The organism is Myxosarcina sp. GI1(2024) (assembly GCF_053543375.1).
On the sequence record NZ_JBKGTY010000001.1, the window covers coordinates 868,858 to 984,200 of the forward strand.

Genomic DNA, 115,343 nt, shown 5'->3' on the forward strand with positions numbered 1-115,343 from the left:
AACGATACACTTAGAAATAATGTATCGTTGTTAGACTTCACTTTTCTTTCACAATCTTAGAGGATGTCTGAAAAGTCAATCAAAATAAATGCCATTGGCTCTGTCAGTGCGCAGAGCCAATGGCGCTCTAGCTTTGAAAAAGTAATTTTGACTAGATATAAATGTACTTTCAAGATTATCTGTAAAATGCTAGATAAAGAATATGAACGCTCTAAGTAGTTGTCATATTAGGCTGTATCTAGTATAATCAAGATATTTTCGGCAAATTAAGAGATTAATCTAGATTTAGTCGTTATTTCGCCTTACATTCGCTTCATACCACAATTATAGTCGATAATATAGCGTTAAAAAATTCAAACAATATATTATATTAGGTAACTATACAGGAGCTGAATCTAACTTAGAAAAGCTTCCATTGCAACTATGCAGTTAACAAAAATAGCGATCGGAACTGCGTCGGCGAAAGACCCAAAGGAACGCCGACTAAGAGAACGGCGATGAAGCATCCCCAGATTGGTGAGTTAATTCGCTCGCTGCGACATGAGTTGGGGCTGACACAGCAACAGCTAAGTGTCGAGTTAGGTGTAATAACGGCTATTGTCGGTTCTGAAGCTCAGGGACGGGGAGGTAGTATATCGATTGATGCCGAAACTTTAGAAATTAGGGATGGCGGTCAAATACTAGCTGCTAGTTTGGGAGATGGAGAGGGTGGCAATATTAACCTCAACGTTAGCGATCGCATTGAGATTTCTGGCAGCGATCCTCGCTTGTCTCAACGCCTTCAAGCTGAAGTTATCACCAGAAGAATTTCTAATGGAGAAGTAAGGTTTGACCGATTTCTAACTGAGGAGGAAGGAAGAGAGCAATTTAGCGATCGCTTCGTCGGTATTGGAGACGAAAGCCAAATTTCTGGAATCTTTGCCAATACAGCAGAGAATTCTACGAGCAATGGCGGCAGTATTACTGTGGGTAAGAAAGTTGAACCTGTTAGCAATGTATTTTTAGCAGATGAGGGCAAAATTGAAGTCAGCAGCGAGGGAGCAGGAACGGGTCGTAGCGTTGAATTTTTTATAGGGGACCTCTTACAGTTGAGTAATGACAGTCTCATTTCAGCCCGTTCTTCAACTGGTTCGGGCGAAAATATTACCATTAATGCTGAAGATGGTTTTTTGGTAGCTTTGTTTGGTCAAAATAACAAGAGCGGCAACGATATTATTGCCAATGCTCCAGCAGGACGAGGTGGCAATATTACGATTAAAACTTACTTGATGCCAGTGGTCAAACTGATGGAGTCGTAGAAATTATTACCCCAGATGTAGATGCGATTCAAGAAAGGGCAGAATTACCAACTAATCCCGTCGAACCAGAACAAACTGTTGCCCAAACTTGTCGGAGCGAGCGCCTCGCTGGAAATTCTAGTGGTTTAACGATTGAAGGTAGAGGCGGTATTTCACCCAAACCTATAGATTCACTGACTTCTGATGCCATTTTAGTAGATGAAAAAATTACCAACCCGGACCCAGAAGTTCGCTCTCAAGTAGTCGAGCCGATTAAAACTAGCGTTGGCGATATTTATTCAGCTAGAGGCATCGTCAAAACTCAAGATGGACAAATCATTCTAACTGCCTATCCTACAGATACTATGACTCCAAGGTCTTCTACTCATTGGGATAACTGCACTCATTCTCAAGCTTCTACAACTGATGAGTCTCAAACAATTCCATTGTATCTACGGGAGACACAGAAAAATTAGGTAATGTGAGCGTCCAACGAACTGGTCATGTAACAAGTGTGTCAATACTTCTCGAATAAGGAATATTAGCTGTAAAAAGTGAGGCTATACATATCGATACTTCCTGAAAAAAATCTCTATCAAATCCTTAAACGATAGGTATTGGGTCAGCGGGGCATCCCTTCCGCGGTCAAAAGATGCTATAAATCATTCACAACTTCTTCTAGACTAATACTGGATTTATGAATCAGCGATTTCTCATATTGTCGATCGGAGTAATAGTAATCGCTCTGGTTATATTTGCACCTTTAAATTCCGTCCGAGCCCAGAGCACAGACCTTTGGCAGATTTATCATTCAGCCTTCAAATCAGCTAAATACGTAGACTTAACCCATGCTTTTAGCCCGACAATTCCAGTTTGGATGGGCTTCGATCGCGCCACTTTTCATGCTACTTTGGCTGGAGCAGATCTTCCCGACTATATCAACAGGGGGCAAAAATACACCTACGGTAAGCATGGCTTTATTGCTACCGGCTACGAACTGCCTACCGACCAGTATGGAACCCAGCTAGATCCACCCGCCCATTGGGACGAGTATGGAGCAACCATTAGCGATTTACCGGCGACTTATACCATTCGTCCACTAGTGGCGATTGATATTCACCAACAGGTTGCCCGAGATCCAGGCTATCATGCTACCGTTGCCGATATTCGAGCCTGGGAAGCCAAACACGGCAGAATTCCAGAAGGTTCGGTGGTAATGTTTCGTTCGGACTGGTACAAAAAGTGGACGGAGGTAGAACGATTCACTCAGAAACCGTTTCCCGGAGTCTCACTGGCAGCATTGCAATTTCTTCACCAAAAGCGAAATATTTTGTTTCACGGTCACGAACCCCTAGATACCGATACTACCCCAAACTTAGAAGGAGAGTATTGGTTGTTACACAATCACTATACCCAGGCTGAGGGAGTAGCTAATTTGGATAAGGTTCCCGAAGCTGGAGCTTTGGTAGCAATTGGTTTTGCCAAACCCGAAGGAGGGACGGGAGGATATGCTCGATATATTGCCATTTGTCCTCCAAATTGGTCTTATGGAGTATCAATTTTAGACGTGCCAGGAGTTCCTTTGCCGCTTCAATCTCATCCACTGCGCCGCGATCGCCATGGTGTATTAAGACCTACACCCCCTAAAAGCGATAGCAATTCTGTTTGAGTTAGAAACATTGATTTGAAGGCAAGAACGGTAGAGAGATGGTGGTAAATTTTATTCATTGGGACTGCCTATTTTAAAATGGTTTTGTGGTTGTGGTTTTGTCGTTCAAAACCATAGCATTTTCGTACTAGATAAAGAGGTCTTTTTTTAATCTCGTCCTTAAATTCAGGTTTCTTGAGCCAATGCTTGAGAGTTTTTTTGTTGACTTTACTTCGGTAGCGGCTCCTCGATGGTGCTTGCTCAGCTTAAACAAAACAACCTACAAACTTAGATTACTTACTTAATCCTAGATCGTCAGGAAATGTTGGTTTTCGTATACGAAAGGTATAATTAAGTTGTTATTTGTTTTTTTTATGTAATTAGATACAATGATATTCTTCATCCGTTTATCATTATGGTGGCGATCACCCTATTAGCCTAACTAAATATTGGCGGAGTCAATGAATGGAACCCTATTGAAACTTATGGAGTAATTCATGAGTGTTCAAAGTTCTCAAAGCTTGGATTTCCTTACACTCTAATCTATCTGATGCTCAATTTTTCTTACGCTTATCTATCAAAGGGATAAATTTTAGCTTCAATCCCTGTTTGTTGTAGTTTACTAACGAACTCACTAGCTGGTTTTTTTTCGGCAAAAGCCCCCAAGTAAATAAACATTCCTTGGGGAAGATGAACTATGGAAATATTAGCAACTTTTTCTCGTGCTAGTTCCAATGAGCGATCGCCAGTATACTGAGCCAGAACATAATGATATTGGTTGGTTGGAGATAAAAAAGTATCGCTATTAAAAGGAATAAATGCCGGAGGTATTAGAGAGTCGGGAACTATATCTGGTTCTTCTCGTGCTTGAGGTTGTTCATTATGGGATAGATTACTTAAAGTACTTAAGTTTAAAGGCATAAACTCCCTAGCCGTCAAATCGGAATTACCAATATTAGGGGTCGTTTGCGCTTTGAGATTAGAAATTGGTTTAGCATCTCGCATTTTCATTATGCCTAAAGCGGTAAGATTAGTTAAAAGTAAGATGGCGATCGCGCTACAACTCCAGGCATTAAACAACCAACTAGTCTGCCTTTCTAACTGAGGCGATGGCAAACTATTTAGATCCAATTCGTCGTTTAGAGTCAATTGGGAATCTCCAGTTTCCTGGCGATGGGTTTTATTTTTAAACGGACTAAAAAAGTTAACTTTACCAGTAGCAAACGGTTTGTGAACTATGCTAGAGTCGATTTTTCGAGCGACGGAGTTGTTAGTTGAATCTTGAGCGTTTTGTGGTGACATAGTTAACGTATCTCTGCTGGGTTATATCCTGCTATACTTATCCATCGATCGCCCAGTCTAACAGTCTTTGCCCACAAATGGTTGCAGTTTTCTGAAGCAGATTTTTAGTTAAATTATTGAAAATTATCGATATTTTTTGTGGCTCAATAAATAACCGCTAATCGAGCTTCAATGGAGCGATCGCCAGTAACTTGACAAAAAAAGAGGAAGGATTTATTTCCTTCCCTCCGTCGCTATGTTGTGGATTTACTTCCCTGTTGTTTTTTAGTTTTTGCCTCAACATCTGTTGCTGTTTTTTAAGTTGTCTGGCTCTTGCCGAACCGCCTTTGCCTTTGTCGTTACGACCTTGACGGCGGGGCGATTCCCATCTTTTGAGTCTCATAATTATTCTTTCTTTTTTTGTTATATACTAGTATAGTTCCTGTAATACGCGGTTGAGTTTGCCGCTACGATAGCCTTCTAGATCGAGAGTGACGAACATAAAGCCTAATGCTTGAAATTTGGCGGTCAACTCCTCTAGATTGATCGCGCCAACAAAATTTTTAATTTGTTCTGGAGGTAGTTCGATCCTGGCGGTATCTCCTTGAGAGCGTACTCGCAGATTTTTATAACCCAAGTTACGTAGATAAATTTCGGCTCTGCCCACTCTTTGTAACTTTTCGGTAGTAATGGTTTCTCCATAAGGAAAACGGGAACTGAGACAGGGTTGAGCTGGTTTATCCCACCAGGGAAGCCCCAAAAATCGAGAAATTTCTCTAACTTCCAGTTTACTTACACCGACTTCGGCTAGAGGCGATCTGGCTCCTCGTTCTTTGGCTGCCTGAATGCCGGGGCGATAGTCTTGTAAATCGTCGGCATTGACCCCATCGACAACATAAGGATAGCCCCGTTCTTTGGCTATCGGTTTGAGAGTGTCGTGCAGTTCGCTCTTACAGAAATAACAGCGATTGACTGGATTGGCAGTATAGTTAGGGTTGTCCATCTCACGAGTTTCTACTAATTCGTGTTTAATCCCAATTTCTGCTGCCTGTAGCTGTGCTGCATCTAATTCTTCGGGCATTAAAGAAGGAGATGCCGCAGTAATGGCTATAGCGCGATCGCCCAATACATCATAAGCAATTTTGGCAACTAAGGTGCTATCAACACCACCAGAATAGGCAATTAAAGCCTGCTCCATTTCTTGAAATAAATTTCTCAGTTGCTGTAATTTTGCTTGGCTCATGTTGGGGATTCGCTGTATAAATTATCCATATCATCTATATCAATTATTACTCGATCTGTAAGTTTTAGTTTCCCTAGATAACCGAACCAAAAGATCGTAGCAGAGGTGAATTAGGAAAATAGGCAACTAGAAACTAGCCAGTCAAGTAACTTACTTCTTACCTACCTTCTAAGCAAACTATTTTAAAGGAAGATAAAGAGTAAAACAGCTACCTTTACCCAATTGTGAGGTAATGACTATATCACCACCATGAAGTTGAGCCAGTTTGCGAGATAATACTAAACCCAAACCAGTACCTTCGTGACGATTATTGAGTTGCTGAAAAGCCTTAAATAATTTATCGCGATCGCCTGGAGCAATACCAATTCCCGTATCGATTACCGCAAATGCCAACTTCTTCTCTCTTGGCTCTACTTTTAGAGTAACCGAACCTACTGCAGTAAATTTGACCGCATTCGATAACAGATTTAGCAATATTTGTTTTAAGCGCATCGGATCGGCGTAGCAAAAGTCAACACCTTCAGCAGACTCGAAAATTAATTTCAAGCCTTTGGCTTTGACTTTTTCCTGCACCAGGGACAGAGTAGCTAAACAAATATCTTCTACTACCAGCTTTTCTAAGTGGATTTCCTCTTTATTGGCTTCAATTTTGGCAAGGTCGAGATAGTTAGTAACTAACTCTAAAAGATATTCTCCTGTTGTGGCGATCGAACAAGCATATTGCATTTGTTTGGGATTGAGAGAGCCATAAATACAATCTCTCAGCATTCTGGCAAATCCGATGATTCCCGCAATGGGACTACGTAGTTCGTGTGCGAGATGAGAGAGATGTTCTTCAGTAGCTGCTTCTGCTGTTTTTAGCTGTTGATTTGCAGCTTCTAGCTGTTGGATATATCTTTGCTGCTGTTGAATTCGAACTGTTTTAATCCGCGATTCTTGCCAACTGCAATTAGTCAAAATATTTTCTAAACTAGCTGGCAGTTTATCTAACTTATGCTTCAGAATATAGCCGCTAATTCCCGCCTGAATACATTCTACGGCTATTTCATCTCCTAAACTTTCTGTAATTAAAATCAGGGGAATTTGAGGTGAGAGTTGGTACCACCAACTCAATTGTTTCAACGGAGACTCAATTGGGCAACCTCTACTAGAGGAATAACTATATACGATCGCGCTATAGGCGAGATTTCTGGAAGCATTAAAGGCTCGAGCGACTGTAGAAGTATCGTATTTACAGTTGATGCTGCTCGAACGTAATGTTTTGGCGATCGCCTCAATCTCAGCAGGACGATCGGCGACAACGAGAAGTAACAGCTCGCTGAGTGTTATTGACTTCGATTTTTGCTGTAGAATCAGTCCCGAACCATCTGACATAAAAATAAACCGAACATTTCTGGAGAAACTAGGTTAGTTACAAAATAATTCGCGCTAGAATCACTGCAACTCCTATAAAAAAGATGTTTAGGTGCGTAAGTCCGCGCTCGAATCGCCTGTTTAGAGTTTGCTACGCTGGAATAAAGCATCGACAAGCCTCTGTCAAGGTGAGAACGACAGATATTTTATTCATATCTATTTATACTATTGTTTGTAACTCTTTAGATCGAGACATTTGGTATAAAATCGCTCAATTTAAAAATTTTTTGGCAAACTTAGCAGTAAAACTCGAAAAAATTAGTTAAATTTTAGCTTTTTTCGAACTAGTAGCTGTAATTATTGGGGTTCAGCATTCCGAGTTCTACTCAAAACTATGACGGTTTAAAATTCTTTGCGAGCAAAAATAGTCATTGAAATCACTAATACCAAAGCCGTATACAGCAAACCGTATAATCCATTGGCAATCAAATCTCCAGAGTCTGGTAGCAAGCCGTAAACCGCCTCGTTTTTCAAATCTAGTCGAGAAAGATCGGGCAGGATTAAGTATAGATTGGTAGTTAAACTTTTGATACTTTCATTTTCACTCAATTTGCCCAACTCGACTAAATCTTGGCTAAAGTGTCCCATTAGGTAGACTCCAAAACTCAGCAAAGTTGCCAAAATCGAACTAGTAAATACGCCGAACAATAAGGCTACGCCAATCAATAAAGCCAACTCTAGCAAAAGATAGACAGCGGTAATTATCAAGGCATTCAGAGGATAGGCGATCTCAGAAAAACTCAGCATTGCCAAATAAATTGTCATCATAATTGTTAGCACCACTGCTAAAACTGCTAATAATCCCAAATGCTTGCCTAAAATGAATTCAGCACGACTAATAGGTTTGGGAACGAGCATTAGTAGAGTGCGCTGTTCGACTTCTTTATTAACCGTGGCAGTACCTACGAAGATAGCTATGGTAACGCTCATTAGGGCAATTGCACCAATACCAAAGTCTAACAGTATTTTTTCGTGAGTACCGGCGGCAATCTCTGGGATTATTCTCTGAGCGAGAATTAACAATAAGGTGAAAAAGCCGATAAAATAAAGGATGCGATCGCGAATCACTTCTTGAAAGCTATTTTTGGCGATGGTAAATACTCTAGTGGGATTCATCGAACTAATTTGTGGCAACCCAATCAAAATCGAGGTTTATACGGTAGTATAATTCCCAAAGTTAATGATAAAAATAACATTGCCAGAGCAAATATTAAGTTTATTTACTGAGGACGCATTTAACTAAAGGTTTAAACACTGGAATCAATTCGGCTCGGCAAATTGCCAGACTGGGAAACGAAGTCCTGCCATAATTTTTACCTATCTCGAGAGGAAATACCGCATCTGAGTTGAGAAATACAAATTCTCCTCCGGCAGCTTTAACCATTACCCATGCCGCAGCAATATCCCAAATTTTGGGCGTAGATTCAACTCCACCAATTACGGCTCCCGTAGCCACTAACAATAGGTTATAGCTAGCAACCCCGATCATTCTAACTTTGCAGGGAAAGGGATTTTGCAATACTGCTAAACTACGAGCGCAAAAATTGAACAGATGACTCTTACTGGGATTATCCTGAGTGGTAGAGATACTCTGGTCATTTAAATATGCTCCACTCGGACCGCTCAACCCAGAGTTGCCATACCAATAGCCGTGGAAAGACTGTTCGAGCATTGGTAAATAAACAAAGCCGAATACGGGAGTACCTTGATAGAATAAACCGATAGAAATTGCCCAGATGGGGACCCCGCGAGTAAAGTTAGTCGTACCATCAATGGGATCGATAATCCAGCACCAGTCTGTCGCGGGAAAAATATGGGTAGTTTCCTCTGTCAGGATGCCATGATCGGGAAAAGCCGCAGCAATTGCCTCTCGAAACGCCAAATCGGACCATTTATCGGCTTGAGTAACTAAACTGCCATCTGCTTTTGATGTGGCTTGTATTTTACCAAAATCATCAATCAGGCGGTCACCAACAATTTGAGTTGTTTCTCGACAAAAATCTAAAACTCGTTGCCAAAACTGATTCATCGTAAGTCAATCTCGCTCTCTAAAATTTGATTGGGTTCTGTTAAGCAAAAAAAAGTTGGGCTGTAACTGCTTTCAACCCAACTTACAATCTATAGCTAAATACTTTAGTTATTCAATGTCTCGATTTTTGGTGCAGAATGAGAGAGAGTTGAATAAAAAGAACTAGATGGCGATTGTAGTGCTGTCGATTCTACCAGACTCGGTACGGAGTTACGCGCTTTGAGCGTTAATTGACCGATACTAGAATCATAAATTTGAGTAAACAGCTTGGGATATAAGCCGATCCCAATCACGGGAATTAATAAACAGGCAATGACGAATACCTCTCGCGGTTCGGCATCGATTAGATTGGTATGTTCTACTAACTCTTTGTTTTCGGGACCGTAAAGCATCTCGCGCAACATCGATAAGAGATAAATTGGCGTGAGAATTACCCCAACTGCGGCCAAGAAAACAATAATTACTTTAAAAGTAGAGTTATAGGCATCGCTGGTGGCAAAACCGACAAATACCATCAGTTCGGCGACAAAACCACTCATTCCAGGTAATGCCAGGGAGGCTAACGAACAAGTAGTCCACATGGCGAAGATTTTTTTCATCTTTTGCCCCACTCCACCCATTTCATCTAGCATCAGAGTATGGGTGCGGTCGTATGTAGCCCCTACCATAAAGAAGAGACTGGCTCCGATTAAACCGTGTGAAATCATTTGCAGCATTGCTCCGCTCGTACCTAAGTCGGTAAACGAAGCAATTCCTATTAACACGAAGCCCATATGTGAGATCGATGAATAGGCAATTTTCCGTTTGAGGTTGCGCTGGGCAAAAGAAGTCAACGCCGCATAAATAATGTTGACTACACCCAAAATTACCAATATAGGAGCAAAGACAGCGTGAGCATCGGGTAGCATTCCCACATTCATTCTTAATAAAGCATAACCGCCCATCTTTAAGAGAATACCCGCTAGCAACATATGAGCTGGTGCGGTGGCTTCACCGTGTGCATCTGGTAGCCAAGTGTGCAGAGGAAAGATTGGCAGCTTGACACCGTAGGCAATGAGAAAACCACCATAGAGCAATAGTTGCAGATTTAAAGCATAATCTTTAGCAGCGATCGCACTCATATCGAAGGTAACCGTATCGCCATAGAATGCCATAGTTAGGGCGGCGACCAAAATAAATAGCGATCCTCCTGCAGTGTAGAGAATAAACTTAGTCGCCGCATACAAGCGTTTTTTACCGCCCCAAATTGACAAAATTAAATATACGGGAACGAGTTCTAATTCCCAGACGAGGAAAAATAGTAGCATATCTTGTACGGCAAAGACGGCAATTTGTCCGCCATACATCGCCAACATTAAAAAGTAAAACAGCTTTGGTTTAAAACTTACGGGCCAAGCTGCCATAATTGCCAAGGTTGTAATAAAACCCGTTAGCAGAATTAGCGGCATCGACAAGCCGTCAGCTCCTACCGACCAGTTAAGGTCTAGTTCGGGTATCCAAGAATAACTTTCTACTAATTGTAGGTCGGGATTGCTAAAGTCATAACCGCTATAAAAAGCGTAGACTAGAATGGCAAAATCAATTAAGCCGATGATTAAGGCATACCACCGCACCGTTTTCCCCTCTTTGTCTGGAATTAACGGCAGCAATAAGGAGGCAACGATGGGAAATAAAATGCTGATAGTCAACCAAGGAAAGTTTGTCATAAATTGCAAGTCGAAATTTATCTTGGGTAGTTTTGTTAAATTGAGCTTGCTCGAAGCAACGCTGTTTTTAACAGTAACAGCGATCTTAGAGTAGGGGTAAGTTCGCGAGTGGGAATTGACGGAAAAACCGTCAATGTCGACTCTCTTTCAATTACATATTCCAAGGTAATTCTAGTAACCTAGAGCATTCTTAACAAATTGTTCATGACTGTATTTAAAAAAATTTAGCAGAAATCCCCAAGTTACTTGGTTCTGATTCCTGCTAAAATATGAATTAATTATGAAAAATGAAAAAATTATGAAAAGCCGTGGCTCAAAAATTCCCATATTACCTAGATGAGTCAGATTGGCTGTGGCGATGAAATTATGTCCTTGCCTACCAGACGGCGATCGCTATTGGCGAGAAATACAGTAAATCTTAATGTCCACTCTAACTAGGAAGATTAAATGAGGAATCCAGCTTTAGGAATAACAGTAGTTAATATTAGCGTTACTTATAATAATGCTCGCCTCGCACTGTACAATGCCAGTTGTCAGGTTATACCTGGGACGATTACTGGCTTAATTGGACCTAATGGTAGTGGTAAATCTACTTTGTTTAAATCGATTATGGGGTTTTTAAAACCGAACCAAGGAAAAATTTTTATCGATGGTTTATCAATTGCCCAAGCCCAAAAGCGACAGCTGATGGCTTATGTACCTCAAGCAGATGAAGTAGATTGGAACTTTCCCGTTAGTGTAGCGGACGTAGTGATGATGGGACGTTATGGCTATATGAATCTGTTGCGGATACCTCGCACTCGAGATCGTCGTCTGGTTAGGGAGAGTTTGGCGCGGGTAGGAATGAGTGATTTTCGTCACAGTCAAATTGGCGAACTCTCTGGAGGACAAAAAAAACGAGCTTTTTTAGCTAGAGCTTTAGCCCAGGAAAGTAAGATTATGCTGCTCGACGAACCTTTTACCGGGGTAGATATTAAAACCGAGAAGAGCATTATCGATCTGTTGCTAGAGTTGAGGAATGCAGGACATACTATTTTAGTTTCAACCCACGATTTAGCCTCAATTTCTACCTTTTGCGATCGCGTAATTTTGCTCAATCAGACTATTCTGGCAGCAGGTACGACTGAAGAAGTATTTACTGAAGAAAATCTAGCTATGACCTTTGGTGGTTTATCTACAGCAGAGATTAGTCAGTCTGAGAGTGTTAAATCGATAGATCGTCATTTTTAAAATTAGGTCTAACACAAAGCGTAAATATATTCCGTATAAATTGTGATCGCGACTGAAAACACATACTATCCCTTCTCCAACCGTTAGACCAGAACACCGAGAGGAAAAATCGAGAGACTTTTGAGACTGCCACTTTAACCTCGGTAATTGTCGAATTTCACCATCAGTATAGAATCCAGTTCTCTGAAAGTTGGAGCAAAACATATCTAATTTTTATCCACCAATACCCAAACGCAGCGCGAGACCAGAACTGAGGGGAATTAATGTGGCTAACATCAAAAACAATGCCAGTAAGCCCCAAGCCGCCCTCGCATCATTGGGTTCGGTTAGTTCGTTCATTACGGGGCGTTCTAAATCTCGCTGGAGAAACAGAATTAAAACTGCCCAGTAGAGAGGAATGGGATTGGCGGGATTGAAGAGAGAGATAATACCCAAAACGATTAAGGTCGCTACAGTGGTGCGTCGAGCAATTTTACGTCCGTAAATTGCATGAACGATTCTACCGCCATCTAATTTACCTGCAGGTAAGAGATTTAATGCAGTAATTACCAAACCTAGCCAGCCAATAATAACCAAAGGATGAATATCGACGATTGCTTTTTCTAGTTCGGAACCTAAAATAGTTTTTGCCAAAGTACCGACTAAAATCGAACTGCGAAAAAATTCTGTGGGCAACTGAAACAAACTACCTGAATGAGATAAAACCAACCCTACTATTAACAACAACAAAGATAAAATACCCCCTGCTGCTGGTCCTGCCAGAGCAATATCAAATAGTATAGTGCGGTTGGGCAGCAAAGACTCGAAGCGAGTAATAGCACCAAAAGAACCAATTTGCCAAGTGGGAATAAAAAAGGGAACGCTCAGTCGAATATTGTTGCGCTGAGCTAAAACGCGGTGTCCGATTTCGTGGGCAACAAGCACCGCCCACAGTCCCAAAGCTAAAGGTATGGTTTCAGCATAACGTTCTAAGTTGCTAAACAGATCGAATCCCAACAATAAGCTAGCTGCTTCTAAACTAGTGACGACGGTGGCAATAAATAAAACTAAAGCGAGATTTTTTTGAGCCAGAGTAGTAGGTTGGGGATCGTTAGAGCTGGGTAGAATCACTACTACTGGCTTTTGTTCGGGATTATTGACTAAAAATAGTCGATATTTATCACCTAATGCTTTTTCTAACTTTTCGCTCAGTATTGAGTGAGCCTGTTCGGGATCGCTACGTAAATTGCCGCGAAAAATTGCTCCGTTACCTTCAAGAATTGTTTCGGTGGCAAAGAAGGTGTCGATACTAAAAATTTCTCTAAGCTTAGCTAGGTCTGCTTCGGGAATTGGCGCGACTGCCGAAGAGAGAGAATTGCCTGAAGAAGTTGCGGCTTCAGAAGCTGCGGCTTCTAATTCGGTTTCGGCTTTAATTCGTTCTGCGGCTTTTTCTTTGAGAAATGTTTCTTGTCCTGCGGCTCTTAATTTTCTTCCCAACCAAATATAAGCTGCGATCGAGGCAATTATTAAAAATAGTATTCCTACTAAGTTTAGATAAATTCCCAAAGCAAATAAGCTAAAAAATAGTAGCCAGGGAGCGGTTAAAGCTACTGATTGCAACCATCCCAAGATACCGAGCTTGCCATACTCTTTCGCCCGATTGTAACCCCAGAGCAAGATTAGAAACACGGTAAAGACCAGAAAAAAACTAATTAAAGATTGGGATTCATTAAACATTAGCTATTTGACACGAGGGAATAAACAGTTGTTGGTAGCTATAGAACTTATATTACAAGAAAGATTATTGCTAATTACTCAACGGGTGGGATAGATATTCGCTATCGACCGGTCGCCATTTGCTTTTCTAGGGCGGCTCTAAGATTGCCTTGATTTTGCTCTAGCAAATGTTCTGCCATTGCTACATCTAAATTGCTCCAGTGCATTAGTAAAGCCAATTTGACTCGTTTGTTGCTGCGCTCTAGTAACTCCTCTGCTTGTTGGCGATTTAGATCGGTAAGATCGCTAATTATTCTCAGGGCGCGATCCTGCAGTTTACTGTTAGTGACGGCAACGTCAATCATGCGATTGCCATATACTTTACCCAAGCGTACCATAACTCCCGTAGACAGAATATTTAACGCCATTTTGGTCGCCGTTCCTGCTTTAAGTCTAGTAGAACCTGCCAGAATTTCTGCCCCTACCAACAAACGAATATTAAGATCGGCAGCTATAGGTACTTGGTCGGCACTAACACAGCTAATGGCAATGGTAGCTGCGCCTCGAGTTTTTGCTGCTTGTAATGCACCATGTACGAAAGGAGTAGTTCCGCCTGCGGTAATGCCTACCACTACATCACGAGCGTCAATTTGATAGTTGGCGATCGCGCTTTGACCGTCTGCCAAGCTGTCTTCTAGAGCTTCAGAACTTTTGACTAAAGCATCGGTACCACCTGCAATAATTCCTTGGACTAATTCTGGAGGAGTACAGAAAGTTGGAGGGCATTCTGCCGCATCTAAAACCCCTATTCGTCCGCTAGTCCCCGCACCAATATAAAACAATCTACCACCTTTTTTTAGAGCGTTGGCAGTAAGCTCGATTGCTTCTGCTAGTGCAGTTCGGGCTTGAGCGATCGCTTCAATGGTATGAAGATCTTCTCGGTTGAACAAATCGACTATTTTGAGGGTGGATAGACGATCTAAATTCATGCTATGAGAATTGATTTGTTCGGTTAAAAGATGCCCTCTCGACTGTAAATCGTCCATTATATCTAATTCTCTTTAGATTGTAGTTTTAAATTCATAACTCTTTTAATAACTAACAATCTATAAAAGTCCTTCTAGTTGGCGGCGAATCCGTTCTAATTCATCTTCAGCTAGTGAAGAAGCATCTGAATTTGTCTCTTTTCTTCCTGCAGAACCTCGTTCATCCCAATCTGTTCGCTCGACGTTTTTTTCGGGAGGAACTGCTAATTTTTCGCTATCGACTATTTCCCAGTTATAGTTGCTCTGCCGACAAAATTCCTCTACTTCTTCAGAATTTATTGCTTCTACTGTAGGTGGAGGGAAATCTTGTGCTTCTAATAACCCTGCATAACGAAGCGCATCATCTTCTTGTTTAAACATCAAGATGGTGTTGCGATCGCCGATCTGAATAGTGTGAATACCTTCGTTATCTGTCCTCGCATTAAACAGTAAAATATATACGCGCATTTCTATCTACAACATTATGTACTCTTCAAGCCAATTACATCATAAGATACATAAAATAAATAGCCTTCATCAGTAGATATAAATAAATGTAAAGTTTTTCAACCTGGCATCGCCATTAAAAAATCGAGACTATCTTGTTAGTCAGAATTTAATCTCTACTTTAGGTATTTTAGGCTTCGCCACCTAGCTTACTATCAGTTTCTAGTCAACCACTTTTGAGCATTAAGACGCTGCAGCGTATACAAAACCAATAGATCTAGCGTCACTTTGCGTTCGTCAATCATAAAAGACTCAATAGTGCTAGGTTTAGAGCCACTAGTGGAGTATGAAAACGCTTTTTGTCCTTTAATATCTTCTTCAGGAAAATAAAGCTTGAACTGGCGTTGTCCATCATTCCAGCTACCAATAACCTGCCAGCATTCATCTTTAAGCTCTGCGCCCTCTAGAGAGATACTTTGCTTGGCAAAAGTCAAATCTATATCTTCTATGCCTTCATCTGCAAATGCCTTTTGAAGTGCAGGAGTAAAATATTCTTCAATAAATTCAGCAAAAGGTTTATCTTCAATGTTTTCTTTTTTAGCTTTAGCGGGTTTGGCTTTAGCTGCTGTTTTGGCTTTTGTTTCTTTTCCTGCTTCTGGTTTGTTGGTTTCTTCTGCCATGTCTCACTATCGTTTAGAGCGTGGGCTAAATACTAATCTTGTCTACTTTGGCTATTCTAACTGCCGGGATTATCTTACCATACAGGTCTGTAAAATACGATCTAGTCTAGGCTTATGGCAGCAATTCTCATTTTGAAACCTGAACGGAAGAAAATAGAGGGTAAAAGATAAAAATTGGGAACTTGTTCGCGAAACTTTTTCGCGAACAAAGTCGAAGAGTTAATTGATTGTGAGTCAAAGTAAGCTCCGGAGCAGCTATCATCCCTGAGCAAGTTCGTTTTGAGCCATGAAAAAGCCAAGTAATACTTGGAACAACCAGCTATTACTTTGTAGAGCTATAAGGGGCGCGAATTGGTTCAGGTTCAACAGTCGCGAAATTTAGCTAGAGTTAACCCCGTCAGGTGCTTTTCCCTCCCTCAGCATAAACTCGAACAAAGTCTGCCAACTCTCAAACCATAAATATCTGGTCAGTGCCCGAAGCTCGTTGAAGAAGGTTTGGCGAGTAACCAACATGGAGCGAACGGCACGATAAGTGATGTGGATTAAATCCAGAGTGGTGTGGAAGAGATAGGCTAATAAATTAAGGCAAAATAGAAGTTCTGCCTGGTGGTTTTGACCGTGACCAAAATTATGTTCGAGATGATAAACCTTAGTTTTGAGAATATTATTCCCTTCATTTTCTACCTTCCAGCGTGCACGAGCAGCAGTGACAATCTCGGACACATTCTGGGCATGAATTTCATGGCAAGTAGCAAAGGCATTGTAGTATAGAGTTTTCTGGTTGCTGGTATCTGTTACCGTCACCTCACACCAGTTTACGTCCAGGGCTGGTTGGGTGGCTCTGAGGGGAATTTTATTCACAAAACGATAGTGATCAGACAAACGCTTTCGTCCATGGAACTCAATCTCGGTCAGAGTTTGCACTTCACCGACTCGTTCGAGGTAATCCACCCAGTCATAAACTTCTGGATGGGAGCTTCGCTTACAGACGAAGATAAAATGATAGCCATGGTTCAAAGCCTTTTCACAGATGGGTTGGTTACAGTAGAGGTCATCCCCAAGTAAAGTTACAGGCGGGTCTTGTGGCTCACAGGCATGGGCAGCAATCCAACGCTTGGCAGCAGCGTTTTCACAATCTTGTTTGTCGTGACCATCTTGGGGAGTGATGAATTCAGGTTCTAAACTGATGACCTGTGGTCGTCCTGGAGCCACTAATACTGGTGTTACAGCAGCGTGAAAATAGGTGGTGCTGCCGTTTTTATGTGTCTGATGGCAACAGTGACAGCAGTGAATCTTCTTGGACGAGAAATATTCAGTGCCATCGAGAGTCAGTAAAAATTCTCCACCAAAGCACTGATAGGGCTTGAGATTTCCCGTTTTTGACAAACCGTCATAGACGGAGCGAAAGACCCCAAACACCGTTGAAGCTGGCACCGGGTCGAGCAGGGTACGAATCTGATTATCACAGGGGATGCGCTCGATCCCAAACAGACTAGCCGCATTATCTCTCCCTTTCTGGGTTTTCATCAAGCGTTGATGGTCTAAAAATGACCTCGATTGCATGAAAAAGACCGAAAAAGCACTTTTTATCGCTTCTTCAACCCTATATTTGGTGTTATTGCCCTGTTTTCTTTCATCGGGCAGCTCATCTAACTCGTCGGTTAGCATCGATAATAATTCAGGCATCCCTATTGCTAAACCCATGTTGCCACTCCAGCGAAGGTTAATGCCTTTTACTTTAAGCTAATTGCCCCTTCTTGTTTTAGTTCTCTATGTTGAATAGAGAACTAATTCCCAATTCTTCTGCTTGTAACGATTCTGGACTGGGTTTCAATGTCATGAAATCTTAAAATGAGAATTGCTGAGGCTTATGGTCGAGGGATCGCGAATTAGAACTCGCTTTACTCATCAATTCAATAATTAATTATGGCATTTGTTAGACCATTTTACACTGAATTAAGTTACGGCGAACGATTTCTATTATTTAGTTAAGAAATCCAAATCTATTTACCCAAACTAGTTTAAATTAAATTCTATTTCTATTTAAATAATTATTGTCTAATCCACTTTGGATATAGTTATCGCTATTTTTTTAGTAAGTTACACTCGATTTTGATAAAAGCCACCCCATTAATTCTTTATAAAAAAAATAAGAATCCCAAAAGACGTAACTATAAATCGATAAGAGTACAATCGTTATTGCCAAACTGACTTTAGTTAGTTTGATGGCACTGGCATAGGCTAACCAATAGATCGTAAAAGGAGTCGTCCAGTAAAAGAAAACTCCGAAGCCCAACGATTTTACTATTCCTTTAGTAAAGTAACTGGGAATATAGCCAGCAAGTTTTAATAAAACACAACAGGCTAACATTCCAATAATGAATTGAACCAAGTTATTTTTTAGAAGTAAAAATAAATTTTCTCTATAAGTTCTAGATTTTTTCATCTTTTAAACGCAACTTTCTTTATGTCTCAACGACAAAAAAGCCTTAGAATAATTACTCAATTTATCAGTAATTATATCTAGATGTTTAGCTCTATTACTTAAAGAGTTCGCAAAGTTTCTGCGTAAATTTCGCTAAAAAACAGACTGAATTTAGTTATTCAGTCTGCCTATTGAAAAAACATACAACCCGAAAATGTCTATAGTTTAGATTGGGATTCTACTACCTGAGTACAATCAGGACAAGAACAGCCAAGATGAGGAAACTGTGTAGTTTGTCGTGCCGAAGCTAACTGTAGTTCGGGACTGACTGAATTCAAGCTGATTGGTAATCGCAAAGTAGTGACATTCTCTGTAGAAAGATCGCTGGTTGGGGGAGCGGCTATCGATAAATTAGTGACTAGCAACGCGACGATTAAGCTTGTAGCAGTAGTTAGTAAATTAATTAAATATTTAAACATTTATGTTCTCAATTTAGCTATTGAATAGTTAACAATATGGTCAAGTGCCGTTTTCCTCTTCATCCCCTTGGGGCGCAAAGTAATTTGTGGCTCCAAAAAACAATTGCGACAATTATAGCGCAACGACAAGATACGAATAACTTCAAAAGACTTTGAGAAGCGATCGCATCACGAGCAAAACATGAAAAATCCCCTACCTTGCGGTAAGGGATTGACATTATTTAACTATGTAAATAACGCTTTAACTCCAATGGTTAGCCAAATTTACCGGCTACCGAGGCAATTAGGAAGGCAGCATAGGTAAGCACGTAACCAACTGTAAAGTGAGCTAGACCGACTACGCGACCTTGGACGATGGACATAGCAACGGGCTTATCTTTCCAGCGAACTAAGTTTGCTAGAGGAGTACGCTCGTGCGCCCAAACTAGAGTTTCGATCAACTCTTGCCAGTATCCACGCCAAGAGATGAGGAACATGAAACCAGTTGCCCAAACTAGGTGTCCGAAGAGGAACATCCAAGCCCAGACTGACAGATTGTTTACACCATAAGGATTGTATCCGTTGATTAGCTGCGCTGAATTAGCCCAGAGATAATCGCGGAACCAACCCATGAGGTAAGTAGAATTTTCATTGAACGTAGCCACGTTACCCTGCCAGATACCAAGATGTTTCCAATGCCAGTAGAAAGTCAACCAACCCAGGAGGTTGAGCATCCAGAATGTAGCGAGGTAAAAAGAGTCCCAAGCAGAGATGTCGCAAGTACCGCCACGTCCGGGACCATCACAAGGGAAAGCAAAACCAAAGTCTTTCTTGTCAGGCATTAACTTAGAACCGCGAGCGTCTAAAGCACCTTTAACCAAGATCAAAACAGTGGTATGCAAGCCCAAAGCGATCGCATGGTGAACCAAGAAATCCCCGGGTCCAATGGTTAGAAACAGCGAGTTGGTACCGCTATTAATGGCATCTAGCCAGCCAGGCAGCCAAGTATTGCCATAGTTCGGCCAAGCCGTATAAGCTATACTGTCAGGATTAGAAAGTAAGGTATCAAAACCATATAAGACCTTACCATGAGCAGACTGAATCCACTGAGCGAATACAGGCTCGATCAAGATTTGCTTTTCTGGAGTACCGAAGGCGACTACCACGTCGTTGTGTACGTACAAACCCAAGGTGTGAAAACCGAGGAAGAGAGAAACCCAACTGAGGTGGGAAATAATCGCTTCTTTGTGGTCTAACGCTCTTGCCAAGACGTTATTTTTATTAGCTTCAGGATCGTAATCCCTAACTAGGAAGATTGCGCCATGGGCAAACGCACCAACCATAATAAACCCAGCAATATATTGGTGGTGGGTATATAAGGCTGCTTGAGTCGTGTAGTCTCTAGCAATAAAGGCGTAGGGCGGCAACGAGTACATATGCTGCGCGACCAACGAAGTAATGGTACCCAAACTAGCCAGTGCCAGAGCTAACTGGAAATGTAAGGAGTTATTGATCGTGTCATAAAGACCTTTGTGTCCCGCACCCAAGTCTCCAGGCGTACCTTCGGGAGGACGATGGGTATTGAGAATCTCTTTAATGCTGTGACCGATACCAAAGTTAGTGCGGTACATATGACCGGCAATAATAAAGATTACCGCGATCGCCAAATGGTGATGGGCCATATCAGTCAGCCACAGAGACTCGGTTTGAGGATGGAAACCACCTAAAAAGGTCAAAATTGCCGTTCCTGCGCCTTGAGAAGTACCAAATACGTGACTGGCAGTATCGGGATTCTGAGCATAAACGCCCCACTTAAGGCTGAAAAATGGTCCTAAGCCTGCTGGATGGGGAGGAGTCGACAAAAAGTTATCCCAACCAACATGCTGTCCGCGAGATTCGGGGATAGCTACGTGAACCAGGTGACCTGCCCAAGCTAGAGAACTAACCCCAAATAAACCAGCTAGGTGGTGATTGAGGCGAGATTCGGCGTTTTTGAACCAGGCTAAGCTGGGACGAAACTTGGGTTGTAAATGAAGCCAACCAGCGAACAAGAATATCGAAGAAAGGATTAGTAAGAAAATCGCTCCTTGATATAAATCTTGGTTGGTAGTCATCCCAATGGTGTAAAACCAATGGTAAACACCAGAGTAAGCAATATTTACTGGATACGAAGCACCTGCTTGAGTGAAAGCATCAACTGCCGCTTCACCAAATTGAGGATCCCAAATCGCATGGGCGATGGGACGAATGTTTAAAGGATCTGTAATCCACTGTTCGAAGTTGCCTTGCCAAGCAACGTGAAACAGAGTTCCGGACGTCCACAAGAAAATAATTGCAATATGACCGAAGTGAGAAGCAAAAATCTTTTGATATAGATTTTCTTCGGTCATACCGTCGTGAAGCTCAAAGTCATGAGCTGTGGCAATTCCGTACCAGAGACGACGGGTAGTCGGGTCTTGTGCGAGATCCTGGCTAAATTTCGGGAATTTAGTTGCCATAGGTATGAGTGGAATTCTCCTGAATTATGAAAAATGAGACTGATGCTGCTAACTGCTCATTTTCGGTTATTGACGACCTTAAAAATATAGGTCGTAAGTTTTGTTGTCAAACGCTAGGCATTCAAGCTATTAAAATCTTTTACTATTACCTTTACCGCATTATAGCTATTGAATCAGACTATTCGCGATCGAGTACTAGTAAACATGTTTGGCGAGATAGCCTTGGCTATAGCCAACTACAGCCATCCCGCACCGATCAATTGACCGAAGGTAAGAGGAGGGCGCGTCATCTGAGATTTCCTCAGATGTTTATGCCGCCCGTCAGGCTCCGGGTTGCGTTTGCGGAGCAAGTCCAAAGACTCGCTTGTTTCCGCAGTAATCTCTGACTCGAAAGAGTCTTTAGAATGAAAGAGTTCTAGCTAGGAAGAATGCCCAGGTGGTTACAATGCCACCTAACAGGTAGTGAGCGACGCCGACCGCACGACCTTGAACGATACTCAAAGCGCGTGGTTGAATAGCTGGAGCTACTCTTAGTTTATTATGCGCCCACACGATTGATTCGATTAATTCTTGCCAATAGCCGCGACCGCTAAAGAGGAACATTAAGCTAAAGGCAAACACAAAGTGTCCTGCCAAGAACATAATGCCATAGGCAGACAGAGCTGTACCGTAAGAATTAATTACCTGAGAAGCTTGCGCCCACAAGAAATCGCGTAACCAACCGTTGATCGTGATAGCACTTTGGGCAAAGTTACCGTAAGTAATATGGGATACGCTACCGTCTGGTGCGACCGTTCCCCATACATCGGACTGCATCTTCCAGCTGAAGTGGAAAATTACTATGGATATAGAATTATACATCCAGAACAGACCGAGGAAAACGTGATCCCAGCCAGATACCTGACAAGTACCACCGCGACCCGGACCATCGCAAGGGAAGCGGAAGCCGAGATTCATTTTATCGGGAATTAGACGGGAGCTACGGGCGAAGAGTACGCCTTTGAGCAGAATCAACACGGTTACGTGAATGGTAAAGGCATGAATATGATGTACCATGAAGTCTGCCGTTCCCAGAGCAATAGGCATCATGGCAACTTTACCACCAACTGCAATCACATCGCCGCCAAAAGCATAACTAGCTGGTTCTAACGCACTAGGAGCGGTGTTACCAGGAGCTAGAGTATGTAGGTTTTGTACCCACTGAGCGAAGATAGGCTGTAGTTGAATTGCAGTATCCGAGAACATATCTTGAGGACGACCCAAGGCTCTCATGGTGTCATTGTGAATGTACAAACCAAAGCTATGGAAGCCTAGGAAAATACATACCCAATTGAGGTGAGAAATAATCGCATCGCGAACGCGGATCACGCGATCGAGTACGTTGTTAACGTTTTTCGCGGGGTCGTAGTCGCGCACCATAAAGATGGCGCCGTGGGCTCCCGCACCGACAATCAAAAATCCGCCGATCCACATATGATGGGTGAATAGGGATATTTGAGTGGCATAATCAGTCGCCATATAGGGATAAGGAGGCATGGCGTACATATGTTGCGCCACGATTATAGTTAGAGAACCGAGCAAAGCTAGGTTAATCGCTAGCTGAGCATGCCAAGAAGTAGTTAGAACTTCATATAGTCCCTGGTGACCGTTACCACCAAATAGTAAGGGATCGCCTTTATGATTGTTTAAAATTTCCTTGATGCTATGACCGATACCCCAATTGGTGCGGTACATATGACCGGCAATGATAAAGAGTACGGCAATTGCTAAGTGGTGGTGTGCCGTATCAGACAGCCACAAGCCTCCCGTAACTGGATTCAAGCCACCTTTAAAGGTTAAGAAATCAGAATATACTCCCCAATTCAAAGTGAAAAAGGGTCTGATTCCTTCGGCAAAACTAGGATATAGTTCCGCCATTTTGCTGCTATCTAGAATAAATTCATGAGGCAGAGGAATGTCGCTGGGTGCAACTCCCGCATCTAAGAGCTTATTGATTGGCAAAGATACGTGAATTTGGTGTCCAGCCCATCCTAAAGAGCCCAAACCCAACAAACCAGCTAGGTGGTGATTGAGCATTGACTCGACATTCTGAAACCATTCGAGTTTTGGGGCTCTTTTGTGGTAGTGAAACCAACCGGCAAAAATCATCAAGCCTGCCATAACTAAACCGCCAATTGCAGTGCAGTATAGTTGGAAGCTGTCAGTAAAACCGGAAGCTCTCCAGAGATAGAAGAAGCCAGAGGTAATTTGAATGCCGTGAAAGCCACCGCCGACATCGGCATTGAGAATATCTTGACCGACAATCGGCCAGACTACCTGCGCACTAGGTCTGATTTTGGTCGGATCGCTCAGCCAAGCTTCGTAGTTAGAAAAGCGAGCTCCATGAAAATACATGCCGCTCAACCAGACGAAAACTACAGCTAAATGACCGAAATGCGCGCTAAAGATTTTGCGAGATATATCTTCGAGGTCACTGGTATGACTGTCAAAATCGTGTGCATCTGCATGAAGGTTCCAAATCCAGGTGGTAGTTTTGGGACCTCTTGCAAGAGTGCGGTCAAAATGACCTGGTTTTCCCCACCTTTCAAATGAAGTGGGAACTGGATCGACATCAACCGTTACCTTGACTTTTTCCTCTCCTTGTTGTTGAGGACTAATTGTCATGAGGATTCTCCTCTTAGGGCAATAGACTTTAGGTTTTTCCTATTTTGATAATAGGTTTTCTTTTTATGAGAAACAAGCGATAGACGATCGCTGTTTTTAAATAACTTAGCTAAATGCAACCTGCATACTTGATGTTAGTTAAGCTACAGGCATTAACTATAGATGATAAGACTGATATCTTGACAAAACTGATGATGCTTAATAAAAGTTTATAACCAGCTGGTTATTGATTTACTTGGCTTTGCGCCCAAACCATCTTTATTTTAAAATCAATATAAAATAAATTTTCTTAACAAAAATAAACAAACAAAACTCGTACGTATAATTTGGCATCTTAATGTAGTTTATTTATTAGAAACTAAACCATAAATTAGGCTTTAAATATAGAGTAATTTCAATGAAAACCATTAAATTATATTTGTTATTAATTTGTTTGGGCTGGAGTCTAATTGGTTGTGGAAAATTAAAAATTGAAAATTTGACTGGGAAAGACCAGATCGAGTCTTCTCCAACTACGCCAATTGTCAATCCAGTAGCTTTTAGTAATCCTGCAGGGAAGCTCTCGGAAGTCGCTCCTCCTGAAACTATTCAAAAATTAGCCCAGATTAGCGATCACTTGCCTAAAGTTGAATTTCTCGCTCCTCAAAGTGATCGCATTTTGCCAGATGCTAATGTTGAGGTCAAATTAAGAGTAAGAGATTTAGCCTTATTTCGCGATGAAAACTTGGGTTTGGGACCTCATCTAAACTTGATTTTAGATAATCGGCCAGCACGGCAAATCTACAATTTAGAAGAACCGATAATTTTAGAAAATTTAGCTCCAGGAACCCATACTTTAAGAGCATTTGCCGTCCAGCCTTGGAACGAGAGTTATAAAAATCAAGAGGCTTTTGCTCGGACTACCTTCCATATTTTGACTAAAACCGATAACAATAATCCCGATCCCAACCGACCTTTACTAACTTACAATAGTCCTGAAGGTAAGTATGGTGCCGAACCAATTCTACTTGATTTTTATCTAACTAACGCTCCCCTGCACGTTATCGCCAGAGAAAATTCCGACGACGAGATCGAAGATTGGCGAATCCGAGTAACTATCAACGGAGAAAGTTTTATTTTAGAAGAGTGGCAACCGATATATCTCAAAGGATTCGAAGCAGGAAACAATTGGGTACAAATCGAACTACTCGACGAATTGGGAAATAATTTAGAAAATGCTTTTAACAACACCGTTAAATTGGTAACTTACGAGCCTCAATTCCAAGACAACCTAGCCAAGTTGGTAACGGGGAAAATATCGGTAGCAGCAGCTCGTCCTATCGTCGCTCCCAATACCAAGTTTGAAACTCAGCCAGTAGCAATACCAAAGACAGTCGAACCCGAAGTTAGAGAGAATGAAACCGCAATCGAGGAAGCAGAACCGGCGATCGCGCCTGAAGCATCGCAACCAGTTGAAGCTGAAGAACTAAAAGCATCTCAAGCAACCGAAGTTACCCCAACTAGTCAAACTTCAGAGGAAATAGAATCAATTGAAATTGAACCAGAAGCTAGCAATGTTGAAATAATTGAAATCAAAGAAAATTTAGAGGCTGAAAAACCCCAAGCTGAAATCGAACGAGTCGATCGGGCAAAGGAAACTTCAAAGGCAGAAACAGATTCTAACCTCACTTCGATCGAAATAATTGAAATTGAAGAGGATTTAGAGACTGAGAAACCACAAGCCAAAATTAAATTACCAGCTACTAACTCGATAGAAATTGTTGAAACTGACCGGACGATCGAGTTATCAGAATCAGAAACAGCTTCAGAACCTAAATTAAAAATGCCACATTGGTTCAAAAACCTGTGGCGTAATTTGCGTCAGAAAATCGCAGGAATCACTCAAAGATTAGCTAATCGAGACTGAACTTTAGAAAGTAGGTAACTAATTTTGGTTGCTTCTCAAGCATTGGTTACTTCTTGCCAACGTCCGAAGAGTAGAAACTCAAAAGTTTTACTTATAGAAGCTTCTTGACACTCTCGCTTTGCCATGAGGTAAATAAATCCCAAACATCCGAAAACTAAAGCTAAGCAGGTAAAGAATGTCACAGGAGCGAGGAGATGGTAATACATAACGCAAAAGAAGACTCCCATTCGCATTGCTATATCCCAGAGACTACTAAAACACCAAATTCGATCTTTTCCTTGTACGAGTAGGGTTCCCGAACGAGAAAGCATCAATAAGTTGCCTCCTACACAGAGAAACTGAGTAGTCAGAGAAAGGGCACTCAAGCTGTCGGGATGAATAATGCTATTAATCAGTTGAGCTAAAGGTCCAAACATGAATAAAAGGTTTGCAGTCCAACCCGCTAATCCCTGCCAACCACGTCTCAACCAAGCATCTAGCCATTCACTACTATTGAGTACTTGCCGTCGCCAACTATTTTTCTCGGCAAAAAATTCGGGAAAGGTTTCTGCCTGCTGACGAATGAAAGTTAGAACCAAAAAACTGGCAAGTAGAGCGATACCAATCCCACCAGGCCATTGGGGTAGTTTGGGAAACAGAGCATCGTGTAATTGTAAAACGGCAAAGGCAGGTAGCAAAGCGATTCCCATTATCCGCATACAGAGACGACCAATTAACCAGATGTGCTCAGACCAAAGTGGCTGTTTGTTAAGGAAGAAGTTGGAGTAATTGAAAACCGACCCTACTATCAGTATCGCTACGAAAGGTATAAAGAAAAATACCGGAACCAAACCTGCACTAAAAAGCTGAATCAAGACAATTCCTGAAGTTATCATGCCAACAGCCTGTACTGCCGTTCCCCAAAACTCTAGCCTTTCTGCTAAAAAGTTCATCAATAATAGATTTCCTAGCATTCCCGAAGCATAACCCATCGCAGGAATTACCGTCAAAGCAGCGATCGCTTCAGGATCGCCGCTAACAATCAGTTCGTGATTGCGGAGAACCTGAGGAAATTGCAAGGGCAAAAAAACTAAAATTGATAAACTTACCAGAAGTTGATTCCAACGATTCCAACTATTAAGTTGAGAAAGCATTTATGGCGGTTAAAACGATCTGCAGTTTAAGATAGCCTCGAGCGGTCGTTTGTCTCTAGAAAAAAGTAGCGGCTTGAATTAAAATAGCATTCCCCAACCTTAGAACAAATGCGTTTTAATTGGCATTAGTGTTCGGACAATTTAAAGTCTGTCATTTTATTTAGTTTGAAAGATATTTTGTACCATTGGACTATTAGCTTTAGCCGCAGCGCGGTCTAGTTCTGCTACTTCCCCTGCATCCAATAACCAATCTTTAGCAGCGATATTTTCTCGGGCTTGTCGGACATTTTTGGCTCCGGGAATGGGAATCGTGCCTTTGGCAATACACCAGTTAATTGCCACTTGAGACATGGTTTTCTGACGGGATTTGGCGATCGCCTGTAAACAGGATAACAGCGATCGCGCCTGGGGAACTAATCTTCTAAATAATAAACCTCTCAGTCCTTTAGGATAAGAATTTTTATCTGTATATTTACCCGTTAAAATTCCCAGACACAGGGGACTATAGGCAATCAGTTTAATCCCCAACTCGTCGCAGACTTCTTTAACTCCCAACTCGGTAACGGGATAAGTAGAAAGCAACGAATATTGTACTTGTAAAGAAGTAATGGGCACGCCGCGCTCGCTAAACTTTTGATAAACTTGTCTCAATCTTTTGGGACCGTAGTTGGATAAACCCACGCCTTTAACTAATCCTTGCTCGTAGAGCTTGGCAAGTCCATCTAAAAACCACCATTCTTGCCAGGGAAAATAGTTGGCGGTAGACCAGTGCATTTGTACCAGATCGATATTTCTTCCCATACGTTGAGCCGAAGCCTCAGCCGCTACCACTGCCGATCCGGGAGTCAATCTCCAGGGATAGAGAGCGAGTTTGGTTGCCAAACAAATCTTATCTCGATTGGTACCTTGATATTGACGGGCAAACTGACCCAAAAGCATTTCACTTCTGCCACTGAGCCTACCCGTACCATAAGAATCACCAGTATCGAATAAATTTACCCCATTGCTCACGCAACAATCGAAAACCTCTTGTAACTGCTCGTCCATACTTTCATCGTAATTCCACAGCAGCCGATTGCCCCAAGCCCAAGTACCACAACCCATTACTGGTAGAGAGATCTGTTTTAAGTTATCGTTCATAGTCACGAGTAGAGAATCGGCAAAAAGGGACGAAAGTCGAGCGAGCAATTATTAGCTTTAAACTTTAAATCCATGTTTAGTTGAAGAGTGTAGCTCGATCGCGAGAGTCTTTCATTCTTAACTAAAAAGCTTATAGCTTACAGCTTTTTTCGAGCGAGCTTATGGCTTAAAAGTATTGAAACTTATCCCAAGTTTGTAGCTACTTGTAAAATGGTTTTGCTCAAACTGGGGAACAAACGGTGGAAGAAGGCAGGAAATTTAGCGGAACCGACAACTATCGAACCATGAGAATGCTTGACTGCTTTCCAAATTACTTCGGCAACATCTTCTGACTGACTGGCAAGGGGACTGTCAATAAATTTTTCCATATCCTGACGGCGTTGTTTTTCACGTTGGGGATCTTTGTCTTTAAACACGGCTCTTGATAAGAAATCAGTTTTAGTGACGCTGGGATGTACCCCGCTGACATGAATGCCTAATGGTTCTAGTTCTATTCGCATCGTTTCGGTTAAACCAACGATCGCGTGTTTGGTAGTGCAGTAAGCCGTCATGTTCGGCATAGGTACTTTACCACCAAATGAACCGACATTAATAATGCTTCCCTGTTTTCTGGCTAGCATCTGAGGCAAGATGGCTTTAATTGTATAGATATAACCCCAAAGATTGGTATTAATAATTTTTTCCCAATCCTCAATAGTAGTTTGCGCCATACTCGCGCTCATACATATTCCAGCATTGTTAACCAAAACGTCGATCTTGCCAAAGCGATCGCTTCCTCGAGCCACCAGAGTTTCTACCGCAGCGCGATCGCTGGTATCGGTGGGAATGGCGAGTACTTCACTGCCTATATTTTCGATTTCTCTAGCAACTGCATCGAGTTCGCTAGCAGTACGGGCGGCAATAATTGTATTGTATCCACGACGGGCAAATAATAGTGCGGTGGCTTTACCAATACCTTGGGACGCACCTGTAATCAAAACTGTAGAAGACATAGTTTGAAAATTAAAAATAGATTAATATCATTGCATTAGATAGATAATTTAATTTTGACGTATAAATGTACCAATAGTTTATCTTCTATCACCTATCCATTATCATTTTTTACCTGCTTTCCAGGTTTCACCGTAGCAATAATGGGGATTGTCTTGACTTACTTGTTCCTAGCACTGAGAACAAACACTAGTAGCCAGTTGCCTTCTTCTCGATACTGAATGGGATAGCGAATCTCGCTTAAAGTTCGACCAACGGTCACAAGGTTTAGATTTTACACGAGACATAGAATAAACCGCGTCTACTTTGAAACCAGTAGTTTTTTTGTTTTTCTATTTTTAGGTCATCGGTACACCTCAGTTGAACGGCGGTGCCTGCGATGACCGCATTCCGCGGTTCAAGGGCAAGAGGCAAAGGGAAAAGGCATTTGACTAAAACCCAGTTCTCTATATGGACGCGGTTTAAGATGTCGTTCTTGAAAGAGTATACGGCGATCGCTTTTTTGGAAAATTCCTGGTTTTAGCTACAATCTAGATAATTAATTTAATTTACACTTCTTAATAAAATTCAATAGCTCAGAGATAAAATGCCACAAACTGCTCTAAATTTAGTCGCGATCGGGATTTTTACGATGACTATGTCTAGCTTATTGAGTCCTTTATTCAATATATCTCCCTTCGTCCCCGCTGGTGCTACGTTGGGAATTTTGGGTTTGGCGACAGTAGACACTTTAACTTGGAATAGTCGGGGAATTAACTTATTGCTAGATTTATTTGCTACTAAACAACAACGGCAACGAATTATCGAACATGAAGCAGGACATTTTTTAGCCGCCTATTTTTTGGGAATTCCCATTACTGGCTATACCTTAACGGCTTGGGAGGTAATCAAACAAGGACGAGTCGGCAGTGGAGGTGTTGACTTCGACACAGAAGCTCTGACAGTAGAACCATTCGATCTCCAACAGATGCGCTTGACTCTAGACCGCTGTTGTACGGTATGGATGGCGGGAATTGCTGCAGAAAAAATGATTTACGGTAACGCCACGGGCGGTGCTGAGGATCGTCGACAGTTAAAGAAGGCATTAATACTAGCAGGTTTACCAGAAAAAGTTTATCCCCAAAAAGAACGTTGGGCAAAGTTACAAGCAACGAGTTTGTTAAAAAGACACCAACAATCATACCAAGCTCTGGTAAAGGCAATGACAGCTAGAGCTTCTGTAGAAGAATGTTGTTTGGCAATTCAAAAGTATTGTCCTGCTGATAGCGAACAACTAAGCACTCATGCAAAAGAAATATAAGTGCCACTTTTAACCACAATCGATTAGTATTGACTCAAGTAAGAGCAAAATAATCGCTCGCCGCAGAATAAACATTGCAAGATAGCTAATAATTTCTACTAGGTTCTGTTGACACAATTAACGCAACCAAATTAAAGCCGAAGCAAATTCGGCAAATCCCAAATAACATTCGTCAGTTTTGTCAAAACGGCTGAAAACGCGACGATAGTATTTAAGTTTGTTAAAAAAGCACTCAACTAGATGTCGCTCCTTGTACAGATGTGAATCGTAATCTCTAGGGTTGAGGCGACCAGAACGAGGCGGAATCACGCCTTGAGCACCAGTTTCCTCAATCAAGACCACAAAAGCATCACAATCATAGCCTTTATCGGCAATTACCTGTTGAGCTCGATAACCAGCCACCAATGCCTCTCCTTGACTGATATCGGCGGTTTGCCCTGGAGTCAGAAGCAACCGCAGCGGATTGCCCAACGCATCTACCACAGCATGTAACTTGGTACTAAATCCGCCACAAGAACCTCCTAAAGAGTGTTTTTCTGACCCCCTTTTGCTCCTGCTGCACAGGGATGAGCACGAATCATGGTGCTATCGGGAATTAAACTTTCTAAGTCAGCAGAGTGGGACATTTCTTGCAAGAGACGATGCCAAACTCCCTTCTGACACCAACGCCGATATCGTTTGTAGAGGCTGTTCCAGTTGCCAAAACGTTTGGGTAATTCACGCCATTGAGCACCTGTGCGAGTAATCCAGAGAACCGCATTCAGAAAACGACGACAAGCTTTGGGGTCTTTGATACGGATGTCTTGTTGGTGGCTCAGAACAACGAAAATTTGCTGCCAAGCAGAATCGTCCAACTTAACACGAGATTTCATGAAGAATTTTTTGACTAAAATCAGCAACTTCAGGTACTTTCTCATCTTTGCCTCTTTACGTCAACAGAACCTAGCTAAATTCTCTCTCAAAAACAGCAGTTGCGCTCCCAGTTCACTAACAGTATCGGGACGTTGCCAAAAACGTCCCCTGGTATCTCAAGCAAAAACAGCAGCAGCAGCTTTTACACCAGCTTTAGGCTCGAAGTTATCTACACCCAATTCGATTAAGGTTGCTTCCAAGCAAGAAATAACCGTTAGTAAATCGCGCTCGCTGACAAACCCTAGATGTCCGATACGGAAAATCTTGCCCTTGAGGTGTTCTTGTCCTCCAGCTAGAGCGATATCATATTTTTGCTTCATCGTCGCTCTAATTTTTTCAGCCTCGGCGGGCGCCGGATCGATCGCGGTAACGGCGGTACTAGCGGCATTATCGGGAGCGAGTAACTTCAATCCCATGGCTTTAACCGCAGCCCGACTAGCTTCAGTCAAACGTCGATGACGAGCGAAGATATTTTCTAAACCCTCACGCTGCATCATTTGCAAAGATGTCTGCAAACCGTACATCAAATTAACCGGAGGAGTAAACGGCGAACTGTCTTTAGCGTTGGCTTTCTTGTATTTGCCCAAATCCAAATAGAAACGAGGAAATTTGCAGTTTTCGTACGCCTTCCAAGCCTTATCGCTAACCGAAACAAAACCCAATCCTGGGGGAATCATGTAGCCTTTTTGGGAACCAGAAGCGACCACATCTAAACCCCAGTCATCAATTGGTAAGTTATAAGCCCCCAAACTGGTAACGGCATCGACAACGATTAAAGCTTCACCGTGTGCCTTGACGTATTTGTTAATGGTTTCAAGGTCGTTGAGAACTCCCGTAGAAGTTTCAGAGTGAGTGATAATGACCGCCTTAATTTCTTTGTCAGTGTCGGCTTCTAACTTAGTGCGAAACTCTTCGGTATCTAATGGTTGTCCCCATTCAGCACTGATGCGTTCGGTTTTCAGACCAAAAACTTCGGCAATTTGTGCCCAGCGATCGCCAAATTTACCATTGACTCCTACTAAAACGCGATCGCCAGGAGACAAGAAATTAATCATTCCTGCTTCCATCGCCCCCGTGCCCGATACCGTGAGGGTAAGAATTTCATTCTGGGTTTGATGCAGCCATTTTAGTCCTTGATTGATTTCGGCAATAATCTTGCTAAAGTCGCCGCTACGATGTCCGATGGGATGTTTGGCTACAGAGAGTAAGACTTTCTCTGGTACTGGAGTAGGACCAGGAATCATCAGCATATGTTTGTCTTCCATGAGTCGTAATAATCTAAATTCTGGTTGGCAGGTAGTTATCTTATCTTATTTCAGTGACTTGGTTTAGTTGAAAAAAATCTAAGCTGGAGCGATAGCGCTTATGTTAGACTGAGGAAAACCCTCAATCTGCTCTGGGTCTATTCTCAATTAATAGACTAGGGAGCAGGGAAAGGAAATGTGCACCTCGATGGTAATAAGCATCAGCAGTTAGACTGGTTCGTCATTGAGACAATGTCCGGCTAGATCGAGCCTTTCCATTTGTTCGGCTGACAAAGCTATGTCTAGTGCGCCCAAATTTTCCCTCATCTGTTCGGGATTTCTGGCTGAAAAAACTGGTAGTAATGGGGGTTGACGATGCATCATCCAGGCGAGAACCACTTGATTGGCAGTTGCTCCAAGTTCTCCTGCGACTTCATATAGTACCTCTAGTCGAACATCCGTATCGGGACCGCGATAAGGAGATGGAATCTGGCGATCGCTCCGAACATAAGCACCACGCAGTAAAGGAGTATAGGGTAAGATAGTTTTACCGCGAGCATTACAATAACTCATCAAATTGCGATCGGCAATCTGTTGTGGACTAAAATCGGCTCCTGGAGTGGGTCGTAGATAAGTATGACGCTGTTCTACACAAGTAAAACCCATCCATCCGTTTTCAGCAGCGATTGCATCGGCATCAGCCAAACGCCATGCTAGATAATTACTCGCTCCAAAAAAGCGGATTTTGCCATCTTTGACCAACTTATTGAAAGCAGATAGAGTTTCTTCTAAGGATGTATTGAGGTCATCCTTGTGAGCATAGTACAGATCGATGCGATCTGCACCCAATTTTCTCAGACTATTTTCACATTCGGAAATAATAGTGGAAGCTGTCAAACCATCAGGAACGCCTTGATAGCCGAAACCAACTTTGGTAGCGAGGAAAAGTCGCTCGCGCGATCCACGCTCTCGCAGCCAACGTCCAATAGTTACTTCGCTTTCACCTCCCTTACCTTGAGGACACCATTGGTCGTAGCAATTGGCCATGTCAATAAAACGCCCTCCTGCTTCGACGTACATATCCATCAATTGAGCAGCTTGTTTGTAATTATTTCTAGTGCCAAAGCGAAGAGTACCAAGGCAAAGACAACTTACTTCAACTCCTGTTTGGCTTAGTTGGAGCTTTTTCATGGCTTGATGATTCCTCGATTGAATTTTTCTCTATTTCTCTGAGTGATTTTTCTAAAGAATCAAGAGTTATTTGTACTTAAACTTGTCAACTTGAGACTAGGAAAAAACCATAAGGAATTTGTGAAGCAAAAACTTGTATAGACTGAGATCTTGCACCTAATCCGTAACTGACTTGTGGTATTAGGGAAAAAGGTCGTAAATTAGACGCTCGATCCTAAATTATTAAGTTTATTTGTACTAGTGGAAGATGTGAGTAGACAATAATTGTAAATTGTAGCAAGCTACAGCATAATCGGTACGAGTTTATAACAATTAGAGCTCGCCTTAACCGGAATGGAGGTTAGGTAATAGAATAATTAGTAGAAGCAAAATTCTAATGCAAATGTTGTGTATGCAAGTGTTTTAAATTGCTAAATCGAGTTATAGAAGAATGAAGCCCATAAGATAGCGTCGTAATTTTATGGGAAAATAATAAACTGCTTCTTAGAAATCAATCGAGGATAATTAAATCATGGCTCAACTCAGATTAGGCGATACAGTGCCCGATTTTACTCAAGATTCAAACATGGGGAAAATCTCCTTTTATGAATGGGCGGGAGATAGCTGGGTAGTCCTATTTTCTCACCCGGCAGATTATACTCCAGTTTGCACTACCGAATTAGGTGAAGTTGCCAAGCTCAAATCCGAATTTGACAAGCGCAACGTCAAAGTAATTGCTTTAAGCGTTGACGATACCGAATCTCATCAAGGCTGGATTAACGATATTAATGAAACCCAAGCTACTAATATTAACTATCCAATTTTGGCAGACCCTGACAAAAAAGTGTCAGATCTCTATGACATGATTCATCCCAATGCTAACGCCAAAGTAACCGTTCGCACCGTTTTTATTATCGATCCTCAAAAGAAATTACGTCTTACTCTTACTTATCCTCCCAGCACGGGACGTAATTTTGACGAAGTCTTGCGAGTTATTGATTCTTTGCAACTAACTGATAAATATCAAGTGGCTACTCCTGCTAACTGGCAAGAGGGAGAAGATGTAGTTGTCGCTCCCACGATTCCTACAGAGGAAGCCAAACAAAAATTCCCCAAAGGTGTTACAGAAGTCAAACCCTATTTGCGGATGACTCCTCAACCAGATAAGTAAGTAGTCGATGTTGGTGGCGCGACCGCTACTACCCTAAAAATGGGCAGATGAGAGAATAATTCTCACTGCACTTCTATCTTTTTAAACAATAAGCAATCGGGGGTGGGTGTTACCCGCCCTTTGTGTTTTTCACGCAAGTGTAGCGCAAGAAGATTATGGATTACAGATTACTCCGTAGTAAGACCATACGAAAACAAAAGCCCAGCTCTCCGCTCTCGAAAATGAATAACTTCGACCGACGAATTTCTTTCTTTTTTCATAGCTCGGAAGGGATGAAAGTTCGAGAGCTATTTTCCAATTTCTAGCTCCTAGTTCCCGATCGCCAAATTCAGGTAATCTGAAGATTGAGTAGTTAAATTTATTCATATGGATATTAAAAATGGTTTTGTTGCCACAGTGGGTAACACACCTTTAATTCGCCTCAATAGCTTTAGTGAAGAGACAGGATGTGAGATCCTCGGTAAAGCTGAATTTCTCAACCCTGGTGGTTCGGTAAAGGATCGCGCAGCACTGTATATTATTGAAGACGCAGAAGCCAAAGGCTTATTAAAGCCAGGAGGAACGGTAGTTGAAGGCACGGCTGGCAATACTGGAATTGGTCTAACCCATATTTGCAACGCTAAAGGTTATAAATGTCTCATTATCATTCCCGAAACCCAATCTCAAGAAAAAATTGACACCCTCAGAACTTTAGGGGCTGAAGTGCGTTTAGTACCAGCCGTACCTTATAAAGATCCCAATAACTACGTCAAGGTATCGGGACGAGTAGCAGCGGAAATGGAAAATGCGATCTGGGCAAACCAATTTGATAATTTGGCTAACCGTAGAGCCCATTACGAAACGACAGGCAAAGAAATCTGGGAACAAACTGATGGTCAAGTAGATGTTTGGGTAGCTGCTACGGGTACGGGGGGGACTTATGCAGGAGTATCTCTATTTCTCAAAGAGAAAAACCCCAATATTCGCTGTGTGGTAGCAGATCCGATGGGTAGTGGGCTTTATAGCTATGTCAAAACTGGAGAAATCAATACCGAAGGTAAATCGATTACCGAAGGCATTGGCAATAGTCGAATTACCGCTAACATGGAAAATGTACCCATTGATGATGCCATTCAAATAGACGATAAGGAATGTATTCGCGTTCTCTATCAGCTATTAGAAAAAGACGGATTATTTATGGGCGGTTCGGTTGGTATTAATGTCGGCGCGGCACTTGCCCTGGCTAGAGAAATGGGTCCCGGTCATACTATTATTACGGTTCTCTGTGACAGTGGGGCAAGATATCAATCACGCATTTATAATCCGCAGTGGTTGGCAGAAAAGGGTTTGACCTTAGATTGAGTAAAATTATATGAACGAGCGATCGCCAAAGCGAGTACTGGTTTGCTTGGGGCGTAGCTGTCGCAAGTATGATTCTCAAAAAGTTTTAGCTGCTTTTAGAAAGCGACAGGATTTATTAGAAGAAATAGAGGTGCTTACTGCGGGGTGTTTGGGAGAATGCGGTAATGGTCCGATGGTCTTAGTCGAACCCGAAGCAGTTTGGTACAGTCAAATTAGACCACGAGAAGTTGCGGCGATCGTCAAACAGCATTTAATCGGTCGATCGCCAGTCAAAGAAATGCTGTATCCTAAGTTTCATTCGGAAAAATAGATGATTTCTTAAGTAAAAAATGGCGTTGCACAATTCTGAGAGCTCGCCATCAAAAGTAGATACTTTTCGAGTTGTAAGTTTGTCAATCGATCTAGATGTGGTTTGGCGAGATTTGGGCAAGATAAGGAAAATACCCAGACAATCAATCATGCCAATACCAGATTATCAAACCTTAATGCTTCCAGTGCTACAATCTGCGGCTAAAGAAACCGCAGAATTTTTAAGTAAACGTATCGTACTGATAGATAGTAGGCAATTGACCAGGCTGATGATCCGCTATAACGTCGGCTGTAGAATTGAAGAGACTCTGTATCTCAAGAAAATTGATGAAGAATTTTTTGAATAAGAATTGTTTTCCTCCGCTTATGGTATGTAATTATCACTTTTGACAATATCGATACCGATAGAGCAGTGGGTTAGCTTTCTCTTTTATTCGTTATTGTTCGGCTATCTCTACCAAATCCTTTGGTGGCAAGACTTGGGGAAAATTACTATAATAAAATTAATTGATGCAAGGGGCCGTAATGGTTTCGACAGGTTGGCGAAAGCTAACCCGTGATGCAGGTCGAGAGTGAGTATTCTCTCGTAAATCAAGACTCAACTTAAATATAGATGCAAACAACATCGTAAAATTTGAGCGTCAGGCTGTAGTAGCCTAAGTCAAAACTCTGACTTGCTCGTCTTTAGTTCGACTCCGTTAAGGACTAAAGACAAAACCCCAACGGATGCTCCAATTGGTCGTCTCTGGTAGACCGATTGGCTAAGACTTTGCCAGAGCATCCCACCGTCAGGGATAAGTGACGGTTCTCGCTCCGAGGATTAGAGGAGATAAACCTGTGAACGAGCGGAAGGTTATAGTAACCAGTCTGGACAGCAGTTCGACTCTGCTCGGCTCCATTTTATTTAGGAAACATCGCTATTTTCTATTTCTTCGGCTTCGTCTAAAGTTGCCTCTGGATCGATAGAACTGGTACCGCGAACGTATTGAGACTTGAGTTTTTCTAGCAGTTTAGATAGTAATAATTGAATCTCAGCTTGAGTAGCGCGATCGCGTAATTCTTGACGCAAAGTTCGAGTAAAATTTTGACTGAGATTATCGAACAAAGCTCTACCGCGAACGTCGCTGTAAGAACTCATCAGCACATCATAAGCGGCATTGGCTAAATAATCGCCCAAATTTTGAATAATTTCATCGGGAAGATCGGTGACACCGGGAACTCGCTGCAGTACCCGATAGAAATCTGATTCTCCGATGGCTTCTTTTAAGCTGTATTGTAGTAGAGCTTCTATCTCTGGCTGTACTTGGGGTAAAACTCGATAGATCGTCAGACTAATGAGGCGATCTAAAATGCGATCTAATTCCCCATCGGTTTTTTCAACTTTTGACTTTGACTCGAGAAATCCTCCTACGACTTCTTCACTAGCTACAATTTCTTGAGTTTGATTGAGTAACCGCACGATGGCAAACATCGAAGCACGCTGGGATATATATGCTACTGGTTCGTGAGTGATTTGAGCTAAGATCCCTCCTAAATTAATTAATTGAGATTTATGCAGGCGTATTCCAACGGAAATGACTCGCAGCCAACGCCAAAAAGGAAGTAAAAAAATCGTATCGTACCAGTGACGCAGTAACATATTTCCCCAACCGAGATCCTCACGCTGTCGAGCTAGCCACCAAGTTTCAGTCAAGTAATTGATCGCCAGGCAAATTACAAACAACAGATCGATGCGCCAAAAGTAGTCTACATAAATTCCATTTTCGTCGATGTGGCGATAAAAGTTAATTTTAAACAGGGGTTCGATTTTGCCTTGCCAAAATTTTAAAGTTGGTTCCGTTCCAGCTTGCTTCCAGTATTCCTCAGTCCAAAACCGGCTAAAAGCATCGATCGCCGAACGAGTATCCATCTGATATTCCATACGTCGCTTTAACTTAGCAAAAGTAGCGGTTTTGTCGGCATCTAAAAAAGGATCTTCGGCAATAAGAGTCAAACTTTGTTCTCGTAGAGAAGTAAACAGCTTGGCAGTGGAGCGAGCTTGTAAGCCAGACTGGGATAATTCTTCTTTAAGCCGAGCTACGGTAGCTAAATAGATTTCGGTATCGGGATGAGGCTCGATACCCTTGACGGGATCGTATAGTCTTACTAAAGCTGGCGTATATTGAAGATAAGTATCCCTTAAAGATAAATAGCTGAGATTAAATAATACTAGCAATAAATTGAGTAGCGCGATCGCAGCTAGTAACTTACGCCACCAATTCTGACGATAATTTTCGATTTTTTCTAATTTACGAGAAGAATTTTCTTGGCGATTCACAATTGAAGCTAAAAGTATCTAGTTAAACTTTTTTTGGACGGTAAATAAGCGAGCGATGCCGTAGACGGCAAAACTGGCGATCGCCCCAGGCAACACTTCGTAAATCGAACCCGATAGTCCCAAAACCCCGTTCCAAACGGCAGCAGTGGCGATACCAACCACCATCATGGTTACCCCTACTAAAGAACTGACGGGAAATTGCCATACTTTTAAAATTAACAGGGGAGCTATACCACAAGCCAGTGCCGACCAGGCAAATATACCCAAAGCGAACATATTTTTATTACTAGCTAGGGCGATCGCCACAATAATTCCCGTAACGATTAGGGTTCCTACTTTAACCAATTTATAAGAGTTTGACATTACGGGAAATAGGTCTTGAGTTAGAGCAGCAGAGCAAGAGAGAATTTGTGAGTCGGCAGTAGAAATAACTGCAGCAAATATTCCGGCTAAAATTATTCCTACTAGTAAAGTGGGCAATAACTCCGTTGCCATTTGCGGTAGTGCCAATTCTGGATCGCCTCCATCAATTAACCCAGGCAGTAATACCCGTGCGCTCAAACCCACTAAAACCGCAGCGGTAGAAAAAACTAAATAAGAAACTGCATAAATATTGCGAGTAAGACCCATATTTTCTGGCTTGTCGAGCACCATCGCTCGCACCATAATATGAGGTTGTCCTACTACTCCTACACCGGCAGCCAACCAACTAAGCATAAATAAAGCAAAACCATACTTTAGATTGGGCGGTATGGGATCGACGAGAATTGGATCGATCGCTCTTAACTGCTGCCACATTCCTCCCAGTCCACCACAGGCATTTAGAGCCACCAACAATAGCATCGTCATCGCAAATACCATCAATACTGACTGTACCGCATCAGTCCAAATTGATGCCCGAATCCCACCAGAAAAACAGTAAGCTACGACGATAACTGCACCTAGAATAATCCCCCAACCGTAGTTCCAGCCAAAAACTACGTAAAGTGCTTTACTTCCCGCCAGTAGTTGAGCGGCTGCATAAGCTCCCAAAAACGCGATCGTAACCACTGCCGAAACCATCGGAATCGAGCGATTTTTACTATCTTGACCGAGAAATTCTCCAATAGTTTCTGATGAAGTTGCTTCTGAGGATACTCGTAGGGGTTTGTGAATAAAAAACCAAGCCAAATAGTCGCCCAGAAACCAGCCGACGAGCAACCACATAGAAGAAATTCCTACCTGATATGTCCAGCCAATAGTGCTAATGAACATCCCGCCGCTATGAGCCGTAGCGAAAGCGGACAAACCTGTCAACCAGGGGTTCACGCTACGACTCGCCAGTAAATAATCAGTAGTGGTATTTTGTTTTTGCGCTCCCGAATAAATTCCTACCCCGACAAACAACAGTAGGAAAAAGATAAAGCTCAGAACAATCGAAATTTGATTAGACACCATGGGCAATTAGATACTTTTAAAGCCCATTGTATCGGTGCCCGGAGAAAACTAATAAAAAGTAATCTCTCTCTCCAGAAACAACATGATTAATTAATTGTCAGTGTCAGTTGTTTTGTTAAACTAGAAAGTGATCGCGTTTTGTTTTCTATTTTTAATTAAAATTATGAGACTATTTCATAATTATCATAATTATAAATTACTGCAATCAAATTGCTTCTTATAGTTTCTCAGATAAAAAAATATAAGAAAACAGCCTCAAACCCAGGTGACAAAGGGGATATACACCAAAGACCAAAAAATCCCTGAAACCCAAGTAGATCGAGAAAAAATTAGGTCACCTCGAAATCCAAACATTGTTGAGGATGAGAACGTGTTTATAAAGACTCTGGGTTCTCTAAATTCGTAACAAGGCAATTAATCGAGGTGCCCATTAAAGTATTAGGTTTAAGGCTGTTTGTGACTAAAAAATATCTAAGTCCTAATAGAAGTTTACTAACCAGGAATACCTAGAAGATCTTCAATTTTCGGCATTTCTTCAATGGGGATTACCCTGCCTTCATCTTCAAAATTGTCAATTTGGTCGAAGTTGAGATATCGATACAGTTCACCAGCAAAAGGATCGATTTTTTCTTTGACAATTGCCATATATTCTTCTACCGTGGGAATTTTGCCTAGTAAAGCACAGACGGCAGCGAGTTCTGCCGAACCGAGATAGACTCTCGCCCCTTTACCCATGCGGTTATTGAAATTACGAGTCGAAGTAGAAAAGACAGTGGCGTTATCTTCAACCCGCGCTTGGTTGCCCATACAAAGGGAACAGCCAGGCATTTCGGTACGCGCGCCAGCCGCAGCAAATACGCCATATACTCCTTCTTCTCTTAGCTGTTTTTCGTCCATCCGAGTTGGCGGACAGATCCACAAGCGTCCCTTGACTACTCCGGCACCCTCTAAGATTTTTGCCGCAGCGCGATAATGTCCGATATTGGTCATACAAGAACCGATGAATACTTCATCAATTTTATCCCCAGCACATTCCGACATTAGTTTGACATTATCGGGATCGTTGGGTGCAGCGACGATGGGTTGTTTAATTTCATTGAGGTTGACTTCAATAATGTCTGCGTATTCAGCATCTTTATCCGCAGACATCAGTTCTGGGTTTGCCAACCATTGTTCCATTTTGGCAACCCGTCGCATCAGAGTACGGGCATCTTGATAACCTCGTGCCACCATATTTTTCAGTAGAGCAATATTCGATCGCAAATATTCGGCTACGGTTTCTTCGCTGATTTTAATCGTACTGCCAGAACAAGAACGTTCGGCTGTAGCATCGGTAAGTTCAAATGCTTGTTCTACCTTAAGATCCGGTAAGCCTTCCATTTCCATTACTCGTCCGTTAAAGACATTTTGTTTGTTCTCTTTAGCAACAGTGAGTTTGCCTTGCTGGATGGCTACCCAAGGAATAGCGTTAACGATGTCTCTCAAGGTGACACCAGGCTGTAACTCTCCTGTAAAGCGGACTAAAACTGATTCAGGCATATCTAAGGGCATTACCCCTAAAGCAGCAGCAAAAGCGACCAAGCCAGAACCAGCAGGAAAGGATATTCCTAAAGGAAAACGAGTGTGGGAGTCACCACCAGTACCGACAGTATCGGGTAATAACATTCTATTTAACCAGGAGTGAATGATTCCGTCTCCTGGGCGCAAGGCAACCCCACCGCGAGTTGCAAAGAAGTCGGGTAGTTCCCGATGAGTTTTGACATCTACGGGTTTGGGATATGCCGCCGTATGGCAGAAGCTTTGTAGGGTTAAGTCGGCATTAAAACCAAGACAGGCTAATTCTTTGAGTTCGTCGCGGGTCATCGGTCCCGTGGTATCTTGGGAACCAACTGTCGTCATGATCGGTTCGCAGGAAGTGTTAGGTCTTACCCCAGGTAAACCACAGGCTTTGCCGACCATCTTCTGTGCTAGAGTAAAGCCTTTACCAGTATCTTCGGGCATCGAAGGACGAGTAAAGGTTTCCGACGGTTCTAGCCCTAGTGCGTCTCTGGTTTTGTCAGTAAGTGCCCTACCGATAAGTAAGGGAATACGTCCACCAGCCCGTACTTCATCGAGAATCGTTTCTGGTTTGAGTTTGAAGGTAGCAATCACATCGCCACTTTCGTTAGTAATTTCTCCCTCATAAGGTTTGATAGTAATCACGTCTCCCGTATTCATTTGGGAGACATCGCACTCAATGGGTAATGCGCCAGAGTCTTCGGCAGTGTTAAAGAAGATGGGGGCAATTTTGCTACCTAAGATGTAGCCGCCAGCTTTTTTGTTGGGAACGAAAGGAATTTCGTGTCCGATGTGCCACAAGACGGAGTTAATTGCCGATTTACGAGAAGAACCGGTACCGACTACATCACCCGCATAGGCAACCGGATGTCCTTTTTCTTTTAACTTACCTATAGTTTCAATACCCTCGGGCATTTTTGACTCCAGCATCGCTAAAGCATGCAGGGGAATATCGGGGCGAGTGGTAGCATGGGGTGCAGGAGAGAGATCGTCGGTGTTAGTTTCTCCCGGTACTTTAAAGACAGTTACGGTAATTTGTTCGGGAAGTTTGGGACGACCGATAAACCATTCGGCATTTGCCCAAGAATCTACTACCTGTTTGGCATAAGGATTGTCATCAGACAGTTCCAAAACGTCATTAAACGCATCGAATACCAATAAAGTTTTACTTAAAGCGGCGGCAGCTTGGGCAGCAAGACTAGGATCTCGGGATTTTAATAAACTTACTAAAGATTGAACGTTGTAACCACCAATCATCGTACCGAGCAAGTTGACCGCCCCTTGCATGGAAATTAGAGGGCACTCGATTTCGCCTTTAGCTATTCCCGTCAGGAAGCCAGCTTTGACGTATGCCGCATCGTCTACACCAGGAGGAACGCGATCGCGCAACAATAATAATAATTCTTCTTTTTGGTCTTCTGGTGGAGCTTTGAGCAGTTCGCAAAGTTCCGATGTTTGTTGGGCATTGAGGGGAAGAGGAGGTATCCCCATTGCTTCTCTTTCTGCTGCGTGTTTTCTATATTCTTCTAGCATTCAGTGGTTCTCCTAATCCAATCTGCAAAATCTTTATTTTGCCACATGGCATAAATACAAATCCTAACGATTATCTATATTGTCATTCAGAAACGCGCCGCAATGTATCGACTTTGTCATTATCCCCTGAGGTTGGGGTTTTTGAAGGGCGATCGCCTTCTATAAAGATGGCAATGAGAAATACACTGGAAGATAGAAATCCTTTTTTTTACTTTAGAACGTTTTTCCAAGGCGATCGCATCTGCCACAGTGTCAATGCTGCTAAGTATTTGAAAACACTAAGAAAGCAACAGTCAAAAATAGTCGGAACAGAAAAAACTGATGTTAATCAATGCAAATCTAGCACTTCCTGATTACAGCGAGAATTTCGAATTGATGCAGTCATTGACTTGAGCCGTCGAAAGGATTATTTTTAGATTTGGTCAATGTAACTATTTAATGTTTAACTCCCTAACTATAAGTATTGGCACATTTGCAGTTGCAGCTTTTGTCATTGCTATTGTTGGCACTAAAATGACCAAAGTAGCAGATCGCCTGGCAGACAGAACTGGTTTAGGAGAAGCTCTAGTCGGTGCTTTATTCTTAGGTGGTAGCACTTCCCTACCAGGAATTGTTACTTCTGTAACTACTGCTGCTGGAGGACATGCAGAATTGGCAATTAGTAATGCTCTAGGCGGAATTGCCGCTCAAACCGCTTTTCTGGGACTAGCAGATCTTGTCTATCCCCAAGCTAATTTAGAACATGCCGCTGCCTCTGCTGCCAATTTATCACAAGGAACTTTACTAATAACTTTATTAGCATTACCATTGCTCGCGATCGCCACTCCTCAAGTAACTCTCTGGAATATTCATCCAGCTTCGTTTGTTATCCTCTTAGCTTATGTTTTTGGCTTACATTTGATTTCTAGTGCCAAAGAAACCCCCATGTGGTCGCCCACACGTACTAGAGAAACCCGCCTGGATGAAGTTGAGCCAGATGAAAACAATCGCTCTAGTCTAACTAGCCTGTGGCTACGTTTTGCTTTGTACGCTCTTACTATTGCAGTTGCTGGTTATGTAGTTGCCCAATCGGGAGTTGCAATCGCCGAACAGACTGGAATTACTGAATCCGTAGTAGGCGGGTTGTTTACTGCGGTTTCTACCTCTTTACCAGAATTAGTAACCTCAGTAGCTGCCGTCAAACAAGGCGCGTTAACTCTAGCAGTAGGAGACATTATTGGAGGCAATAGCTTTGATGTGTTATTTGTTGCTTTTGCTGATTTTGCCTATCGCGAGGGCTCTATTTATCATGCTCTAACTCAATCTCAGAGCTTTATTATTGCTCTAACTATTTTAATGACCGGCATTTTGCTCATGGGTTTATTACGCCGAGAAAAACATGGTATTGGCAATATTGGTTTTGAAAGTTTTTTGATTTTAATACTTTACTTGGGTGGGTTTTTACTGTTATTTTTGGCATTTTGACTTACAATATATAGCATTTCTCAGAGGGATCGGATACAGACTAGAGATATAATTGGTAACAGTAACAATAATCGCTAGTTATCCTGACTTGACTACCAGTGCGGCAGCGATCTTTTTCTCAAAAAATTATTAGGAAAAAACTAACGAACTTTTGAATTAGCTGTTTCCCTCGAGCTGCTGCAAGATGTTATGTAAACCAGTGGCAATGGTATTAATTACATCTTCATCAGTCCAATAACTACAGTGAGACAATGGATTCCAAGTTTCAAGCAAGCTTCCGACATTAACTACTTTGTCTTCTGTTACCGCCTCTGAGTAGGCTTCGTTAAGGATCTTTAAAGGATATCCCAGAATATCATTTTGGTCATAGAAATTAATCCATTCCCCCTGTAAATTTGAATAATGTCGGTCGAGTTTTTCTGAAGGAACTCTGATAGGGCGATCGAAATTAGGATAACGCAGAGACCAGAAGGGGATTTGACTGGCCAAGGTATAAACAGAAGTGAGAGTTTCTCCACGTTCTAAAGGGGTATTGCCAAGATCGATTTGAGCTTTGTTGGTTTCTAAATCGTAAATATAGTTACTGGCAATTACAGTTCCCAAACTATGAGCGATAATACATAGGGGCGCATCACCTCCAGCCCAATTTTCTTTAGCCAAATCATTCAAACTGTCAGCAAAACAACGGTGAATAGTGTTATAGCCCCAAAAGTCATCCAACTTAGATTTGGTAATTTGATAAGTCAAACTGTCAGCGATCGCCTGAAAGATAAATTCTCGTAGACCAAAAAAGCTATTTAGTTTATTTACACCTAGTTTATAATATAAATTTTTGCGTTCTTCTCGTAATACGGGAGTCCAATTAATTGCTGAGATGGCTAATTTAGAATCAGCCCACTCTAATTTTTGGTCTTCGCTTCCTGATTGTCCGGCTATTTCTGCTAGTTTTAGTTTCAAGGCTTGCGCCATTCCATCGGTATATTTGGGACTTTCTTCTCGATCGAATTCATTTCCGACACAAATACCGTGGGCGATGGCCACTGCTACTTTTGATGACATATAATTCTAATTATTCTTTTGATTGTTTTAATTACTGAGAATAATACTTACACTGAATTTCCAGTTAAATAGAAGACAATTAACAAGTTTGTTTCTTATGCCTCCTGCCTAATACCAAGATGTATGTAGTCTAAGCAATAGAAAACTGCATCTCATCCATCTGAGAAACGCTATATTTAAGTAAGAGTTAGTTAATATTAGATCGTGACTGATAATTCTAATCTTACCGAAAAAGAATTAATTAAAGAAGTGTGTCGGCGGATTAGGGTTGCTAGAAGCTACTGGGATACCGACAATAATGCTGCTTGTCGTGGAGAGAGAGAAAAGGCATTAAAACTATATAACACTCTGACTAAAGTCCAAAAAGCGCAAATCCCGCAAGTTTTAAGAGTTTGGTTGCGCTATCGTAGCGAAAAATATTTTGGTTCCCATCAAACTCCGCCAAAAAGCTCTAGGAAAAGACGCAAACATAAAAAATAGAAGATTTAGCTGCATATAATATATTTGTATGCAATCTAGAAAAATATCGATCTAATCTTAATCTCATCGGGCGATCGCGTCAAGCAAAGACTGAACAGCTTATTAGTTACAGACATTCATTTTCGAGGAATGGCTATAACTTCAGTAAGATGCAACTAAAAGCTAGATCGAACTAAAATTTAGAAACTAGCGAGCGAAAACGTACAGAACAAAAGGTATTACTAATATCTAATATAGTGAATAACAATAACGAAGTTTTAACCAACGCGGCTGGAATTACCGTGACCAGCAACGAAGTTTCGAAATCTGTTGGCAAACATGGACCTTTGCTGCTAGAAGACTACACGCTTCTAGAGAAGATGGCTCATTTCAACCGCGAGCGCATTCCAGAACGGGTGGTTCATGCTGTGGGTTCTGGTGCGTATGGTACTTTTAGCGTTACCGACGATATTACCAAATACACTAAAGCCAAGCTTTTTTCAGAAGTAGGCAAGCAAACCGAAGTTTTTATCCGTTTTTCTACTGTCGCTAAGTCCAAAGGTGGTTCTGACATCTATCGCGATCTTAGAGGTTTTGCGGTTAAGTTTTATACCGAAGATGGCAACTGGGATATGGTTGGCAACAATACGCCGATCTTTTTCATGCGGGATCCGATGAAATTTATGGACTTTATTCGTTCGCAAAAAGAGCATCCCAAAGAACACTGGCGACACGATCGCATGTGGTGGGATTTTTGGTCGCTAACGCCTGAAAGTATTCACCAAGTATTATGGTTGATGGGCGATCGCGGCGCACCAATGGGCTGGCGACACATGAACGGTTACGGCAGCCATACCTTTAGCTTTATTAACGAAGCCAACGAGCGTATTTGGGTCAAATTCCACTTTATTACCGACCAAGGCAATAAATTCTTTACCGACGAACAGTGGCGTAAAATGCAGGGTATAGAACCCCGTTGGGCGACTAAGGATTTGTACCAGGCGATCGAAGAAGGTAACTATCCTTCTTGGACGATGTACATTCAAACCATGACCGACGAAGAGGCGCAAAACTTCCAGTGGAATCCTTTCGATCTAACTAAAGTATGGCCTCATGGTGATTTTCCCCTTCAAAAAGTCGGTAAACTCGAATTAAATCGCAACCCCGAAAATTACTTTGCTGAAGTAGAACAGGCAGCGTTCTCTCCTGGTAACGTAGTTCCCGGTATTTCTTGGTCGCCAGACCGTATGTTACAGGCACGGATTATGTCTTATGCCGATACTCACCGCTATCGCTTGGGTGTAAACTACGACACGATTCCCGTCAATCAACCCCATGCAGCTAAAGCCAATACTCCCTATCGCGATGGCTTTATGCGTGTGGATGATAACAACGGCGGACGGACTAACTATCATCCCACTCACGATGAATATCCCGAAGCAGACAAACGCGCTGAAGATCCTGCATATCACTTATCGGGTATGGCAGACAGAATCGAGCTAGACGAAGAAGATCACTACGATCAGGCTCGTATGTACTACGACATGCTGAATGCCGAAGAAAAACAACGTCTGTACCATAATATTGCTGGTAGTCTCGGTAAGTGCGAACAACAAATTATCGACGACCAGATGGAATTGTTCCGCAATGTTTCTCCAGAATTAGCCGATAAAGTTAAAAGCGCAATCGCTCAAACCGAGCCACCCAAACCAGAACCTAAACCCGCGACTGTCTAATCAGACTACAGATTAACTAAATATTTTTCTAGGGTTTAGCGTAGCTAAACCCTTTTTTAGATTGAAAAAAATCTAATCCCAAAAAGTAAAAACAACAAAACTAAGTTCTGGAAATACAACAATCCTGTAATTATCCCGATTCGTATATGTATAGTAAGACCCAGGCAATTCTGAAGCTTTGGTAATTTTACGAATTAATTTAGTGTTTTTATTAATACAATTTAGTCCTGACCAAGCTCCATCATTAGTCCAAGTATAAGGAACTGGAGTTTCTTGCCATGCAGGATAAGTGTATTTTCTTTTTCTAGGTTGAGTTGCGTCTTTAAAAAAATCTAATCCTTCTGACTTACTAGCATCAATAGTAGATTGAGATAATTTAAACACTCCACCACCGCAAGAAAAAGGTCGAATAGGTAATAATAAAACATAAATTAGAGGCGTATTATCTTCTCCTTGTAAGACAACACCATTGATTTTTAGTTTTTCTGGAATTACTGCCTTGTAGCGATTAATTCTTTCTGCTCTGATAAAAACCAAAAACGTTACTATGCATAATGCTAAAGATATTCCGAAAATTGTAAATAAATTACGGTAATACGTATTCATATCGTAAATAGCAAATTTAATCTTGACAGTGCAATGCAGTTATAATCGCTTTGACAAAAGGCGATTGCAACTCTATTTGTTTTAAAAATCAGCTACGCTATGTTTTCTCTAAATCCCAATGGATCGAGCAGCAGCATAACTACGCTATAATTATTAAGAAAAATTGAATTAACTATACAAAAGTCTATAGACAAACCATATGTCTCTTCCCATTCGCAATATTGCCATCATTGCTCACGTCGATCACGGTAAAACTACGTTAGTCGATGCTCTCCTCAAACAATCAGGTATTTTCCGCGAAGGAGAAGAGGTACCAGATTGTGTCATGGACTCTAACGACCTCGAGCGAGAACGGGGAATTACCATTCTTTCTAAAAACACCGCAGTACGCTACAAAGATACCTTAATCAATATTGTGGATACTCCAGGACACGCTGACTTTGGCGGTGAAGTCGAGCGAATCTTAGGTATGGTTGACGGTTGCATTCTAATTGTCGATGCTAATGAAGGACCAATGCCTCAGACGAGATTCGTCCTTAAAAAAGCCTTAGAAAAGGGTTTGCGTCCGATTGTGGTAGTCAATAAAATCGATCGCCCTAACGTACATCCAGATTTAGCAGTAGATAAAGTATTCGATCTCTTTGTCGAGTTGGGTGCCGATGACGACCAGTGCGACTTTACTACCCTTTACGCTTCTGGCTTACAAGGATACGTCAAAGAAGATGTAGATGAAGAAGGTGTGGATATGCAGCCCCTGTTTGAAGCAATTCTCCACCACGTTCCACCACCAGCAGGAGATGTAGACAAACCACTACAGATACAGGTAACTACCCTAGATTATTCAGATTATTTAGGCAGAATTGCCATTGGTAGAATTCATAACGGGGTGATTCGGGCAGGTCAACAAGCTGCATTAATCAAAGAAGACGGCAAAATAGTTAAAACCAAAATCACCAAGTTGATGGGTTTTGAAGGACTCGCCCGTGTCGAACTAGAAGAAGCTTCGGCGGGTAATATCGTAGCGGTGGCAGGATTTACCGATGCCAATATTGGCGAAACCATTACCTGTCCCGACGAACCCCAAGCACTGCCTCTAATTAAGGTAGATGAGCCTACTCTACAAATGACCTTTTCGGTTAATAATTCTCCCTTTGCAGGTCAAGAAGGAAAATTCGTTACTTCCAGACAGTTGCGCGATCGCCTGTATCGAGAACTAGAAACTAATGTAGCATTGAGAGTTGAAGATGGTGGTTCTGCCGAACAATTTTTGGTTTCTGGTAGAGGCGAACTGCATTTAGGAATTCTTATCGAAACCATGCGGCGTGAAGGCTATGAGTTTCAGGTTTCTCAACCCCAGGTAATCTATCGCGAAATTAATGGCGAACCTTGCGAACCTTATGAATATTTGGTCTTAGATGTTCCCGAAGAAGCGGTAGGTAGCTGTATCGAACGACTCGGACAGCGCAAAGGAGAAATGCGCGATATGCAGGCAAATGTGGGACGTACCCAGCTTGAGTTTGTCATTCCCGCACGCGGTTTGATCGGTTTTCGGGGAGACTTCGTGCGCCTAACTCGCGGCGAAGGGATTATGAATCATAGTTTCCTCGAATACCGTCGCTTCTCTGGAGAACTAGAAACTCGCAACAGTGGGGTAATTATTGCCTTTGAGGAGGGAATAGCGACTTTCTACGCCCTTAAAAATGCTGAAGATCGAGGAATTTTCTTTATTACTCCAGGAACCAGGGTTTACAAAGGTATGATTGTCGGCGAACACAACCGCGCTCAGGATTTAGATCTAAATGTCTGCAAAACCAAGCAGCTAACTAACCACCGCGCCGCTAGTGGCGACGAATTAGTGCAACTACAAGCACCTACGGAAATGAGTCTAGAAAGAGCTTTAGAGTATATCGGTGCCGATGAATTAGTAGAAATAACTCCCGAATCAATTCGCTTAAGAAAAGTGCAGACCAAAAAATTAGCTAAGAGATAAGCGACGGCAATTGATTTCAAATTTCAATTTGATTTTGTTCACCCTCTTGGAATTTTCAAGGGGGTTTTTTACCATGCTCCCCAGATTGATAATTTATATAAGAATACTGCGATAACAGAATCTATGATATCAAGTCGGGTTGAACAACCATAATATATTTTCTGCCGCATCAAGGGTTAGCATCCTGAAGGGGTGACAAGGGAGCTAGAAAGATTGCTGGATAATAAACATAGCTCGTAGACCCCTCTGGTAAAAAGGCAGCTTATTGAGATTGAGCCACATCAATTTGTTTATCCATTCCTTCATCAAGGTAAATGAAACCAGCCAGCTACTACCATATAAACCAAGCCAAAAGTAGCTGTTGCGAGTCAAAGATTGTTTAATTTTTCGATGGCGACCGATGTATTTAGACTGACCTCGAAGGCTAAGAGTATGTCCTTTGAACACCGAGTGAGTGTAAGCAATGGCGATGAGCAAAACTAGACGAGTAAGGCGTTCAATCTGAGCTTGCGACCCCTCGAGATTGTAGCCACCTGACTTGCAATCTTTAAACATCGCCTCAATCCCTACGCGCTTTTTATAGGCTTTGACAGCTTCAGGTAAATTGGGTAAATTTGTCAGCAGATACCAGGGTTCCTTTGCCCCCATGCCTCGGTAAATACGTCGCCAATAGACCCCTAAATAAATCCCCGAAACTTGATGCAGTTGAGTGACTTTAGTTTCTTGATAAAACCGTTGGTCTCCTGGATTAACGTCTAGGTCTTTTAAGGGAGTAAAACCTAATTGAGTTACCATTATCTTCGTACTCTTTCTCTGTCGAAGCACAAAGTAGACCTGCTGCTGGGTCAGCCACTTAGCTAGTTCAACACTCTGGAATTCTCTGTCTCCTAAAATAACGATTTGGTGTTGTTTAAACAGCTTCAATACTGGACGTAATATGGCTTTTTGTTGAGCGAAGTTACTGGCTCCTTTCTTCTCTAGAAACTGCCAGTATATAGGCAAAGCTCTTTTCGCCATCACTACTCCAACCATGAACAGATTTTTATCTTGCCATTGAGTTCTATCTAAGACTAGATAAATTGTCTGGTCTGGCAAGAATTTCTTTTGAACTACTTCTTTGACTATGGGAAACCAGACTAACGAAACTGATAAAGCTGAGGACTTCAAAAACCTTTGGATTCGGCGACGACGGCTCTCATATTTAATTGGTAAAGGGAAGTATGCAGCTAGTCTTTCTATCTTTACTTGTTTGTAGGTCTGGATAAGGTATACCAGCACTTCCAAAGTAATTAGTTGGTCATCACTCAGATAACGTGAAAGATGATTGCGGTACAATTGGTTTAACATTTTTTAGGGTTCGGTCGGATTCTCAATAACTGACCGAATCTTTTTTACCATAGGTTGTCTCTGTTCCCTACACTGTCTGACTTCTCACAGGGTTGTCACCCCGTCAGGTTAGCATCAGTTGTTATTAGCGGCAATTAATCCGACTTGATATGACTTCCAACTTCGGCGCACTGACATTAGTTTTCCTTGGGTAAAACAATATATTTAGAAGCATCTGTAGTTCCCGCTAAAGGCGGCAATTTATCTATACTCACTAAAGCTTGATGTACTAAAGCGGTTGCTGCACCTCTGGAGAGCGACCGATCTGGCTCTAAATATTTAGGTCTAGGATAGTTAACCACCATCCCCCGTTTTGTAGCGACAGCAATGTTATCAATTACCTGATTAGGAACTGAGTCGGCATCTTCATAGTATACCTCAACAGTTGCTAGTGCAGAAAGCTCAATATCCCTCGGTAGACTGTCGATCAGAGCAAAAGGAGCCATAATTTCGATTGAGGCTAATGACATTACAGGAGTCATTATCGCTGTGGATGCGAGAGGAAATGGCAAACGATTATTAGTAACCTTACTTCGTTTTGCTGCGAGTCGAGTAGTCAATAAGTCTTGTCGCTCGGTGAATGACATCTCTAAACCAGTAGTTAACGCAACTATAGCATCAGTTTTGGAAACAGGAAGATTGGGACTAAAATTATTTTCGTCAGTAGTTTGCATAAATCCAGTTTCATAGGCTTCGGCGATCGCCATTTCTGCCCAATAGTTTTCTGGAACGTCTTGAAATTTGCTAGCACTAGAAATTTCTCTTTTTGATTCTCGCTCAAAAGCCTGATGAATCATCGCTGCAAACTCATCACGTTCGATCGGTTGCTGGGGTTTGAAGTTTCCATTGGGGTAGCCGACAACAATATTTCGCTCGGCTAATTTTTGAATAAAAGGGTTTGCCCAATAATCGGCAGGTAGATCGGGAAAAATTGTCTGTGCCAAAACGGAACTAGTCTCAGTACAGAGTTCGATCGCGGTGCAAGTCGAAATTGATAAAACCATACTCAGAAACAGATATTTTAAAGAGCGAATCATCAAAACTTTCTCTCCATATGTCTTCTAATCGATCTCAATCGTGTTTTTCAGTCCTCGATCTCTGGTTTGCCATCTACATCGATTTCTAGTTTTTCCTGGCGTACTTCTTCTGAGGCCTCAAAGCGATCGCGAACTATTTCTTTTTTGACCTCTACCTCTTCTCGTACGAAAGCTTGCTTGTTAATGTTGGCAGTCTCTTCATAGACTTCTAGATGAGCTATTTCACCCTCGTGGAAATCATGACGATTGTCGGTTGCTGTTGCTTCATTTTCAGCAGTTTTTCTTTCGATTACTACTCGTTCTTTCTCTAATGGCACTGTTGTATGGGCAGTAGAAGTTTCTATTCGTTTATTTAAGGAAACATCGCCACTTTTATGTCGCTCTTTACTTACTATTAGCCGTTCTTCATATAGTTCGATCTTTTGATGGTCTAATTCGTTCATTTCAAACAAATCCGGCTCTTGCTCGTAGGAGCGAGTTTCTTTGTCAGAAATAATTGGAGCAACCGAGCTTCTTGCGCTTGGTTGTGTCTGTATGCGTGGAGCGATCGCAGCAGTACTGGTTTCTTCTATTGCCACCGAACTTTCTACTGGCAAGGAGTCTTCTACCGATATTGAAGACTCTACGCTAGGAGTACGATAAAACGCTATGACTCGGTCTTCATATTCATAGTCTACTACCATGTCGTCTTCGTACTCAGGTAGTTCTTCTACATCTTGTTTGCTGTTGATATCTGCTACATAAAGGCGATCTCGATCTAGAGCGATACGACAGCGACCGACAGGAACTAAAACTTTTTTGCCAAAAACCCAAAAGCCCGTGTCGATTACCAAATAGCGGAAATGTCCCGTTGCGTCTACTAAAATATCGCAAACGCTGCCAATTTTTTTTTCTGACTCAATCGGATATACGGTCATTCCTTTAATGTCATCACCGCTGAAAGCTTCTTCTCGATAATTAGGATTAAAATCTTTTATTTTATAAAGAGGCATTGATATCCCTCCTAAAATAAATAATTTTTATCTTAAATTTTTAGGTTGTTAAATTCCTCTTTCCTGAGATTGATTTTTTAGCTATTTTCTTCAAAGTTTACCAAAATTAATGATAGTTACTATACGCAGCAGTCGTTGTTGTAGGTCAACAAACAGCATTTTAAGCATTATAGTTTACTATAATATAAAAGTTTGCTATTAAATATATTCAAGCCAAAAAAAGCAAAAGACTACCAATATAATTATAGTTTTAATAGTTTATTTTGATTGTGGCTCGGGCAAAAAATAAAATAATCGAGATTAAATTGCCTTTTTTTAATTTTGTAAACAAGATCGCCCAAAAACCTAGTTACAAAAATTAACTTTATTTGATTATTATTCTCTATCTTTTAATAGAGAATTCAACTAATTAATCTTTATAAAATTTTATATTAATAACTTAAAAAATCTTGAAAACTGAAGATTACTCAAAACAGCAATCGAAGCCTTTTTTGGCTAAACTTTAAATTTGATTAAAAGGAAATAAAAACTATGTCTTATGCAGAGCCTTTAGGAGACAGATTTGTACAACCTATTGTAAATAAAACCATCGTCGATTATCACGATCGCGTCAGATGGGGTCCGATCTTTGCAGGTATTGTTGTTTCTATTGCGACTCAGTTACTTTTAAGTGCCTTAGCAGTGCCAATTGGTTTTAGCGCAGGAGCATTAGACGCTGACGCTGAAGTTTTGGTTAGCGGTATTAGTATTTGGTCGATTGTTAGTTTATTAATTGCTTTATTCTTAGGAAGCTGGATTACAGCTAGTACCTGTGGACCGATGAATAAAAAAACCGCTCTTTTGCATGGTTTAATTCTTTGGGCAACTACGTTAGCAATCAGTGCTTGGCTGTTGGCTAGTGGTTTATCGGGTACTTTTGGCGTTGTGGCAGCCAATATGGGAGAGATATTAAATCAAGTAGAAAGACCAGGAGGAATTAACGTTCCCAAGCAAGTTCCAAATATATCGGCAGCAGAAGCACAAAATCTCGCAGAATATTCGGTTAAAACGGCATGGACATTTATCTTTGGTTCGTTGCTTGGTTTAGTTGCGGCTTTAATCGGAGCTGCTATTGGTGCTAGAAAGCCCAAAGTTCGTATTGTGAACTCACGCTAAGTAGCAGGATTTAGTATTTTTATTAAAAATAACAAGATTTAAAGTAAGGGCAATCACCGTTTGCCCTTACACGAGTATAGGTCTTGAGTCTCTTAGTATGCTACTCACTCTGTCTCTTCTACTCTTATGCTTTTCATCTCCAGCAAATTAACAGACTTTAATAAATTTTGCTGACAGAATCGAAATTTTCCAGTAACTTTTAAGCCAGGCGAGAGTAGTACTCAATCACGAGTAGTTCGTTAATTTGCAGAGCGATCCATTCCCTTTCGACGATGCCGTTTACTTTACCCGTAAGGGTATTTTTATCAAATTCTAAATGGCTGGGAAGGTTTGCTAGTCCTGGATATTCCATATTAATTTCAACTACGCGACGAGAACTTTCACGGTCTCTAACTTTGATAACATCACCAGGGCGACACTGATAGCTAGCAATATTAACTACCCGATCGTTGACGAGAATATGTCCGTGGTTGACTAACTGGCGCGCTCCTGGAATGGTACCCGCCATACCCATGCGAAAGACTGTATTATCCAGACGCATTTCTAAAAATTCTAACAAAGCTTGTCCCGTAGAACCGCCAGTTTTCCGAGCTTTACGGACGTAACGAACCAACTGCTTTTCGGTAACTCCATAGTTAAACCGCAGCTTTTGCTTTTCTTCTAGACGAATAGCATATTCCGATCGCTTTCTACGACCTTGACCGTGCTGACCTGGTGGATAAGATTTGCGAGGGGTTTTGCGACTTAAACCGGGCAATTCTCCCAAACGGCGCACCACCCGCAACCGGGGTCCTCTATAGCGAGACATATATAGTGATTCTCCTTAATGTTAGCAATTACAAAATAGTCCCAAATGTATAATTATACTATGGAATGGTAACTAATTCAAAGGTTCCCTTGTTGGCATTCAATAAGTTGACTACAATCGATCGCCCAGAGTAAGACTTTTTAGGGGCGATCGCCATAAAATCATACATCAAATATTTAGGCAAACTGATGCTCTAAACGAGGTAGTTGAAAATCGGGAATGCAATTTTGTTCCATATAGGTTTTATAGTCTGCCACCGCGCGATCACATCGTTCCTGACTCCAACTACAATAATCTTGCAAGGTTTCAGTTACTACAGGTAATAAATCTAGTCCATAATTACCATCCATTGCCAACATGGTTCGGCGACGCATAATGTCAGTTAAAGCATGGGCGTATTCGTGTTGAACGGCATAGACAATTTGAGCTTTAATATCGGGAAGACTATTGCCTATTGGCTGGGCTAATTCGGGATGTTCTCGGGTCAAACTCAGTAATTCTAGAGCTCTCGCTCCATAAACACTAAATAAATGATTAATCGTTCTGGGAGAAAGCAAGGAACTATAATCGGCGATCGCCTGGGCGATGCGCTCGTCATCAGCAACAATATATCCTGGAAGGGGAAGAGAAGCAGTCTGACTAGATTTATGGGCTCGCTTCATCTTTTTCAGTACCGCATCGGTCATTTCTTCTCCCACGTTACGGTAAGTAGTTAGCTTACCGCCAATGAGAGAGATCATGTTGTTAACTCCTTCTTTGGTGTGATCGAACAAAATATGCTTGCGAGTAATGCTGCCTGGTTTTTTACCTTCGGCATTGGGTAAGGGACGAACTCCAGAATAGGTAAACCTAATATCTTCTCTGGTCAAATTAGCTGCGGGAATAATATTGTTGGTTTCTGTCAGCAAATAATCAATCTCGTCGTCATTGGCTTTAACGCGATCGAGATCTCCTTTGAAGGGAATATCCGTCGTACCGATAAGATACATTCCCAACCAGGGAACGATAAAGAAAGGACGACCATCAGATTTTGCTTCTACGTACAAACTGGTGTTCTCTGGTGCCCCCGGAAATTTAGACACGACAATGTGACTACCTTTGGTGCCCCCAATCTTGCGGGCATTACCGATGGGAACATCTTTTCCTTCTTTGTGACCTAATTTGCAAACTTTATCTACCCAAGGTCCCGAAGTATTAACTACAACTGCATTTTGACTACCGGAGATGGTAAAAGTTTCTCCCGTCAGCTTATCTTGGCAAACTACGCTACTAATGCGATTATTTTCTAACGGTAATTCGATTACTTCAGCGTAATTAAGTGCCGTTGCCCCGGCATTTTCTGCCGAAATAATATTTTCCAAACACAGACGTTCGGCAAGTGTTACCTGTCCGTCATAGTATTGCGAACCTCCAGTTAAATGCTCTCGATCGACGTAGCGAAATAGCTGTTTGAACTGAGCTCTAGGCAACATGCGGTGTAGGGGTAGAGTTTTATCAAAACTGAAAATATCGTAAAGAATCATTCCCGCCCAAATTTTCCAATAGGGACGAGAGCGATCGCCATAAATAGGGATAGTCAACAGTATTGGTTTGACCAAGTGAGGGGCGGTGCGTAAGAGAACTTCTCGTTCTTTAAGAGATTCCCTAACCAAAGGAAATTCAAAATATTCTAAATAGCGTAAACCGCCATGAATTAATCTTGTAGACCAGCTAGAAGATCCGCCTGCGAAATCTTCTTTTTCAATCACAATAGTTTTTAGACCTCTTAAAGCGGCATCTCTGGCGACTCCAGCACCATTAATACCACCGCCAATAATAATCAGGTCATATTCTTGCTGCTGAATTTGGGCTAAATCTCGCATAATGTTTCTTCTATCTATAGTTACGATGGCTTAATTGGAACGAAAAAAATCTAAACGGGGAAATTGACGAGTTTTTGTGTCCAGTTTTCGAAGGCTTTCCCAATTAAACTTTAATGCAATTAAATATCTTTTGCTGTTAATTTAGCCTAACTATAAGTGAGTTGGGAGTTGGAAATTTGGAGTTAGCAAGATTATTTTAGATTCTTGAAAACTAGGTAACTAACGTCTCAGTACCTCTAAAATTGCAAATTTTGCGACTTACAGTGGGAAAATTTAAAATCGTTGTTCGTACTCAATTAAACCTCTAGTGTCATCATCGAAATTAGTCGATCCCCGCAGTACGAAATTATTATTTAGACGATAGCGAAAACCAAATTGTGCGGGAATCTCATCGACATTAAGAATCTTGAGAACTGAAAAAGAAAAGTCATCGACCAGATCGATCGCAATTTCTCCTGCTAGCCCATCAATACGTCCACCATCTCGATTTTCATCTATGATTTGAGTGGGAAACAATCGTAAGTCTCCGATCGGAAAAGCATTATTAAACTCACTATTGAGGCTGCCAAACAATGCCGAACCAGCTAAATTTGCCAAACCCAAAGGACTGCTGCCTCTTCCGAGAGTATTTACGAAACCACCACCTAAAAGCGCGAAGATTTCTGTCTGACTGCGAGGAGGACTGCTGGTAAGTTGAATATTATTGGTAATTTGGCTAGCCAATCCTTTTACCTGAGCGGAGATGCGAACGGTTTCTAAAGTTCCGAAACTAGAGGCGGGAATGTCGCTAATTTCATTAGATAGAGGATCGCTGGGAATACGACTGTCAGTAGTTTCTAAGGCAGAGCCAACTAGTAGGACATCGAGAAAGGGATCGAGAGCATTTTTGTCGCTAAAGCGAGCGATATTGTCGTAGTCTCGAGAAAGATTGAGCTGAGTGGTAAACAGGTTGACTTGACCCCTTTCGAGCACTATCGTCCCTTCAGGGGTCGGTCTCACGAAAGTTCCGTTGACGTTTAAAGTGCCGCTGGTATCAAAAGTAAAAATTGGCGGTTGACTGATTTCAATATTTTCTCCTAGTTTCAGTCGTAAATTGCGGTATTCGGTAGCGGCGGCGATACCTTCACTACTATTAACTGAAGCGATCGCATAAGTATTACTGCCACTAGCTGTAGAGGTATCAGCCAACAAAATCGTACCGTCAAATAAAGTAACATCACCGCTAATATCTGGTTCGAGCGCCGAACCTAAAATTTCTAGTTCTCCTGCTATTCCGCCGTTATAAAGTCCCTTGAGATTGACAAAAATATCTTCTAAATCGATCGTTAACGGTTCGGCGATCGCTGTATTGTTGGTTAGAGGTAGATTGCCGACTACGGATATTCGACCACCACCAAAGTTGCCTTGAAAGTTTTCTACCCGTATTTTATTGAGATCGAAGAAAATTTGGCTGTTGACATCGGTCAGTAAAGCATCGGGCAAAGTTCTCGAGGCGATCGTCGCATTCTTAATTTCAGCAGTTCCCTTAGTAACTAACTCCCGAGGAAGATTGCTTTGGGGATCTAGTTTGCCGCTAACATCTAACACGATTTCTCCCCGTCCATCGATCCAGCTAAATTCTCCTCTAGAGAAAATATCGAGTAATTCGAAACCGCGATCGCGGACGTTAAGCTGGAGTTCTAGGCGATCGCTTTCTGGTTTGACAGTAGCAGTAGGTAGTTGGTAGGGAATGGTGCCTGAAATAGTTAGGGGTTCGGCATCGGCGGCAATAATACTGCTAGCAAAAAAGTTGAGCCGAGAGTTGTCGTAATTAAAGCTGCCTTTAGTAGTTTCAATCGAGGTTTGATTGATTGCCGCATCATTGATGCTAATTTCACCTCTGGCTTGAGGATTGTCGGTAGTGCCGGCAATACTGGCGGTGGCATTAACTTTACCTCCTAAGGCAATCTCTGGAGGCAAAGCAAACATCTGTTCGATTAGTTCGACGGGAATTTCGACCAATCTAAACTGTCCCGATTGGGTTTCGCCGCCAAAAGTTCCAGTAAAAATTAGTTGGGGAGAGCTGGTTTGGCTATCTGGCTGGGGGATAGTGTCATGTAGTTCCACACTAATTGGTAATAAGGTCAAAATGCCTTCTCGATAACCGCCATTGGCAATCACTCGCTCGATCTCTAAATTGCCCCATTGCCAATCGGTGCCGGAAAACTCAAATTGAGAATTTATTCCCTTACTGACAGAACCGGTGGCACTGATTTCTCCGTCAAAATTTCCTCGCAAATATTTTAACTCTGGCAAAAAAGCCTGCTGACGTTCTTGTCGAGCAGCATCTAAATTAGCTTGAATCTCGGCTAGTAGTTGTAACTGTTCGAGGATGGGGGCATTATCCAAGCCCACACTAAATAGAGGAGGATTGGGGGAAGTTTCTTCACCGTACAAATCCTCGGCATTGCCATATTCGCGATCGCCAAACAGCATTCCTAAATCCTGTAGTTGGAAGATTTGCAGGGCAATTAATATATCTTGAATTTTTCCTTGGCTAATTGAAGCTTTACCGTCTACTTCAAAATCGTCTGCTGTTTGCAGTAGGCTACCTTCTAGCTGATAAGTACTGTCCCGTTGCTGAAACTCGCCATTTTGCAGGGCAAAATAATTATCGGCGTATTGAAACTCTCCAGTCAAACGCTCCCCTTTAATGCTCGCCCACGAAGGAGAATCGATAATGATGTTGCTGCCTGAAGTTGCCAGGGTATTTAAGTTAAAGACAAATTCACCGGATAATTTGCCGCCAATTGGCTGCACTGCTAGATTTTCTGGTACTGTAATATCTTCGCTGTTAATGGCTACAGTTTTAAGAAAATCTAGGGGAACGTTATTCGTAGCGATCTTCAGTATCTCTCCTTCCCCCGTTGCGGTAATTGCAATCTCGTCTCGAACGATTGCTAATTCTAAGGGCAAGAAGTTGCGATCTAGTACTAGTTCGATTTTGTCAGCAGGATCTAGAGCTTCTGGTTGAGATAATTCTAGGTTAACGCCGCTATCTAAAGAAGTTTGAATGCTGCCAGTTAATAAAGGTGCAAAGACGATATCTTCAACTCGAAAATTCCTTAAATTGACCTCGCCATCGATATTGAGGGCAGTGGGAACACCACCAATAGTACCGGAAAAGTCACCTCTACCGACGTAATCTAAATTAGTCGCCCAACTCGGTAGAGTTACCCGCAGTTTTCGAATATCGAGCCAGTTAGCTTCTGCCACATCAAATTCAAAATAGTTTACTGCGGCTAATTTATCTGGTATCTCGCTAAAAAATGATTCGTCTAACTCGATATAACCTCGAGCCGATAATCCTTGTCCCGTAGCTTGCAACACCTCCAAACGACTGCCGTTCCAGTCTACTGCGGCAGAAAAAGGCTGTTCTAAAAGATCGATTCCCTGACTAAAAGTAACCGTTCCCGTAGCGGCGATCGCGGTAGGATCGAGTTGGTCTATTTCACCCGTAACTTCTAATTGTCCCCCCAACTCGCCATTGAGTTCGATCTCGTCGGAATTGGGATCGGCAAACAAACTTAGAGCGACATTTTGGGGAATCACTGTAGTTTGAAATTTTCCATCGGCGATCGCTAGATTTTCAGCAGCAAATACCCCTTCGGGAAGGGTTAGACTACCGCTACCAGTTGCCCTAATTGCTTCGGGAGTAATGTTATCTGTATTGCCTTCTAGTTTTACAGTGCCGTTAACCAAGCCGGCAAATTGCTCGGGAGTGGTAGAACTCAATTGCTCTAGTTCTAGATTAGTTCCACGAGCGATCGCCTGCCAGTTGTTATCGACTATTGCTAAATCGCGAACTGCTACTTCTCCTCCTGCCAAGTTGAGATCGCCAAAGCCATTAATCAGAGTATTTTCGGCTTCAGTAGTGGGAATATTGCCGGTGAGATAAAATTCTCCACTGAGATCGTCACTAAATTCTGGGGGAACTTCGGGAAATAGCTGCCGCAACTGTAAGTCATCGGTGTTAGCATCTGCCTGCCAGGTTCCATTAGCAATTCGCACGTTAGGGATAGCTATCTTGCCTCCTACCGTATCGAGGTTGGCTTTACCCGTAGCCCGAACTTGGTTAATATCGCCATTGGTTTTACCTGTGACATCAAATATGCCATCTACTTTTCCTCGAGCGATAGTAGGGGCGCTCCCCTTACCGAAGGGCAAACTGCCAAATTCTACATCTTGAGTTTCTACCTGTAGTTGCCAGTTACCCCCACTGGAAGTTAAATCTTCAATTCTTACCTCGCCATTACCCAGAGCAAAATTTGCCGAACCATTATCGAAACGCAGGGTATCGAGATTGCCAGCTTGGGCGAATAATTGAGTTTGTCCGGAAACTACCCCAATATCGATCGCTAAAGGATTATTATAGCTCTCGGCGATCGCCTGCCCAGACACATTCTCGGCAAACAGATCGAAAACTAGATCTTGGGTATCATCTAACTCTAATTTACCAGTTCCCCTAATCTCTCCTCCAGATTGGGGAAAACTCTCAACTTGCCGTACGAACAGAGTGGTACCGACTAAATCCAAGTTAGCGATAATTTTCTGAAAATCTACTTTATCGATGCGACTAGGAGTGACGGTATTGACATCAAAACTAACTACGGGAGTTAATAAATCCCCTCTTACTCGCACGTTGCCCGCTATTTTGCCTTCTATCGGTACTGAAGGTGGTTCTAATTCTAAAGCTTTTACTACTTTATTAGCTGCGACGGGTGCGACTTCGGTATCGATTTGATAATCTCCTTCTCCTGCTAAATCGAGAGTACCGTTAACCACTCCCGTTACTTCACCAAAATTAGTCGCAATATTATCGAACTCTAGTTCCGTACCGTTAAACTCGATCGCGCCATTGCTATTACTAAAGGGTTTAACTAATTCGGGAATTTGCAAACTGACGTTGTTTAGACTTGCCTCACCCTGTAATAGGGGAAGAGGATTTTCAGTTATGGTAACACCAATAGTTCCCGAAATATCCCCTTGCTCTAGTTGAAGGGGTAAAGCCAACAGATTACTAAATTCCGTTGCGTCTAGCTGTTGTGCTTCTACAATTAAGTCGATAACTCCAGTTTTGCTAAAGCTTTCTCCTTCTAGGGTAAAATTGCCACCTGCTATTACTTCACCGGCTACCTCAAATTTTATTTGTTCCCCATCGTCAACGAGATTGACAGTGGCACGCTCTAGTTTGGTTTCCACGGGAGGATTGAGAATTCCCGTTTCTTGTTGACGGGCAGCTAGAGTTAACTCTCCTCTCTGCAATTGAATTGTTTCGACATCAATTTTAATTCCCTCTTCTCCTGAAGACTCCGTACCGAAATCGGTAGGTGTCCACATGCGGTTTTCTCCCTGTTCGATGTAAATATCGGGCTGAATCAGGATGATGTCTAGTTGTAAAATTCGTCGCCGCAGAAAATATAGAGGATCGAACTTTACTTTGACAGCTTTAACCATCAATAAATCTGGATTATCGACGGTAGCAGGAAGCGCGCTGCTGCCAAAACTCATTCCAAAGGGAAATACTGTCTGTAATTCTCCTAATTCTAAAGGACGATTGAGATATTTACTGGTTTCAACTTCAATTAGGGGAATTAACTTTTCTTTGAGAAAATACCAGCCATAAACCAACCCACCACCAGTACCGCCAAGGAGTAAAATTACCAATGCTAATAATACTTTGCGCCACCACCACGAAAGGGTTGCGCGATCGCCAGAAGTATGTAGTTTTTCTGATTTGCGATCGAATTTTTTTTTCATCTTCAGTTGGCTTATAGTGAGAATGAGCTCGTAGCTAAATCCCTCTGGATTTGTAAGTTGTAAGTATTTTTCTACCTAAATGTATAAGATTCTTAATTTACTATTTAGTTTCCAATTTTCAAATAATTTTGCGACAAAAACAAGTACGGCTAATACTGTTTATTGTTAGTACCGATCGATTTAAAATTTAACTGGTTTTCTCTGTCACTTACTCGTATTTTCCACGATCGTCTTTTGCAAATTGAGATGATTTGAATAACTTTCTTAGAGCTAGTTATCTGTTATCGTGAGCGATCGCGACAATCGAATAAACAGCTAGATTATAGCCTTATTAGAAACTATTTTTAAACCAAAATTAAACGTTTGCATCGGTTAGATTAGACGAGTAGAGCTGAAGAAACCCATATATTTATTTTTTGTTTGCCGAAACTCAACCTCAATCGTATATTGCCACTGTATTGAAATTAATCGAGTCCCAATCACTGCGAATTACCTCAAATTTCACCAATCCTCTCTTAGTGCTGAATATACTTAGTCTATTAAATCTCAAAAATAATGAAAATAAAGATAAAGGTTAAGCCCAATAGCAAACAACAGGAAATCGAAACTGCAGATGATGGAAGTCTAATAATTCGCTTAAAATCACCCCCCGTAGATGGCAAAGCTAATCGAGAATTAGTAACAATTCTTGCTAAAAAATATCGGGTTGCTAAAAATCAAATTAAAATTAAGTCTGGAGCGAACGGAAAAAACAAACTGATAGAAATAAACTAATGATTAAAAACTAACATCAACATTCAATCGTCTTGGCGATACAAAATTTCTTCCGAGACAAGATTGAAGTTTTCTCCCAACCAGACTAGAGATACTTGCTTGACAGTACCGTTGTTGAGAGAAACTAGGGAAAAGTTGCGTTTCAATTCTTCTCGTTGTCGTTTAAGACGGGGAACGCTAGCAGAATTCAAATAAATAGTTCCGCTACGATCGACTTTAATTCTAGTCCGCAAACGATCCTGGCGATGCCGTAGACTATGATGCATGTGTCCGAAAGTGACCAAAGGTATCGATTTACCCAAGGCAATAGTCTTAGCGATCGCTTCAGTTAAATCCGGATCGCCAAAGTCGCCACCGGTAAGTTGCCAATCTCTACCACAGATATCCTCTGGTTTGTCTCCCAGTCCCAGCGGACCGTTGTGTCCGATAAAAATAACTGTATCAAAAGCGGTATTCTTAGCGGCTTCTACTATGCGAGTGGTAGAATCACCAAAATTATTTACCTCATAGCGATCGCGATAAAAATCAGCATTTTTCCAGTTTAAGCCTCCCCAGCTAAAGGGACGACTTCCTACTACGGATAAATTAAACTGAGGAAAATCTAGGTGAGAAAAGCCCACATGAGCTTTTCCTAGTAAATCTAACTGCTGCTGGACTCGGTCTTCTAAGGTGCGATCGTAAGGAGCCTGTTTGCGTCCCCAGCTAGAAGCCGTATACCAAGCATCATGATTGCCCATAATTGCCGCCTTGGGAAGCTCGACTGCGGCTATTTTTTTGACGACTTCTACGGATTCATTACCAAAATCACCCACGAACAGTACTAAGTCTACATTGAGATGATTTAAAGCTAATTTATCGGCATCATCCCAGAGATCGTGGATATCTCCTACTACTGCTATTTTTAGCTTGTCGTTAACAGGGAGCGACATACCCGATTTTACTTGACCAAACCAGCTCTTAAAGCTCTTACTGCTGCTTGGGTGCGGTCGTCAGCACACAGCTTGTTTAAAATGTGACAGACATGAGTTTTGACCGTCCCTACTGTAATATACAATTTATTCGCAATTTGGGCATTGCTACAGCCTGCCACGATTAGTTCTAGAACTTCTAATTCTCGCTGAGTCAACGGAGAAGTTTCTAATATTTGCTGGTATTCTTCGCCGATAGATTCGATACTTTGAGATTCTAACTCTTCGTCGTCAATAACTTCGTCCGAAGTTGTTTTTGCCTGCTTGAGAACTATGCGAGCGATCGCCGGATCGATCCAAGAATTTCCTTCGTGGGTAGTTTTAATTGCTTGAACCAAATTTTCGATACTGACATCTTTTAAACTATAGGAATCAGCACCTGCCGCGAAAGCTGCCATTACCGAATCTTCGCTATCGTGCATGGTGAGAATCAATACTTTGGTTTTGAGATCGCCATTTTCTAACTGAGTCTGTTTCAGCTTCTGAGTCAATTCGACGCCATCTATATCTGGTAAACCAATATCTACTACTGCTACATCTGGTTTGCCAGTGGCGATCGCTTCTAATCCAGAATTACCGTTAGCCGCATCGTCAATAATTTCGATGTTGTTGTACTGAGATAGAGCCGTTTTTAAACCAACTCTAGTCAAATCGTGATCTTCTACCAAAACAACGCGAATTTTATTCATTAAATTATCTTTGTCTCTCTAACCTTAATAAAACATTATTGGCTGTGAGGATAGTTTGGCTATCTTAACTAATCTCTACTATTGTAAACTTTTCAACATCCTACCAAAGTAAGAAATACCAGCTTGGTTAGTCAGGCGTATTGTTATTGTAATTATCAAAAATCTGTAATTATGTTAAGTTGTAAGATACATTATTAGTCGACAAATTCTTCAAACAGAGCAGAGCAACAGTAATGAATCCTTTGTCAGCAAAATTTTTAGGTTCGCTATATCGTAAAGAACCAATTTCTGGCTTTATTTTGATTTTGGGCTTAACTGATGCCGTAATTGGCGGAGTTGGGGGACGCTGGAGTTTGTTGTCTATGGGCATAACTATCACTCTCTTAGCATTGCTGGCACGCTGGCGACAGATACCGAGAAGATCGACAGAAGCAGTTGCTACTAAACCAGTTAGAAGTTTGCTCCCTCCCCATTCTTCCCGTCCTCAGCTACCTCTATTGATGAGCAATAAACATCGCTAAATCATGGCTTTAGAGCAACAACATCCTCAAGAAAAACGCGATCGCTTCACGGTAGATGAACTATTACGAGGGGAACCTAGCGATCGCAACTTAGTGGAATTGGGGCGTTTGATTATTCGCTACCGAAATTTTCCCGGAGCGAGAGAAATTCAACGAGATTTAAAAACAGTATTAAATAATTGGCAACTAGACGAAGAAGAGTTATATTCTAAAACCCGCCAAATTCATGCTTTAGGAAATGTATATCGTCAAACCTCTATGGGAGAGCAACAAGATTGGACTTGATCGATCTAAGTCTCTTGCTAATTCGAGCTTGTTTGGTTTTTCTACAACATTAGTGTCATACACTTTCAGTCGAGCAAAAGTTAGTTTTATAATTGTAGCGAACGTTAATTAGGAGCGACAGCTTAGAATGTCAGACTTAAATCGCGGAATCATGAAGTTTGAGGGTGCCGACAAACCTGCGCTCGTTGCTATATCGGCTATCCTGCTTTTTGGTAGTATTACAGCTTTAATTATTTGGGCTTTAAGCTCTGCTTACTATGTCGCTTGAGTCCTCTATCTCTATATTGTTCGCTCGGTAAATATAATTAAGAATTTTTGATTTACTTTTTTCTCGTATTATGCTACCATAATCAACTGTGGCATTAATGGGTCGATGCCCGAGTGGTTAATGGGGGCGGACTGTAAATCCGCTGGCTATGCCTACGTTGGTTCAAATCCAACTCGGCCCATATTCAATTCTTATCCTCGTGGCTCAGTGGTAGATTAAACTCTTAGTAAGGGTGAGGAAATCACTTCAATTCCGATCGCGAGCTTCTTAGATAAAACGAGCCCATCCCAGAATAAATACAGGTTTTAGCAAGTTTCTGATAAATTTTCATTTTAATCGAATAAACGACCTCTACTTTGAAACCAGTAGTTTTTTATTTTTCTACTTTTAGGTTAAATGACAAAGAGGCAAAGAAGCAAAGGGATTTTTAAACTTCAGTTCTCTGTATGAACGGGGTTTAGCTAAGAGATCGTCTAAAAAGTAATTTATTTTTTATAAAAACAATAAAAATAATTCATCCAATTACTAAGAATTTATCTCAGCGCTTGCTTGATTTTTAAAACTCTGTTGTAGCATTTTGTTTTGATTTTCTTAAAAATCATCAGAACTATTATAATTAATGTTTAATTACATAGCAGCTTTACAGCTATTTTCCAAAATCATGCTGTATTGGTATTACATTGTCAAGTAAAATTTTATACAAGTTGAATTCTAAAATAAAATCTAGCTAAAACTCCTATTGCCAGACTAGGCAAAAAACTCCAAAGCTAACTAGACACAAATGTATTTATACAACCAATATTAACTATCAATTTAATTTAATAAATATAGTGTTTCTCAGACACATGAGGTACACCTAAAGTCTGCCGCTCATCCCTCTGGCTCAAAACCAAAAGTTTCTACCTCACCAGTATGAAGACTGCTATATAAATAATTATTAATTAATAGCCTTAAAAAAAAATTGGCAAAATATATACTTAATTATATAGTCAATTATAATGAATGAATGAATGAATGATGTTTTATTAGGAGCCTAATTAATAATATAATATATTATTAAAGACTCAAAAAAATGTATTCTAACGAACAGGGATTTTGTATTATCGAAATAATCTTCGATCGCCAGAATAAACCCGTGGACTATCGGTTTTTGGAAGTTAATTCAGCATTTGAAAAACAAACAGGATTAACAGAAGCTGTCGGCAAAACCATGCGCCAGCTAGAACCAAATCATGAAGAGTACTGGTTCGAGATTTACGGAAAAGTCGCCCTAACTGGACAAAACGTACATTTTGAAAAACGCGCTGCAGCCTTAAATCGCTGGTATGAAGTTTATGCTTTCCCTCTCGGAGAGCAAAAAAGTGGAAGAGTCGGCATTTTTTTCCGAGATGTTACCCTGCAAAAACAGTTGGCAACAACCACAAGCGATCGCGACTTAAAATTTAAAAAAATCGTCAGTCAATTTAATAATTACATTTATCGTTGTGATGCCAATGGAAAATTGCTATTTGTCAACCACAATCTTTGTCAGAGGTTGGGTTACAGCAAGTCAGAACTTGAGAGTGAAACGATCGGCAAATTCATGGACGCTGAAAATTTAGCCAAAAATTTGCTCGAACTACAACGTTTGTTTGAGACGAGATTGCCCTATCGAATTCAACATGAGCTGATTACTAAAGACGGTTCGCTAATGCCAATAAAAATGAGCGTGTTGCCAGTTCACGATGCTGCAGGTAACTTAGAATCAGCATACGCCGTTGGTAGAGAGCATCCCGAGCAATATAAACCCGACTGGCTTTTAGAAGAGATCGAACTACCTTTTTTGGAGATAGCCGAAACCAGCCGAGACATAATTTGGATCGAGCAACCCAATAATAATAATGGTAATAGCTCGCGGTTCGTCTATGTTAATCCTGCTTATGAGGAAGTTTGGCAACGTTCCAAAGATGATTTATATCATCAAAACTGCTCTACCTGGAACGAGACAATTCATCCCGACGATCGCCAGCGAGTTCTCACCACTTTCGCCACTACACTGTACCGAGGACATGGTGAGATAGAATACCGCGTCGTTCGCCCCGATGGTTCAATTCGCTGGATTGAAGATCGCGGTTTTGTCATTCGAAACGACAAAGGGGAGATTTACCGCGTTGCTGGAATTGCTAGAGATATCAGCGATCGCAAACAACGAGAATTGCAGTTAGAACAGAGCAATCAAAGATATAAATTTTTGGCAGACTACGCTTTGAAACTTCTCAGACATTATCACTCTGAAGAACAGATCTCCAGTCTACTAGAACAGTTTACCTCGTTATTAAATCTCGAATATTACTTCTATTATTCTCTGGCAGAGGACGGCACTCACCTGGTGCTCAAAGCTAGTAAGGGTATTGACGATGTGACTCACAGCCAGATGCAGATTAGAAACTTCGACGAGACGCTAGAGGGAAGTGCTTTTCGCTCAGAAGGTAGATTCGAGCTCAAGAACGTACGAGACTCCTCCAATCCCCAACACGATGAAATTCGCAGCCTGGGCATTACTGCCTATAGCTGTTACGTTTTAATGGTAGGCGATCGCGCTGTCGGCTTGTTGTCATTCGGCAAGAAGTCTGCAAACAGCTTTACCGCCGAAGAAATCACTTTGTCTCGCTTGGTTGTGGATTTGGTAGAAGTGGCACTGGAGGCAAATAAGTAGAACCCTAGATAATCAATTTTCTATGCGAGCTTGCCAGTCCGTGGAAACAAACGTATAGTTTGAGCCAGTAACTTTATTTTAGGCTCATCCACTGGTTTTCAATGAATTTCTCTAAGTTGCGTCGCGATCGCAAGATTATTTGGGTTTTGGTGGTTTTATTACTCGGGATTTGGTTGCGATTTGCCCATCTAGAGCGTCAGGTATACTGGATCGATGAAGTACACACTTCCCTAAGAGCTGCGGGTTATAGTCGCGCCGAATTTGTCGAATTAGCTCCTACTGAATCTATTATTGGAATTGAAGAACTACAAAAATTTCAGCAGCTAATCCCAGAAAGAAATTTTTTCGCCGGCGTAAAAGCGATCGCTTCATCAGAACATTCGCCACTATACTACGTACTAGCTAGATTGGGCATGGAATTATTTCGCAGTAGCGTTGGGGTTACTAGAGGCGTAGCAGCATTAATTAGCTTGCTGGCTTTCCCCGGGATATATTTATTGGCAAAGAAGTTATTTAATTCTTCTCTAGTAGGATTAATTGCGGTGGCTTTGGTGGCAGTGTCTCCGTTTCATCTTCTTTACGCCAGAGAAGCTAGAGAATACAGTTTACTGACAGTAACTATTTTAGTTACTAGCTGGGCTTTGTTAAGGGCGATCGAGCGTGGGGGTAAAAGTTACTGGAGTTGGTATGGTTTGAGTGTGGCTTTGAGTTTATACGCTCATCCTTTGGCGGTATTCGTGTTGTTGGCTCACGGGATCTACGTAGCAATTGCAACTAAATTTAGCTGGAGTAAGTTAAAAGCATATTCCCTCGCTTCTGGACTGGGGATTTTACTATTTAGTCCCTGGATCGTCGTCTTTATCGTCAATGGCGATGGGGTGGGAAGTTGGATCGAGCGCGAGATCGAACTTAGTGTCTGGTTGCAACGTTGGTTATTAAATTTAAGCTCGGTTTTTTTCGATCTACAGGTTGCTTATGGCGATCGCCTGTTTGATATCGAACAGGGTCGAGATGTTATTCTTAGGTTCGACAATTCGATTAACTATCTCATTATTCCGGTTATTCTATTTATAGTTTATGCCATTTATTATTTAATACGACGCGCATCTAACTCTGCCTGGTTATTCATCCTCTTATTAATCGGCTGTACGGCTCTGGGTTTGGGCTTACCAGATTTAATTTCTGGTGGACAGCGTGCTACCATCGGCAGATATATCATTCCGGTGTATATAGGAATTAAATTAGCTGCCGCCTACTGCTTAGCAAGTAAAATAACCGCAGTTAAAAGTAGCGAGTGGCAACGTTACCTTTGGCGCCTAATTACCATTAGTTTAATTTCTTTGGGTATTTGGAGTAGCTGGGCGATAGTGCGATCGCCAACCTGGTGGAATAAATACAGCAGTTTCTATAATCCTCAAATAGCGGCAATTATCAACCGCAGTAACAATCCCTTAATTATCGGCAATACTAATAGAATCAGTCGGGTAACTTCCCTGAGTTATTTATTAAATGACGAGGCAGAATTTTTATTAGTCACTAAAAATAGCCAGTTGCCAGAGATAGGCGATCGCGATAATATATTTCTCTTTCGTCCCTATGGTGAATTAATCGAAACCATGCGAGCAGACGAGCGATATACCCTCGAACCGCTCTATCTAGATTATCTTTGGCGAGTTAATTATAAAGACACGAATAAGAGGATATTTGAAAAGTAATATTATTGACTTAATTTATACTAGTTCGTGCCTCCCTAACCCCCAAACTTGGGTAAGGCTGTTTCATTCTGGTAAAAGGTAGGTGGGGAGATAGGGAGATTTAGGAGAATGTAGCTAATTAGACTTCTCAGACAAACTCTCAAGGTGGTGTTTGCCATCGAGTCGATCGTTATTTAAATGTATAAATAATTTACTTGCGTAGGATAGGCAAACTCGATATTCTGTTTGGTAAATTTTCGTTTGAGCTCCAAATTAATTTGCTGTTGGGCATTCATATAGAGAGTATAGTCACTGTTATCGACCAGATAAACTACTTCATAGTCGAGACTAAAATCTCCATAAGCCAAAAAATGAGCGCGATCGAAAGTGACATTTTCAGTGCGATCGATAATTTCAGCGACTATTTGAGGAATTGCTGCTAACTGTTCGGGATTGGTATCGTAGGTTACACCGAACTTAAAGGCAATTCTCCTCTGCTTCATCCGCTTAAAGTTGCGAATTCGCGAGCCAGTTAAATCTGAATTGGCAATAACGATTTGTTCGCCATCGAGACTTCTAAGTCTAGTGGTTTTAATACCTACGTACTCTATAGTACCTACACAATCACCGACGATAATAAAATCTCCTAGTTCGAAGGGGCGATCGAACAAAATAGCGAAATAGCTAAATAAGTCTTGTAGTAAACCCTGAGATGCTAGCGCGAGTGCTACGCCACCAATTCCCAAGCTGGCAATAACAGCCGAAATATTAAATCCTAAGTTATCCAGCAAGAAAACCAAACCAATTGCCCAAACCACTGTTCTAATTGCTGGCAGTAGAGCGTCAATAGTTTGCTCTAAATTAACATTATTAGGACGATGAGTTACCCAATACAGACGCAGGGAATATTCAATTAAAGAGGTAATTAACTTCACCCCTAAAAATGTCGCCAGAATAATTATAATGACTTCGATAGACCTCGCCAAAAGCGGATGAAGCGTAAGCTGGTTGACGGCCAAGTAAAAACTAAGTAAATAAAATATAGGAATACTATGACGTTCCCCAATAGCAACCAGGCGATCGTCCCAGATAGTTGGTGTTTTATTTACCCATCGCTTCAAACGTTTGAGAAAATAGCAGCGGAACAATTTAACTATGACAACAGCAATAAGAATAATTGCTAAAGCAGTTAATATATTACCGATGGTATTATCTAAAAATTCTCTTTCTAAAAATTCGGGAGACATAGATATCTAAATATATTTTTTGAGGACGTTCTGAGGTGACATTTTAACTTCAAACATCGAAAAGTTGCAGTCTCTCGACTAGAAGTCTCCTTTCGAGAATGAAAAGTAAATAGTCGATCGCGCTTTTTGCATTCTCTCGAAATACTATAGTTAAAGTAATGGAAATAACAGCAATTAGTTGTTGGTTGAGTTAAGGATAGAGATTACTAAAACCGGAGACAATATGGAAATTGGCGTACCAAAAGAAACCAAAGATCGAGAATTTCGCGTCGGACTAACTCCCAACAGCGTCAGCGTCTTGTCAAAAAACCACACGGTGTTCGTTGAAACTGGTGCTGGTGAAGCAGCGGGCTTTAGCGATACAGATTATCTGCAAGCAGGAGCTAAAATCGTCGAAGATGTTGCCGAAACATGGAATAAACCATTAGTAGTTAAAGTCAAAGAACCCCTCACAGCAGAATATCAATACTTGCAACCCAAACAGCTATTATTTACCTATTTCCATCTTGCTGCCGCTCCCGGTTTGACCGAAGCTTTAATTCAGTCGGGAACCACGGCGATCGCCTATGAAACAGTAGAATTACCAGATGGTAGACTGCCTCTGCTAACTCCCATGAGTATTATTGCCGGTCGTCTATCGGTGCAGTTTGGCGCGAGATATTTAGAAAAACAGCAAGGAGGCAGAGGAGTCTTACTCGGAGGAGTGCCTGGAGTCAGCCCTGGTAAAGTAGTAATTTTAGGGGGTGGGATAGTCGGTACGGAAGCCGCCAAAATTGCCGTAGGTATGGGTGCGAAAGTACAAATTATCGATATCAATGTCGATCGCCTGTCTTATTTAGAAACTCTCTTTGGTTCGCGAGTTGAATTACTCTACAGCAGTTCCCCCCTAATTGCCGATGTAGTTCCCGATGCCGACTTACTGATCGGTGCGGTGTTAGTGGTAGGTAGAAAAGCACCGACATTGGTTTCCCGCAGCTTGGTCAGTCAAATGCGGCCTGGAGCGGTAATTGTAGATGTAGCAGTCGATCAGGGTGGCTGTGTTGAAACTTTGCGTCCTACTTCTCATACCAGTCCTACCTACGTTGAAGAAGAAGTGGTTCACTTTGGCGTACCCAATATGCCGGGTGCGGTTCCCTGGACGGCAACTCAGGCTTTAAATAACAGTACCTTACCCTATGTAATTAAATTAGCCGACCTCGGTCTTAAAGCTTTAGAAACAGATGCTAATTTAGCCAAAGGTTTAAACGTTAAAGACGGACAGATCGTTCATCCTGCAGTCAAACAGATGTTTCCAGATTTAAATTAGATTGTAATCTAGTAAATACTTCTGGTTTAGACACCATCAAGCAAAAAAAATTGCGATCTGGTGATTCGAGCTCAAAATAATCATCTCGCTCCGTCCTCGTGCGGTGGAATAATCTGTGACCTTCAGGAAGTAGAAACATTGGCAAAGCACAAATCGGACTTTCAAGAGCAAAACTTTGACTCTCTCCTACCCAGCTCGTCAAATGCAGCTGGCGACTGGCAAACCGCGATGGAAAATACAACTCAGAGATTCGAGCGCGAATATCGTCGAGAACATTTGGCTTTACCCACAGAAATAGAAGCTATTCCCATTTTTGCAGAATGGCAGATGGGAACTCTGCAAGACCGCATTAGTTCGAAATTTTGGGAACTAAAAACCCCCAAGAAAAAACAATCTTGGTTAGATATTGGTTGTGGATTGAGTTTTTTGATATATCCCTGGAACCAATGGGAGGCTTTTTTCTCTGGACAGGAAGTTAGTAAAACAGCGCGAGACATCCTGATGAGTCGCGCACCACAGCTAAATTCTAAATTGTTTCGCGGGGTAAAATTAGGTGGCGGTCATTTACTCGCCTACGAAGACGCTCGATTCAATGGTGCGATCGCCACGGGATGGAGTTGCTATTATTCTCTCGATTATTGGGAGCGGGTTATAGCTGAAGTCAAGCGGGTACTAAAACCCAAAGGAGTATTTATTTTTGATGTTATCGATCCCGAAAAACCTCTGGCTGAAGATTGGGCAATTTTGGAGACTTATTTAGGTGCAGAAGTTTTATTAACGCCTCTGGACGAGTGGCACGCTTTGGTGCGCCAGACTGGGGGCAAAATTGTCAAAACTCTTCCTGGGGAGTTGTTTGAGACTTGGCAAGTCAGTTTTTAAGTATCATTAGCAAATTTACCGAGCATTATCTAAAAAAGCGATCAAAACGAGTAATTACACTGAGTAATTTTTAATAAGCTTCGTGATATCTTTCAGGGAAACTACTAGAAATACTTGATAGATTTTACCATGTTATCTGCCGAACTATTTAGCGAACTAGACAAGAATACTGAGAAACTATTTTCCCTGCTCGATCGAACTGAATGCGATATAGCTTCTGGCACCTGTGAAATTACTGTTGGTAATTTCCGAAAACTGAAAAAATATCTCAAGAATTTGAAGCGAGTGCTGGCTAATGCTAGAGTTTCAGTTCTCAACAATCGTGATGTGACTGAGGATATTCGCTTTGAAGCATTAGTTCGTCTCGACATTATTGTTCGACAATTGACGTTCAGTACCTATTGTCTGAGTGGGATTCTGTTTAATAGTTGAGTAATTCCATAGCAATGGTTCGATTGTAATCAATGCAACTATACAAACATTTTACCGTTAACAACATTCAGCTCGAAACTTTTCCGTTTAAAAGAGAGCTGTCAATGGAGTCATATTTGATAGAAAATGAAGGAGTGTTAGCTCTCGACAATAATTTATTTGCTGATGTGGAAATAATTGAAGCTGAATTAACTCTTAGAGATTGTTTATAAAGTAAATCTTAAGACGAGTATAACGTTTAATTTTGTTGGGTTACGGCGAATAGCAAATCATAAGAGTAATTCTAGAAAAATACTCGCCTAACCCAACCTACACAAGCATTTAATTTTTGTTTAACAAACAGTCTCTCAAAGCCATTTCAAAAATTTGGTCCCGTGAGATTTACAAATTTCAAGCAACAAAAAAGGGTAGGCAATACCGCAATACCCACCTCTAAAGAATCTAAAGTCGTAATTACAGAGTTAACCAACCAATTCTTTGACTTTTTTCATAATGCTTTCGGGATCGAGTTTTTGGTAAGGGAACTGCTCCCAAAGTCCGCCACAACCCTCTTCACGTACTCCGAGATGACCAAACTTGGGACTCAAACCACGTTCTAACAACCAAGAACCAAAACGACTACCCAAACCAGTACGACGATTAAAAGATTCGACAATCAACACACAAGGCGAGCGACCGACTTTAGCCAACATTTCTTCATCGATAACGTTGAGCGTCGGTTTGTTAATTAAACCGATATCCATACCCTCTTGTTGGAGACGTTCGACAGCATCGAGAGCGCGATATAGAGCATCGCCGAAGCTGATGATATAGCCAGCACTTCCTTCACGAATTATTTCATCCTTACCAGGAGTAAATTTATAGTCACCGCCGAATAGTTCTTTACCTTCGGTATCCAAAATCATCGGAACTTTAGAACGAGTTGAGAAAATAAAGCGCATGCCGCGATCGCCAAAAACTCGTTCGACGCAGGCTTTCATTTGATTGGCATCGGCGGGGAAATAGAGACGGGTTTCGTAGCTATCATCCAAACCATTGTCGGCAAACATATTGTTCAGCCCGAAGTGACAGGTATTGTCAGCCATATCATCGATACCTGCGTGGGAGAAATGACAGAGAACGTTAGAGTTATTCAACCGCGCCATGGTGATTTCGGAAATACACATTTCTAAAAAAGCACTAAAGGTAGCAAAAATCCCCTGTTTGCTCTCTTCCATACCAAAACCAGCCGCAGCGGAGAAATTACTCCGTTCCATAATGCCGGAACTAACAAAGATTTCAGGGTAGGCAGCGTGAATTTGTTTGAAACCGCAAGAACCTTCTAAATCGCTATCAATGCAGATAACTTTAGCTTTGCGTTCTTCAGGACTCATTTGTCCGAGGACAGACACCATCGTTTCGCCAAAAACGTTACGATTGGAGCCGACCTTTTTGGTTACCCCTAAAAACTGATAGTCATTGCTGGGTTTTTTAATCTTCTTTAGATAGTCAACCGCCGCACTCTCTCCCTGCCGTTCTAAATAGGCGATCGCTTTGTCCACGGGAATCACATCGTGTCCGTGAGGTGAACCCTCAATGCCCTCAATCCCTGGACTCATGAGACGCTTGTTAATTAAAGCTACTGGACCGTCGGTAGTTACGGCTTCGCACATCCGACGGTAGAGTGAGTCTAAATCTTCCCCGTCCCCTTCATCGACTTTCAAACCGTGACCTTCTAGGGTTTTGCCAGTACTAAAACCAGGGAGATATTCCGAGGGATGTCCGGCGATAGTAACATTGTTGTCATCGATAAATAGCTTGATATTAATGTTTTTGGCTACTGCAAACCGTGCTGCTTCAGCATCGTTTCCTTCCTGTTGCGAACCATCAGAACCAAGACAGACTACGACTTTATCGGGATTAGCTAGGGCGACACCGTTAATATAAGACCAAATATGACCCAATCTGCCCGAACTAAATTTAACACCTGGTGTCAATCCTAGTTCTGGGTGTCCCGGTAGTTTGGAGTTAGCACCGCGATAGTGAAGCAGGTCTTCTTTGGGCAAATCGCCATTTAATACCGCCATCAAATACTGAGTGGCAACTCGATGTCCCGCCTCATCAAAGAAAATGGGCACGAATTTATCTGGTGCACCGCGAAAAAACGCATCGAGAATCATCACTTCGGGTACGGTATCGTAAGGACCACCAGTATGACCGCCGACTCCTCTAGCCGCACCAGTAGCGGTAAAAAACACGATCGCACTGCGGCAGAGTTGGATATTGGCTCTGAGTGTTTCGCGCTGTTCGTCAGTTAAACTTGGATTGGTAGGGTCTAATGCTAGAGGTTTGTAGGCATCTAAATCGATGGGAAAACGAGTAGTTGTAGCTGTCATAGTCGATCTCTACTTAAGTTGAGTAAGGTCTAAAGTTCGAGCAAAACCTGCTCGATACCTAACGAGCTGAAATTTTATTTATTAGGTCGAGTTACCTACTCTGTGGAGTAGTTAACAAGTTCAAGTTTATCTGTTTATGAGCTGGAAGAAAAATTATTTCTCAAACTTGTGATTTATTTCGTTCTCTTTCGGTGACCGCTTCGATTGACAAATTAGGTAAAAAATTCAACTGTTAGGTAATTATATCCCTCGTCGGATAAAAAAAAATCTACTTTCTTCTAATTTGTTTTCAAGTGATATTCAATACCTGCTGCTGTAATCGTTGATAAAAATTCAAGCTTCAAGTCTAAAGCATTCAGAATCAAACTTTAAGATTTAAGATTTACTATTTCCTCTAAAAAACGATCTCGAAAGCAAAAAATAACCAGATTAATTCTAGGAGCGACCTACTTATGACAGCTACAACTAATAAACCGAATGCTAACGAAGCAAAAAACTATCTAAGTGAAAAACAGGTCGAAAAAATTAATGCCTATTGGCGGGCAGCAAATTATCTTTCTGTCGGACAGATATATTTGTATGATAATCCCCTGCTCAAAGAACCTTTAAAGTTGGAACATATCAAACCCAGACTTTTAGGACATTGGGGAACTACACCAGGTTTAAACTTTATCTACGTTCATCTCAACCGCATCATCAAAGAGAGAAATTTGAACGTAATTTACATTACAGGACCCGGTCATGGTGGTCCGGGAATAGTAGCTAATACCTATTTAGAAGGAACTTATAGCGAATATTATCCCAATATTTCTCAAGACGAAGTGGGGATGAAAAAGTTGTTCAAACAGTTTTCGTTTCCCGGTGGTATTCCCAGTCACGTCGCCCCGGAAACTCCCGGTAGCATCAACGAAGGGGGAGAATTGGGGTATTCGCTCGCTCATGCCTATGGAGCGGTATTCGATAATCCCGACTTAATTGCCGCTTGCGTGATAGGGGATGGCGAAGCGGAAACGGGAGCATTAGCTACAGCTTGGCACTCGAACAAGTTTCTCAATCCCGTTCGTGACGGGGCAGTATTGCCGATCTTACACCTCAATGGTTATAAAATTGCCAATCCCACAGTGTTGGCTCGCATCAGTCACCAAGAGTTAGAAAATCTCTTTATCGGCTATGGTTACAAACTTTATTTTGTAGAAGGTTCGGATCCCGCAGCCATGCACCAGCTCATGGCAGAAACTTTAGATAAAGTGGTAGCAGAAATTAAAGACATCCAAGAGCGAGCCCGTAGTAATGGTAAGCGCGAGCGCCCCCAGTGGCCGCTAATTGTTTTGCGCAGTCCCAAAGGCTGGACTGGACCTAAAGAAGTTGACGGCAAAAAAACCGAAGATTTCTGGCGATCGCACCAGGTTCCTCTGTCTAATTTGGCAAATAATCCCGACCATATCAAACAATTAGAAGCCTGGATGAAGAGTTACAAACCAGAAGAACTCTTCGATCGAACGGGTAAACTAATCCCCGAACTGGCAGAACTCGCCCCCAAAGGACATCTACGCATGGGAGATAACCCTCACGCTAATGGCGGTATCTTGCTAAAAGATCTCATCATGCCCGATTTCCGCGATTATGGGGTAGAAGTCACTAAACCGGCTACCGAAACGGCTGAAGCTACTAAAATTATGGGTAGTCTGCTGCGGGATGTCATCAAAGCCAACCCCCACAACTTCCGTCTAGTGGGACCCGACGAAACTTCTTCTAATCGCCTGAGTAACGTTTGGGATACCACAGAACGCGCTTGGACGACAGAAATTCTTCCAGAAGACGATCATTTAGCCCCCGATGGTCGAGTGATGGAAATTTTAAGCGAACATACCTGTCAGGGATGGTTAGAAGGCTATTTACTTACTGGTCGTCACGGCTTTTTCTCCTGCTATGAAGCTTTTATTCATATCATCGACTCGATGTTCAACCAACACGCTAAATGGTTAAAAACTACTAAACAAGAAATTCCCTGGCGCAGACCCATTGCTTCACTCAACTATCTACTTACTTCTCACGTTTGGCGACAGGATCACAATGGTTTTTCTCACCAAGATCCGGGCTTTATCGACCACGTAGTCAATAAAAAAGCCGATGTAATTCGCGTCTATCTGCCACCCGATGCCAATACATTGTTATCCGTTACCGATCACTGTTTGCGGAGTCGCGATTATGTCAACGTCATCGTCGCAGGTAAACAACCAGAACTTCAGTATCTAGATATGGATGCAGCCATCAAGCACTGCACTATAGGTGCCGGTATTTGGGAATGGGCGAGTAACGACCGCGGTTCCGAACCCGATATCGTCATGGGCTGCGCTGGCGACGTACCGACTCTAGAGACGCTGGCAGCTACGGATTTGTTGCGTCAATACTTTCCCGAACTAAAAATTAGGGTGGTTAACGTGGTAGATTTAATGACCCTACAGCCAGAAACCGAACATCCCCACGGTTTATCGGACAAAGACTTCGACAGCCTATTTACGATGGATAAACCGATTATCTTTGCCTATCATGGCTATCCTTGGCTGATTCACCGCTTGACCTATCGTCGCACCAATCATAAAAATCTCCACGTCCGAGGGTACAAAGAAGAGGGAACTACTACTACTCCCTTTGATATGGTAGTGCGTAACGAACTCGATCGCTTTCATTTAGTTCTCGATGCGATCGAGCGTCTCCCGCAGATGGGCGACAATGCCGCTTATGTCAAGCAGGAAATGCGCTACAAACTGATCGAACATCGCCAGTACGTGACTACCTATGGCACAGATATGCCTGAAATTAGCAACTGGAAGTGGTCTTATTAGCTAGATAGCTAGGGCTCATACAGCGTCGTCGGCAATCTGCTAGCACTATATTTGCTATCGCTAAAATAGATCGATAATTAAAACTACCTCGTATCAGTTGGCTGCTAATACGAGGTAAAATTTACGACTCCAATTGAAATTTAAACTTTTAGTGGCAATTTCCGGGGCTAAAGCCACTAATCTGAAGCAATCCTTCTGGTTTACGAAACATATTAGTCTAAAGTTTTAGTTTATTAAAGAGCTGGCTCGTATTTTTTAACTTTACTTAATGAAAACTACAATTATCTTTGGCGATTTAACGAAAAAGAGCGACAGTTAAATTTTGAATTAGAGTACAGCAACTCGACGATATTATTTATATATACTATTAAGCGACCAGTTGACAACTACCGCTTTAAGCAACAGGCGATCTCTAAAACTAGTTTCTTAACTGAATTGCAGTATCAGGCATTAAATCTTTAAGCAAAATTATGCAGCTAATTCTTTGGTTTGCGATACTTATAGCATCAGTGTGGGCGGCAGACTGGGGTTCCGACCAATTAGCCGAACCACTACGAAAACTTCGCAGACAAAGAGGTTTGAGCGAAGCGGCAGGGGCGGCTTTTGTGGCTTTGGCTACGGCTAGCCCTGAAATCGGTACCAATACTGCCAGCGCCTTACAGGGACTATCTGATATTGGCTTGGGTAACTTGCTAGGCAGTAATATCATCTCGGTTCCCGTTATCGTTACCGTATCTTACCTAGCTTCTCAAGTCAATTCAACTGCAACAACAGAACCCAAAGAACCTGCCCTGCAAGTCAAACCAGAAGCCCTCACCGTCCAAGCAATACCTTATGTAGCGATCGTAGCCTTAGCTGCCGCCTTAACCTTACCTACTCCCTGGCGTGGTTTGCAACCGATTGACGGTTGGATTATGTTTGCAGTTTATTTTATCTATTTAGCACAGGCGGTTTTGCGCAATCGTCAAACAAAAGACGGGGTGCACTGGAATACAAAGGAAATTTTAGGGGCAATCGCCGGTATTCTAGCTTTGGCAATTGGGGCTTACTTTATCGTTACCGCTACCGAACAAATTGTCTCTATAATGGGAATTTCTGAGTTAATTGGCGGTTTGTTTATCACCTCTACCCTGAGCATTGCCCCCGAAGCATTTACTACCTGGAAAGTTGCTAAAAGCGGACAGGTAACTGCTGCTACCACTAGTGTTATTGCCGACAATACTGCAACCATGACTTTAGCCTTGTTTCCCTTGGCATTGGCTGGTATTCCCATCAATGACCTGCGCTTATTTATAATTAATTTATTTTTTGTTGCTTTGTTGGCAGTCGTCTATGCGGCTTTTATTAAATGGGGCAAAAAACCCAATAGTTTTGAAGTTTGGGAAGTGTTAACTCTAGTTGGTATTTATTTAGTTTATCTAGCCTTAATGGTGTTTTGGGTTCTCTAAGTTTGCCATATTAGATAATGCGCTCGCTCTCGAGAATTGTCTCATAAGCTTGCCAACTGACAACAGAGGCAATAAATCTCTCATCACGATTGCAGTATCATCAAAATAATGCTAACTAAATTTCATATTTACTAATTTTTGAACTCGCTTTTGAAGAAATATCAGAGGCGGTCGTTATAATTTTAAAAATGTTAGAAGTTTGACACTGACAATCATCGGCGAATCTGTAAAGGTAGTAGTCAGACCAATACCATTGAGCGCTTCAACCGATCCTTGCGCCAACACGTTTCGAGACTAGTGCGTAAGACGCTGTCCTTCTCAAAGAAGCTAGAGAAGCACATTGGTGCTATCTGGTACTTTATTAACCACTACAATGCGTCATTACACGTTTAGGATTACTAATTTGCCAAATTGTAATTTTTGCTGCCGAACTGACCTGCCACTTTATGATTCTGACGCTATACTATCTTTTGGTAGACAACAAAATAAACAAATAAAGCCAGTAAAACTAATGAAAATTAGCCTAACAGACCTTTGTTGAAAAAAACAACAATTAACGAGGCAAAGTGTATTTAATCAGACAAAAAATGATTTCGTGATTTTATTCAAATCCGTAAATTTAGATGCTTTTTTTGCTGTTATCAATCAAAGGAATAGGAAATTAAACTACAAATTTTTTTTAAAAGCAACTAATTTATCGCCATACAAAATTTTCAAAATATCTTTAAGTAAATTTTACGTTTAATAGGTATTATTGCTCAGGTAATTAAGTATGGCATCGGAGAAGATAATGACAAAGCTAAAAGTTAGACACATGTCGGCAATTTAGCCAAATCAGACAATAAATTTTAGGATGCTCTCTTAATAGAAAATGAAGGTGTTTTAGCTAGGCGGCATATAGCGAAATCGAGAGACGTATCTGAATAAATAGGGGATAGTAATCTTGGTTGTTACTATCCCAGTCAAGTAAAGTTCAAGTGAGTCAATTAATCATGAGTGTGAAACACTATACAATAAAAAACGTTGTTTTCAGCAATTGGATTAACAATATTCAACAAAAAATTCGTAAGTTCGTCATAGACGGCATCGAGCGACCACTCGATCCGCTTTACCCGATGCGTAAGTGGCTAAACAATATCAAAATTCGCGATCGCGCCTTAGCACATCGTCTGTGTCAGTCGATCCCCAATCAGTGTCCTTTTGAACGAGAAATAGCTCTATTCGGACATACTCTTGTGAGTATTCCCCCGCTTTGTAAACTAAATCCTCTCTATGACGAAATTGTCGCCTTACGCTTCCGCGCTATTTGCTATCTTGCAGATGTTTGTGGTGAAGATGTAAGCTCTTACTGCTAAGATACTTATTTAAAGTTAATCCTTAGCTATCGTGGCAATTATCGCGTTAAAAGCCTGGTACTTAAAGCAGTACGAGCCAATTCGAGAAGTTATTAAAAAGCCGTGCGATCTGCGTTTGAGCAGAAACAGCTTACTCAAATCAGGTTTGAGAGTAGATTTTTTGAACGAGCGCTCCTCCATGGAAAGCTCTGAGTGGTTTGGACGCTATCTCGAAGGAGAAACGGTGGAATTTTATATCGAGGGCAGCGGTAGCTACCTAATTGCCAATATCGATTTGATTTCCCAAGAAATTTACTTTACTAAAAAAGAAACTTTAACAGGACTCGAGCCCGTAATCTACTATAGTCCGCAGTTAGAATATACGCCCGCTGCCGACGCAATTCAGACAACGCTTACTAACATCGTGACCGAATTAACGGCGCGATCGCGCATACCTCTAGCCTTAGAAACTGCACCTCGCCAAGATTCTCCTCTACGCCTCAGCGACAGCCAGTTAAGAACTATACGCAAGAGTTTATTGTTTATTGCCGATGCAACTCCCATAGCTACTATTACCACGGAAAAACCAACTAAATTAATACTCAATTCTAATATTTGTGTCGAAATTGGCTATGCCCTACACAGCAAAGATAGCGGACAAATTTTGCTGATAAATATGGAACGACCAGATCTGGTAGGAGAACCGCCTTTTGAAGTTGCTAACTATAAGAGCCTCAGCTTTAAAACCCCTTCGCAATTAGATCGAACTTTACCACAACTAGTAGAGACGTTACTACAAAAATTCAATCTGTTCGCTTAATCTAAGCTGTAAGCTATTGCGACTTTCTCTCCAAGACAATCCCTAATTTGCTTATTCTAAGGTTTTTAGCCAGGGACTTTGAAAGAGATTAGAAGTTGAGGCTTACAGCTCGATATTTAATTAGTTAACTGGAAAAAAAGCGAAATATTAATTTATTTGTGTGAAGCGATCGATGCTATATTGATAGACAACTGTTGCGAACTTTTCTTAAATAACGAACGACTATCGATTTAGTCAAATTTATTAAATGACCCAACCTGCGATACTCAAACTGCAAAACCTCAGCAAAAAATTTTCTCAGAGCCGAATTTTAGCCGTAGATGAAGTCAATCTTACCTTGCAATCGGGAGAATTATTGGGATTGCTCGGTCCTTCTGGCTGTGGCAAAACCACACTGTTGAGAATTATTGCTGGTTTCGAACGAGTTGACAGGGGAACTGTGGAAATCGCGGGAAGGGTTGTCAGTAGTAAAAATAGCTGGCTTGCTCCTGAAAAACGCCGTACTGGTATGGTTTTTCAAGATTATGCTTTGTTTCCCCATCTAACAGTCGGTGATAATCTTGCTTTTGGTTTGAAGAATAGCTCGCAAGGAAAAAGTAACAAGATTAATATTTTTGGTAGTAGTTATAATAAGCAAAAAGAAATTAACCATCGAGTTGCCGAAGTTATCGAATTAGTTGGATTGAAAGGATTTGAGCGACGCTATCCCCATCAACTTTCTGGAGGACAACAACAGCGAATTTCCCTAGCTAGAGCTTTGGCTCCCCAACCCGATTTAATTTTGTTAGATGAGCCTTTAAGTAACCTCGACGTTCAAGTACGCCATCGACTGCGAGAGGAAATTAGAGCAATTCTCAAAGCCGCAGGTACGACAGCAATCTTTGTGACCCACGATCGCGAAGAAGCATTAGCAATCTCTGACAAAATCGGGGTGATGCGTCAGGGTAAATTAGAACAGATAGGAACGCCAGAAGAAATTTACCTTCACCCTAATTCCATTTTTGTCGCCGAATTTGTGACTCAAGCTAATTTTCTACCTGTCTGCCGCCACGGAAGAAGCTGGAAAACTGAAATTGGCGAACTAGAACTTGCCTCGAATGCATCCAGTAATTGCGATCGCGGAGAATTGATGGTACGTCAAGAAGATCTTGTTTTAACTCCAGATGAAACTGCCAATATCGTCGTCAGAGAAAGACAGTTTTTAGGAAGAGAATATTATTACTGTTTGGAAACTGCTTCAGGAAAAAGATTGCGGGCCCGTACTACCTTTAGTAATCCTATTGCAGTAGGAACGAAAGTCAATTTGGCAATTGCCGCCGACTCACTACGTATTTTTCCTCCCGCTGCAACCTTGTCAGATAATTCAAGCAACGGCGATCCCCCAAATAAATCCCTTTTAACTCTGACTAATTAAATTTGCATCAAAGCATACCGAGCGCGAGACCGAATGACTATTTCGGGATCGCTGTCGCTCAGTCCCTCGAATCTAGATTTAATTGGTACGACTAACTCAGGTTGGCTTTGGACTAGAGCTAGCACCAAATTTTGTAAACCGACTATTGCCGCATAGCGCACGATCCACTCGCAGTCTTCAGAAGCCAGCAATAAAGTCTTTAGTACCTTTTGCTGTGCCGCAAACGAGCGTTCTGGAGCTAATTTCGACCAGTTAATACTTCCCAAGCCTTTTGCCGCCGCACGACGCACGCTTTGCGAAAAATCTCCTGCTGTGGCTCTCAGTAACAAATCTAAAGCGCGGGGATCGCCAATACCTGCAAATACTCGAGTCGCCCAGGCTCTAGCCCCATAATTGTAGTCATCTAGATTATCTAGTAAATAGGGGACTACAGGCCCGCCAATGGCAATCAAACCTTCAACTGCGGCGACGGCTGCACCGGGATTATTGTAGCCGAGAACTTCTACTAACATGGGAATCGCATCCGGCGATCGCGCCTCAGCTAAGTTTTCTACTGCATCTAACAATCTATCTGCAGAATCGGCTTGATTTACGGCTTCTATTAGTTCTCTAACTGCGGTCATATTTTTATAAAGTTTTGATAGATATTAAAGTAAAGCTCGATCGAAGTTATCATGATTGTTCAACAAAAGAAGCAATAATAAGATTGCTATATCGCAGAACTAAATATTTAACTCAGCAATAAATTGCTCGTGTTCTACTGATGCTAATCCTTGTTGTACTACTTGCAAAACCTCAGCCAGATTATTATCGAGCAAAGAATTTATCGTCAACCACAAACCTGGAAAAACTTGACTTTTAACTATCCCTTCCGAGTCGGGTAAAAATTTAATATATTTTTCTTCCTGAAGGAAAAACCAATCGACGAGGCGATCGCTCACTTGCCAAACAATATACTCTCGCACCCCATTACGACGATAAACCTGTAGCTTTTCTCGTAAATCGTAAGCAGCACTACTAGTAGCTATTTCCACTATTAGTTCTGGGGCACCCGCAATATAGTCATCTTCGTCTACTTGCGAGTTTCCTACTTCTAATCTCAATAAGGCATCGGGTTGTGGTTCATTATCTGCGTCTAGGCGTACCGTAGTATTGTCTGCTAAATCTGTTCCAGGTGTTGCTGCATGATAAACACCCAACCAAGCCATGATATAGCTATGGGGCTGACCGTGAATTCTTCTTACGGGCGATCCCATATATACTTTACCTTCAATTAACTCGGCTTTTTTCAAGTGGGGCATAGCTTGATAACGCCGCTCGAATTCGGCGCGAGTCAGGCGATCGCCATTTTCTAAAAAAAGAATATTTTTCGATGGTTTGGCTACCATTATTACCCGTTATAAAAGAGAATCCATGAGGTTAATTATCTTGATACTAGCTTTAGATAGATTATCTTGAGGATTGGTTTCTAACTCGGTTTCTAATAATCCCTTCAGAGCGATTAATTTCATACTATTTTCCGCTAAAGTCTCAGCGATCGCCTCTCCGGCAGGAAGATAGCCAACTGCACCCAAATCCATTAAAGCCGAACGACGCAGTTGCAAATCGTCTCCTGACAATGCTCTAACCAAAATTTCGCCGTATTTAGCATCGCCACTTAACTGATACATCGCTCTGGCGGCAGCATATCTAACTTTTTCTACTGGATGCTCGATAAATGGTTCGATTAGAGGCATGGCGACTGTTGCACCTAATGTTCCCAAAGCTTCGAGCGCTGCTTCGTAAGGTTGTACTAGATGAGGTTTTCCAGGTACGAATCGAGCCTCTGCTACTCCTCCTGCTAACAATTCCATTAAGGCAGGAATACAGCTTTTAGCGCCTAACATTTCTAAAGCTTGTGCTGCGGCTTCCCTGACATAAAAATCGGGAAACTGCAAACAACGAATTAATGGCTCTACGGCTCGTTTATCTCCCAATTTACCTAGTGCTCTAGCGGCATTGCGACGTAGAGGATAGCCACCGTCGGGAGCGCGGTCTCGTTCGTCTTCTAGTGCCATTATCAAAGTGGCGATCGCTTCTGGGTGTGTAACTCGAAATCTTCCCAACCACCAAGCAGCATAGTAACGTAAACCCAAATCTTCTCTTTGTTTGAGATTGGCGATCGCTTGTTCTACAGTTAGCTCCTGCGCCAATGCTTCATCATTCATTCTCTATCCCCAAAAATGACAATACTCAGACAAGTAAACAAATACTAGCTTATTGCTGGCACTCGCATACTTCCCTGAGTAATGCTGTTAATAACCAAAGTTGGTTTTTTTGCTAGTTCTTATTAGTTATCTCTCCACTAGCATGAGAGCTTTCTAACTAAGGCTGTTGATTGCGTAATCAATATAGCTATTAGCTTCGGTAGCAGGATCGCCTGACAGACCGTGATTGTTTTTGATGTACTTCAAAGCTTCAATGTACCAGCTAGGAGACAACTCGTAAGCGCGATTGATTTCATCCAATCCAGCTATGAGATATTCGTCCATAGGACCAGTACCACCAGAAACTAGGCAGTAAGTAACCATCCGTAGATAGTAGCCGATATCACGAGAACATTTTGCTTTACCTTCAGGAGTAGAAGCAAATTGGGGACCTTGAGTGTTGGTAGTGTAAGGATACTTGCTATATACTGCGTTAGCTGCACCGTCAATCAAGCTTTGAGCTTTAGAAGTTAAAGCTTTTGCAGCTTCTAAAGAAGCACGAGCTTGGTTAAAACGACCAAAAGCGGTTTGAATTTCGGTACTGCTTAAAAAACGTCCTTGAGAATCGGCAGCCGAAACTGCTTCGGTTAGAGGAGTTTTCATAATTTGGATGTCTCCTTTGTTTTGCTAAATTTTCCTAAGAGTTTATTTGGTAAGCTGGTTAATGCTTGTAGGTAATTAAGATACTGCAGCAGCAGCGCGATCGAAGTAGCTAGCAATTTCCGAAGAGATTGCACTACAGTCTCCAGAAGTAATATTGTTAGGATCGTTAACGATTGCCAAAGCAGCATCTTTCATTTTTTGTACGCCTACTGCAACGGAACTACCAGGAGTACCCAAAGCAAGGTAAGTTTCGCGGAGTCCATTGAGGCAGCGGTCTTCTAGTACGCTAGCATCGCCAGTGAAAATAGCATAAGTAACATAGCGTAAAATGATTTCCATGTCGCGCAAGCAAGCAGCGTTACGACGGTTGGTATAAGCGTTTCCGCCAGGAGCAATTAACTGAGGCTGTTCTGCAAATAAAGCACGAGCAGCGTTAGTCACGATTGCTGAAGAATTACCAGTAATGCGGTTGACAGCGTCCATGCGCTTGTTGCTGGCAGAAACCATGGCATTAAGAGCATCTAATTGGCTGTCAGATAGGAATTCACCGCGAGCATCAGCTTGAGACACTACTCTAGTAAATGCGTCAAACATTATAATTTATCTCCTACTCTATCTAAATGAGTTTGGTTGAACTTCAAAAAGTAATCTTATTGCTTGAGCTACCTAGTGGAGAGTTTACACTCTGGAGGTCACCGGTTTTAAGAGCCCCTCAAAACCGAAGTGCACCACTTTCGAGGAAACTTCCAACTGTCTCGGTGCTCGTTGACAATCGCCAGACCGGTTTGCCTAATGGCTACCGAGCCGTCGATCGCAGTTTCGTCTCTGAAAAAGACGTTTCGGGGTCGCACTGGGTTTCAGCCGTCCGTTATGCCTTCTGTAGTAAGAAACTCGAGCTAAAGATGCGATCGCAACTAGCTTTAAGCTCGATCGCTATCGATTTTCAACCCTTATAGGTTTCTTTTATACAATGGCATCGAGCCTTTATTTGTTACATCTTGTTAATTTTTAGCCGACTCTATGAGTCTGCTTAATAAAACTATAGATTTAAGGCTCGGACAACTATTATTATCCCTTGCGATCTACATGGTATGGTGCCCATTCTTTACAGAACTTTACTCTTACCTATATTGAAAGAGATAATTGCCCATCTCTAGTTATAGAGACTAAAGGAAAAAGTTTTCTAAAGTCATATTATTTTCTAATTCTGTAAAAAATAGCAACGAGCTGTAACTTTTATCAACAATTAGCTGTTTGGTAAAGGTAGTGGAGAGAATTCTAATCTTGAATAAACGGTTAACACTCAACAGTAATTAGTTAAATCTACTGGTAACATGGGAAGTTGAGAAATTTCGCTTTCATCGTTGGTACCCCATCTCAAACATGACTGATTTTCTGAGCCATCTCAATCCTACTCAACGCCTTGCTGTCGAACATTTTTGCGGTCCTATGTTAGTGGTAGCTGGTGCTGGTTCGGGAAAAACTAGAGCCTTGACTTATCGTATTGCCAATTTGATTCGCCAGCATCAAATCGATCCAGAACATATTTTAGCGGTTACTTTTACCAATAAAGCGGCTCGGGAAATGCGCGAGCGAATCGAGCAGATTTTTGTCCGAGAACTGGCTTTAAATAAGTACGGGCAAAGAGTAGAGTTTTTGGCAGACTACGAACAAAAAAGTTTGCGATCGCGAGTGTATCAAAGAACGACTAAAAAATTGTGGATTGGAACTTTTCACAGTTTATTTGCTCGTTTACTGCGTTTTGATATTAATAAATATCAGGATGAGAGAGGCAGAACCTGGAAGCGAAATTTTTCTATTTTTGATGAGTCTGACGTACAAAGTTTGGTGACAAATATCGTTACCAAACAAATGAATTTAGACAATAAAAAATTCGATCCCCGCAAGATACGTTATACCATCAGTAATGCTAAAAACCAGGGCATCACTCCCGATGATTTTCTCAAGCACGAACCAGGTTATCGCGGACGAGTTATTACGGATGTATACAATGAATATCAGGCAAGATTGGCAGCAAATAATGCCTTGGATTTCGACGATTTAATTTTGGTTCCCGTTCGATTGTTTCAACAAAACGAATCGATTTTAGGCTATTGGCACAGTCAGTTTCATCATATTTTAGTTGATGAATATCAAGATACCAATCGCATTCAATACGAGCTAATTAGATTGCTCGCTACCAATGGGGAGACTAGAAAAAGCCAATGGAACTGGCAGGGGCGATCGCTGTTTGTGGTAGGAGATGCCGATCAGTCGATCTATTCTTTTCGGCTGGCAGACTTTACCATTTTGCTCGACTTTCAAAAAGATTTTGGCGACGGTTTGCCCGATGAAGATACTCGCACCATGATTAAGTTAGAAGAAAATTATCGCTCTCGGGAGAATATTTTACAGGCGGCAAATCAGTTAATTGCTAATAATAGTCAGAGAATTGATAAAGTTTTAAAACCAACGCGGGGGCTCGGCGAACAAATCTATCTTTATAAAGCGGAGGACGAACAGCTAGAAGCTAGATTTGTAATTAACCAACTGCAAAAACTAACTGAAGATAATCCCGAATTAAATTGGGGCAGCTTTGCTATTTTGTATCGTACCAATGCCCAATCTCGTCCTTTTGAAGATTTACTAATTCATAATAATCTTCCCTATAATATCGTCGGTGGCTTAAAGTTCTACGATCGCAAAGAAATTAAAGATGCTTTGGCTTATTTGAGAGTAATCGTCAATCCTGATGATACGGTGAGTTTGCTGCGAATTATCAACACACCCCGTCGCGGCATCGGCAAAACCACCATAGCTTCCTTAATGGATGCGGCGCAACAATTGGGCGTGCCCCTATGGGAAATTATCAGCGACGAAACTTCGGTTAATACTATAGGTGGACGGGCGGCTAAGTCGGTTCAAAAGTTCGTCCAAATGATTCAAAATATCAAAGAAAAGTTAGAAACCCTTACTGCTGCCGAAGTCTTGAGTCAGATTCTCGACAAGTCAAACTATGTCAGGGAACTGCAAAATCAAGGTACGGATGAAGCCGATAACCGCATCGAAAACATCTACGAATTGTACAATGCGGTGCAGCAGTTTCAAGAAGACAATCAAGAATCTAGTCTCGAAGCTTTTCTAGCTAGCGCCTCTCTAGCATCCGATCTCGATAACTTAGATGAAGCCCAAGAGAAAGTCTCGTTAATGACGCTTCATTCTGCTAAAGGTTTAGAATTTCCCGTGGTCTTTTTAGTGGGAGTCGAACAAGGTTTACTACCTCACAATCGGACTCTCAACGATCCTTTAGAACTAGAAGAAGAACGCCGTCTTTGTTACGTAGGAATTACTCGCGCTCGAGAACAATTATTTTTAACTTATACCAGACAACGCCGTCTTTGGGGATCTAGAGAACCAGCGATCGCTTCGCAATTTTTAAAAGAACTGCCAGAAGACTTAATTAGTAGCAATGTGGCAACTGCAGCTAATTATTTGCGCCAGAGTATTAAAGCCAAAGAACAAGCTAAAATAGCTGCGATCGACTCAGGAGATAATCATAACTGGTCGGTGGGCGATCGCGTCTTACACCATCAATTTGGCGCGGGAGAGATCACCCATATTTTAGGTTCGGGAAATAAAGCAACTCTGGCAGTGAAATTTCCTAGTTTGGGCGCGACTAAAATTATTCCTAAAGCAGCACCAATGCAAAGAATTGATTGAGGTTATTTAATTTACGGCAGTTTTTGAGGGAGTAGACTCTATTTTTACGAACTAACCAAAGTCAATCTTTCAGAATACAAAGGGGTTGAGCTTACTCACCCCTAATGCAAAACTTGCCTTATTTTTACAACAGAAAGATTCGCTTAATTACCAGAAGATTTTGAATCCTCAGAAACATCGGATGATTCTGGTTTATTATCAACTGGTTCTGTAGTTCGATCTGCTTGAAATTCGAGATTTTCAACTGTAGGTTCGCTAGATTCAGGTTTATCCCCTTCATACTCCACTGGCGATCGCTCGATTTCAGGAGAGGAAATATTTTCTGTTGCAGATTCTGTAACTGTAGTTTCTGCATTTTCCTTTGGTGTTTCTTCTGCGTCTACTTCAATGGTTTTTGATGGTTCGGTGTCGGTATCTTCTTCTGCAGCGGGAGTTACGTTTACTGCTTCTATGGTTGATTTAGATTCAGTTTCTTCAGTATCGGTTATTTCTCGCTCGGCTTGGGAATCAGCTAAGGAAGAAGTTTCAGTCATTTCGGGAGGTGCGTTTGGAGAGTCAACAGTAACAGATTCTGTCTCGGTATCTGAGGTATCTGATGTAATTGAAGGAGGGACTGGTTCTTCTCGAGCAACTGTTTCAGGTTTTTCTTCTATCATCTCCTCCTCCAAAATCTCGTTAAGTTGGGTGTCGATTGGAGGAGTAGATTGTTTCTTTCTACCAAATAATCGGCCAAAAAACCCTGGCTGTTTGGTTTCAGTGATTTTTTGAGAAGGAGTCTTCGTAGTTTCTGAAGCAGTACTTACCTCTGTCGCTTCAGTTTCCACCCCTAAGTCGGAAGGCGTTTTTGTCGATTTAGTCAATTCATCTTCAGATTCTACTGCTGTTGGCGTTGGTTCCATTGAATCCCGTTCGGCGGCAACGGTTTCGTCGATAATTTCTGCTGCCGGAGGTGTAGCTTCAGTAGTTGGCTTATCTGCTTCAGCAACGGCTTCTGAAGTCTCTTCGGGAATAGCTATTTTTTCCTCGGTGACTTTTTCTCGCTCGATAGTAGGTTGTACTTGAGTCTTGACGCTACGGCGACTGAATAAATTATTAATTGCCTTTAAGACTGAAAAGTTGTCTAATTCTGCAGCTTTTTCGGGATAGGCGATCGCTTTTCTTAATTTTAGGGTTTGCCACTGATAAGAAATCAATAAAGCAACCGCTGCTGATTGACCCAGCAATACTACTCCCGTGATTCTAATCGCGCCAAACCACAAGATTGAAGCGTAAGTCAAGCCAATCGCACTCCAAAAAAAATCATCTCGACGGTGAATATCCGGCATTAAGAACGCTGTCAAGAATAAGATCGAACTACTCAATCCAACTGCGATCGCTAGGGCATATGCCAACATTTTTCTTTACTCCATCTCTTATTTCTGTCTATATTTTGCGGCAAGTCGCTCTCCGATTGGGGCAATCTCGATAAATCTTACCAAAAGCTGGGGCTCGACCTTCTAGTTGTTTAACGGGCTAGGGTCATTGTAAAAGCGACCGCCTTGCTTTGAAAACTGCAACAAGAATGATGTAGAAGTTAACTTATCTATCGTATTAAGTAAGTAGGAAGAGAAGATCTTGCCCTACATTTAAACAAATCCCCGACTAAAAAAATGAATCATCCTCTTGCGATCTCAATCCTCTTCGTCGGACTAAATGGACTTATTGCTTTGGTTCTTTCCTATATTGTAGTCATGGAAAGAACTAGTACCAGAGTCTGGCATGGAGAATCTTCAGAAGATGTGACAACACAGTCAAAATATTTAGACCAGCCTGGTAAATGGGCAGCATTTGTTGAAAACTTCACTCAAAAATTTATTACTAAAACCAGTAATGATGGCTTGCTACAGCGAAAAGTAAGAGCATTTGGTAATTTTGCCGAATACGTTCCCCTGGCTTTGCTACTGTTAATTACTCTCGAATTAATGAATTTACCCTCTTGGTTAATCTGGCTGTTAGGAAGCGCGCTTACTGTCGGAAGAATTACCCATGCATGGGGAGTAATTGAAACTTACGGTCCCTCACCCGGTCGAGCACTAGGATTTTTCTTGACTTGGTTCGTATATTTAGTCGGTGCTGCTACTTGCCTTTACTATGGTATTCGAGAAATTTTGCCCTAAGCAATCAAGAAAATTCAGTAGGATTTTTAGATGAGCGATATTTTTGAAAAAATACTTATAGGATAAGTTAAACTTTGGTTGCTCGATTTGCTCCTCTTTCTATGTCGCGAGCTTTTTTACCACGCCAAACTAGGCGAACCGGAGTACCGGTAAACCCTAGCTGTTCTCGAAACTGACGGTCTATGTAGCGACGATAGTTATCGTTAAATCGCTTGGGATCGTTGACAAACAAAGCAATAGTTGGCGGTTGGCAACTGACCTGAGTGCCGTAGTAGATTTTACCCTGTTTTCCTTGGCGAGAAGCGGGGGGAGAGTGCCAGCTAACGGCATCTTCTAATACTTCATTAATTACCGAAGTACTGACGCGACGACGATATTCATCGTAAGCCTTATCGACTAAATCCAGAATTTTATCAACTCGTTTGCCACTCAAAGCACTAACAAAAATTAATTCCGCCCATTCCATAAAGTAGAGGCGATCCATAATTCGGCGTTGGTATTCATAAATAGTTCCAGAGTTTTTGTCCACCGCATCCCATTTGTTGAGAACGATAATGGTGGCTTTGCCCTCATCGATAATGCGCCCTGCTAGTTTTAAATCCTGTTCGGTAACACCATCGAGAACGTCTAGAACGAACAAAACCACATCGGCGCGCCGGATTGCTTTAAACGCTCGATTGATGCCAAAAAATTCTGCTCCATAGTCTACGTTTTTCTTACGGCGTATTCCTGCAGTATCGATGAGGCAATAGGTTTTATCTCCTCTAACTACTACCATATCGATCGCATCTCTAGTCGTACCAGAAATGGGGGAGACAATCGCCCGTTGTTCGCCAGTTAAGGTATTGAGTAAACTAGATTTACCTACATTGGGACGACCAACGATCGCTACTTTAATCTCTTCTTTATCTGCGAGTTGGTCTACAGGGGGTAAGTGTTCGATCAGTTCGTCTAATAATTCTCCCGTACCGCTGCCGTGAATGGCTGAAATGGGATAGGGTTCGCCCAAACCTAACTCCCAAAACTCCGCTGCCTGGATTGCACCTCTTTCTACAGACTCACACTTGTTTACTGCCAGCAATACGGGAACTTGTTGCTGCCGCAACCACTGGGCAATTTCGCGATCGCCAGGAGTTACGCCAATTTGCCCGTCTACGACCAAAATTGCTACTGAAGCTTCTACCAATGCCGCCATCGCCTGCTGCCGAATCAAGGGCAAAAACTCGGTGTCGTCATCAAACACCAAGCCTCCAGTATCGACAACCTGAAACTCGCGGTCTTGCCAAAATGCAAGGCGGTAAGTGCGATCGCGAGTGATTCCTGGTTGGTCATGAACGATCGCCTGTTGGTCACCCGCCAGACGATTGACAAAAGTAGATTTCCCTACATTGGGTCTACCGATAATAGCAACTATAGGTAATGGCATATTTATAACAGTAATTAGTTAAAAGAGCGAAACCAAGTGAAGCAATAATTGTTTTATGTATCGACCTTGTTTATCGATTAATCCATTCCTATTGTATCTTTCTTCAATCGCTAATTTCTTTTACTAATGAGAGCACATTATAGTGAACAGTCTTACCTTTTATCTTTTACTTTGCTTCTTCTACTGTTTCAACTAAGCAACTCCTGGCAAACGACGATACTTGAGAACATAGCCTAGTATAGCCAGCAAAATAATTACCGCGATCGCGATACCTATGGGACTGGGTAACCAAAATACAGCTTCAATGTGATTGATTTGTCCCGGTTGCAGTTGCCAAACCAGTGGTTCTCCAGGCACAGTAGCAATTGGTTCGAGGTTATTTTCACCAGCGACGCTATAAGCCCTTAAAGGCGTATTCAGCTGAAATTCTAAATTAATCAGAGAACCAGGACTGACAACTATTTTCCCTTGTTCTGACAGAACTCCTAAGGCGCGAAGATCGATAGTCAGATCGAGCAAATTGCGTTCGAGAAATAACAGGTTGTTCTGTTGCAGAGCGATTTGCGAATCTAACTTTAAGAGATTCATGTTCTTAGCCTGGGGGGTAGCAGTAGCTACCGTATCGCTATGAAAAAACTGATTGAACTTCTCAGTTAATTCTTTACCGTTACCAAAGGGAATGGTCACTAAAATTTCTTGGGCACTTAGCCTTTTAACTTTGCCCTGTAAAGCTCGCGATCGCGCTTCAATACTATTCAACCATTTCTTCGCTTCTGCTTGAGAAAGACTGGTTAATTGCTCGCCAATTTTAATCTGCTGGACGATCTTGCCATGCTGGGGATTATCGAAATCAATCCCCACATCATAGCGTACACAGCCAGTCAATAAAGTTACCAAACTTAAAATAATCGGCAACAAAAACCTAGTTAGCTGTTTTCTCTGTCTGCTCATTACTTCCCCTTGGCTAAACTACTTACTGTTTGGCGGCAACTCCGAAACTACCAAAAAGCAGATGGGGTAAATAAGAACTGCTGCCTACCCATTCGGCGCGATCGCTTAAATCGACTAAATTTTCGAAAGCCTCAAAGATATTTCCCGCTACCATAGTATTTTTAATCCGACCGACAATTTGCCCACCTTCGACTTTATAGCCGAGATCGACATTCACGGAAAATTCTCCTGCTAATTGGTTAGATTGTCCCGCACCGAGAACTTGGTCGATAATAATTCCCTCAGACATTCCCGCAATTAAATCCTCTACCGCAGTATTTCCTGGGGCAATAGCCAAATTGACCAAACTGGGGCTGGGACGAGATAAGCCGCCGCGAAAACCATTACCGCTCGATTTTACCTCACCACGAGCCGCCCAACGTCGATCCCAATAAAACTGCTCGATGGTGCCGCGATCGATTAACACTTTCTTACTGGTCAGCACTCCTTCGTCATCTACAGGGCAAGCACCGGCACCGATACTAGGATCTTCAAACACGCTTAGCCGTTCGTCAAACACTTTTTCCCCTAGTTTATCTGCTAGGGGTGAGGATTTTTGCACCACGCTGCGACCTGAAAGAATAGTACTAAATAGCCTGCCTATAGTGCTGGCTGCCGCACTAGAAGTAAATAAAACGGGATAGTAACCGCTAGCAATTGTCGCCCCCTGTCGGGCATATCGATACTTTTGCAGCAATTTCTCTAAAATTGCCTCATAATCGGGAGCGCGATCGCGAGTAACTTCGTAAGCGTAAGCCTGTAAAAAGTCTTCTCCTTTTACCAAATTACCCGAGAGAATTGCACTAGCTGTTTTGCTGCTGCGTTCGGTGTAGACATCAGTAGTAGTTGCTAGTTTGACTTTGCTCGAACGAGTATGAAAGCTGACATCTACTAAAATATCGGGATTATACTGATGAACTCTCTCGATAAAATTTTTGCCCACTTCCACCAATTCTTCGACATCGGGAGGCTGGTAATTACTTTCAGGAGTAACTGAATTTAGGTTTTTGGCAAACTCAAATTCTACTACATCCTCTACCGCCGCCGTAGCGACAGCCGCATCTACCAAAGCTTCTAAGCGAGTAAGGTCGGTAGAACTGGCAAACCCCAGGCGATCGCCGTCAATAATTCGCAGGGCAATTCCTTCTGAAGCTTTAGTTGCTAGAGATTTAAGGCGATTATTGGCAAATTCTATCGGCGTGTTCCGGCTAGATTGGTAATAAACCTCTGCTTGCAAATCCTGCTTACGAGCCAGATCGATTACCTCGGTAATTATTTCATCTTCAACCATGTTGCTGTTCGTCGTATTGGTTTATATCCTCAAATAGTCCGATCGAGGTTAGTAAATAGTGGTTAGTAGCAAATAGGGTAATACTAGCTGACTACTAACTATTTCCCCCTGCTATTCCTGCTCCCAGTTGCCATTGCTCTGGCTGCCATTTTCGACGGTAACTAGATCGATCTGCTGGCGATAATAATCGACGCTTTTAACCTCGACTTCGACGCGATCGCCCAAACGATAGCGAGCTTGATTTTTCCTACCTACCAGACAACTATCACGGGAGCGATACTCGTACCAGTCATCTTTTAGAGAGCTGACATGCACCAGTCCTTCGACTAAGAGATCTTCAATTTCTACAAAGAAACCATAAGACTGTACCCCAGTAATCAAGCCCTCAAATATATTACCAGTCCGTTCTTTCATCTGCTCGGCTTTTTTCAACCCTGCCAAGTCTCTTTCGGCATCTTCAGCTAGTTTTTCGCGATCGTTGAGAAAGGGAATCATCGACTGAATTTCTGTTGCCATGTGCTCTTGTATTGCCGGGGGTAGAACTTTCCAATTAATTTGTCCGTGACAACTACTACTAGTCAAATCTACGCCCTTTTTGGCGCGGCTGTGGCGGCGGTCTCGTCCATGTTGGAATATAGCTTTTAAGCTTCTTTGGATGGTGAGATCGACATATCTTTGTCCTGGAGAGATACAGTGGGTATAGCCATCAGCATAGGCCAAACCGAAGTGTTTTCTGGGTTGAACGGTATATTTAATTGGCTTGAGAGTATTTTGAAGCAAATAGTTGAGTACCATTGTTTCGGAAGACTTGGCAAACTGTTCGGTAAGTCTTTGATAGTCTTGAGGAGTAATCTCTTCTTCGGCATCTAGATCTATCTGTAGTCCCAAATTGCTGCCTAATTTGATTAAGTCTTCCAAGTCTTCGATATCTGGTTCTGGTTGAGTGCAGTAAATTCCCGGGATATCTAAAGCTTGTAGATGCTCGGCAACCACTTTTCCAGCTAAAATAGTTAGTTCGGTCAACAGAGAATAAACTGGTAAAGTAGATACAGCTAGAATCGTACCCAATCTTCCTTCATCTTTATAAAGACTGGGAATTTCGGGGGTAGCAATTTCCAAACCACCCCGCTGTAGTCTTTGAGCCTTGACTAAGGGGCTCAAGGTAAAAAATAGGTCATTCAGCACTGGCAAGAGAGTTGCCAAATCATCTTTAACTTCGTTCTGCTGACCTAGCAATGACTGTGCTTGTTGATAGGTAAGCTGATGGTCTACAGATATAACTGTAGGAGCAATAGTATATTCGATTATTTTTCCCTGTTCGTCGAGAGTAATCTCGATCGAGATAGTCAAACGATTTTTCTTTGGTACTAGAGAACAAAGTTTGCTGACTTTTTCGACAAAAATCGGCAAAACTTTTTTTTGTAAGTCTACCGATACTGCTCTTTTACGTGCTACGCGATCGAGAATGCTGTCTGGTTCTATATAGTGAGCGACATCCGCTATGTGTAGACCTAATTTCCAGTTACCGTTTTTAGTTTTTTCGAGCGAAAAGGCGTTTTCAATCCAAGTATTGTTGGCTAAGTTTGACTCGGTATCGATGGTGAAAGTAAGCTTATCTCTAAGATCGATGCGCTTTTTAATCTCTGCCGTAGGAATCCTTCCCGGTAAATCGGCGGCAGCAGCGATCGCCTTTTCAGGAAAATCTTGAGTTAAATCGTGCTTGCAAGAAACTATATCTATATCTGCTGCTGCTTCAGCATCGCTACCTAGAATTTTGGTAACTTTACCTAGAGGAAGTTTTTGCGCCAAGGGATAGCGTAGTACCGAGACGTGAACTAAATGTTCTAAGGCTGCCTTGAGGTCGGTACCGTTCTGCTGTAAATCTAGTTCGAATAGTAAGCGATCGTCTAAGGGAATCGCTCGATAACCATTCTCACTGGCGGTAACTGTAGCTAGAAGAGAAGGATTGGAACGTTCTAAAATTAATTTGACTTCCCCTTCGGGAGAACGGCGACGACTGCCTTCTTTAATAATTTTGACAAAAACACGATCGCCATTCCAAGCATTGCTGAGGTGACTTTCTTTAACATAAATATCATCGGCATTTTCTTCGTCTTGAATAGCAAAACAAAATCCTTTGCTCGAACAACGCAATTTGGCTTCTACGACATCATCATCGTAAATGCGACGATACTTACCTCTTTCTTTGACTAAAATTCCAACTTTTTCGAGAACATCTAAAACGATTTGCAGTTTTTCAAAATCAATTTCATCTTCACAGCCGAGCTTTTTTTCTAAATTCTTCTTGGCAACTAATTTGTCATCTACAAACTGAGCTAGTAATGTAGCGATTGAAAATTCCATCTAAAAACAGTCCTTATTTGAGAAATTAAATACGAGTGAAGTCAGTAAAAGTATAGTCCTCAATTTACTCTTGCTTACCTGTAGTTGTAGTGCTTTACTCAAAACTTGGGACAGAAAGCATTTTAACTTCCACTCAGCGGTACGCCGTGACGCTCGTGGTAAGCTCACTTCTCCTAAAAGGAGAGATTGAGAGGGATAGTTTCTACGGCTAAGAAGCCTCACCAAGACTAGACAGAACGGGTTGACCGGTCTAGGAAAAAACCTCTATGAATAACCCTCTGTTGGTTGTAACCCTCGGTCAATTTTGAAAACAACTAGTTTCTAACCTCGACCGATTTTTGAAAGTAGTGCTTGAATCTACTGCTTTTTGCCATGATTTTAACTAGCAGCTTTCAATAATTGAGAAGTAATCTTTTTTGGCTTCTTTAGTTTTAACCTAAAACTCTACAATTATATTGAGAGTCAGAGATTATTTTGCCGCCAGGCAGCAGAGTGTCACGAACAATTGGCACTACAGAATCAGGTTTGGGTGTCGCTTTCTCCTCTAACCGTTGCGAGTATTTTATACTACTCTGAGTCAAAGGTACTCAGCTTTGTCAAGCCAGAGCCTGCTTCGACTTCGTTGGAGAGACCTGCTTTGAGTTCGTAAATACCGTTGGTAACTTTCTCACCCGCAACTAGATCGTTTGAGAAAAAAACTGATTGCAGGTATCGAACGTAGTTCAATTACGAGTTGGTTTGTGGTTATTCTGTATCTATTGTAAATTTTCTATGTTAATTAGCAAACTTCTTTTTTTTTCAATTCAATTAATAGTAACTTAGTACTACAGCACTGAGAGGACATTTTATGCTAGCGCAATTTCGCCACCATTATCCCCAAGGAAGCATGGTTAGTGAGTTGGTCGATCTCGACCGAGGACTGTATTTAGTCAAAGTTACAATTCGAGTCTCAGGAGAAATTTTAGCTACTGGCTTAGCGGCAGCAGAGCGAGTAGAACTTGCCGAAGATCGAGCTAGAAAGAGGGCACTCGCCGTATTAGCCTTAGATGAGATTCCCGTAACTAAAGAAATTGGAGCGTCACAAACGCCAGCGAAACCAGCAACTATGTCGAGCAACTCCGAGCTTTCCAACTCAGACAGAGCGATAACTTCACCTGTTCCAGTTACCACCGAAAACAAAAGCACGAGCCAAGAAGATTATGTAGTTCGGGAGCTATCCCAGTCCCAGCAGTCAGATTTGGTGTCTGCAGAAGAATTTCACCAAGCGATCGCTACTTCAGAACCACAGTCAGATCTGACTTCGCCATCTCCAGAGGAAACTCCCAGTATTGAAAACGGCAATTTGTTCGCAGGAACTTTGGAATCTCAATCGCCAGGGGAATCTGTTCTCAATCTCGAACAACCTCAGCAACCCCCAATTGCCGACTCCGAGCCAGTCTCATCCAACACAACTATCGAAGTAAATTTTGACGACATCAAACATCAAACCGATATTCACATTAAACGACTCGGTTGGACGAAAGAAGATGGAGTTAATTTTTTAAAAAGTCGCTATGGAAAACGTAGCCGTCTTCATCTTAAAGATGAGGAATTGCTTGAGTTCTTAGAATATCTCGAAAGTCAACCTACACCTAAATAATGCTACTTAAATTAATCGTTTGATTGTGTCACAATAGCAGTAGCCGATAAACTGAAACAAAAATAAGGAGTTACTCATACAGGAGAAACCCATGCTACACCGCAAGATTTATCAACTCTGTCAAGATGGTCGTGAAGTTTGCATTTTCTTGCGGGATCAACAAAGATGGATTGAAAATGGTCATATTGTTGATTTCGAGGGAGATATCGTGACTATTCGTTATGAAACTGAAGAAGATGACGAAGTCAGTTCCTGGGAAGAAATGGTGCGTTTAGAAAGTATTGGTGCCGTAACTCAAAAACTAGCTTCCGTATCTAAAATCAGTTCTGAAATAAATATCTCTGACGAGTGTCCTGAAGCCGAACGGATACCTCCTCAGTTTCCAGAAACCGACAGAGAATAGTATAGCAATTCCATTTGAGTTGAGAAAACAGTTTGGTAAAGCGTCCTTTGTTGTCGGTCACTTATCACTCAATAGTTCTCATGGGTAATTTAGGGGTTGTCATAGCATTGCCAAACACTCTCGGCGATCGCATTGGCTAGACAGTACAGTATAGTCAATTTCGGTATCGAATTAGCAAAACCAACCATTGCTCTACTCGTCTTTGGGTTCGAACACGGGACAGTAACCTTCCGGAATAACCTTGAAACCATAAAGAGGAGAAGTTTGATTCCAGCAGCGTTGCGCTTCATAAAAAACGCAGCGATTGCAGCAATCTAAATCGGCAGATATTCTAGTATCGTGAGCAGAATTAAGCAATTCTCGCTGAGATACACCTCTGATGATTAATTCTTCTCCTTGCCAGCGCGCTTCAATAATCCCCGTGTCTGCAAGTTTAGACCAGCGCGGGTCGTTACTAATTGCGTCGGGAAAACAAAATGAAAACGTCGAGCCAATTTCATTTAATTCACCCTCATAGCTAACGGGCTGAGGAGTAACCGGCTGCAGAAAGCGATCGCCAATGGGTAGTTCGACTAAGATCCCATTAGCAGGAGAATGTAGCTGATAGCGATTGCGTAGCTCTTCTAAACTCGCGAGTTCTACTAAATAATTCCTACGTCCGTGAACCAAAATCACGTGCTGGGGACGAAGATTGTGAATTAACTGAGTTGTGTTGCGTCCGTCACTGTGTTCGGCAAGTAGATAGGTTTCGATAGTTAACCGGGGGAAATTTTTGAGGGGAGCGACCTGGGGATCTCCTTCGTGAATATACTGTTGGGGATGTTCTGGTAATAGTACTAGCCAGGAAGTGTCATCTAAATACTTCTCTAGAACGCTCTTATAATCGACTAAGACCACATTATGTGTATGGGAGGGAAATAATTTGTTTTGGTCACCGGTCAGCCCTAAGCTCTGGCGTGAAATAGCAGGGAAATACTGACTCAAGCGTCTCATCCGCGGACAAACTCTTTCATCCCAAAACAGGGACTGGTGCTTGGCGAAGTTTTGTACTGATAGAGGAAATTGCGATAAGAGCTCTAAATAGACATCGCAAGCTGCTGCTACGGATTCATCTACCCAAATATCGAAATCGCGTCCTGTAAATTGATGATGCGAACGCAGCAGTTTGAGAATCTCCTGACTCAAACCAATCGCCGGTACGGGTAATAAAATATTTTTGCCTGCTGTTAGAGCGCGGTCTATTCGCTCCATTAACTGTTTTTCTTGCTTGCGGCGATGGGGATGGCGTACGGTTCCGTAGCTGCCTTCAATAATCAATACATCAGGAGATAATTCCCGGAAATTCTCGATTGAGAGACCTTCTACTAATTGAAAATTAGAAACGGAAAAATCCCCGGTGTAAACTACCTTATAGTTACGCTCTGAAGTTTTATAGGTAATCGCGATCGCTGCCGCTCCTGGTAAATGTCCTGCGGGATATAGCTCGATTTGTAGATTAGAAGTTAGTTTGATTGGCGAGTACCAAGGGAGAGCGCGATACCCTGAACTTGTCTCTTCTGGCTGTCCCGACCAATGTAAGGACAATAACTTAGCAGTAACTTCACTGGCATAAATCGGCAACTGAGGAAATCGACGATGTAACTCTAATAAACCGCGACAGTGGTCTTCGTGAGCATGAGAACAGAAAACTAAATCTGCTGGGGGAGCGGATAAATTTTGAAATGGCTTGAGATCGGCAAGTCCACAATCGAGTAAAATTCGGCGAGCACCAATCTGCAATAGCAAGCAAATACCTTCATCTTCATGTCCGACACCGTAAGTAAAACAAGATAAAGGAACCAAATTTGCCGCAGCAGGTCGAACTTTACTCATAGGGCTTTGTTCCTGTGGTCGAGGGAGTTTCTTCCGATACTTTGGCTCTTGCTAGATATACTTATTAAATCCGCAGCAGCAAAAACAAAACACTATCTAACTCTTACTACTCGAGCCAATTATCCCTCATGGATTACTTAATGAGCCGAACCATTACCATCGTATTTATCTGAGTCATAGTATCCGTTTTTAGTACCAAAAAACAGACAAGAGATGGTAAAAATTCCCGTCAGAACTAGCAGAATTGATTTGAAATCCATGATCAATTAGTTGCTAAATGCCTAAATGTAGTTACTAATATACTAATATAATTATAATAGTGCGATCGATTGGATCGAAATAAAACGATAATCTATTTTTATCGATCTGCTATCAAATCATTTTAAATAATCACGATATTAGTAAAGAAAGGCAGATAGGCTGAAGTGCAGATGCCTGAAGGAAAGAAACCAATCGAAGATCGAACTCGACCGTAACTAATCGAACGAATTCGATCTAACCTTTTACACATCGATTATCGACCAAGAGTTACAGTAGATTTGGGTGGGGCTTTTACTTTAGGCTCAGTCGGTCGTGGACAGAGTAATCTCTAACTAGCCTCAGTAAGAGTTACTAAATAGCTTTCGGTGCCGAGGACGCTTCAGAAGCATGAGCTCTGGGAGAGGCAATTGGTATTTTTTCAACTTCTGGGAGTTTTTCTAAAATTAGACGCGAAGACTGACTGCCTCCGGAAAGTCGTTTGAGTAATTTGGGTCGACTATCGTGAAGCAAATAAATGATTTCGTCTCCTGAGTGCCATTGTTCTTCTGCCTGAGCCACATGAATCGTGTTTTGTCGTTTGACCAACAAAGGCAATAGCTCTCCAGCTCTAATCAAAGCCTGCAAATGAGCCTGATGGAGTGAAAGCTCTGGTTCTTTCAAAACGGTAGTGCCTAATTTAATTTGTCCGTCATCGATATATGTATTCCATGTCTTGATCGGTAATTGAGATACAAAAGCTCGGTCGACTTTGGTTTTGTTGTGACCATTGTTATACTCAGACTGAGGAAATACCGCTAATACTTTTGGCGGTTGAAATTCTTCTACCGCCCTTTGCGCTAAGACTAAGTTAACTTCTCCATTGTTAGTTAGCGCGATTACAGTGCCCATTGATTCGATTCCGGCTTCTGCTAAAACTTCCGAGTCCAAAGCACTACTTTGAAAAACTGGTAAACCAACTGCTTCTGCTTTTTTGCAGGCTTCAGCATCGGTGTCAATAGCCACAACTGTTTCTCCCAATTCTTGAAATAAGCGACCCACATAGCGACCCAAGGGATTACAGCCAATAATTACCGCCCCTTTAGCTCGACTAGAGGTAATCTGCAACCAATTGGCCACCCAACGAGCGGTTAAACCCTGGAGAAAAACCGTCATGATAATAGTCAAAAACACCAATGCTTTAATCGCATCACCACCAGTGATGCCTTTTTCGGTAAGCAAAATGGCAAACAGAGAAGCTACGGAGGCAGAAACGATTCCTTTGGGCGCGACCCAAGCTAAAAATAGCTTTTGCCGCCAGTTTAGATTACTGTTCCAGGTACATACGGCGACGCTAATCGGGCGTACTACTAACATTAAAACTGTCACCGAAAGGACACTACCCCAACCCAAGGCAAAGACGCTGTCAATAGAAAGGTCTGCTGCCAATAGAATGAATAAAACTGAAACGCAGAGAACTGTAAGTTGACCTTTAAATCTTTTTAGTAGTCTTTCTTCAGGTAGGGAAGATTCTTTTAGAACAATTCCCGCGATTACCGTCGCCATTAATCCAGATTCGCTGCGTAGGCTTTGAGATAATACGAATAACCCCCATACTGCTGCTAAGACAATCAAATTTTTTAGTTCTTCTGAAAGATAGTTGTTGCGTTTGAGCAGCAAACCTACCAGCCAACCGCCAATGCCGCCAACAATAGCACCAATTCCCAAACGCAGCAGCAAACCACTCATTACTTCTACAGGGGCAGCATTAGTATTTAAAATCGTATTGAGCACCACAACGGCTAAAATCGCGCCTACAGGATCGATTAAAACTCCTTCTCCCTCTAGTAAAGTGGCAACTTGGCGGTCTACTTTGACCTGTTTGAGCAAAGGACTAATTACTGTAGGTCCTGTTACTACAACTAAAGAGGCGTATAAGAAGGCGATCGCCCAAGGAAACTCTGCTAACCAATGAGCCGCCATTCCGCCACCAATTAGGGTGATTAGGGTACCGAGAGTGACGAGATTGCGTAGACTACCCGATACTCTGCCTAATTCTCTAAGCTCTAAATTTAATCCTCCTTCAAAAAGAATAATCGCTACGGAGAGAGCTACTAGGACTTCTAGACCTACACCCAAACTTTGTGGGTGTAAGACATCAAAGCAGTCAGTGCCCAGTAAGATCCCAAAGATCAACAAAAATACTATGCTGGGAACTTGAAAATATTCTGCTAATACCTGTGCGCCGATGCCTGCTATAACGGTGATAACTATTTGTAAAGTAATTGCAAAAGATCCTTCCATAAGCTAGTGATTTTTAGGCATTCGGTGCAAATTTTCTTTCCAGCGAGAAACTGAAGTAAAATGATAGTCAAATATTTTAAAATTTCGCTTTTAATTTATTGCGGCGATCGTCCAAATAAGTGATTAATAATAGCAGGAGACCCCTAATTTTTAATCGAAAATTGTTAATAGCTCGATATTCAACAAAACCAAGATAATTGTTCGTTCATGTTGAGTATTCTAGCATCCTGATTATGAAGCAACTAGCATGCGGCTTGAGAAAAGTATTGTCAATAGTCTTTGGTATCTGTTGAGTGTAGTTTAATTATTTTTCCCAATCACCACTCAATTCCTCGCAGTAGCTGAGAAAATCAACTTATTCGGCTTAAGTAACTTTTGTCGCTCGATCTGTTTATGTCATCTAATCCTACTTTTATTTGGAGACGCTCTACTAATAAACTGCGCCAGGGAGAAATTTGGCTGGAATATTTTTGTGTTGCCGGCTTGTTTTTAGCAGCTTTAGGATTATTTTTAACTAATTTAGGCGGTCTACCTCTTAGTAATGCAGAAGCCCGATTAGCCCAGACAGCTAGGGAAATTTACTACTCATCAACAAGTTTAAAGCTTTGGATTTTTCCCAATCTGTGGGGTGAACCCATTCTCAACTACCCGCCTTTAATTTGTAATCTAATCGCTCTTTCCTATTCTCTTTTTGGTATTAGCGAAGCTACGACGCGTTTACCTGGAGCAATACTCAGCGCTGTTTCAGTTTTAATACTATACAAAATCGGTCGTGAAATTTTTATCGCTCGGCTTCCTGCTTTGTTTTCTGCTACCATTTATTTAACTTTTTTACCTGTAGTTCGTTTGGGGCGTTTGGCTACATTTGACGGCGGGCTACTTTGTCTGGAGATTTTAACGATTTGGGCAATTTTGCGCTCCCGCCGTAACTTATGCTGGACTCTGGTAGCGGGAATCATCTTAGGGGCAATTGGCTTGAGTAGTGGCATTCAAAGCTTACAAATTTTGGCGGTCGCCTTAATATTTTTGTATTGGGATACTCCTCGTCTAATTAGTTCTGTCTATTTATGGCTTGGAATCGGTTTGGGTATCGTTCCTACGATTATTTGGTATGCCGCTCAATGGTATCGCTATCATGAGGCAGTCGCTATTGTCGATTTTTGGCAGTTATTGCTCGAACCAGTTAAAACCATCGATTTAGGAACGCCAAGTTCTCGATTTAGTCAGCTTGTAGTTTGGCTGCAGTATTTTTTTCCTTGGTCGATTGTCGTTTTTGCTGGTTTGCAGTCAGTCAGACAAAACCTTCACTGGGGTTGGAGCAAACTAATTCTAGTTTGGACGAGCGCGACTATGCTTGTGGTTTTATTCGAAGCCGACCGACAATACTGGTATATTTTACCTATTTGTCCTGCCTTAGCCCTCGCTGGTGGTGCCCAACTACAGCGAATTCGCAATTTACCTAGTTACATTGACTATCCTCGTTTTTGGGGTTTTAGCTGGGGGGCTATGGCGAGCGTGGTTGCAGTTGTTGGTTTATATGGCAAATTACATAACCAGCTTGATTTTTATTGGGCTTCTATTGGAGTAGGCTTAGTAATGACTTTGGGAACCGCATCGGTGTTAATCTTTAGAAGAAAACCAGAGTTCATACCCATACTTTTTTGGGGGTTTTATGTCTCCCTATTTATATTTGTCAGTTCTCCATATTGGATTTGGGAATCATCGACCTTCGAACCACTCCAGCCTCTTGCCGCTCTCATTAAACACCAAGTACCTCGAGCGCAAATTGTCTACACTTGTGAGCCAAAAGATAGTGCCGCTCTTAGTTTTTACAGCGAACATCAAGTTGTTTTTTTAAACCTGCAACAGCTTAAAAAATACTGGTCAGAGAGTTCGTCTGCCTATCTGTTACTAGATAAGCCTGCGATGCAAAAACTTAACTTGCCGCACTCGGCAATTGTCACTACTCCAGCTCTAGACCACACTTGGTTTCTTGCTTCCAAGAGAATTGAAGATTAAAGTAATCCTACGTGAGTTCGACAGAGGCTTAAAGCCTGATTCTTTCGTAAGTTGAAACCGTTATGATTTCGTTAAGAGACTAATAATTTCTGTTTTTATCGAACTCACGTTAATCCTGGTTAATTTGGAAAAATTTGTGGCATGAGGTTGTTAACTTTTTTAATAGCAACAGCATGATAACCTCTATTAATTAGGATTCGAGCCACAACCTCCTAGCTTAAAGGCTAGTTAAAATTTCCGTTAACTCCATAAACGAATTGAAAAGTTATTTTATTCTTCTTCATGTTCATCTCCATTTATTTGTCGGAGATGGATATGTTTTCTGCCTAGAGTAATTTCAAACTCATCTCCTCGTTTTAAACCCATTTTAGAAGTATAAGCCGAACCAATAAGTAAATTACCGTTAGACTGAACGCTGATGCGGTAGCTAGCAGATCTTCCACCTCTACCTTGACCATCAGAGGTGCTATCTAACTCAATTCCTTCGGCATCGATTAATGCGTTGAGAAATTTCATCATGTTGACTCGTTCTACACCGTTCTTAGTAACCGTATAGTAACCGCATTCTCGAGCCTTTTCCTCTTTGGAGAGATTATCTAGTTTTTTGACTTTATCGATTAGTTCTTGACCAACTAAAGGTTTGGGTTGGGTTGTTTTTGCCATCAACTTAAGACAACTAAATTATACGTTTGGTTTACAGATTTGCTTTAGCTAAAGTTATGCCAAGGCAATAATATTTATCTTGTTAGATCCATCTAAAACTATATTACACTTCTCATGTAAAAATAACTAAATTAAAAAAATAAACTTTTAGTAGCTAGTTTGAACCTCAGAAAATCAAATTAATACTTGCTTAATACATAAAATTAAATGTATAAAAATATTTTATCTAGGAACTTAATTATTTGCATGAAGTTAACAACTCGGAGCCACTACAGTGTAAAAGCACTACTAGATCTTAGTTTGCAGCCAGAATACGGACCGACATCAGTTAAAGAAATTGCCCTTCGTCAGGATTTACCAGCTCCATATTTAGAAAAGTTATTGATAGAAATGCGGCGTTCTGGCATAGTGATTTCTATCAGAGGAGCTCATGGAGGCTACCAATTAGCCTGCAGCCCGGAACAAATTTCTTTAGGCAAAATTCTAGAAGCAGTAGGAGAAACTATTGAACCTCTATCTAACTACAGTCCCGATATAAATATTGCAGAAGACTGGGTAACATTTACTCTCTGGCGCAGACTGCATCAAAAATTAAAAGAAGCTTTATATAATATTACTCTAGCAGATTTATATTACGATGCTCGCAGTCGTCAGGCAGCCCAAGGAGAAGAAAATAATTTTATTGTTTGATTGGGGTAGGATTAATGGGTAAAGAAAAATCTGCAGCAATTTATCAAGGCGGTTGTCACTGTGATGCAGTGCGTTTTCAGGTTAGAGTCGATCGCTATAGGGTAGAAGATTGCAACTGTTCGATTTGCCGTAAGAAAGGTTTTTTACACTTAATCGTTCCTCCCGAAAATTTTACCCTTCTTAGAGGAGAAAATGTTTTAACTACCTATACGTTTAATACCCATATTGCTCGACACACATTTTGCTCGATTTGTGGCATTCATGCTTTTTATCGTCCCCGTTCTCATCCCAAGATGATTGATGTCAATATTCGTACTCTCGATGGCGAAGCGATGGCGCAATTTACCATCGAACCTTTTGATGGCAAAAACTGGGAAGCTAACGTACACAAAATTCGGAATTCTTGACTATTGCAATTGACATTCAACCTTCAGCATCGATCTTATTGCTGGCAGCCATTACCGATTTTTTTATTGGCGATCCCTGGAATTGGCTGCATCCCGTGAGAGTTATGGGCGGGATAATTAAAATTTCGTCTCAGTGGATAATTGCTAGCACTTTCAAACCATGGCAGCGTCGCTGGGGAGGAATCCTACTGGGTACTAGTATGATTATCGGTAGTGGCTTGGCTGGCTGGGGAATTATCGAGCTGGGAAATCGGATTCATCCTTGGCTGGGTAAAATCATCGCAGTAGTGCTACTGGCTAGCTGCTTTGCCGGCAAAAGCCTGCGACTTGCGATAGAAGATGTTTTGCAGCCTTTGACTCAAGGGAATCTAGCTACAGCTCGCTCCCGTTTGAGCTTATACGTTGGTAGAGATACCGAAAATTTATCCGAGTCAGAAATACTGCGAGCTTTACTCGAAACAGTAGCAGAAAATGCTGTAGATGGGGTTACTGCGCCGCTGTTTTACGCTATTTTAGGCGCGTTTATCCCAGCAGTAGGAAGCGTTCCCCTGGCTTTGGGTTACAAAGCTGCTAGCACTCTCGACTCAATGATAGGGTATCGACGCGAACCATACCGTCACTTGGGCTGGTTTAGCGCGAGATTGGAAGACTATCTAACTTGGATCCCCTGTCGCTTGACGGTACTGACTCTTAGTTTGGGTTCTGGTTCGCTGTTAAAAGTTTTAGCTTTATGCTGGCGAGATGCAGCTAGCGATCCCAGTCCCAACTCAGGTTGGAGCGAGTGTGTATATGCTGCTATCTTGAAGGTACAGTTGGGAGGTACTAATTTTTATCGAGGAGTAGCTAAAATTAAACCTTTGTTGGGAAACTCAATCGAATCCATTACTACCCAAAAAATCATCCAAGCCTTACGATTAACCCGTTACTGTTTCTTAAGCTGGTTGGCGTTCTCGATTTTACTGTCGATCTAGAAAAATTTTTTCGGTAAGTTTTCAGGTAAAGCTTAGTTTGCCTTCAAATAAATACGAGCCAGATATCTGATGCGTGAAAATACGACATTAAACCACTCAACCGGTTCGGCAATCTCTCTAATTGAAATCTATACGTAACGACTAATTTTAGTACATAATAATAATAGTAGTAATAGTGTCGCATATCTCGAACTAACTCGTTTTAAAGTTAGATTGTCAGGCAATTTTAGTTCAAATTTTTATTGAACCTTTAACGAGTTTTTAACGTCTAAAGATTCGAACGCCAAAGTTGAGTTGACATATCAACTGTCTAAAAAACGAAAACTATTCGTATTATCAATATAGTTAATACAAAGATAAATATGTCTAAATTCAGCTAAATCGACGGAATTTACGGTCGTTTCAAAGGAGTCATAACTGTACAGATGCCCAAAGCCAAAATAGATAAATCAACCAAAAAAGCAAACCACTCGGCAGATATGGTCAGAACTTATCTGCATGAAATTGGTAGGGTACCGTTGTTAACCCACGAACAAGAAATTGTTTATGGGAAGCAGGTGCAGAAAATGATGACCCTATTGGCAGTAAAAGAAGAGTTAGAACAGAAGTTAAATCGACAACTCAGTCTGAAGGAGTGGGCTAACGAAGTCCAAATGAGTGAAGTAGAACTGGATAGGGTTGTCAAGATAGGACAACGGTCAAAAAGAAAAATGATTGAGGCTAATTTGCGCCTAGTAGTAGCGATCGCTAAAAAATACCAAAAGCGCAACATGGAATTTCTCGATCTAATTCAAGAAGGAAGTTTGGGTTTGGAAAGAGGAGTAGAAAAATTCGATCCCACTAAAGGATACAAATTTTCTACCTATGCTTACTGGTGGATTCGTCAGGCAATCACTAGAGCGATCGCCCAACAGGCTCGCACGATTCGCTTACCAATTCACATTACCGAAAAACTTAACAAAATCAAGAAAACACAACGAGAACTGTCGCAAAAATTAGGTCGTAGTGCCGAACCAAGAGAAATCGCGGCAGAACTAGGCTTAGAAACCTCTCAAATTCGTGATTATTTAAGCGTTGCTCGCCAACCAATTTCTCTGGATGTACGCGTCGGCGATAACCAAGATACGGAATTGTCCGAACTCTTGGAAGACGACGGCATTTCTCCAGACAACTATGCCACTCAGCAACTGCTAAGGCAGGACTTATACGATCTTCTAGCGGATTTGACACCCCAACAACGAGAGGTACTATCTTTGCGTTTTGGGCTAGAAGATGGCAAGGAACTATCTTTAGCTAAAATCGGTCAAAGAATGAGTCTCAGCCGCGAAAGAGTGCGTCAATTAGAGCATCAAGCTCTATCACAACTAAGAAGAAGACGTTCTTATGTCCGTGAATATATTGCCAGCTAATAGCTAAAATATCTTTCGCCGGACGATTGGCGATCTACACTGGTTTGTTATAGATTCAATCTAAATCTAATAATTTATTTTCTAACCAGAATGAGGTCGCCGAGCAATCGAAAGTAAATAAACCAACACGAACCCCTGCTAAATACACTAGTATTTAGCAGGGGTTCGTGGCAAAATAACCATCGTATCCGAGCGCATGGTCTGGGAAAGTGTCGGCTAGACCAGAAGTTACTAAATAAAGTGGTGTAGGAGTTAATAATGACACTATTAAATGGAATCTGGAACGGTAAGGAAAACAAAAATGTTTCTCTAAGAAATGGTGCATTACATAATCTTAGTAATTCATCTAAAACAGAAGTCATCGAAGGTTGGCTCATCGACAAGCTGGCACAAATACTGGCAATCGAACCCAATCAAATCGATGTGAGTCAAGATTTTGACGAATACGGTTTAGACTCAGCCGAAGCGATTAACCTCTCAGGAGAATTAGAAAATTATCTCGGCTGTCGGCTTTCCCCTACTCTGCTTTGGGATTATCAAAATATCGAAACTCTAGCTAAATATTTAGCTACGAACTTAGATCGCGTTTCCGCAAAGGAAACTACTACCAGTTCAGAAGTCGACGCACTTGCCAATGAGGGAGACACCAAAATTTCCCCAGAAAACTATGTTTTTGCAGAATTTCCCGAATATCAAAAGCTTTCCTCTCAGTTGCAACAAGTAGCTAGTTTAGGTAATGGCAATCCCTTTTTTGTTCCCCAAGAAAAAGTAGTTAACGATAAAACGACCATTAAAGGTAGGGAGCTAATTAACTTTGCTACCTACAACTATGTTGGTATGTGTGGCGATCCTATAGTTTCCCAAGCCGCCAGAAATGCCATCGACCTATATGGAACTTCTGCCTGTGCCAGTCGCTTAATTTCGGGAGAAAAACCCCTACATCGAGAGTTGGAAGCCGAAATTGCCAATTTTATTGGAGTAGAAGACAGTATCGTTATGGTGGGCGGTCATGCAACGAATGTTACTACTATCGGTCATTTGTTTGGCAAAAACGATCTGGTCATCTACGATGCTCTCAGTCATAATAGCATCCTACAAGGGTGTTTTCTCTCTGGAGCGAGTTTGGTGGCTTTTCCTCACAACGACACTGAGGGGTTAGAGAAAATCTTGAGCGATCGCCGTCAACGCTATCAACGAGTATTAATTGCTATCGAGGGAGTTTACAGTACCGATGGTGATATTGCCAATCTACCTCAATTTATCGAACTCAAGCAACGCTATAAAACTTTTTTAATGGTCGATGAAGCTCACTCGATGGGCACGATTGGCAAGAGTGGTCGCGGTATTAGTGAATACTTTGGGGTCGATCCTCGCAATGTCGATATTTGGATGGGAACACTCAGCAAATCTTTCGCTAGCTGTGGTGGTTATATTGCTGGCGATCGCGCTTTAGTTGAATATTTAAAATATACTGCCCCCGGTTTTGTCTTTAGCGTCGGCATGTCTCCTCCTAACGCAGCAGCAACTTTAGCGGCAGTTCGTTTGTTAAGAACCGAACCCGAACGGGCGACACTTTTACAAACTAGAGCCAAGTTATTTTGGGAATTAGCTAGAGCTAAAGGATTAAAGACGGGAATGAGTAAAGATTCTCCGGTAATCCCGATTATTGTCGGGGATTCACTCAAATCTATTCAATTATCTCAACATTTATTTCAGCGAGGAATCAACGTTCCTTTTATGATTTATCCTTCCGTACCACAAAACGAAGCTCGATTGCGATTTTTTGTAACCTGCAACCATACAGAAGAACAAATTTATTATACAGTAGATACTGTAGCTGAAGAGCTAGCCAAACTATAGGCTAATCAAGAAGAGATAAGGTCAAAGATGACTCGATTGATGCTTTTCAATCTCTTACAATCTTTATCCATCTCATTCTTCAACTCAAAATTCAGTAGGGACGCTCGAGTTTTCTAGAGCGTCTCGTTTTTGGAAGTAAATCACAGAGACTAGAGAGGTAGGGTTGTTGGTTTCCGATCTTTTCAGACTAGAAAGAGTTTTCCTACTAGGGGACGGAAACCCTCAAAGTCAAAATTTGTTGACATCAATAGGATCGCCCGCAAACTATGGGGTCAGGTCGAATTTTTTTAGTGAATTTAATCCCGTTTATTACCCAAACTCATCGAGACGGTGACTACGACAGGCAAAAAGTCATGAAATGATAACTTTACGATCCCCAAACACCAGTAAACTCGTCAATCAGCCGTTTTTTCTCGGTTACGCCCCTCGATCTCCAAGAAATTTTTTTGTTAAATATAGTTAAGTAGTCGCAGATTAATCTGCATTAGTAGATCGAACAGAACAATTTTGTGATTTTTGTAAAAGGCAAAAATTTCGCTGTTTGCA

General features: G+C 41.7%; 90 protein-coding genes, 1 tRNA gene, 1 other RNA gene and 2 pseudogenes. 42 read left to right on the forward strand and 52 right to left on the reverse strand.

The window, feature by feature from the left end:
• Positions 1-497: 497 nt before the first annotated feature.
• Complete coding sequence (locus ACLFKQ_RS04245; RefSeq protein ID WP_448998627.1) at positions 498-1,298, forward strand: hypothetical protein; 801 nt, start codon at positions 498-500, stop codon at positions 1,296-1,298.
• Positions 1,299-1,326: 28 nt separating this feature from the next.
• Here ACLFKQ_RS04245 and ACLFKQ_RS04250 read toward each other — a convergent pair whose 3' ends face one another.
• Entirely contained in the window at positions 1,327-1,488 is a 162-nt protein-coding gene (locus ACLFKQ_RS04250; protein ID WP_448998628.1) for a hypothetical protein, read from the reverse strand.
• A gap of 486 nt (positions 1,489-1,974) precedes the next feature.
• Between ACLFKQ_RS04250 and ACLFKQ_RS04255 the strand changes: the two genes are divergently transcribed.
• Positions 1,975-2,946: a cyclase family protein gene (locus ACLFKQ_RS04255; RefSeq protein ID WP_448998629.1), complete on the forward strand. Its 972-nt coding sequence runs from the start codon at positions 1,975-1,977 to the stop codon at positions 2,944-2,946.
• 549 nt (positions 2,947-3,495) lie between these two features.
• Here the strand turns inward: ACLFKQ_RS04255 and ACLFKQ_RS04260 are convergent.
• The 7 genes from ACLFKQ_RS04260 to ndhD1 all read right to left on the reverse strand — a co-directional run bounded on the left by ACLFKQ_RS04260 (position 3,496) and on the right by ndhD1 (position 10,597).
• Complete coding sequence (locus ACLFKQ_RS04260) at positions 3,496-4,227, reverse strand: hypothetical protein (protein ID WP_448998630.1); 732 nt, start codon at positions 4,225-4,227, stop codon at positions 3,496-3,498.
• A 157-nt stretch (positions 4,228-4,384) separates the two neighbouring features.
• Positions 4,385-4,609: a hypothetical protein gene (locus tag ACLFKQ_RS04265; RefSeq protein ID WP_448998631.1), complete on the reverse strand. Its 225-nt coding sequence runs from the start codon at positions 4,607-4,609 to the stop codon at positions 4,385-4,387.
• A gap of 27 nt (positions 4,610-4,636) precedes the next feature.
• The gene (gene larE / locus ACLFKQ_RS04270) at positions 4,637-5,449 is read right to left on the reverse strand and encodes an ATP-dependent sacrificial sulfur transferase LarE (protein ID WP_448998632.1); all 813 of its coding nucleotides are present in this window, start codon (positions 5,447-5,449) and stop codon (positions 4,637-4,639) included.
• 177 nt (positions 5,450-5,626) lie between these two features.
• Positions 5,627-6,823, reverse strand: a complete 1,197-nt coding sequence (locus tag ACLFKQ_RS04275; RefSeq protein WP_448998633.1) for an ATP-binding protein — start codon at positions 6,821-6,823, stop codon at positions 5,627-5,629.
• 381 nt (positions 6,824-7,204) lie between these two features.
• Positions 7,205-7,978: an ABC transporter permease gene (locus tag ACLFKQ_RS04280; protein WP_448998634.1), complete on the reverse strand. Its 774-nt coding sequence runs from the start codon at positions 7,976-7,978 to the stop codon at positions 7,205-7,207.
• Between the two features lie 100 nt (positions 7,979-8,078).
• Entirely contained in the window at positions 8,079-8,891 is an 813-nt protein-coding gene (locus tag ACLFKQ_RS04285) for an inositol monophosphatase family protein (protein WP_448998635.1), read from the reverse strand.
• A 104-nt stretch (positions 8,892-8,995) separates the two neighbouring features.
• On the reverse strand, positions 8,996-10,597 hold the full coding sequence (gene ndhD1, locus ACLFKQ_RS04290; protein ID WP_448998636.1) for a photosynthetic/respiratory NAD(P)H-quinone oxidoreductase subunit D1: 1,602 nt from the start codon (positions 10,595-10,597) through the stop codon (positions 8,996-8,998).
• 447 nt (positions 10,598-11,044) lie between these two features.
• Between ndhD1 and ACLFKQ_RS04295 the strand changes: the two genes are divergently transcribed.
• The gene (locus ACLFKQ_RS04295) at positions 11,045-11,827 is read left to right on the forward strand and encodes a metal ABC transporter ATP-binding protein (RefSeq protein ID WP_448998637.1); all 783 of its coding nucleotides are present in this window, start codon (positions 11,045-11,047) and stop codon (positions 11,825-11,827) included.
• 213 nt (positions 11,828-12,040) lie between these two features.
• Here the strand turns inward: ACLFKQ_RS04295 and ACLFKQ_RS04300 are convergent, their stop codons facing one another.
• The 8 genes from ACLFKQ_RS04300 to psaA all read right to left on the reverse strand — a co-directional run bounded on the left by ACLFKQ_RS04300 (position 12,041) and on the right by psaA (position 23,719).
• Positions 12,041-13,543 (reverse strand): site-2 protease family protein, encoded by a 1,503-nt coding sequence (locus ACLFKQ_RS04300; protein ID WP_448998638.1) that lies wholly within the window; start codon positions 13,541-13,543, stop codon positions 12,041-12,043.
• A 101-nt stretch (positions 13,544-13,644) separates the two neighbouring features.
• Positions 13,645-14,568: an N-acetylmuramic acid 6-phosphate etherase gene (gene murQ, locus ACLFKQ_RS04305; protein ID WP_448998639.1), complete on the reverse strand. Its 924-nt coding sequence runs from the start codon at positions 14,566-14,568 to the stop codon at positions 13,645-13,647.
• Positions 14,569-14,628: 60 nt separating this feature from the next.
• Positions 14,629-15,015 carry a DUF3110 domain-containing protein gene (locus ACLFKQ_RS04310; RefSeq protein ID WP_448998640.1) on the reverse strand — a complete coding sequence of 129 codons (387 nt, stop codon included), beginning with the start codon at positions 15,013-15,015 and terminating at the stop codon, positions 14,629-14,631.
• Between the two features lie 194 nt (positions 15,016-15,209).
• On the reverse strand, positions 15,210-15,674 hold the full coding sequence (locus tag ACLFKQ_RS04315) for a DUF2996 domain-containing protein (protein ID WP_448998641.1): 465 nt from the start codon (positions 15,672-15,674) through the stop codon (positions 15,210-15,212).
• A 378-nt stretch (positions 15,675-16,052) separates the two neighbouring features.
• On the reverse strand, positions 16,053-17,378 hold the full coding sequence (locus ACLFKQ_RS04320) for an ISNCY family transposase (RefSeq protein WP_448998174.1): 1,326 nt from the start codon (positions 17,376-17,378) through the stop codon (positions 16,053-16,055).
• 939 nt (positions 17,379-18,317) lie between these two features.
• Complete coding sequence (locus ACLFKQ_RS04325) at positions 18,318-18,578, reverse strand: hypothetical protein (RefSeq protein WP_448998642.1); 261 nt, start codon at positions 18,576-18,578, stop codon at positions 18,318-18,320.
• Positions 18,579-18,832: 254 nt separating this feature from the next.
• Positions 18,833-21,055, reverse strand: coding sequence for a photosystem I core protein PsaB (psaB, locus tag ACLFKQ_RS04330; RefSeq protein ID WP_448998643.1), 2,223 nt, complete (start codon positions 21,053-21,055; stop codon positions 18,833-18,835).
• A 399-nt stretch (positions 21,056-21,454) separates the two neighbouring features.
• Positions 21,455-23,719: a photosystem I core protein PsaA gene (psaA, locus tag ACLFKQ_RS04335; RefSeq protein ID WP_448998644.1), complete on the reverse strand. Its 2,265-nt coding sequence runs from the start codon at positions 23,717-23,719 to the stop codon at positions 21,455-21,457.
• Between the two features lie 397 nt (positions 23,720-24,116).
• Here psaA and ACLFKQ_RS04340 point away from each other — a divergent pair, with 397 nt between their 5' ends.
• Complete coding sequence (locus ACLFKQ_RS04340; RefSeq protein WP_448998645.1) at positions 24,117-25,625, forward strand: hypothetical protein; 1,509 nt, start codon at positions 24,117-24,119, stop codon at positions 25,623-25,625.
• Positions 25,626-25,660: 35 nt separating this feature from the next.
• Here ACLFKQ_RS04340 and ACLFKQ_RS04345 read toward each other — a convergent pair whose 3' ends face one another.
• From ACLFKQ_RS04345 to ACLFKQ_RS04355, 3 genes are all read right to left on the reverse strand, one after another.
• Positions 25,661-26,758 (reverse strand): hypothetical protein, encoded by a 1,098-nt coding sequence (locus ACLFKQ_RS04345; RefSeq protein ID WP_448998646.1) that lies wholly within the window; start codon positions 26,756-26,758, stop codon positions 25,661-25,663.
• Between the two features lie 156 nt (positions 26,759-26,914).
• Complete coding sequence (locus ACLFKQ_RS04350; RefSeq protein WP_448998647.1) at positions 26,915-27,898, reverse strand: aldo/keto reductase; 984 nt, start codon at positions 27,896-27,898, stop codon at positions 26,915-26,917.
• A gap of 182 nt (positions 27,899-28,080) precedes the next feature.
• A complete protein-coding gene (locus ACLFKQ_RS04355; RefSeq protein ID WP_448998648.1) occupies positions 28,081-28,890 on the reverse strand; it encodes an SDR family NAD(P)-dependent oxidoreductase in 810 nt (269 codons plus the stop codon).
• A 584-nt stretch (positions 28,891-29,474) separates the two neighbouring features.
• On the opposite strand from ACLFKQ_RS04355, the gene ACLFKQ_RS04360 reads away from it, so the two are divergent.
• On the forward strand, positions 29,475-30,188 hold the full coding sequence (locus tag ACLFKQ_RS04360; protein WP_448998649.1) for an ATP-dependent Zn protease: 714 nt from the start codon (positions 29,475-29,477) through the stop codon (positions 30,186-30,188).
• Between the two features lie 117 nt (positions 30,189-30,305).
• Here the strand turns inward: ACLFKQ_RS04360 and ACLFKQ_RS04365 are convergent.
• The 3 genes from ACLFKQ_RS04365 to ACLFKQ_RS04375 form a co-directional block, all read right to left on the reverse strand.
• Positions 30,306-31,060 (reverse strand): IS5 family transposase gene (locus ACLFKQ_RS04365; protein WP_448998612.1). Its coding sequence is split into 2 segments (ribosomal slippage): positions 30,306-30,737 and positions 30,740-31,060, totalling 753 coding nucleotides; the frame shifts between segments, so codons are not numbered across the junction.
• 156 nt (positions 31,061-31,216) lie between these two features.
• Positions 31,217-32,365 (reverse strand): pyridoxal-phosphate-dependent aminotransferase family protein, encoded by a 1,149-nt coding sequence (locus tag ACLFKQ_RS04370; RefSeq protein ID WP_448998650.1) that lies wholly within the window; start codon positions 32,363-32,365, stop codon positions 31,217-31,219.
• 207 nt (positions 32,366-32,572) lie between these two features.
• On the reverse strand, positions 32,573-33,535 hold the full coding sequence (locus ACLFKQ_RS04375; RefSeq protein ID WP_448998651.1) for an aldo/keto reductase: 963 nt from the start codon (positions 33,533-33,535) through the stop codon (positions 32,573-32,575).
• Positions 33,536-34,046: 511 nt separating this feature from the next.
• Between ACLFKQ_RS04375 and ACLFKQ_RS04380 the strand changes: the two genes are divergently transcribed.
• The 5 genes and pseudogenes from ACLFKQ_RS04380 to ssrA all read left to right on the forward strand — a co-directional run bounded on the left by ACLFKQ_RS04380 (position 34,047) and on the right by ssrA (position 37,236).
• Positions 34,047-34,685 (forward strand): peroxiredoxin, encoded by a 639-nt coding sequence (locus tag ACLFKQ_RS04380; protein WP_448998652.1) that lies wholly within the window; start codon positions 34,047-34,049, stop codon positions 34,683-34,685.
• Between the two features lie 366 nt (positions 34,686-35,051).
• On the forward strand, positions 35,052-36,026 hold the full coding sequence (locus ACLFKQ_RS04385; protein WP_448998653.1) for a cysteine synthase A: 975 nt from the start codon (positions 35,052-35,054) through the stop codon (positions 36,024-36,026).
• Positions 36,027-36,036: 10 nt separating this feature from the next.
• Positions 36,037-36,336, forward strand: coding sequence for a (2Fe-2S) ferredoxin domain-containing protein (locus tag ACLFKQ_RS04390; protein WP_448998654.1), 300 nt, complete (start codon positions 36,037-36,039; stop codon positions 36,334-36,336).
• A gap of 193 nt (positions 36,337-36,529) precedes the next feature.
• Positions 36,530-36,682 (forward strand): annotated as a pseudogene (locus ACLFKQ_RS04395) (restriction endonuclease); the annotation flags it as partial.
• A 169-nt stretch (positions 36,683-36,851) separates the two neighbouring features.
• Positions 36,852-37,236, forward strand: a transfer-messenger RNA (tmRNA) gene (gene ssrA, locus ACLFKQ_RS04400).
• 3 nt (positions 37,237-37,239) lie between these two features.
• On the opposite strand, the gene ACLFKQ_RS04405 is transcribed toward ssrA, so the two are convergent.
• The 3 genes from ACLFKQ_RS04405 to acnB all read right to left on the reverse strand — a co-directional run bounded on the left by ACLFKQ_RS04405 (position 37,240) and on the right by acnB (position 43,179).
• Positions 37,240-38,652: a hypothetical protein gene (locus tag ACLFKQ_RS04405; protein WP_448998655.1), complete on the reverse strand. Its 1,413-nt coding sequence runs from the start codon at positions 38,650-38,652 to the stop codon at positions 37,240-37,242.
• Positions 38,653-38,670: 18 nt separating this feature from the next.
• Complete coding sequence (locus ACLFKQ_RS04410) at positions 38,671-40,086, reverse strand: sodium/proline symporter (RefSeq protein ID WP_448999453.1); 1,416 nt, start codon at positions 40,084-40,086, stop codon at positions 38,671-38,673.
• 495 nt (positions 40,087-40,581) lie between these two features.
• Positions 40,582-43,179, reverse strand: a complete 2,598-nt coding sequence (gene acnB / locus ACLFKQ_RS04415; RefSeq protein WP_448998656.1) for a bifunctional aconitate hydratase 2/2-methylisocitrate dehydratase — start codon at positions 43,177-43,179, stop codon at positions 40,582-40,584.
• 438 nt (positions 43,180-43,617) lie between these two features.
• Between acnB and ACLFKQ_RS04420 the strand changes: the two genes are divergently transcribed.
• A complete protein-coding gene (locus ACLFKQ_RS04420; protein WP_448998657.1) occupies positions 43,618-44,643 on the forward strand; it encodes a sodium:calcium antiporter in 1,026 nt (341 codons plus the stop codon).
• 156 nt (positions 44,644-44,799) lie between these two features.
• On the opposite strand, the gene ACLFKQ_RS04425 is transcribed toward ACLFKQ_RS04420, so the two are convergent.
• Complete coding sequence (locus ACLFKQ_RS04425; protein WP_448998658.1) at positions 44,800-45,702, reverse strand: hypothetical protein; 903 nt, start codon at positions 45,700-45,702, stop codon at positions 44,800-44,802.
• A 204-nt stretch (positions 45,703-45,906) separates the two neighbouring features.
• On the opposite strand from ACLFKQ_RS04425, the gene ACLFKQ_RS04430 reads away from it, so the two are divergent.
• The gene (locus tag ACLFKQ_RS04430) at positions 45,907-46,182 is read left to right on the forward strand and encodes a Precorrin-3B methylase (RefSeq protein ID WP_448998659.1); all 276 of its coding nucleotides are present in this window, start codon (positions 45,907-45,909) and stop codon (positions 46,180-46,182) included.
• 236 nt (positions 46,183-46,418) lie between these two features.
• On the forward strand, positions 46,419-47,897 hold the full coding sequence (locus tag ACLFKQ_RS04435) for a catalase (protein ID WP_448998660.1): 1,479 nt from the start codon (positions 46,419-46,421) through the stop codon (positions 47,895-47,897).
• Positions 47,898-47,969: 72 nt separating this feature from the next.
• On the opposite strand, the gene ACLFKQ_RS04440 is transcribed toward ACLFKQ_RS04435, so the two are convergent.
• Entirely contained in the window at positions 47,970-48,503 is a 534-nt protein-coding gene (locus tag ACLFKQ_RS04440; protein WP_448998661.1) for a hypothetical protein, read from the reverse strand.
• 199 nt (positions 48,504-48,702) lie between these two features.
• Between ACLFKQ_RS04440 and typA the strand changes: the two genes are divergently transcribed.
• Positions 48,703-50,493 carry a translational GTPase TypA gene (typA, locus tag ACLFKQ_RS04445; RefSeq protein ID WP_448998662.1) on the forward strand — a complete coding sequence of 597 codons (1,791 nt, stop codon included), beginning with the start codon at positions 48,703-48,705 and terminating at the stop codon, positions 50,491-50,493.
• A gap of 204 nt (positions 50,494-50,697) precedes the next feature.
• On the opposite strand, the gene ACLFKQ_RS04450 is transcribed toward typA, so the two are convergent.
• From ACLFKQ_RS04450 to ACLFKQ_RS04460, 3 genes are all read right to left on the reverse strand, one after another.
• Positions 50,698-51,840, reverse strand: coding sequence for an IS4 family transposase (locus tag ACLFKQ_RS04450; protein WP_448998311.1), 1,143 nt, complete (start codon positions 51,838-51,840; stop codon positions 50,698-50,700).
• 176 nt (positions 51,841-52,016) lie between these two features.
• Positions 52,017-52,916: an S-layer homology domain-containing protein gene (locus ACLFKQ_RS04455; protein WP_448999454.1), complete on the reverse strand. Its 900-nt coding sequence runs from the start codon at positions 52,914-52,916 to the stop codon at positions 52,017-52,019.
• 47 nt (positions 52,917-52,963) lie between these two features.
• Positions 52,964-53,908, reverse strand: a complete 945-nt coding sequence (locus ACLFKQ_RS04460) for a DUF2382 domain-containing protein (protein WP_448998663.1) — start codon at positions 53,906-53,908, stop codon at positions 52,964-52,966.
• Positions 53,909-54,439: 531 nt separating this feature from the next.
• Here ACLFKQ_RS04460 and ACLFKQ_RS04465 point away from each other — a divergent pair.
• The gene (locus ACLFKQ_RS04465) at positions 54,440-55,063 is read left to right on the forward strand and encodes a hypothetical protein (protein WP_448998664.1); all 624 of its coding nucleotides are present in this window, start codon (positions 54,440-54,442) and stop codon (positions 55,061-55,063) included.
• 199 nt (positions 55,064-55,262) lie between these two features.
• On the opposite strand, the gene rpsD is transcribed toward ACLFKQ_RS04465, so the two are convergent.
• The 4 genes from rpsD to ACLFKQ_RS04485 form a co-directional block, all read right to left on the reverse strand.
• On the reverse strand, positions 55,263-55,871 hold the full coding sequence (gene rpsD, locus ACLFKQ_RS04470) for a 30S ribosomal protein S4 (protein WP_448998665.1): 609 nt from the start codon (positions 55,869-55,871) through the stop codon (positions 55,263-55,265).
• Between the two features lie 58 nt (positions 55,872-55,929).
• On the reverse strand, positions 55,930-56,055 hold the full coding sequence (locus ACLFKQ_RS04475) for a hypothetical protein (protein WP_448998666.1): 126 nt from the start codon (positions 56,053-56,055) through the stop codon (positions 55,930-55,932).
• Positions 56,048-57,733 (reverse strand): glycerol-3-phosphate dehydrogenase, encoded by a 1,686-nt coding sequence (gene glpD, locus ACLFKQ_RS04480; RefSeq protein ID WP_448998667.1) that lies wholly within the window; start codon positions 57,731-57,733, stop codon positions 56,048-56,050. Before glpD ends, ACLFKQ_RS04475 begins: the two co-directional genes overlap by 8 nt.
• A 273-nt stretch (positions 57,734-58,006) precedes the next feature.
• A complete protein-coding gene (locus ACLFKQ_RS04485) occupies positions 58,007-63,532 on the reverse strand; it encodes a translocation/assembly module TamB domain-containing protein (protein ID WP_448998668.1) in 5,526 nt (1,841 codons plus the stop codon).
• 555 nt (positions 63,533-64,087) lie between these two features.
• On the opposite strand from ACLFKQ_RS04485, the gene ACLFKQ_RS04490 reads away from it, so the two are divergent.
• Positions 64,088-64,306: a DUF167 domain-containing protein gene (locus ACLFKQ_RS04490; RefSeq protein WP_448998669.1), complete on the forward strand. Its 219-nt coding sequence runs from the start codon at positions 64,088-64,090 to the stop codon at positions 64,304-64,306.
• A 23-nt stretch (positions 64,307-64,329) separates the two neighbouring features.
• Here the strand turns inward: ACLFKQ_RS04490 and ACLFKQ_RS04495 are convergent, their stop codons facing one another.
• Both ACLFKQ_RS04495 and ACLFKQ_RS04500 read right to left on the reverse strand, forming a co-directional pair.
• Positions 64,330-65,235 (reverse strand): TIGR04168 family protein, encoded by a 906-nt coding sequence (locus ACLFKQ_RS04495; protein ID WP_448998670.1) that lies wholly within the window; start codon positions 65,233-65,235, stop codon positions 64,330-64,332.
• 8 nt (positions 65,236-65,243) lie between these two features.
• A complete protein-coding gene (locus ACLFKQ_RS04500) occupies positions 65,244-65,963 on the reverse strand; it encodes a response regulator (protein ID WP_448998671.1) in 720 nt (239 codons plus the stop codon).
• A gap of 233 nt (positions 65,964-66,196) precedes the next feature.
• On the opposite strand from ACLFKQ_RS04500, the gene ACLFKQ_RS04505 reads away from it, so the two are divergent.
• The 6 genes from ACLFKQ_RS04505 (at position 66,197) to ACLFKQ_RS04530 (ending at position 71,447) form a co-directional block, all read left to right on the forward strand.
• Positions 66,197-66,484: a hypothetical protein gene (locus ACLFKQ_RS04505; protein WP_448998672.1), complete on the forward strand. Its 288-nt coding sequence runs from the start codon at positions 66,197-66,199 to the stop codon at positions 66,482-66,484.
• A gap of 3 nt (positions 66,485-66,487) precedes the next feature.
• Positions 66,488-66,769, forward strand: a complete 282-nt coding sequence (locus ACLFKQ_RS04510; RefSeq protein ID WP_448998673.1) for a DUF3288 family protein — start codon at positions 66,488-66,490, stop codon at positions 66,767-66,769.
• A gap of 127 nt (positions 66,770-66,896) precedes the next feature.
• Positions 66,897-67,037: a hypothetical protein gene (locus ACLFKQ_RS04515; RefSeq protein WP_448998674.1), complete on the forward strand. Its 141-nt coding sequence runs from the start codon at positions 66,897-66,899 to the stop codon at positions 67,035-67,037.
• Positions 67,038-67,136: 99 nt separating this feature from the next.
• Positions 67,137-67,218: transfer RNA gene (locus ACLFKQ_RS04520), tRNA-Tyr, on the forward strand.
• An 891-nt stretch (positions 67,219-68,109) separates the two neighbouring features.
• A complete protein-coding gene (locus tag ACLFKQ_RS04525; protein ID WP_448998675.1) occupies positions 68,110-69,732 on the forward strand; it encodes a PAS domain S-box protein in 1,623 nt (540 codons plus the stop codon).
• Between the two features lie 101 nt (positions 69,733-69,833).
• The gene (locus ACLFKQ_RS04530) at positions 69,834-71,447 is read left to right on the forward strand and encodes a glycosyltransferase family 39 protein (protein ID WP_448998676.1); all 1,614 of its coding nucleotides are present in this window, start codon (positions 69,834-69,836) and stop codon (positions 71,445-71,447) included.
• A gap of 173 nt (positions 71,448-71,620) precedes the next feature.
• Here ACLFKQ_RS04530 and ACLFKQ_RS04535 read toward each other — a convergent pair whose 3' ends face one another.
• Positions 71,621-72,673, reverse strand: coding sequence for a mechanosensitive ion channel family protein (locus tag ACLFKQ_RS04535; RefSeq protein ID WP_448998677.1), 1,053 nt, complete (start codon positions 72,671-72,673; stop codon positions 71,621-71,623).
• A gap of 223 nt (positions 72,674-72,896) precedes the next feature.
• Between ACLFKQ_RS04535 and ald the strand changes: the two genes are divergently transcribed.
• From ald to ACLFKQ_RS04550, 3 genes are all read left to right on the forward strand, one after another.
• The gene (ald, locus tag ACLFKQ_RS04540; RefSeq protein ID WP_448998678.1) at positions 72,897-73,979 is read left to right on the forward strand and encodes an alanine dehydrogenase; all 1,083 of its coding nucleotides are present in this window, start codon (positions 72,897-72,899) and stop codon (positions 73,977-73,979) included.
• 138 nt (positions 73,980-74,117) lie between these two features.
• Positions 74,118-74,858 (forward strand): class I SAM-dependent methyltransferase, encoded by a 741-nt coding sequence (locus ACLFKQ_RS04545; protein WP_448998679.1) that lies wholly within the window; start codon positions 74,118-74,120, stop codon positions 74,856-74,858.
• A 129-nt stretch (positions 74,859-74,987) separates the two neighbouring features.
• Positions 74,988-75,290: a hypothetical protein gene (locus tag ACLFKQ_RS04550; protein ID WP_448998680.1), complete on the forward strand. Its 303-nt coding sequence runs from the start codon at positions 74,988-74,990 to the stop codon at positions 75,288-75,290.
• 461 nt (positions 75,291-75,751) lie between these two features.
• Here the strand turns inward: ACLFKQ_RS04550 and ACLFKQ_RS04555 are convergent, their stop codons facing one another.
• Complete coding sequence (locus ACLFKQ_RS04555; RefSeq protein ID WP_448998681.1) at positions 75,752-77,665, reverse strand: transketolase C-terminal domain-containing protein; 1,914 nt, start codon at positions 77,663-77,665, stop codon at positions 75,752-75,754.
• Positions 77,666-78,117: 452 nt separating this feature from the next.
• On the opposite strand from ACLFKQ_RS04555, the gene ACLFKQ_RS04560 reads away from it, so the two are divergent.
• The 6 genes and pseudogenes from ACLFKQ_RS04560 to ACLFKQ_RS04585 all read left to right on the forward strand — a co-directional run bounded on the left by ACLFKQ_RS04560 (position 78,118) and on the right by ACLFKQ_RS04585 (position 85,527).
• Positions 78,118-80,511 (forward strand): phosphoketolase family protein, encoded by a 2,394-nt coding sequence (locus ACLFKQ_RS04560; RefSeq protein ID WP_448998682.1) that lies wholly within the window; start codon positions 78,118-78,120, stop codon positions 80,509-80,511.
• Between the two features lie 470 nt (positions 80,512-80,981).
• Positions 80,982-81,959, forward strand: a complete 978-nt coding sequence (locus tag ACLFKQ_RS04565; RefSeq protein ID WP_448998683.1) for a sodium:calcium antiporter — start codon at positions 80,982-80,984, stop codon at positions 81,957-81,959.
• Between the two features lie 243 nt (positions 81,960-82,202).
• Positions 82,203-82,352: pseudogene (locus ACLFKQ_RS04570) on the forward strand (IS1 family transposase); the annotation flags it as partial.
• Between the two features lie 599 nt (positions 82,353-82,951).
• A complete protein-coding gene (locus ACLFKQ_RS04575) occupies positions 82,952-83,314 on the forward strand; it encodes a Mo-dependent nitrogenase C-terminal domain-containing protein (protein WP_448998684.1) in 363 nt (120 codons plus the stop codon).
• Between the two features lie 31 nt (positions 83,315-83,345).
• Positions 83,346-84,113 carry a hypothetical protein gene (locus tag ACLFKQ_RS04580; RefSeq protein WP_448998685.1) on the forward strand — a complete coding sequence of 256 codons (768 nt, stop codon included), beginning with the start codon at positions 83,346-83,348 and terminating at the stop codon, positions 84,111-84,113.
• A gap of 247 nt (positions 84,114-84,360) precedes the next feature.
• Complete coding sequence (locus ACLFKQ_RS04585; protein ID WP_448998686.1) at positions 84,361-85,527, forward strand: ABC transporter ATP-binding protein; 1,167 nt, start codon at positions 84,361-84,363, stop codon at positions 85,525-85,527.
• Here the strand turns inward: ACLFKQ_RS04585 and ACLFKQ_RS04590 are convergent.
• The 5 genes from ACLFKQ_RS04590 to ACLFKQ_RS04610 all read right to left on the reverse strand — a co-directional run bounded on the left by ACLFKQ_RS04590 (position 85,524) and on the right by ACLFKQ_RS04610 (position 88,970).
• On the reverse strand, positions 85,524-86,150 hold the full coding sequence (locus tag ACLFKQ_RS04590; RefSeq protein ID WP_448998687.1) for a HEAT repeat domain-containing protein: 627 nt from the start codon (positions 86,148-86,150) through the stop codon (positions 85,524-85,526). The genes ACLFKQ_RS04585 and ACLFKQ_RS04590 overlap by 4 nt on opposite strands.
• A gap of 99 nt (positions 86,151-86,249) precedes the next feature.
• Positions 86,250-86,915: a Uma2 family endonuclease gene (locus tag ACLFKQ_RS04595; RefSeq protein ID WP_448998688.1), complete on the reverse strand. Its 666-nt coding sequence runs from the start codon at positions 86,913-86,915 to the stop codon at positions 86,250-86,252.
• 9 nt (positions 86,916-86,924) lie between these two features.
• Positions 86,925-87,734 (reverse strand): HEAT repeat domain-containing protein, encoded by an 810-nt coding sequence (locus ACLFKQ_RS04600; protein WP_448998689.1) that lies wholly within the window; start codon positions 87,732-87,734, stop codon positions 86,925-86,927.
• A 153-nt stretch (positions 87,735-87,887) separates the two neighbouring features.
• Positions 87,888-88,376, reverse strand: coding sequence for a phycocyanin subunit alpha (cpcA, locus tag ACLFKQ_RS04605; protein ID WP_448998690.1), 489 nt, complete (start codon positions 88,374-88,376; stop codon positions 87,888-87,890).
• A gap of 75 nt (positions 88,377-88,451) precedes the next feature.
• A complete protein-coding gene (locus tag ACLFKQ_RS04610; RefSeq protein ID WP_448998691.1) occupies positions 88,452-88,970 on the reverse strand; it encodes a phycocyanin subunit beta in 519 nt (172 codons plus the stop codon).
• A gap of 164 nt (positions 88,971-89,134) precedes the next feature.
• Here ACLFKQ_RS04610 and ACLFKQ_RS04615 point away from each other — a divergent pair, with 164 nt between their 5' ends.
• Both ACLFKQ_RS04615 and pcrA read left to right on the forward strand, forming a co-directional pair.
• A complete protein-coding gene (locus ACLFKQ_RS04615) occupies positions 89,135-89,332 on the forward strand; it encodes a hypothetical protein (protein ID WP_448998692.1) in 198 nt (65 codons plus the stop codon).
• Between the two features lie 427 nt (positions 89,333-89,759).
• Positions 89,760-92,096, forward strand: coding sequence for a DNA helicase PcrA (gene pcrA / locus ACLFKQ_RS04620; protein ID WP_448998693.1), 2,337 nt, complete (start codon positions 89,760-89,762; stop codon positions 92,094-92,096).
• A 143-nt stretch (positions 92,097-92,239) separates the two neighbouring features.
• Here the strand turns inward: pcrA and ACLFKQ_RS04625 are convergent, their stop codons facing one another.
• Positions 92,240-93,490, reverse strand: coding sequence for a Ycf66 family protein (locus ACLFKQ_RS04625; RefSeq protein WP_448998694.1), 1,251 nt, complete (start codon positions 93,488-93,490; stop codon positions 92,240-92,242).
• 255 nt (positions 93,491-93,745) lie between these two features.
• Here ACLFKQ_RS04625 and ACLFKQ_RS04630 point away from each other — a divergent pair, with 255 nt between their 5' ends.
• On the forward strand, positions 93,746-94,252 hold the full coding sequence (locus ACLFKQ_RS04630; protein WP_448998695.1) for an MAPEG family protein: 507 nt from the start codon (positions 93,746-93,748) through the stop codon (positions 94,250-94,252).
• 67 nt (positions 94,253-94,319) lie between these two features.
• Here ACLFKQ_RS04630 and der read toward each other — a convergent pair whose 3' ends face one another.
• From der to ACLFKQ_RS04650, 4 genes are all read right to left on the reverse strand, one after another.
• Positions 94,320-95,678: a ribosome biogenesis GTPase Der gene (gene der / locus ACLFKQ_RS04635; protein ID WP_448998696.1), complete on the reverse strand. Its 1,359-nt coding sequence runs from the start codon at positions 95,676-95,678 to the stop codon at positions 94,320-94,322.
• A 192-nt stretch (positions 95,679-95,870) separates the two neighbouring features.
• Positions 95,871-96,629, reverse strand: a complete 759-nt coding sequence (locus ACLFKQ_RS04640) for a DUF3153 domain-containing protein (RefSeq protein WP_448998697.1) — start codon at positions 96,627-96,629, stop codon at positions 95,871-95,873.
• A 22-nt stretch (positions 96,630-96,651) separates the two neighbouring features.
• Positions 96,652-97,959, reverse strand: coding sequence for a TldD/PmbA family protein (locus ACLFKQ_RS04645; RefSeq protein ID WP_448998698.1), 1,308 nt, complete (start codon positions 97,957-97,959; stop codon positions 96,652-96,654).
• Positions 97,960-98,070: 111 nt separating this feature from the next.
• Positions 98,071-100,323 carry a ribonuclease R family protein gene (locus tag ACLFKQ_RS04650; protein WP_448998699.1) on the reverse strand — a complete coding sequence of 751 codons (2,253 nt, stop codon included), beginning with the start codon at positions 100,321-100,323 and terminating at the stop codon, positions 98,071-98,073.
• Between the two features lie 847 nt (positions 100,324-101,170).
• Here ACLFKQ_RS04650 and ACLFKQ_RS04655 point away from each other — a divergent pair.
• Both ACLFKQ_RS04655 and ACLFKQ_RS04660 read left to right on the forward strand, forming a co-directional pair.
• On the forward strand, positions 101,171-101,962 hold the full coding sequence (locus ACLFKQ_RS04655) for a hypothetical protein (RefSeq protein WP_448998700.1): 792 nt from the start codon (positions 101,171-101,173) through the stop codon (positions 101,960-101,962).
• 91 nt (positions 101,963-102,053) lie between these two features.
• Entirely contained in the window at positions 102,054-102,365 is a 312-nt protein-coding gene (locus ACLFKQ_RS04660; RefSeq protein ID WP_448998701.1) for a DUF6679 family protein, read from the forward strand.
• A gap of 192 nt (positions 102,366-102,557) precedes the next feature.
• On the opposite strand, the gene ACLFKQ_RS04665 is transcribed toward ACLFKQ_RS04660, so the two are convergent.
• From ACLFKQ_RS04665 to ACLFKQ_RS04675, 3 genes are all read right to left on the reverse strand, one after another.
• Entirely contained in the window at positions 102,558-104,237 is a 1,680-nt protein-coding gene (locus ACLFKQ_RS04665) for an MBL fold metallo-hydrolase (RefSeq protein WP_448998702.1), read from the reverse strand.
• Between the two features lie 137 nt (positions 104,238-104,374).
• Entirely contained in the window at positions 104,375-104,497 is a 123-nt protein-coding gene (locus ACLFKQ_RS04670; protein WP_448998703.1) for a hypothetical protein, read from the reverse strand.
• Between the two features lie 352 nt (positions 104,498-104,849).
• Positions 104,850-106,778 carry a cation:proton antiporter gene (locus tag ACLFKQ_RS04675; RefSeq protein ID WP_448998704.1) on the reverse strand — a complete coding sequence of 643 codons (1,929 nt, stop codon included), beginning with the start codon at positions 106,776-106,778 and terminating at the stop codon, positions 104,850-104,852.
• Positions 106,779-107,171: 393 nt separating this feature from the next.
• Between ACLFKQ_RS04675 and ACLFKQ_RS04680 the strand changes: the two genes are divergently transcribed.
• Positions 107,172-108,797 (forward strand): ArnT family glycosyltransferase, encoded by a 1,626-nt coding sequence (locus ACLFKQ_RS04680; protein WP_448998705.1) that lies wholly within the window; start codon positions 107,172-107,174, stop codon positions 108,795-108,797.
• 270 nt (positions 108,798-109,067) lie between these two features.
• Here the strand turns inward: ACLFKQ_RS04680 and ACLFKQ_RS04685 are convergent, their stop codons facing one another.
• Positions 109,068-109,460 carry an AbrB family transcriptional regulator gene (locus ACLFKQ_RS04685; RefSeq protein ID WP_448998706.1) on the reverse strand — a complete coding sequence of 131 codons (393 nt, stop codon included), beginning with the start codon at positions 109,458-109,460 and terminating at the stop codon, positions 109,068-109,070.
• A gap of 246 nt (positions 109,461-109,706) precedes the next feature.
• Here ACLFKQ_RS04685 and ACLFKQ_RS04690 point away from each other — a divergent pair, with 246 nt between their 5' ends.
• From ACLFKQ_RS04690 to ACLFKQ_RS04710, 5 genes are all read left to right on the forward strand, one after another.
• Complete coding sequence (locus ACLFKQ_RS04690; protein WP_448998707.1) at positions 109,707-110,150, forward strand: Rrf2 family transcriptional regulator; 444 nt, start codon at positions 109,707-109,709, stop codon at positions 110,148-110,150.
• A gap of 14 nt (positions 110,151-110,164) precedes the next feature.
• Positions 110,165-110,557, forward strand: a complete 393-nt coding sequence (locus ACLFKQ_RS04695) for a GFA family protein (RefSeq protein WP_448998708.1) — start codon at positions 110,165-110,167, stop codon at positions 110,555-110,557.
• Positions 110,554-111,528, forward strand: coding sequence for an adenosylcobinamide-phosphate synthase CbiB (gene cbiB / locus ACLFKQ_RS04700; RefSeq protein WP_448998709.1), 975 nt, complete (start codon positions 110,554-110,556; stop codon positions 111,526-111,528). The genes ACLFKQ_RS04695 and cbiB overlap by 4 nt, the downstream gene beginning before the upstream one ends.
• A 425-nt stretch (positions 111,529-111,953) precedes the next feature.
• Complete coding sequence (locus tag ACLFKQ_RS04705) at positions 111,954-112,937, forward strand: RNA polymerase sigma factor, RpoD/SigA family (protein ID WP_448998710.1); 984 nt, start codon at positions 111,954-111,956, stop codon at positions 112,935-112,937.
• A gap of 258 nt (positions 112,938-113,195) precedes the next feature.
• A complete protein-coding gene (locus ACLFKQ_RS04710) occupies positions 113,196-114,797 on the forward strand; it encodes an aminotransferase class I/II-fold pyridoxal phosphate-dependent enzyme (RefSeq protein ID WP_448998711.1) in 1,602 nt (533 codons plus the stop codon).
• Positions 114,798-115,343: the final 546 nt, after the last annotated feature.

Excerpts from the sequence above, each read along its gene's own strand:
- ACLFKQ_RS04355 (WP_448998648.1), bottom strand. The coding sequence starts at position 28,890 with ATGTCTTCTACAGTTTTGATTACAGGTGCGTCCCAAGGTATTGGTAAA.
- ACLFKQ_RS04510 (WP_448998673.1), top strand. The coding sequence starts at position 66,488 with ATGGCTTTAGAGCAACAACATCCTCAAGAAAAACGCGATCGCTTCACG.
- ACLFKQ_RS04685 (WP_448998706.1), bottom strand. The coding sequence starts at position 109,460 with ATGGCAAAAACAACCCAACCCAAACCTTTAGTTGGTCAAGAACTAATC.
- ACLFKQ_RS04420 (WP_448998657.1), top strand. The coding sequence starts at position 43,618 with ATGTTTAACTCCCTAACTATAAGTATTGGCACATTTGCAGTTGCAGCT.
- ACLFKQ_RS04300 (WP_448998638.1), bottom strand. The coding sequence starts at position 13,543 with ATGTTTAATGAATCCCAATCTTTAATTAGTTTTTTTCTGGTCTTTACC.
- cpcA (WP_448998690.1), bottom strand. The coding sequence starts at position 88,376 with ATGAAAACTCCTCTAACCGAAGCAGTTTCGGCTGCCGATTCTCAAGGA.
- ACLFKQ_RS04585 (WP_448998686.1), top strand. The coding sequence starts at position 84,361 with ATGACCCAACCTGCGATACTCAAACTGCAAAACCTCAGCAAAAAATTT.
- ACLFKQ_RS04255 (WP_448998629.1), top strand. The coding sequence starts at position 1,975 with ATGAATCAGCGATTTCTCATATTGTCGATCGGAGTAATAGTAATCGCT.
- ACLFKQ_RS04705 (WP_448998710.1), top strand. The coding sequence starts at position 111,954 with ATGCCCAAAGCCAAAATAGATAAATCAACCAAAAAAGCAAACCACTCG.
- ACLFKQ_RS04500 (WP_448998671.1), bottom strand. The coding sequence starts at position 65,963 with ATGAATAAAATTCGCGTTGTTTTGGTAGAAGATCACGATTTGACTAGA.
- typA (WP_448998662.1), top strand. The coding sequence starts at position 48,703 with ATGTCTCTTCCCATTCGCAATATTGCCATCATTGCTCACGTCGATCAC.
- ACLFKQ_RS04655 (WP_448998700.1), top strand. The coding sequence starts at position 101,171 with ATGCTAGCGCAATTTCGCCACCATTATCCCCAAGGAAGCATGGTTAGT.
- ACLFKQ_RS04650 (WP_448998699.1), bottom strand. The coding sequence starts at position 100,323 with ATGGAATTTTCAATCGCTACATTACTAGCTCAGTTTGTAGATGACAAA.
- murQ (WP_448998639.1), bottom strand. The coding sequence starts at position 14,568 with ATGGACGATTTACAGTCGAGAGGGCATCTTTTAACCGAACAAATCAAT.
- ACLFKQ_RS04345 (WP_448998646.1), bottom strand. The coding sequence starts at position 26,758 with ATGCTTTCTCAACTTAATAGTTGGAATCGTTGGAATCAACTTCTGGTA.
- ACLFKQ_RS04505 (WP_448998672.1), top strand. The coding sequence starts at position 66,197 with ATGAATCCTTTGTCAGCAAAATTTTTAGGTTCGCTATATCGTAAAGAA.
- ACLFKQ_RS04575 (WP_448998684.1), top strand. The coding sequence starts at position 82,952 with ATGAGTGTGAAACACTATACAATAAAAAACGTTGTTTTCAGCAATTGG.
- ACLFKQ_RS04370 (WP_448998650.1), bottom strand. The coding sequence starts at position 32,365 with ATGGAAGACAAACATATGCTGATGATTCCTGGTCCTACTCCAGTACCA.
- ACLFKQ_RS04285 (WP_448998635.1), bottom strand. The coding sequence starts at position 8,891 with ATGAATCAGTTTTGGCAACGAGTTTTAGATTTTTGTCGAGAAACAACT.
- ACLFKQ_RS04425 (WP_448998658.1), bottom strand. The coding sequence starts at position 45,702 with ATGTCATCAAAAGTAGCAGTGGCCATCGCCCACGGTATTTGTGTCGGA.
- ACLFKQ_RS04695 (WP_448998708.1), top strand. The coding sequence starts at position 110,165 with ATGGGTAAAGAAAAATCTGCAGCAATTTATCAAGGCGGTTGTCACTGT.
- ACLFKQ_RS04280 (WP_448998634.1), bottom strand. The coding sequence starts at position 7,978 with ATGAATCCCACTAGAGTATTTACCATCGCCAAAAATAGCTTTCAAGAA.
- glpD (WP_448998667.1), bottom strand. The coding sequence starts at position 57,733 with ATGCGAGATTTAGCCCAAATTCAGCAGCAAGAATATGACCTGATTATT.
- ACLFKQ_RS04675 (WP_448998704.1), bottom strand. The coding sequence starts at position 106,778 with ATGGAAGGATCTTTTGCAATTACTTTACAAATAGTTATCACCGTTATA.
- ACLFKQ_RS04595 (WP_448998688.1), bottom strand. The coding sequence starts at position 86,915 with ATGGTAGCCAAACCATCGAAAAATATTCTTTTTTTAGAAAATGGCGAT.
- ACLFKQ_RS04390 (WP_448998654.1), top strand. The coding sequence starts at position 36,037 with ATGAACGAGCGATCGCCAAAGCGAGTACTGGTTTGCTTGGGGCGTAGC.
- rpsD (WP_448998665.1), bottom strand. The coding sequence starts at position 55,871 with ATGTCTCGCTATAGAGGACCCCGGTTGCGGGTGGTGCGCCGTTTGGGA.
- ACLFKQ_RS04710 (WP_448998711.1), top strand. The coding sequence starts at position 113,196 with ATGACACTATTAAATGGAATCTGGAACGGTAAGGAAAACAAAAATGTT.
- ACLFKQ_RS04265 (WP_448998631.1), bottom strand. The coding sequence starts at position 4,609 with ATGAGACTCAAAAGATGGGAATCGCCCCGCCGTCAAGGTCGTAACGAC.
- ACLFKQ_RS04600 (WP_448998689.1), bottom strand. The coding sequence starts at position 87,734 with ATGAATGATGAAGCATTGGCGCAGGAGCTAACTGTAGAACAAGCGATC.
- ACLFKQ_RS04640 (WP_448998697.1), bottom strand. The coding sequence starts at position 96,629 with ATGAGCAGACAGAGAAAACAGCTAACTAGGTTTTTGTTGCCGATTATT.
- ACLFKQ_RS04680 (WP_448998705.1), top strand. The coding sequence starts at position 107,172 with ATGTCATCTAATCCTACTTTTATTTGGAGACGCTCTACTAATAAACTG.
- ACLFKQ_RS04275 (WP_448998633.1), bottom strand. The coding sequence starts at position 6,823 with ATGTCAGATGGTTCGGGACTGATTCTACAGCAAAAATCGAAGTCAATA.
- ACLFKQ_RS04325 (WP_448998642.1), bottom strand. The coding sequence starts at position 18,578 with ATGTTTAAATATTTAATTAATTTACTAACTACTGCTACAAGCTTAATC.
- ACLFKQ_RS04315 (WP_448998641.1), bottom strand. The coding sequence starts at position 15,674 with ATGGCAGAAGAAACCAACAAACCAGAAGCAGGAAAAGAAACAAAAGCC.
- ACLFKQ_RS04610 (WP_448998691.1), bottom strand. The coding sequence starts at position 88,970 with ATGTTTGACGCATTTACTAGAGTAGTGTCTCAAGCTGATGCTCGCGGT.
- ACLFKQ_RS04660 (WP_448998701.1), top strand. The coding sequence starts at position 102,054 with ATGCTACACCGCAAGATTTATCAACTCTGTCAAGATGGTCGTGAAGTT.
- ACLFKQ_RS04515 (WP_448998674.1), top strand. The coding sequence starts at position 66,897 with ATGTCAGACTTAAATCGCGGAATCATGAAGTTTGAGGGTGCCGACAAA.
- ACLFKQ_RS04495 (WP_448998670.1), bottom strand. The coding sequence starts at position 65,235 with ATGTCGCTCCCTGTTAACGACAAGCTAAAAATAGCAGTAGTAGGAGAT.
- ACLFKQ_RS04560 (WP_448998682.1), top strand. The coding sequence starts at position 78,118 with ATGACAGCTACAACTAATAAACCGAATGCTAACGAAGCAAAAAACTAT.
- ACLFKQ_RS04245 (WP_448998627.1), top strand. The coding sequence starts at position 498 with ATGAAGCATCCCCAGATTGGTGAGTTAATTCGCTCGCTGCGACATGAG.
- ACLFKQ_RS04250 (WP_448998628.1), bottom strand. The coding sequence starts at position 1,488 with ATGGCATCAGAAGTCAGTGAATCTATAGGTTTGGGTGAAATACCGCCT.
- ACLFKQ_RS04525 (WP_448998675.1), top strand. The coding sequence starts at position 68,110 with ATGTATTCTAACGAACAGGGATTTTGTATTATCGAAATAATCTTCGAT.
- ACLFKQ_RS04450 (WP_448998311.1), bottom strand. The coding sequence starts at position 51,840 with ATGTTAAACCAATTGTACCGCAATCATCTTTCACGTTATCTGAGTGAT.
- ACLFKQ_RS04630 (WP_448998695.1), top strand. The coding sequence starts at position 93,746 with ATGAATCATCCTCTTGCGATCTCAATCCTCTTCGTCGGACTAAATGGA.
- acnB (WP_448998656.1), bottom strand. The coding sequence starts at position 43,179 with ATGCTAGAAGAATATAGAAAACACGCAGCAGAAAGAGAAGCAATGGGG.
- ACLFKQ_RS04350 (WP_448998647.1), bottom strand. The coding sequence starts at position 27,898 with ATGAACGATAACTTAAAACAGATCTCTCTACCAGTAATGGGTTGTGGT.
- ACLFKQ_RS04260 (WP_448998630.1), bottom strand. The coding sequence starts at position 4,227 with ATGTCACCACAAAACGCTCAAGATTCAACTAACAACTCCGTCGCTCGA.
- ACLFKQ_RS04465 (WP_448998664.1), top strand. The coding sequence starts at position 54,440 with ATGTCTTATGCAGAGCCTTTAGGAGACAGATTTGTACAACCTATTGTA.
- ACLFKQ_RS04385 (WP_448998653.1), top strand. The coding sequence starts at position 35,052 with ATGGATATTAAAAATGGTTTTGTTGCCACAGTGGGTAACACACCTTTA.
- ACLFKQ_RS04690 (WP_448998707.1), top strand. The coding sequence starts at position 109,707 with ATGAAGTTAACAACTCGGAGCCACTACAGTGTAAAAGCACTACTAGAT.
- ACLFKQ_RS04555 (WP_448998681.1), bottom strand. The coding sequence starts at position 77,665 with ATGACAGCTACAACTACTCGTTTTCCCATCGATTTAGATGCCTACAAA.
- ald (WP_448998678.1), top strand. The coding sequence starts at position 72,897 with ATGGAAATTGGCGTACCAAAAGAAACCAAAGATCGAGAATTTCGCGTC.
- pcrA (WP_448998693.1), top strand. The coding sequence starts at position 89,760 with ATGACTGATTTTCTGAGCCATCTCAATCCTACTCAACGCCTTGCTGTC.
- ACLFKQ_RS04535 (WP_448998677.1), bottom strand. The coding sequence starts at position 72,673 with ATGTCTCCCGAATTTTTAGAAAGAGAATTTTTAGATAATACCATCGGT.
- ACLFKQ_RS04670 (WP_448998703.1), bottom strand. The coding sequence starts at position 104,497 with ATGGATTTCAAATCAATTCTGCTAGTTCTGACGGGAATTTTTACCATC.
- ACLFKQ_RS04550 (WP_448998680.1), top strand. The coding sequence starts at position 74,988 with ATGTTATCTGCCGAACTATTTAGCGAACTAGACAAGAATACTGAGAAA.
- ACLFKQ_RS04625 (WP_448998694.1), bottom strand. The coding sequence starts at position 93,490 with ATGTTGGCATATGCCCTAGCGATCGCAGTTGGATTGAGTAGTTCGATC.
- psaB (WP_448998643.1), bottom strand. The coding sequence starts at position 21,055 with ATGGCAACTAAATTCCCGAAATTTAGCCAGGATCTCGCACAAGACCCG.
- ACLFKQ_RS04530 (WP_448998676.1), top strand. The coding sequence starts at position 69,834 with ATGAATTTCTCTAAGTTGCGTCGCGATCGCAAGATTATTTGGGTTTTG.
- ndhD1 (WP_448998636.1), bottom strand. The coding sequence starts at position 10,597 with ATGACAAACTTTCCTTGGTTGACTATCAGCATTTTATTTCCCATCGTT.
- der (WP_448998696.1), bottom strand. The coding sequence starts at position 95,678 with ATGCCATTACCTATAGTTGCTATTATCGGTAGACCCAATGTAGGGAAA.
- ACLFKQ_RS04490 (WP_448998669.1), top strand. The coding sequence starts at position 64,088 with ATGAAAATAAAGATAAAGGTTAAGCCCAATAGCAAACAACAGGAAATC.
- ACLFKQ_RS04295 (WP_448998637.1), top strand. The coding sequence starts at position 11,045 with ATGAGGAATCCAGCTTTAGGAATAACAGTAGTTAATATTAGCGTTACT.
- ACLFKQ_RS04310 (WP_448998640.1), bottom strand. The coding sequence starts at position 15,015 with ATGCGCGTATATATTTTACTGTTTAATGCGAGGACAGATAACGAAGGT.
- ACLFKQ_RS04460 (WP_448998663.1), bottom strand. The coding sequence starts at position 53,908 with ATGCCTCTTTATAAAATAAAAGATTTTAATCCTAATTATCGAGAAGAA.
- ACLFKQ_RS04565 (WP_448998683.1), top strand. The coding sequence starts at position 80,982 with ATGCAGCTAATTCTTTGGTTTGCGATACTTATAGCATCAGTGTGGGCG.
- psaA (WP_448998644.1), bottom strand. The coding sequence starts at position 23,719 with ATGACAATTAGTCCTCAACAACAAGGAGAGGAAAAAGTCAAGGTAACG.
- ACLFKQ_RS04590 (WP_448998687.1), bottom strand. The coding sequence starts at position 86,150 with ATGACCGCAGTTAGAGAACTAATAGAAGCCGTAAATCAAGCCGATTCT.
- ACLFKQ_RS04360 (WP_448998649.1), top strand. The coding sequence starts at position 29,475 with ATGCCACAAACTGCTCTAAATTTAGTCGCGATCGGGATTTTTACGATG.
- ACLFKQ_RS04455 (WP_448999454.1), bottom strand. The coding sequence starts at position 52,916 with ATGATTCGCTCTTTAAAATATCTGTTTCTGAGTATGGTTTTATCAATT.
- ACLFKQ_RS04375 (WP_448998651.1), bottom strand. The coding sequence starts at position 33,535 with ATGAAAAAGCTCCAACTAAGCCAAACAGGAGTTGAAGTAAGTTGTCTT.
- ACLFKQ_RS04665 (WP_448998702.1), bottom strand. The coding sequence starts at position 104,237 with ATGAGTAAAGTTCGACCTGCTGCGGCAAATTTGGTTCCTTTATCTTGT.
- ACLFKQ_RS04340 (WP_448998645.1), top strand. The coding sequence starts at position 24,117 with ATGAAAACCATTAAATTATATTTGTTATTAATTTGTTTGGGCTGGAGT.
- ACLFKQ_RS04440 (WP_448998661.1), bottom strand. The coding sequence starts at position 48,503 with ATGAATACGTATTACCGTAATTTATTTACAATTTTCGGAATATCTTTA.
- ACLFKQ_RS04485 (WP_448998668.1), bottom strand. The coding sequence starts at position 63,532 with ATGAAAAAAAAATTCGATCGCAAATCAGAAAAACTACATACTTCTGGC.
- ACLFKQ_RS04380 (WP_448998652.1), top strand. The coding sequence starts at position 34,047 with ATGGCTCAACTCAGATTAGGCGATACAGTGCCCGATTTTACTCAAGAT.
- larE (WP_448998632.1), bottom strand. The coding sequence starts at position 5,449 with ATGAGCCAAGCAAAATTACAGCAACTGAGAAATTTATTTCAAGAAATG.
- ACLFKQ_RS04320 (WP_448998174.1), bottom strand. The coding sequence starts at position 17,378 with ATGGGTTTAGCAATAGGGATGCCTGAATTATTATCGATGCTAACCGAC.
- ACLFKQ_RS04645 (WP_448998698.1), bottom strand. The coding sequence starts at position 97,959 with ATGGTTGAAGATGAAATAATTACCGAGGTAATCGATCTGGCTCGTAAG.